At 73.1% G+C, this 115343-nt stretch carries 96 protein-coding genes, 1 pseudogene and 1 riboswitch (2 of these 98 running past the window's edge); of the genes and pseudogenes, 72 read left to right on the top strand and 25 right to left on the bottom strand.

Annotated features, from left to right (window positions below):
* Positions 1–272: the start of a TAXI family TRAP transporter solute-binding subunit gene (locus ABD361_RS07150; protein ID WP_344433938.1), read on the bottom strand. Its footprint begins 736 nt before the window's first position; the window shows 272 of its 1008 coding nt (coding positions 1–272); its start codon is at positions 270–272; its stop codon lies off the left edge, out of view.
* Positions 273–424: 152 nt separating this feature from the next.
* On the opposite strand from ABD361_RS07150, the gene miaB reads away from it, so the two are divergent.
* Together miaB and ABD361_RS07140 are read left to right on the top strand one after the other, a co-directional pair.
* On the top strand, positions 425–1948 hold the full coding sequence (miaB, locus tag ABD361_RS07145; RefSeq protein WP_344433937.1) for a tRNA (N6-isopentenyl adenosine(37)-C2)-methylthiotransferase MiaB: 1524 nt from the start codon (positions 425–427) through the stop codon (positions 1946–1948).
* A 99-nt stretch (positions 1949–2047) separates the two neighbouring features.
* A complete protein-coding gene (locus ABD361_RS07140; protein WP_344433936.1) occupies positions 2048–2758 on the top strand; it encodes a class III extradiol dioxygenase subunit B-like domain-containing protein in 711 nt (236 codons plus the stop codon).
* Between the two features lie 150 nt (positions 2759–2908).
* Here the strand turns inward: ABD361_RS07140 and ABD361_RS07135 are convergent, their stop codons facing one another.
* A complete protein-coding gene (locus ABD361_RS07135; protein WP_344433935.1) occupies positions 2909–3151 on the bottom strand; it encodes a hypothetical protein in 243 nt (80 codons plus the stop codon).
* A gap of 183 nt (positions 3152–3334) precedes the next feature.
* Here ABD361_RS07135 and miaA point away from each other — a divergent pair, with 183 nt between their 5' ends.
* The 6 genes from miaA (at position 3335) to hflX (ending at position 11443) form a co-directional block, all read left to right on the top strand.
* Positions 3335–4273, top strand: coding sequence for a tRNA (adenosine(37)-N6)-dimethylallyltransferase MiaA (gene miaA / locus ABD361_RS07130; RefSeq protein ID WP_344433934.1), 939 nt, complete (start codon positions 3335–3337; stop codon positions 4271–4273).
* Positions 4274–4380: 107 nt separating this feature from the next.
* Entirely contained in the window at positions 4381–4830 is a 450-nt protein-coding gene (locus ABD361_RS07125; RefSeq protein WP_344433983.1) for a hypothetical protein, read from the top strand.
* Between the two features lie 157 nt (positions 4831–4987).
* Positions 4988–5878: a diaminopimelate epimerase gene (dapF, locus tag ABD361_RS07120; RefSeq protein ID WP_344433933.1), complete on the top strand. Its 891-nt coding sequence runs from the start codon at positions 4988–4990 to the stop codon at positions 5876–5878.
* Between the two features lie 161 nt (positions 5879–6039).
* Positions 6040–8166, top strand: a complete 2127-nt coding sequence (locus ABD361_RS07115) for a RelA/SpoT family protein (protein ID WP_344433932.1) — start codon at positions 6040–6042, stop codon at positions 8164–8166.
* A gap of 132 nt (positions 8167–8298) precedes the next feature.
* A complete protein-coding gene (locus ABD361_RS07110) occupies positions 8299–9795 on the top strand; it encodes a M1 family metallopeptidase (RefSeq protein WP_344433931.1) in 1497 nt (498 codons plus the stop codon).
* Between the two features lie 145 nt (positions 9796–9940).
* Positions 9941–11443, top strand: coding sequence for a GTPase HflX (hflX, locus tag ABD361_RS07105; protein ID WP_344433930.1), 1503 nt, complete (start codon positions 9941–9943; stop codon positions 11441–11443).
* A gap of 108 nt (positions 11444–11551) precedes the next feature.
* Here hflX and ABD361_RS07100 read toward each other — a convergent pair whose 3' ends face one another.
* A complete protein-coding gene (locus tag ABD361_RS07100) occupies positions 11552–12754 on the bottom strand; it encodes a trypsin-like serine peptidase (RefSeq protein ID WP_344433929.1) in 1203 nt (400 codons plus the stop codon).
* Positions 12755–13034: 280 nt separating this feature from the next.
* Here ABD361_RS07100 and ABD361_RS07095 point away from each other — a divergent pair, with 280 nt between their 5' ends.
* From ABD361_RS07095 to ABD361_RS07080, 4 genes are all read left to right on the top strand, one after another.
* Entirely contained in the window at positions 13035–14318 is a 1284-nt protein-coding gene (locus tag ABD361_RS07095; RefSeq protein WP_344433927.1) for an aminotransferase class III-fold pyridoxal phosphate-dependent enzyme, read from the top strand.
* A 19-nt stretch (positions 14319–14337) separates the two neighbouring features.
* Positions 14338–16257 (top strand): IucA/IucC family protein, encoded by a 1920-nt coding sequence (locus ABD361_RS07090; protein ID WP_344433926.1) that lies wholly within the window; start codon positions 14338–14340, stop codon positions 16255–16257.
* Between the two features lie 7 nt (positions 16258–16264).
* Positions 16265–17116, top strand: a complete 852-nt coding sequence (locus ABD361_RS07085) for a GNAT family N-acetyltransferase (RefSeq protein WP_425583170.1) — start codon at positions 16265–16267, stop codon at positions 17114–17116.
* A 129-nt stretch (positions 17117–17245) separates the two neighbouring features.
* Entirely contained in the window at positions 17246–19234 is a 1989-nt protein-coding gene (locus ABD361_RS07080; protein WP_344433925.1) for an ATP-dependent DNA helicase, read from the top strand.
* Between the two features lie 124 nt (positions 19235–19358).
* On the opposite strand, the gene lexA is transcribed toward ABD361_RS07080, so the two are convergent.
* On the bottom strand, positions 19359–20156 hold the full coding sequence (lexA, locus tag ABD361_RS07075) for a transcriptional repressor LexA (protein ID WP_344433922.1): 798 nt from the start codon (positions 20154–20156) through the stop codon (positions 19359–19361).
* A 604-nt stretch (positions 20157–20760) separates the two neighbouring features.
* On the opposite strand from lexA, the gene nrdR reads away from it, so the two are divergent.
* The 3 genes from nrdR to ABD361_RS07060 all read left to right on the top strand — a co-directional run bounded on the left by nrdR (position 20761) and on the right by ABD361_RS07060 (position 25016).
* The gene (nrdR, locus tag ABD361_RS07070; protein ID WP_344433921.1) at positions 20761–21294 is read left to right on the top strand and encodes a transcriptional regulator NrdR; all 534 of its coding nucleotides are present in this window, start codon (positions 20761–20763) and stop codon (positions 21292–21294) included.
* Between the two features lie 116 nt (positions 21295–21410).
* Positions 21411–24281 carry a vitamin B12-dependent ribonucleotide reductase gene (locus ABD361_RS07065; protein WP_344433919.1) on the top strand — a complete coding sequence of 957 codons (2871 nt, stop codon included), beginning with the start codon at positions 21411–21413 and terminating at the stop codon, positions 24279–24281.
* Positions 24282–24410: 129 nt separating this feature from the next.
* Positions 24411–25016 carry a YdbC family protein gene (locus ABD361_RS07060; RefSeq protein WP_344433918.1) on the top strand — a complete coding sequence of 202 codons (606 nt, stop codon included), beginning with the start codon at positions 24411–24413 and terminating at the stop codon, positions 25014–25016.
* Positions 25017–25051: 35 nt separating this feature from the next.
* On the opposite strand, the gene ABD361_RS07055 is transcribed toward ABD361_RS07060, so the two are convergent.
* On the bottom strand, positions 25052–25729 hold the full coding sequence (locus ABD361_RS07055; protein ID WP_425583169.1) for a TetR/AcrR family transcriptional regulator: 678 nt from the start codon (positions 25727–25729) through the stop codon (positions 25052–25054).
* A gap of 44 nt (positions 25730–25773) precedes the next feature.
* Between ABD361_RS07055 and ABD361_RS07050 the strand changes: the two genes are divergently transcribed.
* The 5 genes from ABD361_RS07050 (at position 25774) to ABD361_RS07030 (ending at position 30427) form a co-directional block, all read left to right on the top strand.
* The gene (locus ABD361_RS07050) at positions 25774–27435 is read left to right on the top strand and encodes an ABC-F family ATP-binding cassette domain-containing protein (protein ID WP_344433916.1); all 1662 of its coding nucleotides are present in this window, start codon (positions 25774–25776) and stop codon (positions 27433–27435) included.
* 9 nt (positions 27436–27444) lie between these two features.
* Positions 27445–28104 (top strand): histidine phosphatase family protein, encoded by a 660-nt coding sequence (locus ABD361_RS07045; RefSeq protein WP_344433914.1) that lies wholly within the window; start codon positions 27445–27447, stop codon positions 28102–28104.
* Positions 28105–28115: 11 nt separating this feature from the next.
* A complete protein-coding gene (locus ABD361_RS07040; protein WP_344433913.1) occupies positions 28116–29009 on the top strand; it encodes an ADP-ribosylglycohydrolase family protein in 894 nt (297 codons plus the stop codon).
* A gap of 66 nt (positions 29010–29075) precedes the next feature.
* Positions 29076–29777, top strand: a complete 702-nt coding sequence (locus ABD361_RS07035) for a ribonuclease HII (protein WP_344433912.1) — start codon at positions 29076–29078, stop codon at positions 29775–29777.
* A gap of 59 nt (positions 29778–29836) precedes the next feature.
* The gene (locus tag ABD361_RS07030) at positions 29837–30427 is read left to right on the top strand and encodes a hypothetical protein (RefSeq protein WP_344433911.1); all 591 of its coding nucleotides are present in this window, start codon (positions 29837–29839) and stop codon (positions 30425–30427) included.
* Between the two features lie 61 nt (positions 30428–30488).
* Here ABD361_RS07030 and ABD361_RS07025 read toward each other — a convergent pair whose 3' ends face one another.
* Positions 30489–31076 carry a hypothetical protein gene (locus tag ABD361_RS07025; RefSeq protein WP_344433910.1) on the bottom strand — a complete coding sequence of 196 codons (588 nt, stop codon included), beginning with the start codon at positions 31074–31076 and terminating at the stop codon, positions 30489–30491.
* A 212-nt stretch (positions 31077–31288) separates the two neighbouring features.
* A complete protein-coding gene (locus tag ABD361_RS07020) occupies positions 31289–33451 on the bottom strand; it encodes a RecQ family ATP-dependent DNA helicase (RefSeq protein ID WP_344433909.1) in 2163 nt (720 codons plus the stop codon).
* Between the two features lie 159 nt (positions 33452–33610).
* On the opposite strand from ABD361_RS07020, the gene ABD361_RS07015 reads away from it, so the two are divergent.
* The 7 genes and pseudogenes from ABD361_RS07015 to ABD361_RS06985 all read left to right on the top strand — a co-directional run.
* Positions 33611–35026, top strand: a complete 1416-nt coding sequence (locus ABD361_RS07015; protein WP_344433907.1) for a DUF4192 domain-containing protein — start codon at positions 33611–33613, stop codon at positions 35024–35026.
* Between the two features lie 114 nt (positions 35027–35140).
* Entirely contained in the window at positions 35141–37213 is a 2073-nt protein-coding gene (locus ABD361_RS07010) for a glycogen debranching N-terminal domain-containing protein (protein ID WP_425583168.1), read from the top strand.
* Between the two features lie 90 nt (positions 37214–37303).
* The gene (locus ABD361_RS07005; protein WP_344433906.1) at positions 37304–38062 is read left to right on the top strand and encodes an NUDIX hydrolase; all 759 of its coding nucleotides are present in this window, start codon (positions 37304–37306) and stop codon (positions 38060–38062) included.
* A gap of 144 nt (positions 38063–38206) precedes the next feature.
* Complete coding sequence (locus ABD361_RS07000; RefSeq protein WP_344433905.1) at positions 38207–40030, top strand: ABC transporter ATP-binding protein; 1824 nt, start codon at positions 38207–38209, stop codon at positions 40028–40030.
* A gap of 174 nt (positions 40031–40204) precedes the next feature.
* On the top strand, positions 40205–41143 hold the full coding sequence (locus ABD361_RS06995) for a FadR/GntR family transcriptional regulator (protein WP_344433903.1): 939 nt from the start codon (positions 40205–40207) through the stop codon (positions 41141–41143).
* A 378-nt stretch (positions 41144–41521) separates the two neighbouring features.
* Complete coding sequence (locus tag ABD361_RS06990; RefSeq protein ID WP_344433901.1) at positions 41522–43081, top strand: RNA polymerase sigma factor; 1560 nt, start codon at positions 41522–41524, stop codon at positions 43079–43081.
* A gap of 140 nt (positions 43082–43221) precedes the next feature.
* Positions 43222–44043 (top strand): annotated as a pseudogene (locus tag ABD361_RS06985) (serine protease); the annotation flags it as partial.
* A gap of 468 nt (positions 44044–44511) precedes the next feature.
* On the opposite strand, the gene ABD361_RS06980 reads toward ABD361_RS06985, so the two are convergent.
* Entirely contained in the window at positions 44512–44742 is a 231-nt protein-coding gene (locus ABD361_RS06980; RefSeq protein WP_344433900.1) for a DUF7455 domain-containing protein, read from the bottom strand.
* A 432-nt stretch (positions 44743–45174) separates the two neighbouring features.
* Here ABD361_RS06980 and ABD361_RS06975 point away from each other — a divergent pair, with 432 nt between their 5' ends.
* The 4 genes from ABD361_RS06975 to ABD361_RS06960 all read left to right on the top strand — a co-directional run bounded on the left by ABD361_RS06975 (position 45175) and on the right by ABD361_RS06960 (position 49765).
* Positions 45175–47295 carry a DNA gyrase/topoisomerase IV subunit B gene (locus ABD361_RS06975; RefSeq protein WP_344433899.1) on the top strand — a complete coding sequence of 707 codons (2121 nt, stop codon included), beginning with the start codon at positions 45175–45177 and terminating at the stop codon, positions 47293–47295.
* 105 nt (positions 47296–47400) lie between these two features.
* Entirely contained in the window at positions 47401–48576 is a 1176-nt protein-coding gene (locus ABD361_RS06970) for a sensor histidine kinase (protein WP_344433898.1), read from the top strand.
* 77 nt (positions 48577–48653) lie between these two features.
* Positions 48654–49400: a response regulator transcription factor gene (locus ABD361_RS06965; protein ID WP_344433896.1), complete on the top strand. Its 747-nt coding sequence runs from the start codon at positions 48654–48656 to the stop codon at positions 49398–49400.
* 98 nt (positions 49401–49498) lie between these two features.
* On the top strand, positions 49499–49765 hold the full coding sequence (locus ABD361_RS06960) for a Kazal-type serine protease inhibitor family protein (RefSeq protein ID WP_344433895.1): 267 nt from the start codon (positions 49499–49501) through the stop codon (positions 49763–49765).
* Positions 49766–49862: 97 nt separating this feature from the next.
* Here ABD361_RS06960 and ABD361_RS06955 read toward each other — a convergent pair whose 3' ends face one another.
* Together ABD361_RS06955 and ABD361_RS06950 are read right to left on the bottom strand one after the other, a co-directional pair.
* The gene (locus ABD361_RS06955) at positions 49863–50540 is read right to left on the bottom strand and encodes a response regulator (RefSeq protein ID WP_344433894.1); all 678 of its coding nucleotides are present in this window, start codon (positions 50538–50540) and stop codon (positions 49863–49865) included.
* Positions 50537–52189, bottom strand: coding sequence for a sensor histidine kinase (locus tag ABD361_RS06950; protein WP_344433893.1), 1653 nt, complete (start codon positions 52187–52189; stop codon positions 50537–50539). The genes ABD361_RS06955 and ABD361_RS06950 overlap by 4 nt, the downstream gene beginning before the upstream one ends.
* A gap of 249 nt (positions 52190–52438) precedes the next feature.
* Between ABD361_RS06950 and ABD361_RS06945 the strand changes: the two genes are divergently transcribed.
* From ABD361_RS06945 to ABD361_RS06935, 3 genes are read left to right on the top strand one after another with little or no spacing between them, the layout of a single operon-like run.
* Positions 52439–53290, top strand: a complete 852-nt coding sequence (locus tag ABD361_RS06945) for an ABC transporter ATP-binding protein (protein ID WP_344433892.1) — start codon at positions 52439–52441, stop codon at positions 53288–53290.
* A gap of 1 nt (position 53291) precedes the next feature.
* Positions 53292–54167 (top strand): ABC transporter permease, encoded by an 876-nt coding sequence (locus ABD361_RS06940; RefSeq protein WP_344433980.1) that lies wholly within the window; start codon positions 53292–53294, stop codon positions 54165–54167.
* A gap of 52 nt (positions 54168–54219) precedes the next feature.
* Positions 54220–55293 (top strand): ABC transporter substrate-binding protein, encoded by a 1074-nt coding sequence (locus ABD361_RS06935; protein ID WP_425583166.1) that lies wholly within the window; start codon positions 54220–54222, stop codon positions 55291–55293.
* Here the strand turns inward: ABD361_RS06935 and ABD361_RS06930 are convergent.
* Positions 55290–56213 carry a ferredoxin family protein gene (locus tag ABD361_RS06930; RefSeq protein WP_344433890.1) on the bottom strand — a complete coding sequence of 308 codons (924 nt, stop codon included), beginning with the start codon at positions 56211–56213 and terminating at the stop codon, positions 55290–55292. The genes ABD361_RS06935 and ABD361_RS06930 overlap by 4 nt on opposite strands.
* Before the next feature lie 109 nt (positions 56214–56322).
* On the opposite strand from ABD361_RS06930, the gene ABD361_RS06925 reads away from it, so the two are divergent.
* On the top strand, positions 56323–57357 hold the full coding sequence (locus tag ABD361_RS06925; RefSeq protein WP_344433889.1) for a CobW family GTP-binding protein: 1035 nt from the start codon (positions 56323–56325) through the stop codon (positions 57355–57357).
* Between the two features lie 12 nt (positions 57358–57369).
* On the opposite strand, the gene ABD361_RS06920 is transcribed toward ABD361_RS06925, so the two are convergent.
* The gene (locus ABD361_RS06920; protein ID WP_344433888.1) at positions 57370–59826 is read right to left on the bottom strand and encodes a DNA gyrase/topoisomerase IV subunit A; all 2457 of its coding nucleotides are present in this window, start codon (positions 59824–59826) and stop codon (positions 57370–57372) included.
* 247 nt (positions 59827–60073) lie between these two features.
* Here ABD361_RS06920 and ABD361_RS06915 point away from each other — a divergent pair, with 247 nt between their 5' ends.
* The 4 genes from ABD361_RS06915 (at position 60074) to ABD361_RS06900 (ending at position 64959) form a co-directional block, all read left to right on the top strand.
* On the top strand, positions 60074–61444 hold the full coding sequence (locus tag ABD361_RS06915; RefSeq protein ID WP_344433978.1) for a M16 family metallopeptidase: 1371 nt from the start codon (positions 60074–60076) through the stop codon (positions 61442–61444).
* Between the two features lie 44 nt (positions 61445–61488).
* Positions 61489–62856 carry a M16 family metallopeptidase gene (locus ABD361_RS06910; protein ID WP_344433976.1) on the top strand — a complete coding sequence of 456 codons (1368 nt, stop codon included), beginning with the start codon at positions 61489–61491 and terminating at the stop codon, positions 62854–62856.
* A 198-nt stretch (positions 62857–63054) separates the two neighbouring features.
* Positions 63055–63212, top strand: a riboswitch (cyclic di-AMP (ydaO/yuaA leader).
* Positions 63213–63226: 14 nt separating this feature from the next.
* Positions 63227–64030, top strand: a complete 804-nt coding sequence (locus ABD361_RS06905; protein WP_344433887.1) for a M23 family metallopeptidase — start codon at positions 63227–63229, stop codon at positions 64028–64030.
* Positions 64031–64251: 221 nt separating this feature from the next.
* Positions 64252–64959 carry a GntR family transcriptional regulator gene (locus ABD361_RS06900; RefSeq protein ID WP_344433975.1) on the top strand — a complete coding sequence of 236 codons (708 nt, stop codon included), beginning with the start codon at positions 64252–64254 and terminating at the stop codon, positions 64957–64959.
* A 235-nt stretch (positions 64960–65194) separates the two neighbouring features.
* Here ABD361_RS06900 and ABD361_RS06895 read toward each other — a convergent pair whose 3' ends face one another.
* The gene (locus ABD361_RS06895; RefSeq protein WP_225660929.1) at positions 65195–65476 is read right to left on the bottom strand and encodes an HPr family phosphocarrier protein; all 282 of its coding nucleotides are present in this window, start codon (positions 65474–65476) and stop codon (positions 65195–65197) included.
* 154 nt (positions 65477–65630) lie between these two features.
* On the opposite strand from ABD361_RS06895, the gene ABD361_RS06890 reads away from it, so the two are divergent.
* The 4 genes from ABD361_RS06890 to ABD361_RS06875 all read left to right on the top strand — a co-directional run bounded on the left by ABD361_RS06890 (position 65631) and on the right by ABD361_RS06875 (position 71044).
* Positions 65631–68405, top strand: coding sequence for a bifunctional acetate--CoA ligase family protein/GNAT family N-acetyltransferase (locus tag ABD361_RS06890; RefSeq protein WP_344433884.1), 2775 nt, complete (start codon positions 65631–65633; stop codon positions 68403–68405).
* A gap of 95 nt (positions 68406–68500) precedes the next feature.
* Positions 68501–69097 carry a DUF5998 family protein gene (locus ABD361_RS06885; protein WP_344433883.1) on the top strand — a complete coding sequence of 199 codons (597 nt, stop codon included), beginning with the start codon at positions 68501–68503 and terminating at the stop codon, positions 69095–69097.
* Positions 69097–70317: an alkaline phosphatase family protein gene (locus ABD361_RS06880; RefSeq protein WP_344433882.1), complete on the top strand. Its 1221-nt coding sequence runs from the start codon at positions 69097–69099 to the stop codon at positions 70315–70317. Before ABD361_RS06885 ends, ABD361_RS06880 begins: the two co-directional genes overlap by 1 nt.
* 73 nt (positions 70318–70390) lie before the next feature.
* The gene (locus ABD361_RS06875; RefSeq protein WP_344433881.1) at positions 70391–71044 is read left to right on the top strand and encodes a thymidine kinase; all 654 of its coding nucleotides are present in this window, start codon (positions 70391–70393) and stop codon (positions 71042–71044) included.
* A 145-nt stretch (positions 71045–71189) separates the two neighbouring features.
* On the opposite strand, the gene ABD361_RS06870 is transcribed toward ABD361_RS06875, so the two are convergent.
* On the bottom strand, positions 71190–72002 hold the full coding sequence (locus tag ABD361_RS06870; protein ID WP_344433880.1) for a VOC family protein: 813 nt from the start codon (positions 72000–72002) through the stop codon (positions 71190–71192).
* A gap of 172 nt (positions 72003–72174) precedes the next feature.
* Here ABD361_RS06870 and ABD361_RS06865 point away from each other — a divergent pair, with 172 nt between their 5' ends.
* Positions 72175–73011, top strand: coding sequence for a sulfurtransferase (locus tag ABD361_RS06865; protein WP_344433879.1), 837 nt, complete (start codon positions 72175–72177; stop codon positions 73009–73011).
* Between the two features lie 188 nt (positions 73012–73199).
* On the opposite strand, the gene sepH is transcribed toward ABD361_RS06865, so the two are convergent.
* A complete protein-coding gene (gene sepH / locus ABD361_RS06860) occupies positions 73200–74270 on the bottom strand; it encodes a septation protein SepH (RefSeq protein WP_344433878.1) in 1071 nt (356 codons plus the stop codon).
* A gap of 367 nt (positions 74271–74637) precedes the next feature.
* On the opposite strand from sepH, the gene ABD361_RS06855 reads away from it, so the two are divergent.
* Positions 74638–75597 (top strand): hypothetical protein, encoded by a 960-nt coding sequence (locus ABD361_RS06855; RefSeq protein WP_344433877.1) that lies wholly within the window; start codon positions 74638–74640, stop codon positions 75595–75597.
* Between the two features lie 13 nt (positions 75598–75610).
* On the opposite strand, the gene ABD361_RS06850 is transcribed toward ABD361_RS06855, so the two are convergent.
* Together ABD361_RS06850 and ABD361_RS06845 are read right to left on the bottom strand one after the other, a co-directional pair.
* Positions 75611–77011 (bottom strand): D-arabinono-1,4-lactone oxidase, encoded by a 1401-nt coding sequence (locus tag ABD361_RS06850; RefSeq protein WP_344433876.1) that lies wholly within the window; start codon positions 77009–77011, stop codon positions 75611–75613.
* Entirely contained in the window at positions 76977–78215 is a 1239-nt protein-coding gene (locus tag ABD361_RS06845; protein ID WP_344433874.1) for an MFS transporter, read from the bottom strand. Before ABD361_RS06845 ends, ABD361_RS06850 begins: the two co-directional genes overlap by 35 nt.
* Before the next feature lie 140 nt (positions 78216–78355).
* Between ABD361_RS06845 and ABD361_RS06840 the strand changes: the two genes are divergently transcribed.
* Both ABD361_RS06840 and ABD361_RS06835 read left to right on the top strand, forming a co-directional pair.
* Positions 78356–79492: a ferrochelatase gene (locus ABD361_RS06840; RefSeq protein ID WP_344433873.1), complete on the top strand. Its 1137-nt coding sequence runs from the start codon at positions 78356–78358 to the stop codon at positions 79490–79492.
* Positions 79493–79506: 14 nt separating this feature from the next.
* The gene (locus tag ABD361_RS06835) at positions 79507–80310 is read left to right on the top strand and encodes an inositol monophosphatase family protein (RefSeq protein WP_344433872.1); all 804 of its coding nucleotides are present in this window, start codon (positions 79507–79509) and stop codon (positions 80308–80310) included.
* 188 nt (positions 80311–80498) lie between these two features.
* Here the strand turns inward: ABD361_RS06835 and ABD361_RS06830 are convergent, their stop codons facing one another.
* A complete protein-coding gene (locus ABD361_RS06830) occupies positions 80499–80666 on the bottom strand; it encodes a hypothetical protein (protein WP_344433871.1) in 168 nt (55 codons plus the stop codon).
* A 256-nt stretch (positions 80667–80922) separates the two neighbouring features.
* Between ABD361_RS06830 and ABD361_RS06825 the strand changes: the two genes are divergently transcribed.
* From ABD361_RS06825 to ABD361_RS06810, 4 genes are all read left to right on the top strand, one after another.
* Positions 80923–81576, top strand: coding sequence for a response regulator transcription factor (locus ABD361_RS06825; RefSeq protein WP_189449229.1), 654 nt, complete (start codon positions 80923–80925; stop codon positions 81574–81576).
* A gap of 6 nt (positions 81577–81582) precedes the next feature.
* Positions 81583–82845 carry a sensor histidine kinase gene (locus ABD361_RS06820; RefSeq protein WP_344433869.1) on the top strand — a complete coding sequence of 421 codons (1263 nt, stop codon included), beginning with the start codon at positions 81583–81585 and terminating at the stop codon, positions 82843–82845.
* A 407-nt stretch (positions 82846–83252) separates the two neighbouring features.
* Positions 83253–83549 (top strand): DUF4193 domain-containing protein, encoded by a 297-nt coding sequence (locus ABD361_RS06815; RefSeq protein ID WP_344433868.1) that lies wholly within the window; start codon positions 83253–83255, stop codon positions 83547–83549.
* A 14-nt stretch (positions 83550–83563) separates the two neighbouring features.
* A complete protein-coding gene (locus ABD361_RS06810) occupies positions 83564–84367 on the top strand; it encodes a hypothetical protein (RefSeq protein ID WP_344433866.1) in 804 nt (267 codons plus the stop codon).
* A gap of 22 nt (positions 84368–84389) precedes the next feature.
* Here ABD361_RS06810 and ABD361_RS06805 read toward each other — a convergent pair whose 3' ends face one another.
* Positions 84390–84836, bottom strand: coding sequence for a DUF3093 domain-containing protein (locus tag ABD361_RS06805; RefSeq protein ID WP_344433865.1), 447 nt, complete (start codon positions 84834–84836; stop codon positions 84390–84392).
* A gap of 59 nt (positions 84837–84895) precedes the next feature.
* Here ABD361_RS06805 and ABD361_RS06800 point away from each other — a divergent pair, with 59 nt between their 5' ends.
* The 8 genes from ABD361_RS06800 (at position 84896) to ABD361_RS06765 (ending at position 92574) form a co-directional block, all read left to right on the top strand.
* Positions 84896–85480: a PaaI family thioesterase gene (locus ABD361_RS06800; RefSeq protein WP_344433864.1), complete on the top strand. Its 585-nt coding sequence runs from the start codon at positions 84896–84898 to the stop codon at positions 85478–85480.
* Positions 85477–85977, top strand: a complete 501-nt coding sequence (gene dut, locus ABD361_RS06795) for a dUTP diphosphatase (RefSeq protein ID WP_344433863.1) — start codon at positions 85477–85479, stop codon at positions 85975–85977. Before ABD361_RS06800 ends, dut begins: the two co-directional genes overlap by 4 nt.
* Position 85978: 1 nt before the next feature.
* Positions 85979–86755 carry a DUF3710 domain-containing protein gene (locus ABD361_RS06790; protein WP_344433862.1) on the top strand — a complete coding sequence of 259 codons (777 nt, stop codon included), beginning with the start codon at positions 85979–85981 and terminating at the stop codon, positions 86753–86755.
* 316 nt (positions 86756–87071) lie between these two features.
* Positions 87072–87161, top strand: a complete 90-nt coding sequence (gene kdpF / locus ABD361_RS06785; protein WP_217241610.1) for a K(+)-transporting ATPase subunit F — start codon at positions 87072–87074, stop codon at positions 87159–87161.
* An 8-nt stretch (positions 87162–87169) separates the two neighbouring features.
* Positions 87170–88861, top strand: coding sequence for a potassium-transporting ATPase subunit KdpA (kdpA, locus tag ABD361_RS06780; protein WP_344433861.1), 1692 nt, complete (start codon positions 87170–87172; stop codon positions 88859–88861).
* Positions 88858–90972: a potassium-transporting ATPase subunit KdpB gene (gene kdpB, locus ABD361_RS06775; protein ID WP_344433860.1), complete on the top strand. Its 2115-nt coding sequence runs from the start codon at positions 88858–88860 to the stop codon at positions 90970–90972. Before kdpA ends, kdpB begins: the two co-directional genes overlap by 4 nt.
* Positions 90973–90976: 4 nt before the next feature.
* Positions 90977–91621 carry a potassium-transporting ATPase subunit KdpC gene (kdpC, locus tag ABD361_RS06770; RefSeq protein ID WP_344433859.1) on the top strand — a complete coding sequence of 215 codons (645 nt, stop codon included), beginning with the start codon at positions 90977–90979 and terminating at the stop codon, positions 91619–91621.
* 173 nt (positions 91622–91794) lie between these two features.
* A complete protein-coding gene (locus tag ABD361_RS06765; RefSeq protein WP_344433858.1) occupies positions 91795–92574 on the top strand; it encodes a putative protein N(5)-glutamine methyltransferase in 780 nt (259 codons plus the stop codon).
* 44 nt (positions 92575–92618) lie between these two features.
* Here ABD361_RS06765 and ABD361_RS06760 read toward each other — a convergent pair whose 3' ends face one another.
* Positions 92619–93194, bottom strand: coding sequence for a GNAT family N-acetyltransferase (locus ABD361_RS06760; RefSeq protein WP_425583163.1), 576 nt, complete (start codon positions 93192–93194; stop codon positions 92619–92621).
* A 181-nt stretch (positions 93195–93375) separates the two neighbouring features.
* Here ABD361_RS06760 and ABD361_RS06755 point away from each other — a divergent pair, with 181 nt between their 5' ends.
* The 4 genes from ABD361_RS06755 (at position 93376) to ABD361_RS06740 (ending at position 97908) form a co-directional block, all read left to right on the top strand.
* Entirely contained in the window at positions 93376–95931 is a 2556-nt protein-coding gene (locus ABD361_RS06755) for a DUF4118 domain-containing protein (RefSeq protein ID WP_344433856.1), read from the top strand.
* Between the two features lie 67 nt (positions 95932–95998).
* On the top strand, positions 95999–96688 hold the full coding sequence (locus ABD361_RS06750) for a response regulator (RefSeq protein ID WP_344433855.1): 690 nt from the start codon (positions 95999–96001) through the stop codon (positions 96686–96688).
* Positions 96689–96777: 89 nt separating this feature from the next.
* On the top strand, positions 96778–97176 hold the full coding sequence (locus ABD361_RS06745; protein WP_344433854.1) for an OB-fold nucleic acid binding domain-containing protein: 399 nt from the start codon (positions 96778–96780) through the stop codon (positions 97174–97176).
* A 3-nt stretch (positions 97177–97179) separates the two neighbouring features.
* Positions 97180–97908, top strand: coding sequence for a DUF3159 domain-containing protein (locus ABD361_RS06740; protein WP_344433852.1), 729 nt, complete (start codon positions 97180–97182; stop codon positions 97906–97908).
* Positions 97909–97983: 75 nt separating this feature from the next.
* Here the strand turns inward: ABD361_RS06740 and ABD361_RS06735 are convergent, their stop codons facing one another.
* Together ABD361_RS06735 and ABD361_RS06730 are read right to left on the bottom strand one after the other, a co-directional pair.
* Complete coding sequence (locus ABD361_RS06735; RefSeq protein WP_344433851.1) at positions 97984–98661, bottom strand: potassium channel family protein; 678 nt, start codon at positions 98659–98661, stop codon at positions 97984–97986.
* On the bottom strand, positions 98661–99326 hold the full coding sequence (locus tag ABD361_RS06730; protein WP_344433849.1) for a potassium channel family protein: 666 nt from the start codon (positions 99324–99326) through the stop codon (positions 98661–98663). Before ABD361_RS06730 ends, ABD361_RS06735 begins: the two co-directional genes overlap by 1 nt.
* 387 nt (positions 99327–99713) lie before the next feature.
* On the opposite strand from ABD361_RS06730, the gene ABD361_RS30630 reads away from it, so the two are divergent.
* The 8 genes from ABD361_RS30630 (at position 99714) to ABD361_RS06690 (ending at position 109717) form a co-directional block, all read left to right on the top strand.
* Positions 99714–101978, top strand: a complete 2265-nt coding sequence (locus ABD361_RS30630) for an ATP-binding protein (RefSeq protein ID WP_425583162.1) — start codon at positions 99714–99716, stop codon at positions 101976–101978.
* Positions 101975–102406: a roadblock/LC7 domain-containing protein gene (locus tag ABD361_RS06720; protein WP_344433848.1), complete on the top strand. Its 432-nt coding sequence runs from the start codon at positions 101975–101977 to the stop codon at positions 102404–102406. The genes ABD361_RS30630 and ABD361_RS06720 overlap by 4 nt, the downstream gene beginning before the upstream one ends.
* Positions 102403–102765 carry a DUF742 domain-containing protein gene (locus ABD361_RS06715; protein ID WP_344433847.1) on the top strand — a complete coding sequence of 121 codons (363 nt, stop codon included), beginning with the start codon at positions 102403–102405 and terminating at the stop codon, positions 102763–102765. Before ABD361_RS06720 ends, ABD361_RS06715 begins: the two co-directional genes overlap by 4 nt.
* A complete protein-coding gene (locus tag ABD361_RS06710; protein WP_344433846.1) occupies positions 102743–103369 on the top strand; it encodes a GTP-binding protein in 627 nt (208 codons plus the stop codon). Before ABD361_RS06715 ends, ABD361_RS06710 begins: the two co-directional genes overlap by 23 nt.
* A complete protein-coding gene (locus ABD361_RS06705) occupies positions 103369–105009 on the top strand; it encodes a cytochrome P450 (RefSeq protein ID WP_344433845.1) in 1641 nt (546 codons plus the stop codon). The genes ABD361_RS06710 and ABD361_RS06705 overlap by 1 nt, the downstream gene beginning before the upstream one ends.
* Positions 104991–106124, top strand: coding sequence for a cytochrome P450 family protein (locus ABD361_RS06700; protein ID WP_344433844.1), 1134 nt, complete (start codon positions 104991–104993; stop codon positions 106122–106124). The genes ABD361_RS06705 and ABD361_RS06700 overlap by 19 nt, the downstream gene beginning before the upstream one ends.
* Before the next feature lie 129 nt (positions 106125–106253).
* Positions 106254–108305 carry an APC family permease gene (locus ABD361_RS06695; protein WP_344433842.1) on the top strand — a complete coding sequence of 684 codons (2052 nt, stop codon included), beginning with the start codon at positions 106254–106256 and terminating at the stop codon, positions 108303–108305.
* Positions 108306–108388: 83 nt separating this feature from the next.
* Positions 108389–109717: a class I SAM-dependent RNA methyltransferase gene (locus tag ABD361_RS06690; RefSeq protein ID WP_344433841.1), complete on the top strand. Its 1329-nt coding sequence runs from the start codon at positions 108389–108391 to the stop codon at positions 109715–109717.
* 193 nt (positions 109718–109910) lie between these two features.
* Here the strand turns inward: ABD361_RS06690 and ABD361_RS06685 are convergent, their stop codons facing one another.
* Entirely contained in the window at positions 109911–112070 is a 2160-nt protein-coding gene (locus tag ABD361_RS06685; protein ID WP_344433840.1) for a DEAD/DEAH box helicase, read from the bottom strand.
* Between the two features lie 53 nt (positions 112071–112123).
* Positions 112124–113476, bottom strand: a complete 1353-nt coding sequence (brxD, locus tag ABD361_RS06680) for a BREX system ATP-binding protein BrxD (protein ID WP_425583161.1) — start codon at positions 113474–113476, stop codon at positions 112124–112126.
* A gap of 174 nt (positions 113477–113650) precedes the next feature.
* Between brxD and ABD361_RS06675 the strand changes: the two genes are divergently transcribed.
* On the top strand, positions 113651–114706 hold the full coding sequence (locus ABD361_RS06675) for a restriction endonuclease (RefSeq protein ID WP_344433838.1): 1056 nt from the start codon (positions 113651–113653) through the stop codon (positions 114704–114706).
* Positions 114707–114787: 81 nt separating this feature from the next.
* Here ABD361_RS06675 and pglZ read toward each other — a convergent pair whose 3' ends face one another.
* On the bottom strand, positions 114788–115343 hold the final stretch of the coding sequence (pglZ, locus tag ABD361_RS06670) for a BREX-2 system phosphatase PglZ (protein ID WP_344433837.1). 2360 nt of this gene lie beyond the right edge of the window; 556 of the gene's 2916 nt are visible here — the last part of the coding sequence; its start codon lies off the right edge, out of view; its stop codon occupies positions 114788–114790.

The raw sequence follows: 115343 nt of genomic DNA, 5'->3' as shown, positions 1-115343 counted from the left end.
TGCAGGTTGTCCATGGACCCCTCGCTGCGCAGCAGCCGCACCTCCAGGGCGGGCAGGTCCGCCGCGAGGTCCCGCTTGAGCAGCTTGCCGTACTGCGCGTACACGCCCGTGGGCATGCCGGTGGCGATGGCGATGCTGCCGTGCGGGGTCGGGCCCGGGCTCTGCGGCAGCAGCCACCACACGAGCAGCCCCAGCACCACGGCGGCGACGGCCCCCGCCCGCAGCAGGCGGCGCCCGCGCGGCCGGTGGTCCTGCGGTATTCCGGCAAGCACAGGCGGATCCTGCCAGCCGTCACCGCGGTCGGCCAGGTTCCGTGCACGGACCAATCGGTCCGTGCACGGGGGAGCCGCCGGTGCTGCCGGAGCCGCGGGAGGCTCCGGCGCTCGGTGAGGGATATGTCCGCGAGCCCCTTTACCCTTGTGGCATGACCAGCAGCGACCGGAGCCCCGACGTGCGTTCTACCAGCACCTACATGATCCGCACCTACGGATGCCAGATGAACGTCCACGACTCGGAGCGGCTGTCCGGCCTGCTGGAGGACGCGGGCTACGTCCGCGCGCCCGAGGGTGCCACCGAGGGCGAGGCCGACGTCATCGTCTTCAACACCTGCGCGGTGCGCGAGAACGCCGACAACAAGCTGTACGGCAACCTCGGCCGCCTCGCCCCGGTCAAGGCGCAGCGTCCCGGCATGCAGATCGCCGTCGGCGGCTGCCTGGCGCAGAAGGACCGCGACACCATCGTGAAGAAGGCGCCGTGGGTCGACGTCGTCTTCGGCACGCACAACATCGGCAAGCTGCCCGTGCTGCTGGAGCGCGCCCGCATCCAGGAGGAGGCGCAGGTCGAGATCGCCGAGTCCCTGGAGGCCTTCCCCTCCACGCTGCCCACGCGGCGCGAGAGCGCGTACGCGGCCTGGGTGTCGATCTCCGTCGGCTGCAACAACACCTGCACCTTCTGCATCGTCCCGGCGCTGCGCGGCAAGGAGAAGGACCGCCGTCCCGGTGACATCCTCGCCGAGGTCGAGGCGCTGGTCGCCGAGGGCGTCAGCGAGATCACCCTGCTCGGCCAGAACGTCAACGCCTACGGCTCCGACATCGGCGACCGCGAAGCGTTCTCCAAGCTGCTGCGCGCCTGCGGCAAGATCGAGGGCCTGGAGCGCGTCCGCTTCACCTCCCCGCACCCGCGCGACTTCACCGACGACGTGATCGCCGCGATGGCCGAGACGCCGAACGTGATGCCGCAGCTGCACATGCCGCTGCAGTCCGGCTCGGACACGGTGCTCAAGGCCATGCGCCGCTCGTACCGCCAGGAGCGCTTCCTCGGCATCATCGAGAAGGTGCGCGCCGCCATGCCCGACGCCGCCATCTCGACCGACATCATCGTGGGCTTCCCCGGCGAGACCGAGGAGGACTTCGAGCAGACCCTGCACGTCGTGCGCGAGGCGCGCTTCGCGCAGGCCTTCACCTTCCAGTACTCCAAGCGCCCGGGCACCCCGGCCGCCGAGATGGACGGCCAGATCCCCAAGGAGGTCGTGCAGGAGCGCTACGAGCGGCTCGTCGCCCTGCAGGAGCAGATCTCCTGGGAGGAGAACAAGAAGCAGGTGGGCCGCACCCTGGAGGTCATGGTCGCCGAGGGCGAGGGCCGCAAGGACGACGCCACCCAGCGCCTGTCCGGCCGCGCCCCCGACAACCGCCTGGTCCACTTCACCAAGCCCGCCGAGCCCGTGCGCCCCGGCGACGTGGTGACCGTCGAGATCACCTACGCCGCCCCGCACCACCTGCTGGCCGAGGGCCCCACCCGGGCCGTGCGCCGTACGCGGGCGGGCGACGCGTGGGAGAAGCGCAACGCCGCCGAGGCCGCCAAGCCCCAGGGCGTGATGCTGGGCATCCCGACCATCGGCGCCCCGGCCCCGAGCCCGGCCCCGGCGTCCGCGGGCTGCGGCTGCGACTGAGCCGCAGGCCCACGGCCCGTTCTTTTCGCCCCCTCTCTTTTCCGCCCCGTCCCGGGCCCGCTCACGCAGCGGGAACGGGGCGGGGCGTATCGTTCCCGCATGCTCGTCGCCGCTGCCGTGTGCCCCAGTCCGCCCCTGCTGGTTCCCGAGGTGGCCGAGGGGGCCGCACCCGAACTCGACGCCCTGCGGGCCGCCTGCCTCGACGCCGTGGCCGTGCTGGCGGCCGCCCGCCCCGAGCGGCTGGTCGTCGTGGGCCCGGCCGGCCCCGACGCCGCCGGGACGTACCCGCAGGGCGCTCCCGGCTCCTTCCGCGGGCTGGGTGTCGACCTCGACGTACGGCTCGGTGACGGCGGCCCGGCGGGGGAGCGGCGGCTGCCGCAGTCCCTGACGGTGGCCGCCTGGCTGCTCACGCGCACGGCCTGGTCGGCCGCGCCGGTGACCGGCCTGGGGGTCGCGCAGTCGCTGGGAACGGACGAGTGCCTGGCCGCCGGCCGTGCGCTGGTGGGGACGGGCGAACGCGTCGCCCTGCTGGTCATGGGGGACGGCAGCGCGTGCCGCACCGTGAAGGCGCCGGGCTACCTCGACGAGCGGGCCGAACCCTTCGACAAGCTGGCCGCACGGGCTCTGGGCGCCGCCGACACGGCGGCGCTGGCCGGCCTGGACGCGGAGCTAGCCGGTGAGCTGCAGGCGGCCGGCCGGGCGCCGTGGCAGGTGCTGGCGGGCGCGGCCGGCGAGGCCGCGCTGCGGGGCGCGCTGCTGTACGAGGACGCGCCCTACGGGGTGGGCTACTTCGTGGCCGCCTGGTCCTAGGGGCCCGGGCCCGGTACGGCGACGGCCGTGGAGCTTCCTCCACGGCCGGTCGCGGACGAGAAGGGCAGCCGCCGGTCAGGTCGGGAAGCCCCGGTGCCCGGCGGGCCGGTCGGTGACCGCCCCTCGTCCTCGCCGCACCCGCGTGCGGCCTTACTTGCGGGCGCCCTCACCGGCCTCGCTGTCGGCCGCCTTCGCCGCGGACTGCTGCTTGGGGATGTCGACTCCCTCGCCCGCCTCGTCCGTGGTCTCCTCGGCCTTGGCCTCGGCGGCCTCCTCCGGCTGCGCCTCGGCCGTCTCCGCGGCGTCGGTGGATTCCGCCGTCTGGGTGGCAGCCGCGGCCTCTTCCGTTGACGTCGACGACGACCGACGGAGAATCCTTGAAAAAACGCCCATATCTACTCCATTACCTTACTGATGTGAGCGAAATCCCGCGTCGTCCGGGGCGCCCAGCGGGGCCGCTCACGGACACCGGTCCGTGAACCGGCTCTCGGAACCTCGCAACAGGCAACGACGCCGGGTGCGTCGCGTCACGTCGCTCGTTCGTGGGGCACTGCCGAGGTTTGGGAGACTGGAGCGGTGAGAAACGCAGCTCCCGCACCCCGGGTCATCGCCGTCGTCGGTCCCACGGCGGCAGGCAAGTCCGATCTCGGCGTCGCCCTCGCCCAGCACCTGGGCGGCGAAGTGATCAACGCCGACTCCATGCAGCTCTACCGCGGCATGGACATCGGCACCGCCAAGCTGACCCTGGCGGAGCGGCAGGGCGTGCCGCACCACCTGCTCGACATCTGGGACGTCAAGGAGACCGCGAGCGTCGCCGAGTACCAGAGGCTGGCCCGCGCCGAGATCGACCGCCTGCTGGCCGCCGGCCGCACCCCCGTCCTGGTGGGCGGCTCCGGGCTCTACATCAAGGGCACCGTCGACGCCATGGACTTCCCCGGCACCGACCCGGCCGTCCGGGCGCGGCTGGAGGGCGAGCTCGCCGAGGCCGGCCCCGGCGCCCTGCACGCCCGGCTGGCCGCGGCCGACCCGGCCGCCGCGCGGGCCATCCTGCCCGGCAACGGCCGGCGCATCGTGCGCGCCCTGGAGGTCATCGAGCTCACCGGCAAGCCCTTCACCGCCAACCTGCCCGGCGAGGAGCCGGTGTACGACGCGCTGCAGATCGGCGTCGACGTTGAGCGCCCGGAGCTGGACGAGCGGATCGCCCTGCGGGTGGACCGCATGTGGGAGGCGGGGCTCGTGGACGAGGTGCGCGCCCTGGAGTGCGAGGGTCTGCGCGAGGGGCGCACGGCCTCCCGCGCGCTTGGGTACCAGCAGGTGCTCGCCTTCCTCGCGGGGGAGTGCAGCGAGGACGAGGCGCGCACCGAGACCGTACGCGCCACCAAGCGCTTCGCGCGCCGTCAGGATTCGTGGTTCCGCCGGGATTCACGGGTGAACTGGCTGAGCGGCACCGCCGGCCGGCAGGCGGAACTCACCCAGGAGGCGCTGGCGTTGGTCGAACGGGCTATTACAGCCTGATCACGTGATGGCATCGGGACGCTCCGCACGCGGCCCCGGCCACCCGCGACGTGCCATCATCAAACTTCGATCGAGCCGTGAAGTCCGAGTTGGGAGGGCGCGTGGCGATGGAGGCCGGCCCTCGCGACACAAGGCAGCAGCAGCCGTCCGGCGAGTCCGGCGCGCTGACCCCGGACGGCCCGGACACCACCGAGGACGGCGAGCCCGGGGCGGCGGAGCCCGCCGCCTTCCGGGAGCTGCGTCCGCAGCGCAGGCTGCGCGCCTGGCAGCTCGCGCCCATCGTCGTCCTCGCCGCCCTCGGCTCGCTGATGTTCGCCTTCCCGCTCGCCTTCGAGTTCGGTGACGGCGGCCCCGTCGTCGCCATGCTCGGCCTGCTGCTGAGCTGCTGCGCCGCCGGCTGGGGCGTCATGGCGGCCCGCCGCGTCGGCTACACCTGGCCCGGCCTGCCGCCGCGCGGCTCCGGGCGCCGCCCCGACTGGCGGTACGTCGCCTCGTACACCGCCGTCGTGACGCTGGTGGCCGTGCTGGCCGTCTGGCGCGTCGCCCGCCTGCGATAGGCCCGTGGCCGGCGGATCGTGCAGGGCTCCGTGCCCCTGACGGGGCGCCGTGGTGCGACGTGACGAGGATCCGCCGGACAGGCCCCGGCCGTGCCGCCGGGACCGGGCCGGCAGACCCGTGACCGGGCCTGTCACAGGTCACCCGTACCATCGAAGGGTGAGCACCGCGCAGATCGCCTTCCTCAAGGGTCACGGCACCGAGAACGACTTCGTGATCGTCCCCGACCCCGACGGCCGCCTGGAGCTGTCCGCGGCAGCCGTCGCCCGCCTGTGCGACCGCCGGGCCGGCATCGGCGCCGACGGCGTGCTGCGCGTGGTGCGCTCCGCCGCCCACCCCGAGGCGCGGGAGATGGCCGGCGAGGCCGAGTGGTTCATGGACTACCGCAACAGCGACGGCAGCATCGCCGAGATGTGCGGCAACGGCGTCCGCGTCTTCGCCCGCTACCTCCAGCAGGCCGGCCTGGCCGGCGAGGGCGACCTGCCGATCGCCACGCGCGCCGGCATCCGGCGTGCCCACATCGCCAAGACCGGCCCCGGCGGCGAGCCCGGCGACGTCACCGTCGCCATGGGCCGCGCCCGGCTGCCCCAGGGCGAGGTCACCGTCACGGTGGGCGAGCGCAGCTGGCCCGCCCGCAACGTCAACATGGGCAACCCGCACGCCGTCGCCTTCGTCGGCGACCTCGCCGACGCCGGCACCCTGTACGAGGCGCCCGGCGTCAGCCCGGCCGCGGCCTACCCCGAGGGCACCAACGTCGAGTTCGTCGTCGACCGCGGGCCCGGCCACGTGGCCCTGCGCGTCCACGAGCGCGGCTCCGGCGAAACCCGCTCCTGCGGCACCGGCGCCTGCGCCGTGATGGTCGCCGCGGCCCGCCGCGACGGCGCCGACCCGGCCGTGCTGGGCCACCCCGTCACGTACACCGTGGACCTGCCCGGCGGCCGCCTGGTGATCAGCGAGATGCCGGACGGCACCGTGGAGATGACCGGACCGGCCGTCATCGTCGCCGAGGGCACCATCGACGCCTCCTTCCTGGCCGGCACCGCCGTCTGACCGGCCGCCCGGGCGTCACCCGGCGCGCCCCGGCTCCCTCGAATGGGTGATCCGGTTCACTCTGGGCGAGAGGGGGTGAGCGGTGCGTGATGGGGTCGGTAGCATCAAGCACCGGCCTTGAGGCGTGAGCCGACCGCCGGTCGACGCTGCCGGAGGTGCCCATGAGCGCAGAGGCCACGAACACCGGTGCTCCCGGCCGCTGGCGCGGCCGCCGCATCGACCTCAGACGGCTCGGTCGCGCCGCGCTCGCCGGCTCCGGCGCCCGCGGCCGGCTCCCCGATGCCATCGACCACGTCGCCAAGGTCCACCGCGCCCATCACCCCGGCGCCGACCTGGACATCCTGCGCCGGGCCTACGTGCTGGCGGAGTCCTCCCACCGCGGCCAGACGCGCAAGAGCGGCGAGCCGTACATCACCCACCCGCTCGCCGTCACGCTGATCCTGGCCGAACTGGGCGCCGAGACCACCACCTTGACCGCCTCTCTGCTCCACGACACCGTCGAGGACACGGAGGTGACCCTCGATCAGGTGGGGGAGCAGTTCGGCGCCGAGGTGCGCTTCCTCGTCGACGGCGTCACCAAGCTGGAGAAGGTCGACTACGGCGCCGCCGCCGAGCCGGAGACCTTCCGCAAGATGCTGGTGGCCACCGGCAACGACGTCCGGGTGATGTCCATCAAGCTCGCCGACCGCCTGCACAACATGCGCACCCTCGGCGTCATGCGCCCCGAGAAACAGGCCCGCATCGCCAAGGTCACCCGCGACGTGCTGATCCCGCTCGCCGAACGCCTGGGCGTCCAGGCGCTCAAGGCCGAGCTCGAGGACCTGGTCTTCGCCGTCCTGCACCCCGAGGAGTACGCCCGCACCCGCGAGCTCGTCCTCGCCCACGCCGGCCGGCCCGACCCGCTGCAGGCGACCGCCGGACGGATGCGCGCCGTCCTGCGGGAGGCGGGCATCGCCGCCGAAGTCGCCGTCCGGCGGCGTCACTTCGTCTCCGTCCACCGGGTGCGCCTCAAGCGCCGCGAGATCACCGGTTCCGACCTGGGCCGGCTGCTCGTGCTGGTCGGCGAGGACGCCGACTGCTACGCGGTGCTCGGCGAGCTGCACACCTGTTTCACGCCCTACATCTCCGAGTTCAAGGACTTCATCGCCGTCCCGAAGTTCAACCTCTACCAGTCGCTGCACACCGCCGTCGCCGGTGAGGACGGCCAGGTCGCCGAGGTCCTCATCCGCACCCACCGCATGCACCGCGTCGCCGAGGCCGGCGTCATCGCCCTCGGCAACCCCTACGCCGCCCCCGAGGCCTGCGAGAGCGCCGACGGCGAGCGCGTCGACCCCACGCGCCCGGGCTGGCTCAGCCGGCTGCTTGAGTGGCAGCGGGCCACCCCTGACCCCGACACCTTCTGGACGTCCCTGCGCGACGAGCTCGCACAGGACCGCGAGGTGACCGTCTTCCGCGCCGACGGCGGCACGATCGGCCTGCCGGCCGGCTCCAGCTGTGTGGACGCCGCGTACGCGCAGTACGGCGACGGTGCCCACCACTGCTTCGGCGCGCGCGTCAACGGCCGCCTGGCGACGCTCGGCACGATCCTGCACGACGGCGACACCGTCCAGCTGCTGATGTCGCCGGACGCCGACGTCACTGCCTGCGGGCCCTCGCCCGAGTGGCGCGAGCACGCCCGCACGCCCGCCGCCCGCATCGCCATCGACCGCTGGCTGGCCGCCCACCCCGCCGTCCCCGACCCGCCCGCCGACCCCGCCGCCGGCACCCGGCCGCCCGTGCCCGCCGGCCCGCCCCGCGGCGCGGAGCGCCCGCGTGGGCCCGTGGCCGTGGTGGCCGACCGGGCCGCCGCCAGCGTGCGCCTGGCGGGCTGCTGCACACCCGTGCCGCCCGACGAGGTGACCGGCTTCCCCGTGCGCGGCGGCGCGGTGACCGTGCACCGCACGCCCTGTCCCGCCGTGCACCGCATGATCACCTCGGGGCGGCAGCCCGTGGAGGTGCGCTGGCACACGGCGGACGGCGCCGGCTGCGGCGACTACCGCGTCACCCTGCGCGCCGAGGCGTTCAGCAGGCCGCGGCTGCTCGCCGACCTGACCGAGGTCATCGCGGCCACCGGCGCGGCCGTCGTCTCCGCCGCGGTCGAGCCGCCGTACGAGCAGCGGGTGCGGCACACGTACACCCTGCAGCTGGCCGATGCGGCCCAGCTGCCGGAGCTGATGCGGGCCATGCGCCGCGTGCCGGGTGTTTACGACGTGGAGCGGGCGGGCCGCTCGGTGGCGGCGCCGCTGTGACCCGATAGCACGCGGCGGCCCACCGGACAACCTGCTGATACGACACTCGTACCAACAGGCGAGACGCTCATACGAGTGGGCCGGCGTCGTGCCGCCACCAGTGGCGCGCCGGGCGCTGATAGCGGTGGACGCATGTCGCACTCACCCGCCCCGGAAGAGCGCCGCACCGAGCGCCGCGCTGAGCGTCGTCGCCGTCCGCGCCACCGTGCCGCCCTGCTGGCGGCCGCGGCCGCCCTGGTCCTGGGGGCCGCCGCACCTCCGGCGCCCGTCGCCCAGGGGATCGGCGACCGGATCTTCCCCGAGCTGGGCAATCCCGGCTACGACGTGGCCGCCTACGACATCGCGTTCACCTACCGGGCGAACGACCAGCCGCTGAACGCCGTCACCAGAATCCTCGCCCGGGCCACCGACCGCCTGGAGCGCTTCAACCTGGACTTCACCCACGGCACGATCTCCTCGGTCGAGGTCGACGGGGCGCCCGCGCAGTTCACCCCCACGGGGGAGGACGTGGTCGTCACACCGGCCCGCGCAGTGACGTCGGGCGCCGCGTTCAGCGTGATCGTGCACCACACCAGCGACCCGCGCGGCGGCGAGGGCAACGGCGGCTGGGTGCCCACCACGGACGGCCTGGTGATGGCCAACCAGGCGGACGCCGCGCACCGCGTCTTCCCCGGCAACGACCACCCCTCCGACAAGGCGCTGTTCACCTTCCGCGTCACCGCCCCCAAGGAGCTCACGGTGGTCGCCAACGGCCTGCCCGCCGGGCGCAGCACCGAGGGCGCGAGCACCACCTGGACGTACCGCACCCTGCACCCCATGGCCACCGAGCTGGCGCAGGTCGCCATCGGCCGCTCCGCCGTGCCGGAGCGCGCGGGCCCGCACGGGCTCAAGCTGCGCGACGTGGTGCCCGGCGCGGACCAGCAGGCCTTGGAGACGTGGACGGCGAAGACGCCGGAGCAGGTCGCCTGGATGGAGAAGAAGGTGGGGTACTTCCCCTTCGAGGCCTACGGCGTGCTGATCGCCGACGCCTCCACGGGCTTCGAGCTGGAGACGCAGACGCTCTCGCTCTTCGAGCGAGACCTGTTCACCAAGGGCGGCTTCCCGCAGTGGTACCTGGAGTCGGTCATGGTCCACGAGCTGGCCCACCAGTGGTTCGGCGACAGCGTCAGCCCCCGCTACTGGTCCGACCTGTGGCTCAACGAGGGGCACGCCACCTGGTACGAGTCGCTGTACGCCGAGGAGCGCGGCGGCCGGAAGCTGGAGGACCGGATGCGGGTGGCCTACCAGCTCTCCGACCAGATGCGCGCCGACGGCGGCCCGCCCGCCGCGATCAAGGCCCCGGCCCCGGGCCACAAGACCGGGATCTTCCGGCCGGTGGTCTACGACGGGGGAGCGCTCGTGCTGTACGCGCTGCGGCAGCGGATCGGCGCCACCGCCTTCGACCGCCTGGAGCGCACCTGGGTGCGGCGCTACCACGACGGGGTCGCCACCACTGCCGACTTCGTCGCCCTGGCCACGGAGGTCTCCGGCCAGGACCAGTCGGCCTTCCTGCAGCCCTGGCTGTACGGGCAGACCACCCCGCCCATGCCCGGCCACCCGGACTGGAAGGCGGCCCCGAAACCCGCGTGACGCCCGGGCGGGGGCATGGGACCATCGACGGGCCGGCACGGCGGCGGCCCCGGGAATCCCCGGGCGGCGCAGAACGTTGTCGGCACTGTGGGAGCCCCGGCGGGGCGACCGCCCGACAGCACTTCCCAACGACGTAAAGGATCAAATGACCTCCTCTTCTTCCCTTCCCCAGGACCGGCAGGACCGGCAGTCCCTCCCGGAGAGCCTTCGGGCCGACGCCCTGATGGAAGAGGACGTTGCCTGGAGCTACGAGATCGACGGGGAGCGCGACGGCGATCAGTACGACCGCTCCGAGCGCGCGGCCCTGCGCCGGGTGGCCGGGCTCTCCACCGAGCTGGAGGACGTCACCGAGGTCGAGTACCGCCAGCTGCGCCTGGAGCGCGTGGTGCTCGTCGGCGTGTGGACCTCCGGCACCGTCCAGGACGCGGAGAACTCGCTCGCCGAGCTGGCCGCGCTGGCCGAGACGGCCGGTGCGATGGTGCTCGACGGCGTCGTCCAGCGCCGCGACAAGCCGGACCCGGCGACGTACATCGGCTCGGGCAAGGCCCAGGAGCTGCGGGACATCGTCCTGGAGAGCGGCGCCGACACCGTGGTGTGCGACGGCGAGCTCAGCCCCGGCCAGCTCATCCACCTGGAGGACGTCGTCAAGGTCAAGGTGGTCGACCGCACCGCCCTGATCCTCGACATCTTCGCCCAGCACGCCAAGTCGCGCGAGGGCAAGGCGCAGGTCTCCCTGGCCCAGATGCAGTACATGCTGCCCCGGCTGCGCGGCTGGGGTCAGTCGCTGTCGCGGCAGATGGGTGGTGGTGGCTCCGGCTCGTCCGGCGGCGGCATGGCCACCCGTGGCCCCGGTGAGACCAAGATCGAGACGGACCGGCGGCGGATCCGCGAGAAGATGGCGAAGCTGCGCCGGGAGATCGCGGAGATGAAGACCGGCCGCGACATCAAGCGCCAGGAGCGCCGGCGCAACAAGGTGCCGTCGGTGGCCATCGCCGGCTACACCAACGCCGGCAAGTCCTCGCTGCTCAACCGCCTCACGGGGGCGGGCGTGCTGGTGGAGAACGCCCTGTTCGCCACCCTCGACCCCACCGTGCGACGGGCGGAGACGCCCGGCGGGCGGCTGTACACCCTGGCCGACACCGTCGGATTCGTCCGGCACCTGCCGCACCACCTCGTCGAGGCGTTCCGCTCCACGATGGAGGAGGTCGGCGACGCCGACCTGATCCTGCACGTGGTCGACGGTTCGCACCCGGCGCCGGAGGAGCAGCTGGCGGCCGTGCGCGAGGTCATCCGGGACGTCGGCGCGGTCGACGTGCCGGAGCTCGTGGTGATCAACAAGGCGGACGCGGCGGACCCGCTCGTCCTGCAGCGGCTGCTGCGCATAGAGAAGCGCTCGATCGCCGTCTCCGCGCGCACGGGCCAGGGCATCGAGGAGCTGCTCGCGCGGATCGACGCCGAGCTGCCGCGGCCCGCGATCGAGGTCGAGGCCCTCGTGCCGTACACGCGCGGCTCCCTGGTCGCCCGGGTGCACGCCGACGGCGAGGTGCTCTCCGAGCAGCACACGCCCGAGGGCACCCTGCTCAGGGCCCGGGTCCACGAGGAGCTCGCCGCCGAGCTCCAGCGGTACGTGCCCGCCGCGCAGTCGTAACAGACGGCAGTCGTCACGCACGGCAGTCGTCACGCACGCAAGAAGGCCCGCCCCCTCACCGGGGGCGGGCCTTGTGTCGTCATGCCCAGCGAGCTACTGCTCGACCGTCTACTGCTTGCCCGCGAACTTCTGGCTGAGCGCGTCGTAGACGCCCTTGGCCTCCGGGCCCAGGCGCGGGCCGGCCAGCCAGGTGCTGTTGGACGGGCCGATCGAGGTGTTGGAGATCAGCACCGGCTTGCCGTCCGGGCCGGGGGCGAACCAGCCGCCGCCGGAGGAGCCACCGGTCATCCGGCAGCCGATGCGGTACATCGTCGGCTGCGCGGGGTCGATCGTCAGCCGGCCGGGCCGGTCCACGCAGTCGTACATCTTCTGGCCGTCGAACGGCGGCGCGGCCGGGTAGCCCCAGGCGCCCATGCTGCGGATGGACTTCACCTGCGGGGTGGTGAAGTCGACGGTCAGGGCGTTGCCCACCGTCTCCTCCAGCGACTTGCCGGTGCCCGACTCGGACTTCACGTGCAGCACGGCGAAGTCGTACGGGGCGCCCGCGCCGCCGGTCTCGGCCCCCTGGCTGATCCACTGGGCGGAGGTCTGCGCCCAGTCCGCCCACCACACGCCGTACGGGGCGACGTCCTGCACCGGCGCGGTGTTGATCTGCGCGGCGGGAACGCCCTTGTCGTTGTAGGACGGCACGAAGGCGATGTTGCGGTACCAGCCGCCCTTCTGGCCGGCGTGCACGCAGTGGCCCGCCGTCCAGACCGTGTTGGACTTGCCCGGGTGTGCCGGGTCCTTGACGACCGTCGCCGAGCACACCATGTGGCCCTCGGGGCTGTCGAAGAACAGCTTGCCCACCGGTGCGGCGTTGTTGTGGTACGGCAGGGCGACGGCCTTGGCGTCGACCGGACGCGGCTCGGGATCGGTGACGCCCTGGTCGGCGCTCCCGCCGCCGGGCACCGTGCCGGGTGCGGCCTGGGTGGCCAGGGTCTTGTCGCTGGAGTGGGCGTCCTTCATCGTGTCGGGCTTCCAGTGGCCCTCGATGATGGGATTGATGAAGTCGCGGGCCTCACGCATCCACTGGTCCTTGTCCCAGTTCTTCCAGGCCCCCTCCTTCCACTTCTTCTTCCACTTCTCCACGTCCTGGGAGGAGATCCCCTTCGGCAGGCTGGGGAAGTCGTCGCCCTTCTTGCCGGCGGACGCGCTCGGCTTCGTGTCGCCGGCGGCGCTGTCGTCGCTGGGACCGCACGCGGTCGCGGTCAGCGCCAGCACGGCGGTCAGCGCGGCCGCGGCGAGGGCCGGACGCCTGGTGGATGGCATGGAGTGGGCTCCCCCTGTGATTCTTCGGCTGTGTCGGGCACCGGCGCCCGCTGCGTCGGCGCGTGGTTTTGTCATGCACCGATCCGGCGGGGGCCGGGTCGCCCCCACTATGCCGGTGCCAGCGGAGACGGACGCGCGCGGGTCCTCGGTTCCGGAACGAAGGATCTTGCAACCGGGCCGTGATCCGAAGCCCCTTGCGTCGTTGGTACGTACGGGGGAAGCCCGGCCATCGTTCACGGAGGCCGGTCGTCGTTCCACGGCAGGAGGAGGAAAGCGCGCCATGCTCCCGACCCGACCACCGTCGCCGACCCGTCCGAGGACGTCCCGGACGGGCCACGAGGGCGTCCTGGGCCGGCTGCGGCGCAAGTCGGCCCGCGAGGCCGCCGCCCGCACGTACGCCCGGTCGCTGCCCGTCGTGCCGGTGCGCGCCCGGGGCCTGACCATCGAGGGCGCCGACGGCCGCCGCTACCTCGACTGCCTCTCCGGCGGCGGCACGCTCGCCCTCGGCCACAACCACCCGGTCGTGCTGGAGGCCATCCGCTCCGTCCTCGACTCCGGCGCACCGCTGGACGTCCCCGGCCTGGCCACCCCCGTCGCCGACGCCTTCGCCGGGGAGCTGCTGCGCACGCTGCCGCCCGCCCTCGCCGCCCACGCCCGGATCCGCTTCTGCGCACCCGGCGGCACGGACGCGATGGACACCGCGCTGCGCCTGGTGCGCACCGCCACCGGGCGCGAGCCGGTCACCGTCCTCGCCCCCGGCGGAGCGGAGTGCGCGTGGGCACCCGCGCCCGCCGGGATCGTCGTCGAGCCCGTGCAGGGCGACGGCGTGCGCGCGTTCGGTGACGAGCAGCTGCGCCGCCTGCGCCACGACACCGCGGCCCGCGGCGTCCTGCTCGTCGCCGACGAGGCCCGCACCGGCCTCGGCCGCACCGGGGCCTTCTGGGGCGTCGGTCACTCGGGCGTCGTCCCCGACGTCATGGTCCTCTCCGGCGCCATCGGCGGCAGCCTCCCGCTGTCCGTCGTCGTCCACCACGACGGCCTGGACACCGGCGCACCGGACGGCGACGCCCCCGACGCCTTCCGCGGCAACCAGCTCGCCATGGCCGCCGGCACCGCCACCCTGCGCCACGTCCGGGAGAACGACCTGGCCCGGCGGGCCGCCGGCCTCGGCACCCGCCTGCTCGGGCGCCTGCGCGAGCTCGCCCGCGCGTACCCGTGCCTCGCCGACGTGCGCGGGCGAGGGCTGATGATCGGCCTCGAGTTCACCGCACCCGGCGAGGCGCCCGCCGACCGGCGGCGCAGGGATGCCGAGGCGCGGGAGAGCGCGGGCGAGCTGGCCACCGCCGTACGGCAGGAGTGCCTGCGGCGCGGCCTCATCGTCGGACCGGGCGGCCCCGGCTCCGCAGTGCTGCGCCTGCTGCCGCCGCTGACGCTCACCGACGGCCAGGCGGAGGCCGTCCTCGACCGGCTCTCCGACGCCGTCGCCGCCGTCTGCCGCCCCGGCCACCGCTTCCCCGTCCCGCGCACACCGAAGGAGGCAGGCGCCCCGGCCCCGACCCCGTGAGCCGCGCGCCGTACACCGCATGAACGTGTCCCTCCCCCTCGGTGCGTCCCCCGCCGGCCAGGACGGCATCCCCGCACAACAGCCCCGGCACGGCGCGCTCCCCGGGCTCCGGGCCGCCGGCGCCCTCGGCCCCGCAGAGCCGCTGGACCACCCCGACCCGCACACCGCCGCCGACGCCGCCGCCGTGGAGAACCTGCTGCGCTGCTGGGTGCGCGAGCACGGCATCGAACGGCCCGACGGCGACGTCCTCTACCTGCCCCTCAACGCCAGCGGCATCCCCTTGAGCGTGCCCGTGCGCTACTGGTCGCCCACCGGACACCACCGCTTCGGCCCCGCCACCCTCACTGGAGGGCCCGACGACGCCCCGCCCTTCGACGCCGTCACCCTCGCCGCCCTCCTCGGCCGCGAGGCCGCACACCGCGACGCCCCGGCCGGCCACCGGCCGGCCGGCGACGGCACCGACCTCGCCGCCCGCGTCGCCGACTCCGTGCGGCGCACCACCGCCTTCCTGACCGACCGGCGCGCCCGGCCCGCCGACCCCGACGCGGGCGAGCTCTTCCTCTACGGCGAACAGTCGCTCCTCTTCGGCCACCCCTTCCACCCCGCGCCCAAGAGCCGGGAGGGCCTGTCCGACGCCCAGGCCCCCGGCTGCTCGCCCGAGCTGCGCGGACACCTGCAGCTGCACTGGCTCGCCGTCGACCGCTCCGTCGTGGCCTGCGACTCCGCCTGGACCGAGCGCGGCCGCCCCGTCGACGCCGCCGCCCTCGCCGCCCGGCTCGCCGGCGCCGACCTCGAGCGCGCCCTGCCCCCGGGCACCGTCGCCCTGCCCGTGCACCCCTGGCAGGCCCACGACCTCGCCCACCGCCCCGAGGCGGCGTCCCTCTTCGAGGCCGGCCTGCTGCACGACCTCGGCGCCCACGGCGCCCCCTGGTACCCCACGTCCTCCGTGCGCACCCTCCACCGGCCCGGCGCCCCCGCCATGCTCAAGCTCTCCCTCGGCCTGCGCATCACCAACTCCCGCCGCGAGAACCTCCGCAAGGAACTGCACCGCGGCGTCGAGATGCACCGCCTGCTGCGCGGCGGCCTGGCCGAGCGCTGGCGCGCCGCCTGCCCCGGAGGGCTCGGCTTCGACATCGTCCGCGACCCCGCCTGGATCGCGGTGGACACCCCCGACGGCCCCCCGCTCACCGGCGCCGACGTCGTCATCCGGCACAACCCCTTCGGCCCCGGCGACGACGCCGTCTGCCTCGCCGGCCTCACCTCGCCGCGCCCCTGGCCCGGCCGGCCGGGGCCGGCCGGGGTGCCGGCGACGTCCTCCCGGCTCGCCGAGACCGTCGGCCGCCTCGCCTACCGCACCGGCCGGCCCGCCGGCGCGGTCGCCGCGGAGTGGCTGCTGCGCTACCTGGAAGCCGTCGTGCGGCCCGTCCTGTGGCTCGACGGCGAGGCGGGCATCGCCCTGGAGGCCCACCAGCAGAACACCCTCGTGCTGCTGGACGACGACGGCTGGCCGGTCGGCGGCCGCTACCGCGACAACCAGGGCTACTACTACCGCGAATCCCACCGCGCCGCGCTCGAGCAACGCCTGCCCGGCATCGGCAAGGAGAGCGACACCTTCGTCGCCGACGAGGTCGCCGACGAGCGCTTCGCCTACTACCTCGGCATCAACAACGTCCTCGGGCTGATCGGCGCCTTCGGCTCCCAACGCCTCGCTGACGAACAGGTCCTGATCGCCGCCCTGCGCCGCTTCCTCCAGGACGCCGCCACCGCACCCGCCACCCGCCGCTCCGCCCTGCCGCGTCACCTGCTGGAATCGGCGACCCTGCGCTGCAAGGCGAACATGCTCACCCGCCTGCGGGGCCTGGACGAGCTCGTGGGCCCCGTCGACACCCAGTCCGTGTACGTCACGATCGCCAACCCGCTGGCAGCGGGGGGAGGATGAGCCAGGTTTGGACGCGGAAGGGTACGACGGCACGACGGCACCCGACGGCGGGCAGGACGGCGGACGGTTCCCCGACGGGTGGACGGTGTCCGGGGGCGGCACGGACTGCGTGGACACCGTCGAACTGCGGCTGTCCGACGACCTGGAGGCGGCCCTGGCCGCCGGATACCCGGCGGCTGCCGCAGGGTTTCCGCAGGACGTCGGGTTTTCCCAGGATGCAGGGTTCGCGCAGGAGGCAGGGTTTCTCCAAGACGCAAGTTTTCTCCAAGAGGCAAGGCTTCCTCCGGACGACCTGCTGGACGGCGTCCCCGGCTGGGGGCCCGTGCCCACCCCGGCCGGCACCTTCCAGCTCGTCCCCGTACGGATGACCCGTGACCTGCCGCTGATCACCCTCTGGATGAACGACCCGGCGGTCGCCGCGTTCTGGGAGCTCGACGGCCCGGACACCGTCACCGCCGCACACCTGCGTCCCCAGCTCGACGGCGACGGGCGGAGCATCCCCTGCCTCGGGACGCTCGGCGGCGTGCCCATGAGCTACTGGGAGATCTACCGCGCCGACCTGGACGCCCTCGCCCGCTCCTACCCGGCCCGGCCGCATGACACCGGCCTCCACTTCCTCATCGGCCGTGTCGCCGACCGCGGCCGCGGCCTGGGCACGCTGCTCCTGCGCACCGTCGCCGACCTCGTCCTGGACCGCCGCCCGCTGTGCGGCCGCGTCGTGGGCGAGCCGGACCTGCGCAACACCCCCTCCACCGCGGCCTTCCTCGGTGCCGGGTTCCGGCTGACGGCCGAGATCGAGCTGCCCGGGAAACGGGCCGCCCTGATGATCCGCGACCGCGCGCTGCGGACGGTCCTGTAACGACCGGTTCCTTCCTGCCCGTCTTTCCTGCAGGCGTCCCCGGGTACGGCGCCTTCGGGCGGGGAGGCCGGGGCTTCGTACGGGATCACGGCCCGCGATGTCAGTGCCGCCCCGTAGGCTGGCCACGCTATGACTGCCACCGCGCCTTCCTCATCGACCACCCTGACCGACCTGCTGCACGCGGCCGTCTCCGCCGTCGGCGGCACCGAGCGGCCCGGCCAGGTCGCCATGGCCGAGGCCGTCGCGGCGGCCATCGACAACGGCTCCCACCTGCTGGTCCAGGCGGGCACCGGCACCGGCAAGTCGCTCGGCTACCTGGTGCCGGCCCTCGCCCACGGCGAGCGCGTCGTCGTCGCCACGGCGACGCTCGCGCTGCAGCGCCAGCTCGTCGAGCGGGACCTGCCGCGCACCGTCGACGCGCTGCATCCGCAGCTGCGCCGCCGCCCGGAGTTCGCGATGCTCAAGGGGCGCTCCAACTACCTGTGCCTGCACCGGCTCCACGAGGGCGTGCCGCAGGAAGAGGAGGAGGGGCTCTTCGACCCGTTCGAGGCGGCCGCACCCACCAGCAAGCTGGGCAAGGACCTGCTGCGGCTGCGCGACTGGGCCGACGAGACCGAGACCGGTGACCGCGACGACCTGACCCCGGGCGTCTCCGACCGGGCCTGGGGGCAGGTCTCCGTCACCTCCCGCGAGTGCCTGGGCGCCTCGAAGTGTGCGTACGGGGCGGAGTGCTTCGCCGAGGCGGCCCGGGAGCGGGCCAAGCTCGCCGACGTCGTCGTCACCAACCACGCGCTGCTGGCCATCGACGCGATCGAGGGCGCGCCGGTGCTGCCGAGCCACGAGGTGCTGATCGTCGACGAGGCCCACGAGCTGGTCTCCCGCGTCACCGGCGTGGCCACGGGCGAGCTCACGCCCGGGCAGGTCAACCGCGCGGTGCGCCGGGCGGCCAAGCTCGTCGACGAGAAGGCCGCGGACGCCCTGCAGACGGCGTCCGAGAGCTTCGAGCGGCTGATGGAGCTGGCCCTGCCCGGCCGGCTGGAGGAGCTCCCGGAGGACCTGGGCCACTGCCTGATGGCCCTGCGCGACGCCTCCCGCACGGTGGTCACGGCCCTGGGCAACACGCGCGACAAGTCGGTGCAGGACGAGGACGCGGTCCGCAAGCAGGCCCTGGCCGCCGTGGAGAACGTCCACACGGTCGCCGAGCGCATCCTGCAGGGCTCGGAGTACGACGTCGTCTGGTACGAGCGGCACGACCGCTACGGTGCCTCGCTGCGCGTGGCGCCCCTGTCGGTGTCCGGGCTGCTGAGGGAGAAGCTCTTCGCCGAGCGCTCGGTGGTGCTCACCTCGGCGACGCTCAAGCTCGGCGGCGACTTCAACGGGGTGGGGGCTTCGCTCGGGCTGGCCCCGGAGGGCGTCGAGGGGGAGGACTGCCCCGAGTGGAAGGGCGTCGACGTCGGCTCCCCCTTCGACTACCGCAAGCAGGGCATCCTCTACGTCGCCCGCCACCTGTCCCAGCCGGGGCGGGAGGGCAACCGCACCGACATGCTGGACGAACTGGCCGAGCTGGTGGAGGCGGCCGGCGGCCGGACGCTGGGGCTGTTCTCCTCCATGCGGGGCGCGCAGGCCGCCGCGGAGGCGCTGCGCGGACGGCTGGAGACGCCGATCCTGCTGCAGGGCGAGGACACGCTCGGCGAGCTGATCAAGAACTTCGCGGCCGACCCCCGGACCTGCCTGTTCGGCACGCTGTCCCTGTGGCAGGGCGTCGACGTGCCCGGGGCGAGCTGCCAGCTGGTCGTCATGGACCGGGTGCCCTTCCCGCGCCCGGACGACCCGCTGATGAGCGCCCGGCAGCGGGCCGTGGAGGACGCCGGCGGCAACGGCTTCATGGCCGTGGCCGCCACGCACGCGGCCCTGCTCATGGCCCAGGGCGCGGGGCGCCTGGTGCGGGCCTCCGGGGACCGGGGCGTGGTGGCGGTGCTCGACCCGCGGCTGGCGACGGCTCGCTACGGGTCGTTCCTGCGGTCGTCCATGCCCGACTTCTGGTACACCACCGACCGCAACCAGGTGCGCCGCTCGCTGGCGGCCATCGACGCGGCTGCCACGGCGGAGGGTCGCTGACGCGGGCAGCGGCGCGTTCGGCACGTCCGTACGCGGACACAGCGGACACAACGGAGACGGGCCCCGGAACCACGGCAGTGGTTCCGGGGCCCGTCACGAGCCGGGGTGGTCTTACACCCGGGTGTCACACCCTCCGCAGCACGGCCACGACCTTGCCCAGGATGGTGGCCTCGTCGCCGGGGATCGGCTGGTAAGCGGAGTTGTGCGGGATCAGCCAGACGTGGCCGTCCTCCCGCTTGAAGCGCTTGACGGTCGCCTCGCCGTCGAGCATGGCGGCGACGATGTCGCCGTTCTCCGCGACGGGCTGGCGGCGCACCGTCACCCAGTCGCCGTCGCAGATGGCCGCCTCGATCATGGAGTCGCCGACGACCTTGAGGACGAAGAGCTCACCGTCGCCCACGAGCTGGCGGGGGAGGGGGAAGACGTCCTCGACGGACTCCTCGGCCAGGATGGGGCCACCGGCGGCGATCCGGCCGACGAGGGGCACGTAGGAGGCCGCGGGCTTGCCGGTGGTGTCGGTGGGCTGGGTGCTGGGCTGATCGGAGCCGCGGACCTCGTAGGCGCGGGGACGGTGCGGGTCCCGCCGGAGGAAGCCCTTGCGTTCGAGGGCCATCAGCTGGTGGGCGACGGAGGACGTGCTGGACAGCCCCACCGCCTGGCCGATCTCGCGCATGGATGGTGGGTAGCCGCGGCGCTGGACGGAGTCCCTGATGACCTCGATCACGCGCCTCTGCCGGTCGGTGAGCCCCGAGCTGTCCGCCCGGATGCCGGGGGGCCGTCCGGGAAGGGAGCGGGCGGGCTTCTGCCCCTCCGCGTTCATGGCTGTGTCGCTCATGGGGTGTGCCTGCGGGTGTGCCTGGTCGAGTCGGGTCTGGGAGCGGTCCTGGGCGGTGATGGTGGCGCTGTCTGCGGTGGTGGTCACGTCGGCCCCTCTCTGATGTTCTCCCTAGCTGGACAACGGTAGTTGCTTTCGAAAGGTTGCGCCAAACACACGTTCGAGTGAAATATCGGGGTTCGGCTGACTTGATCAAGGTTGAGGGTGTACGGACGGAGATCAATTCGCCCCATTGCGGTACTCTTCGTGCGTCCTGCTCCGAGTGGACCGCCGGGCCGGACGGCCCTTCGGTGCGACCGGACGCGGGCCCCGCACGGCGCTTCGCGCCGCCCTCGCAGGAGCCCGTACGGCGACCGCCCGGGCGCTCGCCGCCGTGGTGCCAGTGTGTCATCCGCGGGCTCCCGGACGTGCCGCGGGGCGCTCCGCGCAAGGTCGTGTCCCGCTGCGGCGGCGCGACACGCGCTGTGCCTCATTGACCGCTCGACACCAGATCTAGTGGTTTGATGGCGGCAGCTACCCACAAGTTGTGGTCGACGCCGGCCCCGGTCACTCCGGGGAGGAAGTCATCGCCTATGCTGGTGGCTGCTCGGCGAGGGCCCCTTCCAGGGCCTGTCGGAGCCGATGTTGCGCACGCTTTTTCCGAGCGCGGCCGTTGTGAGGGTTTCCCGAGGGTGAAGGAAGGTGGAGAGCCATGCACTGCCCCTTCTGCAGGCACCCCGACAGCCGGGTCGTCGACAGCCGGACCACCGACGACGGCTGTTCGATCCGCAGACGCCGCCAGTGCCCCGACTGCTCCCGCCGGTTCACGACCGTGGAGACGGCGTCACTCATGGTGATCAAGCGCAGCGGGGTCACCGAGCCGTTCAGTCGCAACAAGGTCATCTCGGGTGTGCGCAAGGCGTGCCAGGGGCGCCCGGTCACCGAGGACGCGCTGGCCCAGCTCGGCCAGCGGGTGGAGGAGGCGGTGCGCGCCACCGGCAGCGCGGAGCTCTCCACGCACGACGTCGGCCTGGCCATACTCGGCCCCCTCAAGGACCTCGACCTGGTGGCGTACCTGCGGTTCGCCTCCGTCTACCAGGCGTTCGACTCGCTCGAGGACTTCGAGGCCGCCGTCGCGGAACTGCGCGAGGGCCTGCGCCGCGCCGAGGGCGCGGCCGCCGGGGACCCGGCCGGCAGCGCCGGGGAAGGTGCCGCGGTGCCGGCGCCCGCTGCTGCCGCCGACTAGCCGGCGGCGACGACCAGACCTGCTCGGCGCGCGCAGCGCGGCCGGGTGAACAGACACACTTCGCGTCCGGAAGAAATGGGCGCATGAGGGCGTTTTGCCCGTAACAGGGAGGCGGCATGACCGAGACGACGAGCGGCTCCGCGCGAGGTTCCCGCTCCAAGGGGAACAAGGGTGCCAAGGGGCTGCGCATCGAGCGCATCCACACGACCCCCGGTGTACACCCGTACGACGAGGTGGTCTGGGAGCGTCGTGACGTCGTCATGACCAACTGGCGCGACGGCTCGATCAACTTCGAGCAGCGCGGCGTGGAGTTCCCCGACTTCTGGTCGGTGAACGCGGTCAACATCGTCACCAGCAAGTACTTCCGCGGTGCCGTCGGCTCCCCCGAGCGCGAGTCCAGCCTCCGCCAGCTGATCGACCGCGTCGTCAAGACGTACCGCAAAGCCGGTGAGGAGCACGGCTACTTCGCCTCCCCGGCGGACGCGGAGATCTTCGAGCACGAGCTGACTTACGCCCTGCTGCACCAGGTCTTCAGCTTCAACTCCCCGGTCTGGTTCAACGTCGGCACCAAGCAGCCGCAGCAGGTCTCCGCCTGCTTCATCCTCTCCGTCGACGACTCCATGGAGTCGATCCTCGACTGGTACAAGGAAGAGGGGATGATCTTCAAGGGCGGCTCCGGCGCCGGCCTGAACCTCTCCCGCATCCGCTCCTCCAAGGAGCTGCTGTCCTCCGGCGGCAACGCCTCCGGCCCGGTCTCCTTCATGCGCGGCGCCGACGCCTCCGCCGGCACGATCAAGTCCGGCGGCGCCACCCGCCGTGCCGCCAAGATGGTCGTGCTCGACGTCGACCACCCGGACGTCGAGGCCTTCATCGACACCAAGGTGAAGGAGGAGGAGAAGATCCGCGCCCTGCGCGACGCGGGCTTCGACATGGACCTGGGCGGCGACGACATCACCTCCGTCCAGTACCAGAACGCCAACAACTCCGTCCGCGTCAACGACGAGTTCATGAAGGCCGTCGAGACCGGCTCGAAGTTCGGCCTGCGCGCCCGCCTGACGGGCGAGGTCATCGAGGAGGTCGACGCCAAGGCGCTCTTCCGCAAGATGGCCGAGGCCGCCTGGCAGTGCGCCGACCCGGGCATCCAGTACGACGACACGATCAACCGCTGGCACACCTCGCCGGAGTCGGGCCGGATCACCGCGTCCAACCCCTGCAGCGAGTACATGCACCTGGACAACTCCTCGTGCAACCTCGCCTCGCTGAACCTGATGAAGTTCCTGCGCGACGACGACCAGGGCAACCAGTCGTTCGACGCCGAGCGCTTCGCCAAGGTCGTCGAGCTCGTCATCACGGCGATGGACATCTCCATCTGCTTCGCCGACTTCCCCACCGAGAAGATCGGCGAGACCACCCGCGCCTTCCGCCAGCTGGGCATCGGCTACGCCAACCTCGGAGCCCTGCTGATGGCCACCGGCCACGCCTACGACAGCGACGGCGGCCGCGCCCTCGCCGGTGCCATCACCTCGCTGATGACCGGTACGTCCTACCGCCGCTCCGCCGAGCTGGCCGCCGTCGTCGGCCCGTACGACGGCTACGCCCGCAACGCCGACGCCCACAAGCGCGTCATGAAGCAGCACGCCGACGCCAACGCCGCCGCCCGGCGCATGGACGACCTGGACACCCCGGTGTGGGCCGCGGCCACCGAGGCCTGGCAGGACGTCCTGCGGCTCGGCGAGAAGGACGGTTTCCGCAACGCCCAGGCCTCCGTGCTGGCCCCCACCGGCACCATCGGCCTGATGATGGACTGCGACACCACGGGCGTCGAGCCGGACCTGGCCCTGGTCAAGTTCAAGAAGCTCGTCGGCGGCGGCTCCATGCAGATCGTGAACAACACGGTCCCCAAGGCGCTCAAGCGGCTCGGCTACCAGGCCGAGCAGGTCGAGGCGATCGTCGCCCACATCGCCGAGCACGGCAACGTGATCGACGCCCCGGGCCTCAAGCGCGAGCACTACGAGGTCTTCGACTGCGCCATGGGCGAGCGCGCGATCTCCGCCATGGGCCACGTGCGCATGATGGCCGCCGCGCAGCCGTTCCTCTCCGGCGCCATCTCCAAGACCGTGAACCTGCCGGAGTCGGCCACGGTCGAGGAGGTGGAGGAGGTCTACTTCGAGGGCTGGAAGCTGGGCCTGAAGGCCCTCGCGATCTACCGCGACAACTGCAAGGTCGGCCAGCCGCTCTCCGCGAAGAAGAAGGAGGAGGCCAAGGCCGCGACGGCCGCCCCCGCCGCCGCGGAGAAGGTCGTCGAGTACCGCCCGGTCCGCAAGCGCCTGCCCAAGGGCCGCCCGGGGATCACCACCTCCTTCACGGTGGGCGGTGCCGAGGGCTACATGACCGCCAACTCCTACCCGGACGACGGCCTGGGCGAGGTCTTCCTGAAGATGTCCAAGCAGGGCTCGACCCTCGCGGGCATGATGGACGCCTTCTCGATCGCCGTCTCCGTCGGCCTGCAGTACGGCGTCCCGCTGGAGACCTACGTCTCGAAGTTCACCAACATGCGCTTCGAGCCGGCCGGCATGACGGACGACCCGGACGTGCGGATGGCGCAGTCGATCGTCGACTACATCTTCCGCCGCCTCGCGCTGGACTTCCTGCCCTTCGAGACCCGCTCGGCCCTGGGCATCCACTCCGCCGAGGAGCGCCAGCGCCACCTGGAGACCGGCTCCTACGAGCCGATCGAGGAGGAGGTCGACGTCGAGGGGCTGGCCCAGTCCGCCCCGCGCCACGTCGAGCCCGCCAAGCCCGAGCTCCCGGCCCAGCCGGTCGCGGCCCCGGCGCCCAAGCAGGCGCACAACTCCACCGAACTGGCGGAGATGCGCCTGGGCCTGAACGCGGACGCCCCGCTGTGCTTCTCGTGCGGCACCAAGATGCGCCGCGCGGGCAGCTGCTACCTGTGCGAGGGCTGTGGCTCGACCAGCGGTTGCAGCTGAGCACCACGCATAACTGAGTGAACGATGGGGAGCCGGCCGCTGCCGGCTCCCCATCGGCGTACCCGCCCCCTCCGGGTGGACTGCCGGCGTACGTGACCCACGCCACTGACGGGGCCGTAGGATGGGTCGGTGCTGGTCAAGTGGATTCGCTGCACGGTGGTCGACCGACGGGGTTTCGAGCGGGGGCAGCGGAAGTGGGCGGGGCTGCTGGGTGAGCCGGGTTTCCGGGGGCAGGGCGGCGGGTGGAGCCGGGCGCGCCCCGGTGTGGTCCACCTCTTCGCCTTCTGGGAGACCCGGGCGTTCTACGACTCCTTCATGGCGCGCTCCCACGACCGGCTCGCCGCGGCCCAGGCCGGCACGTACAAGGACGCCCAAGTGCGGCTGTTCGAGCACCGCTTCGATGTGAAGGTCGGATTCCGGCCGCAGTTCACCGACGCCGACGTGGTGCGCTTCGCGCACTGCCGGGTGCACGAGGAGCGGGTCGAGCACTTCGTGCTCATGCAGGAGAAGGTGTGGAACCCGGCGATGGCCGGCTCGCCCGGCATGCTGCGTGGTGTCTTCGGCGAGGCGCCCGGCCCGGAGTTCCTGGTGCTGTCGATGTGGAACTCCGAGGCCGAGCACGGCAAGTACCGCCAGGACCGGGTCGAGCGACTGGGGTTGCGGGCACAGACCGAGGCGGACGTCGCCGCGATCACCGGCGACGTCGTGCAGATGGAACAGGCCTGGACGGTCTGACGCGCGGCGCCGGCCGCCCCGTCCCCCCCCGCCCCTCAGGCGCGCTCCGGCTCGGCCGCGGCGTACGCGCCCGCCCGTACGGCGGCGAGCGCGGCGTCGGCCGCCTGCTCGGCGGCAGCGGCGTCGACCGGTTCCCGGGTGACGAACAGACGGAAGTACAGCGGCGCGGAGACGGCCCGTGCGACGGCCGCGGCGTCGGTGCCGGCGGGGGCCTCGCCCCGCTCGACGGCGCGGGCGATCAGCGCCCCGCAGCGCGCGAAGCGCTCGGTGTAGAAGCCGCGCAGTGCGTCCGCCGCCCTCTCGGACTGGAACGCGGCCGCGATGAACGCGGTCGGCGCGGCGGCGGCCGCCGGATCCGCGAACGCCTCGACGACCTCCCGGGCCAGGGCGCGCAGATCGCCCTGCAGGGAGCCGGTGTCGGGCGGTGTCCAGGAGTCCTCGCCCGCCAGGTCCAGGGCGTCCGCGACGAGCCCTTCGACCCCGCCCCACCGCCGGTAGAGCGTCGTCTTGTGCACGCCGGAGCGTTCGGCGACGTACTCCACGGTCAGGCCCGGGTAGCCGTGTTCGACCAGACCGGTCAGGACCGCGTCGCGGACGGCGGCCCGGGTGCGCGCGGTACGCCCGCCGGGGCGCCGGGTGCCGGGGGTGGGAGGCGGGGACGGCTGCGAAGACAATTGCAACTCCGGTTGCGTTAGAGGGGTCGAACCTGTCATGCTGAGCGTAACGCAACTCGCGTTGCATTTGCTCGGAGGTTCGCATGCCCAGCCAGCTCTCCCTGCACGACGTGTCGCTCTCCCGCGGCGACCGTCTCCTCCTCGACGGCGTCTCCCTTTCGGTGCGGCCGGGCGAACGGATCGGCATCGTCGGCGAGAACGGAGCCGGCAAGTCCACCTTGCTCGCGGTCCTGGCCGGGATCGAGCGCCCCGCCGCCGGCACCGTCGTGGCCCACGCCGACGGCGGCATCGGGTACCTCGCCCAGAACCCCGGCCCGCCGCCCGGCGGCACCACCGTCGCCCACGCCGTCGACGCTGCCCTGGCCGACGTGCGGGCCATGGAACGGCGGCTGCGCACACTCGAGGAGGATCTCGGCACCGCCGGCCCCGAAGCCCTCACCGAGTACGGCGACCTGCTCACCGCCTTCGAGGCCCGCGGCGGCTACGACGCCGACGCCCGCGTCGACAAGGCCCTGCACGCCCTGGGCCTCGGACACATCGGACGGGACCGTGCCTGGGAGAGCCTCTCCGGCGGTGAGCGGGCCCGGCTCGGCCTGGCCTGCCTGATCGCCGCGGCACCCGAGGTCATGCTCCTGGACGAGCCCACCAACCATCTCGACGGCCCCGCCCTCGACTGGCTCGAAGAGACGCTGCGGGCCCACACCGGCACCGTCGTGGCCGTCTCCCACGACCGCGTCTTCCTCGAACGCGTCGCCACCGCCGTCGTCGAAGTGGACGCCGACCGCCACACCCTGGCCCGCTACGGCAACGGCTACGCCGGCTACGTCGAGGAGCGCGCCGCTGTCCGCCGGCGGCGGCAGGAGGCGTACGCCCAGTGGTGCGAGCAGACGGCCGCCCTGGAGGAGGCCGCCGGGACGACGGCCCGGGCGGTCGCCGCCGGGCGGCCCATGAAGGACGGCAACAAGATGGCCTACGACCGCGCCGGCGGCCGCGTCCAGGCGTCCGTTGCCGGCCGTGTCCGCAACGCCCGGGAGCGGCTGCGCAGGCTCCAGGAGGACCCGGTGCCGCGCCCGCCCGATCCCCTCCGCTTCACCGCCCGCCCCCGGAACGGCACCACCGGCGGCGCCCTCGTCACCTTCGACGGCGTCCGCGTCGCAGGCCGCCTGGCCGTCGACGCCCTGCAGGTCACGGCGGGGGAGCGGTTGCTGGTCCACGGCCGCAACGGCGCGGGCAAGTCGACCCTGCTGCGGCTCATGGCCGGCCTCACCCGCCCGGACACCGGCACCCTCACCAGGCGGGGCAGCACCGGCTACCTGCCCCAGGACGTCGCCGTCCGGCAGCCTGCCGAGCGCCTGCTGGACGCCTTCCGCCGCGACCTGCCCGGCAGCGACGAGGACCAGCGCGCCCTGCTGCTCTCCTACGGCCTGTTCCGCGAGCGCGACCTGCACGTGCCCGTCGGATCCCTCTCCGCAGGCCAGCAGCGCCGACTCGCCCTCGCCCGCCTCCTCGCCCGGCCCGCCGACCTGCTGCTGCTCGACGAGCCCGCCAACCACCTCGCGCTCGGCCTCGTGGAGGAGCTGGAGGAGGCCTTGGAGCAGTGGCCCGGAGCCGTGGTCGTCGTCTCCCACGACCGCGCGCTGCGACGGCGCTTCACCGGGCGTGCCGTGGAGATACGCGACGGCCGGGCGGTGGCCGAAAGCAGCGCTCGCGAGACCGGTGAGGCACGCGTCCTGCAGCCGATCTAGGGTGGCGGCATGGCACGGCCCCGGCGCATCGTCCTCCTCCGGCACGGAGAGTCGGAGGGCAACGTCGACGACTCCGTCTACGAGCGCGAGCCCGACCACGCCCTGAGCCTGACGGCGCGCGGTCGCAGGCAGGCCGAGGAGGCGGGGGAGCGGCTGCGGGAGCTCTTCGGCGACGAGCGGGTCTCGGTCTACGTCTCGCCCTACCGCCGCGCCCACGAGACCCTGCACGCCCTGCGGCTCGACCCGACCCGCATCAGGGTGCGCGAAGAGCCCCGGCTGCGCGAGCAGGACTGGGGGAACTGGCAGGACCGCGACGACGTGCGCCGCCAGAAGGCCCGCCGGGACGCCTACGGCCACTTCTTCTACCGCTTCGCGCAGGGCGAGTCCGGCGCCGACGTCTACGACCGGGTGGGGGCCTTCCTGGAGAGCCTGTGGCGCAGCTTCGAGGACCCCGGCCACCCGCCCAACGTCCTGCTCGTCACGCACGGGCTGACCATGCGGCTGTTCTGCATGCGATGGCTGCACTGGAGCGTTGCGGAGTTCGAGTGCCTGTCCAACCCGGGCAACGGGGAGTCCCGGATGCTGCTGCTGGGGGCCGACGGCCGCTACCACCTCGACCGGCCGTTCGAGCGCTGGTGTACACCCGAGTCGTACGGCTTCACCGGTTAGAGTTCGCAGCGATGACAGCTGACCGATTCCACCGTGCCCTGGCGAGCCTGCGGGGGCTGGCCGTGGGTGACGCCCTCGGCTCCCAGTTCTTCGTCCCCGCCAACTATCCCCACCTCCAGCGCCGTGAGCTGCCGCCTGCGCCCTGGCAGTGGACGGACGACACCGAGATGGCCTGCTCGGTGGTGGCCGTCCTGGCCGCGCACGGCCGCATCGACCAGGACGCCCTGGCCCGCTCGCTCGCCGAGCGCCACGACTTCGACCGCGGCTACGGCCCGGCGATCAACCGCATGCTGCGCCTGATCAGGGAGGGCGGCGACTGGCGCGAACTGGCCGCCGCCCAGTTCAAGGGCCAGGGCTCCTGGGGCAACGGGGCCGCCACGCGCATCGCCCCATTGGGCGCGTGGTACGCGCACGACCCGGAGCAGGCCACCCATCAGGCCGAGATCTCCGCCTACACCACCCACCAGCACCGCGAGGCGGTGATGGGCGCCATGGCCGTCGCCGCCGCGGCGGCCATCGCCGGATCACCCGCCGGGGGCGTCACCCCCGAGTCCCTGCTGGACGGGGTGATCGCGCTGGTGCCGCGCAGCGCCGTCCAGGCGGGTCTGCGCCGTGCCCGCGACATGCTCGACTACGCGGACGTCACCACCGTCGCCGCCGTCCTGGGCTGCGGCCGGCGCACCAGTGCCCATGACACCGTGCCCTTCGCCCTGTGGGCGGCTGCCCGCCATCTCGACTCCTTCGAGGAGGCGTTCTGGACCACCGCACGGGCCGGCGGGGACGTGGACACCACCTCCGCGATCGCCTCGGGCGTGGTCGCCGCTGCGGAACGAGGCGCTCCGCCGGCGGCCTGGCTGGAGTCCGCCGAGGCCCTTCCGGACTGGCTCCCGGTCACCACGCGCTGAGCGGAGCGGACGGAGCGGGGGCGGGGCGGGACAGCCGGGCCGAAGGGGCGTAATCTTACTGGCGCCATGCCCTACCAACCGCCTACCCACAGCGTCGAGCGCTCCCTGCGGGCGACGACCGGAGCAAAGATCGTCGCCGGTGTGGACGAGGTCGGCCGGGGAGCCTGGGCCGGTCCCGTCACCGTGTGCGCGGCCGTCACCGGACTGCGCCGCCCACCCGTGGGACTCACCGACTCCAAGCTCCTCACCCTCAAGCGGCGCACCGAGCTCGCCGAGGAGCTGGAGAGCTGGGTGACCGCCTACGCCCTCGGCCACTCCTCCCCGCAGGAGATCGACGAGATGGGCATGACGGCGGCCCTGCGGCTGGCCGCGACCCGGGCCCTGGAAGGGCTGCCGGTGCGGCCGGACGCGGTGATCCTCGACGGCAAGCACGACTACCTCGGCGAGCCGTGGCGGGTCCGTACGGTCATCAAGGGCGACCAGTCGTGCGTCGCCGTCTCGGCGGCGTCGGTGATCGCCAAGGTGCGACGCGATGCGCTGATGGCCGAACTCGGCGCCGTCCACGCCGACTTCGCCTTCGGTGACAACGCCGGCTACCCGTCGCCGGTCCACCGGGCCGCGCTGCAGGAGCTGGGCCCCACCCCGCACCACAGGCTGTCCTGGGCCTACCTGGACGCGCTGCCCAAGTGGCAGCATCTGAAGCGTCCCCGCATCAGCCCCGAGGACATGGCTCTGGAGGCCGCAGGCCAGCTCGGCTTCGACTTCTGAACGACCCACAACGCCACCCGCCGACGCGACTCGCACCGGCGTTTGATAAACATCGACTTATGCCTCTCATCCCCGAGGAGCCTCAGATTCACGAGAGTGTCCCGGGTCCCCGCGCAGTGCCGGCCGCCGGCCGCACCGCGCCGACCCCTCGTCCCGTACCCGGTCCCCGCCCGGCGCCCCTGCGTCCCGGCACCCCCAGCCCGCACCGCGGCTCGGTCCCGCCCCAGCGCACCGCGCGCGGGACGGCGGCGGACGCCCCGGCCGCGCCGCAGATCCAGCTGATCCCCGCGGCCGCCGACGGTGCCCTGGACGCCGCCGACGAAGCAGTCGACCTGCTGCTCGACAGCGGTCGCGCGCCGGGCGACGTCCTCGTCCTGACCACGGGTGACCCGCACCCCTGGGCCGCGCACGAGCTGTCCTTCGGCGATGCGTCCTACTGGGCGCAGCAGGACGCCGGCGACGACGTCTTCTACGCCGCCGCTGACTCCGCCCGCGCCAAGGGCCGGCCCGTGGTCGTCATCGCCGTCAACGGCGGCTCCGACGCCGCCGTCGCCGCGGCGCTGCCGGCCGCCATGACGCGGGCCGGTGCGCTGCTGGTGGTCTGCGGCGACCCGCAACGTGTCAACGCCCTGGTGTCGAGCACGTCCTGACGTGTGATCACGGTGGCCGGCCCCTTCGCCGAAGGGGCACCTCGGCCGCCGTGCCGCCCCGTCAGCGGGCGGCCGTACGGCGGTGCGCCTCCGGTGCCCCGCCGCCGGAGCCGAACCACTCCGCACGGCAGGGCGCCGCGCGGGGCCGGCGCCCGCCGCGGCCCTCGCCGACGACGTGCCAGCCGGCCGGGGTGAGGACGATGTACGCCCCGCACCGCAGCCCGTGCAGGATGCAGGCGTCGCGCAGCGCCCACATCCACGCCCCGTCCTCCGGCGTCCAACGGGTGCTGCCCTCGCGGCAGTAGAGCAGCACCGCCGTCCGGACGGGGGCGCGTCTGCGCAGGTCGTGCGGGATCACCCGGCGCAGCACCGACAGCAGCTCGTTGCGCAGCTCCCAGCCGTCCACGGGCCCCGCCCTGCCCGGGCGCCCGCTGAAGGAGGCGCTCGCCGCGATCCGTTCGTCGGGGTGGAAGACCGCGATGACGGCAGTGGAGGGTGCCGGCAGGTGCCGGGCGTGCAGATCCTCGACGACACCGCGGGCACCGCGCAGCGCGGGGACGCCGCAGGCGGTCCACTCCGCGGGTTCGAGCAGCCTGCCCAGACGCGAAGCGGAGCCGGTGGACGCCTGGGGAGCCAAGCCGAAGGCCATGATTCTCCCTTCGTCTGCGCACCCGGGCCCCCGGGCGGAGGCCGGGCAGGGCGCACCGCGCGCCGACGGCACAGCACGGCCGTGGACGCACGGGAGCGGGAACCGGTGCCCCAATTCTCGCGGGCCACCGCCCGCGCAGCAACGATCAATTGAGGCCACTGACCGGTATCGGCGGCTCCGCAGTGGTGCGGGCACCACTGCCGCGCCCCTTCTCACCCCTGCACGGCGAGCACCAGCGGGAACACCTCCGTGGCGCCGGCCCGGCGCAGCATCCGCGCGGCGACGGCCAGGGTCCAGCCGGTGTCCGCCATGTCGTCGACGAGCAGGACCGGCCCGGGGTGGGCGGCGAGCTCCTGCGCGAGCGAGGGCGGCACGGTCAGGGCGCCGTCCAGCGCCTTGAGCCGCTGGGCGCTGTTGCTGCGGGGCGCCCGCATCCCGGCCTCCTCGTCGCGGTACGCGATGCTGCCGAGGAGCGGCATCCGGCCGATGGCCGCGATGCGCTCGCCGAGCGAGCGGACGAGCTGCGGGCGGGTGCGCGAGGGGAGGGTCACCACGCCCACGGGGCGCTGCGGGGCGTCCGGAGCGCCGGACGCCCAACCGCCCGCCCCTCGTGCCCAGTCGGCCAGCACCGTGACCACCGCGTCCGTCACATCGTCCGGAACGGCGGCGTCCGGTGCCTGCGGCGCGAGCAGGGGGCGCAGCCGGTTGCCCCAGCCGATGTCGGAGAGCCGCCCGACGGCCCGCCCCACGGCGGCCTGCTCGCCCTGCGGGATGCGGCCCTTGAGGTCCACCCCGACCGCCGGCATGCCCGTGGGCCACATCCGGCGGGGCTCCACCTCCACCCCGGGCCGGCCCAGCTCGCCGCGTGCGGTGTCCAGGGCCCCGTCCGAGACGCCGGCGGTGTGGCGGGGGCCCGCGCAGTTGTCGCAGCGCCCGCAGGGCGCGGCCTGCTCGTCGTCCAGCTGCCGGCGCAGGAACTCCATCCGGCACTGCGTGGTCGACGCGTACTCGCGCATCGCCTGCTGCTCGGCCTCGCGCTGTCGCGCCACCCAGGCGTAACGCTCGGCATCGTACGTCCACGGCTCGCCGGTGGCCGTCCAGCCGCCGCGCACCCGGCGCACGGCACCGTCCACGTCGAGGACCTTGAGCATGGTCTCCAGCCGCGAGCGCCGCAGGTCGACCAGGGGTTCCAGGGCGGGCAGCGACAACGGGCGGTCGGAGGCGGCCAGCACGTCCAGCGTCCGGCGCACCTGCTCCTCGGAGGGGAAGGCCAGCGAGGCGAAGTACTTCCAGATCGCCTCGTCCTCGCGGCCCGGCAGCAGCAGCACCTCGGCGTGCTCGACGCCGCGCCCCGCGCGGCCGACCTGCTGGTAGTAGGCGATGGGGGAGGAGGGCGAGCCGAGGTGGACCACGAAGCCGAGGTCGGGCTTGTCGAAGCCCATGCCCAGCGCCGAGGTGGCCACCAGGGCCTTGACGCGGTTGGCGATCAGGTCGTCCTCGGCCTGCTGCCGGTCGGCGTTCTCGGTCTTGCCGGTGTAGGAGGCGACGGTGTGCCCGCAGCGGCGCAAGTAGGCGGCGACCTCCTCGGCCGCGGCCACGGTGAGGGTGTAGATGATCCCCGAGCCCGGCAGGTCGCCGAGGTGATCGGCGAGCCAGGCCAGCCGGTGGGCCGCGTCGGGCAGGGTGAGGACGCCCAGGCTCAGGCTCTCCCGGTCCAGGGGCCCGCGCAGCACCAGGGCCTCACCGCCCTCGCCCGTCCCGAGCTGCTCGGCGACGTCGGCGGTGACGCGGGCGTTGGCGGTGGCGGTCGTGGCGAGCACGGGCACACCGGGCGGCAGGTCGGCCAGCATGGTGCGCAGCCGGCGGTAGTCCGGGCGGAAGTCGTGCCCCCAGTCCGAGATGCAGTGCGCCTCGTCGACGACCAGCAGCCCGGTCGCGGCGGCGAGCTTGGGCAGCACCTGGTCGCGGAAGTCGGGATTGTTGAGGCGTTCGGGCGAGACGAGGAGCACGTCCACCTTCCCGTGCGCGACCTCCTCCTGCACGGTCTCCCACTCCTCGGTGTTCGAGGAGTTGATCGTGCGCGCGTGGATGCCCGCCCGCGCGGCCGCCTCCACCTGGTTGCGCATGAGCGCCAGCAGCGGGGAGATGATCACCGTCGGGCCGCTGCCGCGCTCGCGCAGCAGCGCAGTGGCCACGAAGTACACGGCCGACTTGCCCCAGCCCGTGCGCTGCACCACCAGCGCACGGCGGCGGTCGGCGACGAGGGCCTCGATGGCACGCCACTGGTCCTCGCGCAGCCGCGCGGTGCCCGTGGTGTCGCCGACGAGACGGGCGAGGACGGTGTCCGCCGAGACGCGGAGGGCTTCGTTGGTCATGCCCCCATGCAACACGAGGGGACCGACAACGCGCGAACCCGGCCGCGGCGCCTGTGGAAAACGCGGGCGGCGCCCTGATCCACAGGACTAGTACGACAATATCCCGGAGTTATCCACAGGCCTGGCGGGCCTCGGCGGCGGCGCGGGAGTCTCGGGGCCATGAGCCACCACAACGAACCGGCCCGCCCGTCCACCCCCGCCACGACCGCGGCGCGCGACGCGTCACAGACCCAGGTCACCCTGCGCAGCCCGGGCGAACTCGCCGACGCCCTGCCCTACTTGCTCGGCTTCCATCCGAGCGACAGCATCGTCCTGCTCGCTTTGCACGGAGAGCGCGGCCGCTTCGGCGGCCGCCTCCGGCTCGGCATTCCGGAGGACCCGGCCGAGTGGGAGGGCGTCAGCGAACAGCTTGCCGAGACGCTCATCGACGGCTGCGAGCGCCGGGGCACCCGGCCCGACGGCATCGTCCTCTTCCTCTGCCAGGACCCCGCCGGGAGCGACACCGGCCGGGGCGTCATGGAGCGCCTGCGCCCCCTCGCCCAGAGCCTGCGCCTGGCCTGCGGAGAGCTGGACGTGCCCGTGTACGAGGCGCTGTGCGTCTCCGGCGGGCGGTACTGGTCCTACTGCTGCCCCGACGAACGCTGCTGTCCGGCCGAGGGCACCGTCCTCGCCCCGCCCGGCACCTCGGTGATGGCCGCTGCCGCCGCCTACGCCGGCATCCAGGTCCGCGGCACCCTGCGCGAGATGGAGGCCCGCTACGCCCCCGTCGACGGCGAACGGGCCGTGGAGCAGGAGACGGCTCTCGACGCCGCCGCCGCGGACCTCGTCCCACGCCTGCTGGGTGGCACGCCCGGCCGGACCGTGCGCGAGGAGACGCTCGACCTGCTGCGCCTGCTGATCGGGCGGTTCCACGACGCCCCGCCCGCACCGGTGCGCGCAGAGGCCGACGCCATGGACGACGCCCTGCTGGCCGCCGACGAGGCCGCCGCCGTCGTCCTCGGCCTGCAGGACCGCACCACCCGCGACCACGCCGCCGAATGGATGGAGGGACCCCAGGCCCCGGCCGTGCTGCGCGTCTGGCGCGCCCTCGCCCGCCGCTGCGTGCCGCCGTACACCGAGCACGCGGCCGCGCCCCTGGCCCTGGCGGGCTGGGTCGCCTGGTCGAGCGGCGACCACCCCGAGGCGCGCGTCGCCCTGACCAGGGCCCTGAGCGCCGACCCGGACTACCTCTTCGCCCAGCTCCTGCACCGGGCCTGCAACGACGGCCTGGACCCGGAGCTGCTGCGCCGCTGCCTGCGCCGCGAACGCGCGGACCGCGCCCTGCAGGCCGCCGTCCACGCCGAGGCGGAGCGCGCCGCGGCGGCGGACGCCGCCGCCTCGACCCTCACCGCGCAGGACACGATGGCCGGGGCGACGGAGGAGACGGGCCCGAGAGCGGAAGGCGCGGGACGGGGAGAGACGGTGGGCCGGGCGGGTCGGGGTGGCCGTGGTGGGCCCGCGGGGCCCAAGGCGCCCGCGGGAAGGGCACGTACGCGCCGCCGCGGCGGTCACAAGGGTGTTCGGGGGCGGCAGTGACCCAGGCCACTTCGCTCTCCCGTGACCTCGCCGGGGCCGGTGCCGTTCACCTGAGTGGCCCGCAATCGTCGTCGGCCGGCCACGGCCGGGACGTCCCCAGGGAGCGCAGAGACAGTGCAAGGCATCGCCCCCCACGGTCCTTCGACCCGCCGCCCGCCGGAGCAGGTGCGCCGACCGCCCGAGCAGCGCCGCACCGGCCCCTCCCGGCCCCCGGCGCCGCACTCGGTGCACGAGGCGCTGATCTGCGTCGCGCTGCCCGCGCTCGCGATCTCTGCGCGGCACGGCCAGCTCACCGGCCAGGGGCTCGAAGGCTTTTACCGGTCAGGTCGCCGGTTGCTGGCGACGTGCCGGCTGCGGGTCGACGGAGTCGAGCCCGTGCCCGTCCAGGGCCGGATGCTCGGCGCCGACCGGGCCCGGTTCGTCGGCACCGTGCGCACCCCGGCGGAGACCGGACCGGACCCGGACGTCACCGTCGAGCGGCTGCGGGACGCCGAGGGCAAGGAGCGCATCGTGCTGCGCAGCGCGGCGTCCCGTGAGCTGAGACTGACGGTCGAGGTGGCGCTCGGCACCGACCTCGCCGGCCTGGGTGCCATCGCCGCCGGGCGGGCCGGGCCCGAGCTCCCGGCCGGAGTGCACGCCTCAGGGCTGCGCTGGGCGGCACCCGGCACCCACGCGGTGGTCACCGCGGAGCCGCCGCCGGACGACGTCCTGGCGTCCGCGGGCCTGCTCTGCTGGGAGATACGGCTGCCTCCCGGGGGCACGCACGGCATCGAGCTCACGATCAGGGCCGAGCAGCCCGGCGGCAACGGCGGCACCCGGGCGGCCGAGCCCGTCGCCCCGAGCCGTGGCGGGGCGGCACCGCCGTGGGGGGAGGCCGTGGCCGAGGGCGACGACCCGAGGGCCGGGGCCCTGCTCGCCGCCGCCCTCGACGACCTGCGGGCCCTGCTCGTGCGCGACCTGGAGCACCCGGCGGACGTGCACCTGGCCGCCGGCGTTCCCTGGCGCTGCGACAGGACGGCCCCCGCCGAGGCGCTGTGGGCGGCACGCATGGCGCTGCCGCTGGGCGTCCGGCTCGCCGGCGGGACGCTGCGCACGCTGGCCCGTGCCCAGCTGACGGGCCCCGGCCCGGGCGCCGGCCGGCTGCCCGGTGCCCTGCGGCACTCCGGGGCGCATCTGCCGCCGGGGTGCACGGGGGTGGAGGCGACGCTGCTGTTCCCGGCGGTGCTGGCCGAGGCATGGCGGTGGGGGCTGCCCGCGCCGGAGGTCGCCGGGCTGCTGCCGGTCGCCGAGCGGTGCCTGCAGTGGCTCATGGGGGCCACGAAGGACACCGGCTACCTTCCGGATCCCGCGCCGGGAGGGCCGTACCGCTGCGAGGTCCAGGCCCACGCCCACCGGGCGGCCGTGCTCGGCGCGGGGCTGCTGCGGGCCCACGGCCGGCCCGGCGCCGACGGTCTGCTCGCGTGGGCGGCCGGGCTGCGACGGCGCTTCCGGGAGGAGTTCTGGGCGGAGGACCTCGGTGGCGGCCGGCCCGTCGCGGCGCGCTGGCCCGACGGCCGCCGGGTCGTGCACCTGGGCTCGGCCGCGGCGCACCTGTTGGACACCGGACTGCAAGGAGAGGGGGAGTACGCCCCGGGGCTGCTGGACAAGGTGCAGACCGAGCAGCTCGCCCGGCTGCTGGGCGGCCCGGCCCTCGACTGCGGCTGGGGCCTGCGCAGCCTCGGCGCCAAGGAAGCGGGGCACAACCCGTTCGGGCACCGCAACGGAGCCGTCCGCGTCCACGAGACGGCGGTGGCCGTCGCCGGTCTGGTGGTGGCGGGCTACGAGCGGGAGGCCGCCGGGCTGCTCAAGGGCGTGCTGGACGCCGCGGAGACCTTCGGCCACCGGCTCCCGGAGATGTACGCCGGGGAGCAGCGCACCGCCGGCAGCGCACCGCTGCCGCACCCGGCGGCCTGCCGGCCCGCGGCCGTCGCGGCGGCCGGCGTCGTCCAGCTGCTGACCGCGCTCGCCGGGGTGCGCCCGGACGTGCCCGCGGGCGCCGTGACGGTCCGTCCGCCGCGCTCCGCGCCCCTGGGCGAGCTGAGGTTCACCGGGCTGCGCGTGGCGGAGCAGCCGTTCGCGGTGCGCGTCAGCAGGCTCGGCCTCGGCATGGTCGAGGAGGCCGCCGCCGGACTGCAGCTGGGGGTGTGAGGGGAGGTGCGCAGCGCACCGGTGGCCCGGGCGGCGGCCCGGAGCGCCGAAGAGCCTGTTTATCGTCAGGCAGACGACTATGATCACGACATGCCCTACGACCCGTCGGCCTTCCCGCCCTTCGCAGTCACCGTCGACCTGGTCGTGCTCACCGTGCGGCGGCATGCGCTGTGCGCGCTGGCCGTCCGCCGCGGCGAGCCTCCGTTCCAGGGCCGGTGGGCGCTGCCGGGCGGGTTCGTGCGCGGCGACGAGGACCTCTCCACGGCGGCCGCGCGCGAGCTGGCCGAGGAGACGGGCCTGCAGGCGGCCGACGCCGCCGGGCCCGGCGGGCCCAACGCGGCCCACCTGGAGCAGCTGGCCACCTACGGCGACCCCAAGCGCGACCCGCGCATGCGCGTGGTCAGCGTGGCCCACCTCGCGCTGGCCCCGGACCTGCCGGCGCCCCGGCCGGGCGGCGACGCGCGCAGTGTGCGCTGGGCACCCGTCGACGAGCTGCTCGACCAGGACGGCTACGGACGGGAGGACGAGCAGGCCGCACCTCTGGCCTTCGACCACGCCCGCATCCTCGCGGACGGCGTCGAGCGCGCCCGCTCCAAGATCGAGTACTCCTCGCTGGCCACCGCCTTCTGCCCGCCGGAGTTCACGGTCGGCGAGCTGCGCCGGGTCTACGAGGCGGTGTGGGGCGTGGCGCTGGACCCGCGCAACTTCCACCGCAAGGTGACCGGCACGCCCGGCTTCCTGGTGCCCACCGGCGGGACGACGACCCGCCAGGGCGGCCGGCCCGCCCAGCTGTTCCGGGCCGGCGGTGCCACCCTGCTCAACCCGCCCATGCTGCGCCCCGAGGCCTGAGCCGCCGGCCAGCCGCGTGCCCGGTGCCTGCCGTGATCGAAAATGACACGCCCTGATCGATGATGGCCGCATTGCGTAGCAAATAAGACATACCGGGTTACGGTGCTGCGGTACGGTCCCTCCCGCCGTCCCGCGAGTGAGCCCATGATCCAGGCCATCGGACTGACCAGCGCCCCCCGCCGCAACCGGCCCCCCGCCGTCGACGACCTGACCTTCGAGGCCCGCCCCGGCCGCGTCACCGCGCTGCTCGGCGAACCGGGAGCGGGAAAGACCGCCGCCCTGCGCCTGATGCTGCGCCTGGACCCCGGCCGCGGCGTCACCCTCTTCCGGGGCCGCACCCTCGACCGGATCCCCCGGCCCACCCGCGAGATCGGCGTCCTCCTCGGCGACGTCCCCGGCCACCCCGCCCGCACTGCCCGCAGCCATCTGCGCATGCTGTGCGCCGCCGCCGGCGTCCCCGCCGAGCGGGCCGACGACGTGCTGGAGGTCGTGGGTCTGGCCGGTCTCGCCGACCAGCGCCTGGGCGACTTCTCGCTCGGCATGGACCGCCGCCTGGGCCTGGCCTCTGCGCTGCTCGGCGACCCGCACACCCTCGTCCTGGACGAACCCGCGCGCGGCCTGTCCCCTCGTGAGACCGCCTGGCTCCACGGGCTGCTGCGCGGCTACGCCGCCCAGGGCGGTGCCGTTCTCGTCACCTCGGGCGACGCCGTCGAGGCCGCCCGCATCGCCGACCAAGTGGTCACCATCGACCAGGGTCGCCTCGTGGCCGACCAGGAGGCGGCGGCCTTCGCCGGCACGCGCCTGCGGCCGCGCGTCGTCGTCCAGTCGCCTCTCGCCGGCCGGCTCGCGCACGTCCTGACCGCCGAAACCGACACGGGAGGCCGGCGCCCCGGAGCCGCGAGCGTCGAAGTGATCCGCGAGGGCGGTACGCGTATCGCGGTCTACGGCAGCAGCTGCGCGGAGGTCGGCGAGACGGCGTACCGCAACGGCATCCTCGTGCACCGCCTGGCCGAGGAGAGCGGGGACACCGGCCCCGTCGCCCCGCTGGACCGCGCCGACGGCCGATCCGTGCCGGAGGAGGAAACCCCCGCACAGGAGCAGGTAAAAGCCAAGGAGGAGAAGCAGGACGGCGACACCCCGAGCAATGCGAAGGTGCCACCGCCGGGGGGTGTGCGGCGCCGGCTGACCGCCCCCGGCCCGGCGTGGCCGCTGCTGTACGAGCTGCGCCGTGTCGCCGGCGTACAGACCGGATGGGTGGTGGCCGCGGTGGCGCTCATCGTGTCCGTGGCCGCCTCCCTCCTGCTCGCCCGCACCGGCGCCGCCACCGTGCCGCGCCTGCTCACCGGCTGGCCGCAGTGGCTGCCGCTGCCGCCCGCGGCGTGCGCCGCCGGGCTGCTGGGCGCCAACGCCTTCGGCCAGGAGTTCCGCTACCCGGCACTCGCCCCCGACCAGGGCACGGTGCCCCGGCGGCTCGGGCTGCTGGGTGCCAAGCTCCTGGTCACCTCGGTGGCCGCGCTGGCCCTGGCACTGCTCGTGCCCGTGCTCGACCTGGCCGTCGTGCACCTGGCGCTCGGGGAGTTCCCGCACCCGGCCACGCTCCTGACGCACGGCTGGGGCGCCGCGCTGGCCGGCTGGATCGCCCTGGTCGTCGGGTGCGGCTGGGCGGGGCTGCTGGCCGCGGGGCTCTTCCGCTCCACTGCGCTCGGCCTCGTCTCCGTCCTCGCGGTGCCGGCCGTGGTCGTCCCCCTCCTGGCAGCGCTGGCGCGACGGCCCGCGGCGCGTTCGCTGATGGGGCTGCCCGAACGCCTGCGCGACGCCGCCGACGTGCGGTGGCCGCACGAACTGGACCAGGGTGTCTCGGCCGCGCTGCGCCTGGTGTCCCAGCCCGTGGGGTGGGCGCTGGCCCTGTCCCTGTCGGGGCTGCTCGCCGCCTATGTGCTCACCGTGTTCCGTGGCCGGCCGAGGTGAGGGCTGTGCTATTGCGCCGGTCCGGAAGGGAGCGAACGCAGAGTGACAATAGGCCGAAGGGTGCTGCGGGAACGCTCACGCCTCCCTTACCTTCCGTAGTCGACCCCCTCGGGGGGTGCCCGATTCTGTCCGTTTGGGCGTCAATTGCGAGGTAATGGGCGATCACCCTTTCGTGTGCTTTTCACCAAAGACCTCAAGGGGCCTGGAGGTGTCGCCGACAAAGGAAGCGTGAGTACCCTTGCGCACACCATGATGACCGCGGCTCGCCCCGCAGACTCCGGCCTCGCCGGCCCGGGCGAGCTTGACCGCTACTCCTACGCGGAGGCCCCCGGGACCGACCGCGGCGCCTCGTCCGCCTGGGACGGCGACGCGGAGCTCAGCCGTGCCGGCCGCCGCGCCGCCGGAAGCCGCGGCCGAGGCCTGCACGGCCAGCTCGTCCAGCAGCTCGGCCAGATGATCGTCTCCGGCGACCTGGGGGCCGACCGCCCGCTGGTCCCCGAGGAGATCGGCCAGCGCTTCGAGGTCTCCCGCACCGTCGTCCGCGAATCCCTGCGCGTGCTCGAGGCCAAGGGCCTGGTCAGCGCCCGCCCCAACGTGGGCACCCGGGTCCGTCCCGTCAGCGACTGGAACCTGCTCGACCCCGACATCATCGAATGGCGCGCCTTCGGGCCGCAGCGCGACGACCAGCGCCGGGAGCTGTGCGAGCTGCGCTGGACGATCGAGCCGCTGGCCGCCCGCCTGGCCGCCGGCCACGGCCGCGAGGACGTCCAGCAGCGCCTCGCCGACATGGCCGAGATCATGGGGCACGCGCTGGCCCAGGGCGACTCCCTCACCTTCACGCGCGCCGACGCCGAGTTCCACTCCCTGCTGCTGCAGGTCGCGGGCAACCGGATGCTCGAGCACCTCTCGGGCATCGTCACCGCCGCCCTGCACGTCTCCGGTGTCTCCGGCGGGGGGTGCGACCGCCCGACCGAGGCCGGCGTGGGGCAGCACCTGCGGATCGTCGACGCGGTGGCCACCGGCGACGCCGCGGCGGCCGAGGCGGCGATGCGCCAGCTGCTGGTGGCCCACCCGGAGGTCGAGCGCGTGGTGCCCGCGCCGCGCGAACACTGACCGCGGACCGCAACCGTACGGACTGAAGCGGTACGTGCGGGACCGCTCGTCCAGCGCGCGCGTGCGGCCGTACGCGCGAGCAGGACGGGTGGTTCCGTGCGACCGCCGACGGCAGCGGAGTCGGCGATCTGTCCACTTCGGGGGCCATTCACCCCGCTATGCGGTGTGACTCGGGCCACGGTGATCGGGCGTAACGCTCGTCCGGGCAGCGCGATGACTAAAGAGGTGGTGGCCGCGGAGGGAATACGGGCCTCGTTCGAGGCGCTGTGTTGCTCTGCACCACTGCCCGCGCCGTCGGTTCATCCTTGCCGACGGTCGTCGGCCCCGTCCAGCGCGGACGTGGCCGGAAGCCGTTTCCATCGTTCCGAGAGGTTGTTCGTGTCGGCCAGCACATCCCGTACGCTCCCGCCGGAGATCGCCGAATCCGAGTCTCTGATGGCGCTCATCGAGCAGGGAAAGGCCGAGGGGCAGATCGCCGGCGACGACGTGCGTCGGGCCTTCGAGGCTGACCAGATTCCGCCAACCCAGTGGAAGAACGTACTGCGCAGCCTCAACCAGGTCCTCGACGAGGAGGGTGTGACGCTGATGGTCAGTGCCGCAGAGGCGCCCAAGCGCACCCGCAAGAGCGTCGCAGCGAAGAGCCCGGCGAAGCGCACCGCCACCAAGGCCGTTTCCACCAAGACGGCCACGGCCCGGCAGTCGTCCGCCCCGGCGTCCACCGCGTCCGCAGCCGCGGGCGCGTACGACGGCGAGGCCGATGAGGCCGTGGCGCCCGCCAAGAAGACCGCGGCCAAGAAGACGGCCGCGAAGAAGACGACGACGGCCAAGAAGACCGCCGCGAAGAAGACGACGGCCAAGAAGACCGCCGGCAAGAAGGACGCCGACGAGCTCCTCGAGGACGAGCTGCTCGACGAGACCCCGGCGCCGGGCAAGGTCGACGAGGAGGACGAGGCCGGCGAGAACAAGGGCTTCGTGCTGTCCGACGAGGACGAGGACGACGCGCCCGCACAGCAGGTGGCCGTGGCCGGTGCCACTGCCGACCCGGTCAAGGACTACCTCAAGCAGATCGGCAAGGTCCCCCTCCTCAACGCCGAGCAGGAGGTGGAGCTCGCCAAGCGCATCGAGGCCGGTCTGTTCGCCGAGGACAAGCTGGCGAACGCCGACAAGCTGGCACCGAAGCTCAAGCGCGAGCTGGAGATCATCGCCGAGGACGGCCGGCGCGCCAAGAACCACCTCCTGGAGGCCAACCTCCGTCTGGTGGTCTCCCTGGCCAAGCGCTACACCGGTCGCGGCATGCTCTTCCTGGACCTGATCCAGGAGGGCAACCTCGGTCTGATCCGCGCGGTGGAGAAGTTCGACTACACCAAGGGCTACAAGTTCTCCACGTACGCGACCTGGTGGATCCGCCAGGCGATCACCCGCGCGATGGCCGACCAGGCCCGCACCATCCGCATCCCGGTGCACATGGTCGAGGTCATCAACAAGCTCGCGCGCGTCCAGCGCCAGATGCTCCAGGACCTGGGCCGCGAGCCCACCCCGGAGGAGCTGGCCAAGGAGCTCGACATGACCCCGGAGAAGGTCATCGAGGTCCAGAAGTACGGCCGTGAGCCGATCTCCCTCCACACCCCCCTGGGTGAGGACGGCGACAGCGAGTTCGGTGACCTCATCGAGGACTCCGAGGCGGTCGTGCCGGCCGACGCGGTCAGCTTCACGCTCCTGCAGGAGCAGCTGCACTCCGTGCTGGACACCCTCAGCGAGCGTGAGGCGGGCGTGGTCTCCATGCGCTTCGGCCTCACCGACGGCCAGCCCAAGACGCTGGACGAGATCGGCAAGGTCTACGGCGTGACGCGTGAGCGCATCCGTCAGATCGAGTCCAAGACGATGTCGAAGCTGCGTCACCCGTCGCGCTCCCAGGTGCTTCGGGACTACCTCGACTAGTCCGGACGGCTCGTCACCGTCCCCTTGCGGCAGGGCCCGGTTCCTCACGAGGAACCGGGCCCTGCCGCGCTCAGGATGCGCGCGGCCGCATACCACCTGACGCTTGGTAAGGAAGCGACTGCACTGCGTCAGGAGGTCCCATGCGCGCCCTGAGGTATCCGCTGGTCGTGGCGCTCGCGCTCCTGCTGGCGATCCCTCTTCCCGCGGGCGCGGTCAATGGTGCCGTCGACCGCGGCATCGTCGGCGGACAGGTCGTCAAGGTCGCGACGGTCCCCTGGACGGTGGCGCTGGCGAGCCGCGAGCGCTTCGGTCCCGTGCGCTCCGGGCAGTTCTGCGGCGGCGCCCTTGTGGGGCGGTCGACGGTCGTCACGGCGGCGCACTGCCTGACGCGCGAGGTGCTGGGGGTCGACGCGACGGAGGCGAAGGACCTGCGGGTGATCGTCGGCCGCGACGACCTGCGCGGCAACGCGGGCAAGGAGATCCCGTTCAAGGGCAGCTGGGTCAACCCCGCCTTCGACGCGGACACGAACGAGGGGGACGTGGCCGTCATCACCCTGGCGGAGCCGGTCGCCGACGTGGCGCCCATCGCGATGGCGGGGCAGGGGGACCCCGGCTACGCAACCGGCACGGCCGCCGGCGTCTATGGCTGGGGGGACACCCGCGGCACCGGCCTGTACTCGAACACGCTGCGCGCCGCCCGGATCCTCGTTCTGGACGACACTCTGTGCCGCCGGGCGTACCAGGGCGGCCCCGAGGGGACGTACCGCCCGGCGACCATGCTCTGCGCCGGCCTTCCCCTCGGCGGCCGGGACGCCTGCCAGGGGGACAGCGGCGGCCCGCTCGTGGCCCGCGGGAAGCTCGTCGGCCTGGTGTCGTGGGGGAGCGGCTGCGCCCAGCCGGGCCGTCCGGGGGTCTATACGCGGATCTCCGCCGTTGCGGCCCTGGTGCGGGCACACAGTGCCGACCCTGTGACGGGAGGGCCTCCTGTGGCCACTCCGCCGCTTCCGCCTCCCGCGCAGAACCCTCAGCAGCCGCCGAAACCGCCGGCGCAGCCGGCACAGCCTCCGGCGGCCGCGCCACCGCAATCCAGTCAGCCGGCGCCCCCGCAGGTCGCTCCGCCGCTGCTGCCGCCCCCGGCCGCCCAGCCGGTCGTACCGCCGCTGCTCAAGCCGCCCCCGGCGGGCCAGCCCCCGGTGGCTCAGCCCCCGGCGGCACCGGCGCCGCCCGCGGTGCAGTCACCCGCCGCCCCGCCCGTGCCACCCGGCTCCGTGCAGCCGGTGGGTGCACGTCCCGTACGCCCGTCCTGAGGGGCGCGGGCGTACGAGAGCGGGCGGCCTCCCCCACAGGGGCGGCCGCCCGCGGCTGCCCGGTCGTACGGACCGGACCTCGCTCGTCGTCGGATGCGATGTGTCAGCGTTCCAACAGTGGACTCAGTGGTCCTCGTCGGTCGCGGACGCCGGGACGGCCGTCAACCGCTCCGTCTCGTCCTGTATCTCCGCGGCGATCTTCTTGAGTTCCGGCTCGAACTTGCGACCGTGGTGGGCGCAGAAGAGCAGTTCACCGCCGCTCATGAGCACGACGCGCAGGTACGCCTGAGCGCCGCACCGGTCGCAGCGGTCAGCGGCCGTCAGCGGGCTCGCGGGGGTCAGAACAGTAGTCACGTCGCCTCTTCTCTAGCTCGACGAGCTGTCGTACCAGGGTCAACATCCAACCAGGCCGAAAACGTTCCCGCTCGAGGCTTTTTCTCGAAACTTCCTTCCGAGTGAGCCGGATCTTGACGATTTGGCGGCGAATGAGCCGTAGTGCGTGGGCTTACGGTTTCACATCGCTGGGGGTTGTCGTCCCCCCGGCTGGCTGCCGGGTTGTTCTTGAGGACGTGCCCGGAGCCTAGATGGTTCATGCCTCGAAGGGAACGTGATGTGCATGTCACCCCTACGAGCTATCGAACGTTTGATCGATGCTCGATTAGCATGGGCGTTCTCAAGGGTGGCGGCACAAAGGCTCTATCAGGCCTCGGTACCCTCTGAACGGCGACCGAGCCACTCATGTGCCCCCATCCGGGCCAGCCAGAAATTCAGCGAGGAGCGAACCGCGTGACCGCCGAGACGTCCGTGCCGTCCACTGCGTTGCTGACCGGGGCAGACCGGGACGGATCCAACTACACCGCGCGGCACCTGCTCGTCCTGGAGGGCCTGGAGGCCGTCCGCAAGCGACCCGGCATGTACATCGGCTCCACGGACAGCCGTGGCCTGATGCACTGCCTCTGGGAGATCATCGACAACTCCGTCGACGAGGCCCTCGGAGGGTACTGCGACCGCATCGAGGTGGTCCTCCACGACGACGGGTCCGTCGAGGTGCGGGACAACGGCCGAGGCATCCCCGTGGACGTGGAGCCGAAGACCGGCCTGTCCGGCGTCGAGGTCGTGATGACCAAGCTGCACGCCGGCGGCAAGTTCGGCGGCGGCTCCTACGCCGCCTCCGGCGGTCTGCACGGCGTCGGCGCGTCCGTGGTCAACGCGCTGTCCGCGCGCCTGGACGTCGAGGTCGACCGCAACAGCCGGACCCACACGATCAGCTTCCGCCGCGGCGTGCCCGGCATCTTCACCGAGCCGGGCCCCGACGCCCCCTTCGACCCCTCCAGCGGCCTGCTCAAGGGCAAGAAGATCCCCAAGGCGCGCACCGGCACCCGCGTCCGCTACTGGGCGGACCGCCAGATCTTCCTCAAGGACGCCAAGCTCTCCCTGGAGACGCTGTACGCGCGGGCCCGGCAGACGGCCTTCCTGGTGCCGGGCCTGACCATCGTCGTCCGCGACGAGCGCGACCTGGACGGCGAGGGCGCCACCGAGGAGGTCTTCCGCTTCGACGGCGGCATCAGCGAGTTCTGCGAGTTCCTGGCCCCCGACAAGGCCGTGTGCGACGTGCTGCGGCTCACCGGGCAGGGCACCTTCAAGGAGACCGTGCCCGTCCTGGACTCCCGCGGCCACATGACGCCGACCGAGGTGACCCGCGAGCTGGGCGTGGACATCGCCCTGCGCTGGGGCACGGGCTACGACACGACCCTGAAGTCGTTCGTCAACATCATCGCCACCCCCAAGGGCGGCACGCACGTGGCCGGCTTCGAGCGGGCCGTGGCCCGTACGGTCAACGAGGTGCTGCGCTCGGCCAAGCTGCTGCGCGTGGCCGAGGACGACGTCGTCAAGGACGACGCCATGGAGGGGCTCACGGCCGTGGTGACCGTGCGCCTGGCCGAGCCGCAGTTCGAGGGCCAGACCAAGGAGGTCCTGGGCACCTCGGCCGCCTCCCGGATCGTGGCCAACGTGGTCGCCAAGGAGCTCAAGGCGTTCCTGACGTCGACCAAGCGCGACACCAAGCAGCAGGCCCGCGCGGTCCTGGAGAAGGTCGTCGCGGCGGCCCGCACCCGCATCGCCGCCCGCCAGCACAAGGAGGCCCAGCGCCGCAAGACGGCCCTGGAGTCCTCCTCGCTGCCGGCCAAGCTGGCCGACTGCCGCAGCGACGACGTCGAGCGCAGCGAGCTGTTCATCGTCGAGGGCGACTCGGCGCTGGGCACGGCGAAGCTCGCCCGCAACTCCGAGTTCCAGGCGCTGCTGCCGATCCGTGGCAAGATCCTCAACGTTCAGAAGTCGTCGGTCTCCGACATGCTGAAGAACGCCGAGTGCGGCGCCATCATCCAGGTCATAGGAGCCGGCTCGGGCCGCACCTTCGACATCGACGCGGCCCGGTACGGAAAGGTCATCTTCCTGGCCGACGCCGATGTGGACGGCGCGCACATCCGCTGCCTGCTGCTGACGCTCTTCCAGCGCTACATGCGCCCGATGGTCGAGCAGGGCCGCGTCTTCTCGGCCGTGCCCCCGCTGCACCGGGTCGAGCTCATCAACCCCAAGAAGGGGCAGGACAAGTACATCTACACCTACTCCGACAACGAGCTGCGGCAGACGCTGCTGGAGCTGGAGCGCAAGGGCGTCCGCTACAAGGAGGGCATCCAGCGCTACAAGGGTCTGGGTGAGATGGACGCCGACCAGCTCGCGGAGACCACGATGGACCCGCGCCACCGCACTCTGCGCCGCATCAACATCAGCGACCTGGAGGCCGCCGAGCGCGCCTTCGAGCTGCTGATGGGCAACGAGGTGGCGCCGCGCAAGGAGTTCATCACCAACTCCGCGGCCACGCTGGACCGCTCGCGCATCGACGCGTAAGGGCACCTCCACCCGGGGGTGGACCCGGGGTGGACGGGCCGCTCCACCCTGAATCCACCCGTGCTCCGATTCGCGCCCGCCGCCCCGCTCCGTAGCGTGGTGGGCGTGCCGATCGAGAACTGGACCGAATGGCCCGCACGCGAGGCGCTCGCCAAGGTGGGAGTGCCCCGGCGGCGCCTGGTCATGACGTGGGTGGTGCGGGTCGTGCTGTCCGCCTGGTTCGTGTGGGGCGTCCTGCGGGAGGGCGCCTTCCACGGATGGGGGTACGCCGCGCTCGCCACCGGATTCGCGCTGGGCGCGGCGGCGGTGTGGGGCTACTACCGCACCACGCTCGCCCAGCGGCTGTCGCCTTCCATAGCCCTGCTCGCCGTGCCCGCGGCGCTGGGCGCCGCCGCCGAGGCGGCCGGTGCCCACGTCGCCTCCTCCGGTCTGTGGTGCGTCGGCGCAGCCGTCGCGGTGGAGCGCCTGCCGCTGGGGCCCGGCCTGGCCGCGGCGGCCCTTCCTCTGGGTGCTTACGCCGGCACCAGCGGCAAGGCGCCCGCGGCGACCGCCGTGACGGTGGCCGCGGTGCTGCTCATCGGCTATGCGCTCCGGCTCGACGAGGAGGCCCGGGGAGCGGGCTTCCGGCTCCTCGCACAGGAACGGGCGATCCGGCAGGCGGAGGCGGAGTCGGCGGCGCTCGCGGAGCGGGCGCGCATCGCCCGGGAGATGCACGACGTGCTGGCCCACAGCCTCTCCGCGCAGCTGGTGCACCTGGAGGCGGCCCGGCTGCTGATCGAGGCCGGGGTGCCGGAGGGCGAGGCCAGAGAGCAGGTCCTCGAACGGGTCTCGGCCGCCCGCGGCATGGCACGGCAGGGCCTGGCCGAGACGCGGCAGGCACTGTCCGCGCTGCGCGGGGAGCTGACGCCGGTCGAGGAGTACCTCCGGGACGTCGCCGAGGCGGAGGGCGTACGGCTGGAGGTCACCGGCGAGCCGCGGGCGCTGCCGGCCGAGGCGGGGCTCGCGGTGCGCAGGGTCGCCCAGGAGGCGCTGACCAATGTGCGCAAGCACGCGCCGGGCGCCCGGGTGGAGATGGCGTTCACCTATCTGGAGCGGGAGGTGGAGTTGTGGGTTCGCGACAGCGGCGCGTCGGGCAGGGTCGGGAAGCCGGAGGTGCCGGGCGCCGGATACGGTCTGCTCGGCATGCGGGAGCGTGCCGAGCTGCTCGGCGGCACCCTGGAGGCCGGGCCGGCCGTGGCCGGTGGGCCGGGCTTCCACGTGAGGCTGAAGGTGCCCGCCTGAAGGGTCGCGAGCCCGGGTGAGGCGCGGCGGGTCCGCCTGCGGGGCGGGGAGGCGAAGGAGCGGACACGATGGGGCACATGGGCGGTGACCTGGCGGCGCAGGGCGGCAGCGGGCGCAGGCCGGCACGGGTGGTGGTCGCCGACGACCAGACCGTGGTCCGCGAGGGCATCGTGATACTGCTGGGGCTGCTGCCGGGCATCGAGGTCGTCGCCTCCGCGGCCGACGGGCTGGAGGCCCTGCGCCAGGTCGCCGAACACCGCCCCGACGTGGTCCTGATGGATCTGAGGATGCCGCGCTGCGACGGGGTGGAGGCGACACGGCGGATCCGGGCCGAGCACCCGGAGACCCAGGTGGTGATCCTGACCACCTACGGCGACGACGACTCCCTCTTCCCGGCTCTCCAGGCAGGAGCGCGCGGCTACCTCACCAAGGACGCGGGGGCCGAGGAGATCGTCCGGGCCGTCGAGCACGTGATGTCGGGCGAGGCCGGTCTCTCGCCCACGGTGCAGCGCCGCCTGCTGGAGAGGCTCTCCGCCTCCTCCGCGCCGGCGCCGGCCCCCGCCGGGGCTCCGGCGCCTGGTCCCCGGGAGCTGCCCGACGGGCTGACGGCCCGTGAGGCGGAGGTGTTGTCCCTGGTGGCGGAGGGGCTGACGAACGCCGAGATCGCCCGGCGGCTGCACGTGAGCACGGCGACGGTCAAGACGCACATCAACAACCTCTTCGCCAAAACGGGCGTCCGCGACCGGGCCCAGGCCGTGCGGTACGCCTTCCAGCGGGGCATCGCCGTGCCACCGCCGCCCCCGCCCGGCAAGCGCGTCCCCTGACGGGCCGTACGCCGGCGGTTGTCCGGCCGACCGGCATCTCACTCCTCGCCCGCCGGCAGTGGTAGAGACGGCAGCGACACCCGAGCGAAGGAGTGATCATGCGCAAGCTCGTCGCACCGTTCGCCACCCTCCTGCTGACCGGCGCAGCAGGACTCGCCTTCGGCGCACCCGCCCACGCCACCGCCCCCACGGCCGTCGTGCCGGTCGTCCAGGAATGCCCCGGCGTCTGCGCCACGGTCTACGACCCCGTCGTGTGCCTGTTCTCCGACGGTTCCACGGCACGGTTCAGCAACCAGTGCTTCGCCGAGGTCCACGCCTGCAACCACAACCTGAGAATCCTGCGCTGCGCCCGCGTCAAAGGCTGATCCGGCCGGCCGCCGCGGCCAGGGCCTGTCCCGCGGATCTTCGTCATGCGGCACCACGGCGCCCCTACGGGGCGCTGCACGATCCACCGGACACGCCCTAGCGCACCGCCCAGGCGTACCGGTGTTCGGGGCGGCCCGTCTCGCCGTAGCGGAGCGTCAGGCTGAGCCGGCCCGACTCCTCCAGCCGCTTGAGGTAGCGCTGGGCCGTCGACCTGCTCAGCCCCGATCGCTCGGCCACCTCGTGCGCCGACAGCGGCCGTGAGGCGTCCGCCAGGACCCGGCGGATGAGATCCGCCGTCGGCGCCGAGTGCCCCTTGGGCAGGGGCGGGTCGACCGCGGCCGTGCGCAGCGCCGAGAAGATGCGGTCGACCTGTTCCTGCTCCGCCTCCTCGGCGTCCTCCAGCGTCCGCCGCAGTCGCGCGTACGCCTCCAGCTTGACCCGCAGCCCGGGGAATGTGAACGGCTTGACCAGGTACTGCAGGGCGCCGTAGCGCAGTGCGGTCTGCACGGTGGCCACGTCCCGGGCCGCAGTGACCATGATCACGTCCGTGTGGTGCCCCAGTTGCCGGATGCGGCGCACCAGCGACAGGCCCGTCTCGTCCGGCAGGTAGTGGTCGAGCAGCATCAGGTCGACGCCGCCGCGCTGCAGCACCGCCAGCGCCTGCGCGGCGCTGTGAGCCGTCGCCGTCACCCGGAAGCCGGGCACCTTGGCGACGTACGCGGCGTTGATCTCGGCGACGCGGAAGTCGTCGTCCACCACCAGGACTTCGATCATCGGCTCACTCCTTCGAGGGATTGCGGCGGCCGGCCGGGCGGGGGGCCCGGTGCCGGCCGGGCCTGTGGGGCGAGCGCCTCGGGCAGCTCCACCGTGAACTGCGCGCCGCCGCCCTCGCGTTCGTCCACCCGCGCCGAGCCGCCGTACCGCTCGGCCAGCCGGCGCACCAGCGGAAGCCCCAGGCCCCGGGGGCGGTGCGGGGCGGCCTTCTTTGTCGACCAGCCGTCGGCGAACACCCGCTCCCGGAGCTCGGGCGGCACCCCGGGGCCGTTGTCGCGCACGGTGACGACGACCGTGGTGCCCTCCGTCCGCAGCCCGGCCTCGACGAACGCGTCCGGGCGGTGTCCGCAGGCGGCGTCGAGCGCGTTGTCGACGAGGTTGCCGAGCACGGTGACCAGGTCCTCCGGGTCGACCACGCCGTCGGGCAGCAGGCTGTCCGCGCTCACCCGCAGGGCCACGCCCCGCTCCGCCGCGACCGCGCCCTTGCCCACCAGCAGGGCGCTGACCAGGGGCTCGTGCACACGCTCGGTGACCTGTTCGGCAGTGGCCCGGTGTGCGCCGGCGACCTCCGCCACGTACTCCACGGCCTCGTCGTACAGGCCCAGTTCCAGCAGCCCGACCAGGGTGTGCAGCCGGTTGGCGTGCTCGTGGTCCTGCGCGCGCAGCGCCTCGGTCAGGCCGCGGGTGGCGTCCAGCTCGCGGCCGAGCTGTTCGAGCTCGGTGCGGTCGCGCAGCGTGGCGACCGTGCCGCCGTCGGAGGTGTCCATGCGGTTGGCGACGAGCACGCGCCCGTCCCGCACGGTGAGCAGGTCCTTCCCGGTCACCCGGCCGGCGAGCACGTCGGTGGTGCGCCCGGGCGGCAGCACGGCGTCCAGCGGCCGGCCCAGGGCCTCGGGTCCCAGCCCGAGCAGGCGTTGGGCCTCGTCGTTGACCAGCCGCAGGCGTCCGCGCCGGTCGAGGGCGACCACCCCTTCGCGGATGCCGTGCAGCATGGCCTCCCGTTCCTCCAGGAGGGCGGAGATCTCGGACAGTTCGATGCCGTGGGTGCGCTTGCGCAGCCGCCAGGAGACGGCGAACACCGCCAGGGCGCCGACCGCGAGCGCGGCACCGGCGTAGGTGAGGACGCCGGGCAGCGCGTGCAGCAGGACGTCGCGCACGTCGTCGTAGGCGATGCCGACCGAGACGGCGCCGACGATCGCCCCCTCGCCGTCGCGCAGCGGCACCTTGCCCCGGGCCGAACGGCCCAGCGTGCCCTTGGCGATGCCCTTCCACTCGCGGCCGGCCAGCGCGGGGCCCGGGTCGGTGCTCACGTGCCGGCCGATCTCGGCGGGCGTGGTGTGGGAGTAGCGGATGCCGCGGGTGTCGACGATCACCACGTAACTGGCATCGGTGGCAAGGCGGATGCGTTCGGCGGCGGTCTGGACGGGCCCGTCGGGCCGCGGGTCGCCCGCGAGCACGGCGTGGGCGAGGCCGGGCTGGGCGGCGGTGGCCTGGGCGATGGCCAGCGCCCGTTGTTCGGCCTGGTCGTCCAGTTGGTGCCCGAGGGGTGCGAGCAGCAGTCCGGCGGTGAGCGCGGTGACGCCGGCGGTGATCAATAACTGGACGGACAGGACCTGGGCGAAGACGCGCCGGGGCCACCGGGGGCGCATGCGTGAGCCTTTCGGTTTCCGAGCGTGGGGAGTGCAAGGCACGCAACGTAGCCGGACGATGGCCGTTCGTTGAGCTCCCGTGTCACTTTTGTTGTTCTATCGCGAGCAAAACGAGCAGAACAGGCTTCGTACGCTCAAGTCGCACAGCGCACACAAGACTGCCGTCGCCTCCGGCGTCGCTCCTAGCCTCCTCCACCGGTCGTCCCGCACGTCAGCGCGGGGCAGCAACACCCCGGTGGAGGCGTACGGATGAACCACGGCAGCACACACCACACCCCACCGGACGGTGTCCCGGCGATCGAACTGCGCGGCGCGAGCAAGACCTTCCGCACCCCTTCCGGCGTGCCCCACACGGCCGTGCGCGACCTCGACCTGGCCGTCGCCCGCGGGGAGTTCGTCGCGGTGGTCGGACCGACCGGCTGCGGGAAGTCGACCACGCTGACCCTGGTCAGCGGCCTGGAGGAGCCGACCGAGGGGGAGGTGCTGGTCGGCGGCGAGCCGGTGGGCGGCATCCGGCCGGAGGTCGGCTTCGTCTTCCAGCAGGACGCGGTCTTCCCCTGGCGCACCGTGCTGTCGAACGTGATGGCCGGCCCGCGCTTCCGCGGCGCGCCGAAGGCCGAGGCCCGCGAGCGCGCCCGCGACTGGCTGGCCCGGGTGGGCCTGGCCGCCTTCGCCGACCGCTACCCGCACCAGCTCTCCGGCGGCCAGCGCAAGCGCGTCGCGCTCGCCCAGACCTTCGTCAACGACCCGGCGATCCTGTTGATGGACGAGCCGTTCTCGGCCCTCGACGTGCAGACCAGGGCCCTGATGTCGGACGAACTGCTGGAGCTGTGGGGCGGAGCCGGGACGGGCACGGCGGCCTCCGTCGTCTTCGTCACCCACGACCTGGAGGAGGCCATCGCGCTGGCCGACAAGGTCGTGGTGATGACGGCCGGCCCCGCCACGGTCAAACAGGTCTTCCCCGTGGACCTGCCGCGCCCGCGCAAGGTCGAGGACGTGCGGCTGCAGCCGCGGTTCGTCGACCTGTACCGCGAGATCTGGTCCTGCCTCGGCGAAGAGGTCCGCATCACGCGCGAGAGGGGGGCCGCCCGTGTCGCCTGACATGATCCCTGACACCGTCCCCGCCACCGCCCTGCTGCCCGGCGGCCGGGTACGCAAGGACCGGGCGGCCGACCGCGCCCGCGCCCACCGCAACCGCCGGCTCCTCGTCCTCACCACCCGCGTGCTGCTGCTCGTGGTGCTCCTCGGCGCCTGGGAGGTGCTGGCGCGCACGGAGACCATCGACCCCTTCAACTTCTCGATGCCCTCGCGCATCTGGGACCAGATGGTGCAGTGGACGATGCACGGCACCCCGCAGGGTTCGCTCGGCGAGCAGGTGTGGGCCACGCTGCAGGAGGCGCTGCTCGGCTGGGTCTTCGGCGTCGTCGCGGGAGTGCTCCTCGGCATCGCGCTCGGCCGCGTCCCCTTCCTCGCCGACGTCCTCGGCCCCTACGTCAAGGTGCTCAACGCGGTGCCGAGGATCGTCCTGGCCCCGATCTTCCTCATGATGTTCGGCCTCGGGATGGCCTCCAAGGTCGCCTCCGCCGTGGTGCTCGTTTTCTTCCCGGTCTTCTTCAACGCCTTCCAGGGCGCCCGCGAGGTCGACCGCAACCTGGTCGCCAACGCCCGGATCCTGGGAGCGAGCAACCGCCGCGTCACCCTCCAGGTCGTCATCCCCTCCGCCACCTCGTGGATCTTCACCAGCCTCCACGTCAGCTTCGGCTTCGCCCTCATCGGAGCGATCGTCGGCGAGTACCTCGGCGCGGAGAAGGGCATCGGCCTGCTCGTGGCCCAGTCGCAGGGCACCTTCAACGCCCAGGGCGTGTACGCGGCGATGGTCGTCCTCGCCGTCGTCGCCCTCCTGGCCGAGGCCCTGCTCGCCTTCACCGAGAAACGGCTCTTCCGCTGGCGGCCCGGCGCACCGGGCAGCGAGCGCTGAACCGCCCCACGCCCACCCCACACCCCCCGACTCCACCGTAAGGAAACGGATCATGCGTACGTACAGCACGTCCCGCAGGACCGGAGGAAGACCGGCCAAGGTCACCGCGATGGCGGTCGCCGGGGTGATGGCACTGGCCCTGAGCGGCTGCGCCGACGAGTCGTCGGCGAGCAGCACGAGCAAGGACCCGCTCCAGGGCGACGTCGTCAAGATCATGGTGGGGGGCCTGGACAAGGTCATCTACCTGCCCGCGGTCCTCACCCAGCGGCTCGGCTACTTCGAGCAGGAGGGCGTGCGGGTCAAGCTGCTGAGCGAACCCGCCGGCGTCCAGGCCACCACCTCGCTCGTCTCCGGCGACGTCCAGGGCGTGGTGGGCTTCTACGACCACACCCTCGACCTGCAGGTCAAGGGCAAGAAGGTGGAGTCGGTGGTCCAACTGGCCCGCACCCCGGGCGAGGTGGAGATCGTCTCCAAGAGCGCCGCCGGCACGCTCGCCTCGCCGAAGGACTTCAAGGGCAAGAAGCTGGGCGTGACCGGACTGGGCTCCTCCACCGACTTCCTCACCAAGTACTTGGCGGTGAAGAACGGCGTGGACGCGGCCGACATCACCCCCGTCGCCGTCGGCGCGGGCCAGACGTTCATCTCCGCGCTGGAGAAGGGCGCCATCGACGGCGGCATGACCACCGACCCGACCGTCGCCCAGATCCTCTCCAAGGGCCTGGGCACCGTCCTGGTCGACATGCGCACGCCCGAGGGCTCCAAGGCCGCCCTCGGCGGCCTGTACCCGGCCTCCAGCCTGTACATGAACAACGACTGGGTCGACAAAAACAAGGAGACGGTCCAGAAGCTGGCCAACGCCATGGTCAAGACCCTCAAGTGGATGTCGGAGCACACCCCCGAGGAGATCGCCGACCAGATGCCCGCCGACTACGCCAAGGGCGGCAAGGACCTGTACGTGAAGTCGATCCAGTCCACGCTGCCCATGTTCACCAAGGACGGCGTGATGCCGTCCGACGGGCCCCAGACCGTGCTGCAGGTGCTCAAGTCCTTCAACCCCAACCTGAAGAACGCCAAGGTCGACCTCGAGAAGACCTACACCACGGAGTTCGTGAAGAAGGCGGGTTAGGCCCCCGCCCGGAGCTCCTGCAGCTCGGTGACGGCCACGACGTCCATCCGGGCCGGGGTGCCCAGGGCCTTCCCGCAGCTCTCCGGACGCGGCGGGGCGGAGGCGCCCTGGGCCACCTCGACCCGCCAGGCCCGGCCGTCGGTGTGCGCCACGGTCACCGTCCAGCGCGGGGCGGCCCCCTCGCAGGCGGTCACGTCCAGGGCGTCCGCGCCCTCCTCGCCGGTCAGGGCGCGCACCGCCAGGTCGGCGGCCTGGCCGGGGCGGTCCCACGCCGAGCGGCCCCGGCAGTCGGCGATGCGCACCCGGCCGCCGCGGGCCGCCTCCAGCGCGTCCTTGACCACGTGCGCGGTGGCCCGCCCGTACGCGTAGCCGTACGGCAGCACGAACAGGGTCGGCGCGAAACGGTGGCCGCCGATGTGGGTGACCTCCCACACCTCCGTACCGCCGGACGCGGCCAGTTCGGCGGCGAGCGGCCGGCCCAGCAGCGCGCAGCAGCGGTCCCGCTTGCCGTTGGTGCACACCAGGGCGAGCGGATCGCCCTCGTACGCCTCCCACAGCCCGCCGTGCTCACCGGCCCCGAGCGCCGCGAAGTCGAGCTCCGGCAGCGCGGCCGGATCGGCGAGGGCGGTCGTACGGATCCAGGAGCGGCCCGGCGCGGTGTGCGCGGCGAAGACGCGCTGCAGCGCCGGTTCGTGGCAGTCCGCGTGCCGGCCCGGCCGGCGGATCAGCGCGACGCGCACGCCGGTGCCCTCGACGGCCCGGGCCAGGGCCCGGCCGACGGCGGGGGAGAGGTGGCTGGAGGCGAGGGCGTCGGCGCCCCACGGTCCCGGCTGCTCGACGAGCAGCCACGTCCGCGCGGTCGCGGCCGTGCCGGCCAGGGGCTCGGCCAGCTCGCGGGAGGCGGTCGCACAGGTACTCACGTAGGTGAGCCTAACCTGACTGGGCGCCGGTGCGACACTTGGCTGATCAGTGCGCGTGACGCCCGTGCGCACGACATCAGTGTGGACGACAACAGTGCGGAGGATTCCCTTGGCCAAGCGGCAGATCCCGGTCGTCGTGCTCGCCGGCTTCCTCGGGGCGGGCAAGACCACCTTGCTCAACCACCTGCTCCGGCACAGCGGAGGCAGCCGCATCGGAGCCGTCGTCAACGACTTCGGCAAGATCGAGATCGATGCGATGAGCGTCGCCGGCCAGGTGGACTCGATGGTCTCCCTGGGCAACGGCTGCCTGTGCTGTGCGGTGGACACCAGCGAGCTCGACACGTTCCTGGACAAGCTCGCCCGCCCCGCCGCCCGCATCGACGTCATCGTCATCGAGGCCAGCGGCCTGGCCGAGCCGCAGGAACTCATCCGGATGATCCTCGCCAGCGAGAACGAGTCCATCGTCTACGGCGGGCTGGTCGAGGTCGTCGACGCGGCGGAGTTCACCGCCACCCGCGCCCGCCATCCCGAGCTCGACCGGCACGTGGGCATCGCCGACCTCGTGGTGCTCAACAAGGCCGACCGGATCGGCGACGAGGAGCGGGCCGCCCTGCTCGACACCCTCACCGGCCTCGCCCCCGGCACGCCCGTCCTGCCCGTCACCCACGGGCGCGTCGACCCTGGCATGCTCTTCGACCGCGCACCGCGCGAGGAGCACATCGAGGCCGTCAGGCAGCTCTCCTTCGAGGACCTGTGCCGGGAGGAGGACGACCACGACCATCACGGGCACCTGCACGCCGCCTACGAGAGCGTCGAGTTCGTCTCAGAGGCGCCCATGAACCCCCGCCGGCTGATGGCCTTCCTCGACAGCAGGCCCGAGGGCCTCTACCGCATCAAGGGCTTCGTCCACTTCGGCATAGCCGGCCACCGGCAGAAGTACACCCTGCACGCGGTCGGCGACTTCCTGCGCTTCCACCCCTCGCCCTGGGGGCGCTCGGAGACCCGCGCCACCCAGCTCGTCATGATCGGCAGCGGCATCGACGCGGCCGCACTCCACCAGGGGCTGCAGGAGTGCAAGGACCCCGCACCGCAGGACGCCGACGAGCACAGCATGTGGGGCGTCCTGCGGTACGTACGGTCGTAGGACCCGCCGGATCTACACCGGCCCGGCCACCACGGCCACCGGCTTGGCCAGGGCCACGCCCGAACCGTCGCGGCGCGGGTCGATCGCCGGCAGCTCCGCCGGGGCGCCGGCGGCCGTCGCGGCCCGGGCCGGGGAGCGGCCCGCCCAGGCGAAGACCAGGCAGTCCTCGCCCTTGAGGAAGCGCTGGCAGCGCACACCGCCGGTGGCCCGGCCCTTGCGCGGGTACTGGTCGAAGGGCGTCACCTTCGCCGTACCCGGCGAGGCCGTGCCCGGCAGCCCGCCACGGGCCCCCGCGACCGTCACCACCACCGCCTCCTCCGCCGGGTCGACGGCGGTGAAGGAGATCACCTTCGCCCCCGAGGACAGCTTGACGCCGGCCATGCCGCCCGCCGGGCGGCCCTGCGGCCGCACCTGCGAGGCCTGGTAGCGCAGCAGCTGGGCGTCGTCGGTGACGAAGACCAGGTCCTCCTCGCCCGTGCGCAGCTCGACCGCGCCGACGATGCGGTCGCCGTCCTTGAGCGAGATGACCTCCAGCTCGTCCTTGTTGGCCGGGTAGTCGGGCACCACGCGCTTGACCACGCCCTGCTCGGTGCCGATCGCCAGTCCCGGCGAGGACTCGTCCAGCGTCGTCAGGCACACCACCTGCTCGCCGTCGGCCAGCGAGACGAACTCCGCGACCTGCGCGCCGCCCGCCAGGTTCGGCGCGCCCGCCGTCTCCGGCAACTGCGGCAGGTCGATCACCCGCACCCGCAGCAGCCGCCCGGCCGACGTCACCACGCCGACCTCGCCCAGAGCCGTCGCCGGCACCGCCGAGACGATCACGTCGTGCTTGGCGCGCCGGCTCTCCTCGCCCGCGCCGGACGCCTCGCCCGTGGCCGTACGGGCCAGCAGACCGGTGGAGGACATCAGCACCCGGCACGGGTCGTCCGCGACCTGCAGCGGCATGGCCGCCGCCGGCACACCGGCCGACTCCAGCAGCACCGTGCGCCGCTCCGTGCCGAACTTCTTCGCCACGTCCGCGAGCTCGCCGGAGACCAGCTTGCGCAGCTCCGCGTCCGACTCGAGGATCTGCGTGAGCTTCTCGATCTCCTCGGTCAGCTTGTCCCGCTCGGCCTCCAGCTCGATGCGGTCGAACCGCGTCAGGCGGCGCAGCGGGGTGTCGAGGATGTACTGCGTCTGCACCTCGGAGAGGGAGAACCGCTCCACGAGTGACGCCTTGGCCGCCGCCGCGTTGTCGCTCGATCGAATGATTCGGATGACCTCGTCGATGTCCGCGAGGGCCACCAGCAGACCCTCGACCAGGTGCAGCCGGTCGCGCCGCTTGCCCCGGCGGAACTCGCTGCGCCGGCGCACCACCTCGAAGCGGTGGTCGAGGTAGACCTCCAGCATCTCCTTCAGGCCCAGCGTCAGCGGCTGGCCGTCCACCAGCGCCACGTTGTTGATGCCGAAGGACTCCTCCATCGGCGTGAGCTTGTAGAGCTGCTCCAGGACCGCCTCGGGGTTGAAGCCGTTCTTGACCTCGACGACCAGGCGCAGGCCGTGGGCGCGGTCGGTGAGGTCCTTCACGTCCGCGATGCCCTGCAGCTTCTTCGAGCCGACCAGGTCCTTGATCTTGGAGATGACCTTCTCGGGGCCCACCGTGAACGGCAGCTCGGTGACCACCAGGCCCTTGCGGCGGGCGGTGACGTTCTCCACGGAGACCGTCGCGCGCATCTTGAAGGTGCCGCGCCCGGTCTCGTACGCGTCGCGGATGCCGCCGAGCCCCACGATCCGGCCGCCGGTGGGCAGGTCGGGACCGGGGATGTACTTCATGAGCGTGTCGAGGTCGGCGCCCGGGTGCCGGATCAGGTGCCGGGCGGCGGCGATCACCTCGCCGAGGTTGTGCGGGGGCATGTTCGTCGCCATACCGACCGCGATCCCGGACGAGCCGTTGACCAGCAGGTTCGGGTAGGCGGCGGGCAGGGCCACCGGCTCGCGCTCGCTGCCGTCGTAGTTCGGGGAGAAGTCGACGGTGTCCTCGTCGATCGACTCCGTCATCAGCGACGTCGGCGCCGCCATGCGGGCCTCGGTGTACCGCATGGCCGCCGGCGGGTCGTCGTTGCCGAGCGAGCCGAAGTTGCCGTGGCCGTCGACCAGCGGCAGCCGCATCGAGAACGGCTGGGCCATGCGCACCAGCGCGTCGTAGATCGACGCGTCGCCGTGCGGGTGCAGCTTGCCCATCACCTCGCCGACGACGCGGGCGGACTTCACGTGCGAACGGTCGGGCCGCAGGCCCATCTCGTTCATCTGGAACAGGATCCGGCGCTGGACGGGCTTGAGGCCGTCGCGGGCGTCGGGCAGGGCGCGCGAGTAGATGACGGAGTAGGCGTACTCGAGGAAGGAGCCCTGCATCTCGTCGACGACGTCGATGTCGAGGATCCGCTCCTCGAACTCTTCCGGCGGCGGGGTCTTCGTGCTGCGGCGGGCCATCGCGGCTGCGGCTCCTTCGATCGATTGCCGGGGCTGGATCTGACGCGGACCATTGTGGACCGCTCCACCGACAACGCCGACCGCGACCCGGCCGCCACGCGTCACCACCCGTGCAGGGGACCCCCTCCGCGCCCGGGGAACTTCGCCGGAAGCCTGCGCGGTTGCATACAGTGACAGCACTGTTCAATCACGCGAGTCGTCGCGAGGCACCGCGAGATCTCAAGAGATCGAAGGGACGTACATGCCCATGGGTCACACGGCCACGCAACAGGCCGGTTCCGGCGGCCTGACAGCGACCGAGCACCGGCTGGCCAACGGCCTGAGGGTGGTGCTCTCCGAAGATCACCTCACCCCCGTGGCGGCCGTCTGCCTCTGGTACGACGTCGGCTCCCGCCACGAGGTGCAGGGCCGCACCGGCCTCGCCCACCTCTTCGAGCACCTGATGTTCCAGGGCTCCGCGCAGGTCAAGGGCAACGGCCACTTCGAGCTGGTGCAGGGCGCCGGCGGGTCGCTCAACGGCACGACCAGCTTCGAGCGCACCAACTACTTCGAGACGATGCCCGCCCACCAGGTCGAGCTGGCCCTGTGGCTGGAAGCCGACCGAATGGGCTCGCTGCTGGCCGCCCTCGACGAGGAGTCGATGGAGAACCAGCGCGACGTCGTCAAGAACGAGCGCCGCCAGCGCTACGACAACGTGCCCTACGGCACCGCGTTCGAGAAGCTGACGGCCATGGCCTACCCCGAGGGCCACCCGTACCACCACACGCCCATCGGCTCCATGGCCGACCTCGACGCCGCCTCCCTGGAGGACGCGCGGGCCTTCTTCCGCACCTACTACGCGCCGGGCAACGCCGTCCTGTCCGTCGTCGGCGACATCGACCCGGAGCAGACCCTCGCCTGGATCGAGAAGTACTTCGGCTCCATCCCCGCGCACGACGGCAAGCAGCCCCCGCGCGACGGCGCCCTGCCGGAGACCATCGGCCGCGAGCTGCGCGAGGTCGTCCGCGAGGAGGTGCCCTCGCGCGCCCTGATGGCGGCCTACCGCCTGCCGCACGACGGCACCCGCGAGGCGGACGCGGCCGACGTGGCGCTGACCATCCTCGGCGGCGGCGAGTCCTCCCGCCTGCACAACCGCCTGGTGCGCCACGACCGCAGCGCCGTCGCCGCCGGCTTCGGCCTGCTGCGCCTGGCCGGGGCGCCCTCGCTGGGCTGGCTGGACGTCAAGGCGTCCGGCGGCGTGGAGGTGGCCGACATCGAGGCCGCCGTCGACGAGGAGCTCACCCGCTTCGCCGCCGAGGGCCCCACCCCCGAGGAGATGGAGCGCGCCCAGGCCCAGCTGGAGCGCGAGTGGCTGGACCGGCTCGCCACCGTCAGCGGCCGGGCGGACGAGCTGTGCCGCTTCGCCACGCTCTTCGGCGACCCGCAGCTGGCGCTCACCGCCGTCCAGCGCGTCCTGGAGGTGACCCCGCAGGAGGTGCAGCAGATCGCCAAGGCCCGCCTGCACCGGGACAACCGTGCCGTGCTGGTCTACGAGCCCACGCCGCAGACCGCGCCCACGGTCGACGAGGACACCATCAAGAACGCCACCGAGATCGAAGAAGAGGAGACGGCAAAGTGAGCGACGCCGTAGCCGCGAGCACGACGGACACCGCCGGCCCCTCGATGGTGTTCCACCCCCAGCCCAAGCCGGGCCTGCCCACCCCCTGGGCGTTCCCGGCCCCCGAGCGCGGGCAGCTGCCCAACGGCCTGACCGTGCTGCGCTGCCACCGCCCCGGGCAGCAGGTCATCGCCGTCGAGATCGTCCTGGACGTCCCGCTGGCCGCCGAGCCCGAGGGCCTGGACGGCGTCGCCACGATCATGGCCCGCGGCTTCTCCGAGGGCACGGACAAGCTCAGCGCCGAGGAGTTCGCCGCGGAGCTGGAGCGCTGTGGGGCCACCCTCGACGCCCACGCCGACCACCCGGGCGTACGGCTGTCCCTGGAGGTGCCGGCCTCCCGGCTGCCCAAGGCCCTCGGCCTGCTGGCCGACGCCCTGCGCGGCCCGGCCTTCCCCGACGGCGAGATCGAGCGCCTGGTGCGCAACCGCCTCGACGAGATCCCGCACGAGCTGGCCAACCCCGCCCGCCGGGCGGCCATGGCGCTGGCCGCCGAGCTGTTCCCGGCCGACGTCCGGATGTCCCGGCCGCGCCAGGGCAGCCAGGAGACGGTCGAGCGCATCGACGCCACCGCCGTGCGCGCCTTCTACGAGGCCCACGTGCGGCCCGCCGCGGCCACCGCCGTGGTCGTCGGCGACTTCACCGGCACCGACCTCGACCACGTCCTGCAGCAGTCGCTGGGCGCGTGGACGGGCGCGCCGGCGCAGCGGCGCGCCCCGCAGCCCGTCACCGCCGACGACACCGGCCGCGTCGTCATCGTCGACCGTCCCGGTGCGGTGCAGACCCAGCTGCTGATCGGACGCACCGGCTCCGACCGACACGACCGCATCTGGCCGGCCCAGGTGCTCGGCACGTACTGCCTCGGCGGCACCCTCACCTCGCGGCTGGACCGCGTCCTGCGCGAGGAGAAGGGCTACACCTACGGCGTGCGCTCCTTCGGGCAGGTGCTGCTGTCCTCGCCGGAGGGCACCGGCGTTTCCCTGCTCGCCATCAGCGGCTCCGTCGACACCCCCAACACCGGCCCCGCCCTCGAGGACCTGTGGACGGTGCTGCGCACGCTGGCCGCCGAGGGGCTGACGGACCAGGAGCGCGACGTCGCCGTGCAGAACCTGGTGGGCGTCGCCCCGCTGAAGTACGAGACGGCGGCCGCCGTCGCCGGCACGCTCGCCGACCAGGTCGAGCAGTTCTTGCCGGACGACTTCCAGGGGCACCTGTACGAACGCCTCGCGCTGACCGGCACGGTGGAGGCCACCGCCGCCGTCGTGAGCGCCTTCCCCGCGGACCGGCTGGTGACGGTGCTCGTCGGCGACGCGGCGCAGATCGCCGAGCCCGTGAAGGCGCTGGGCATCGGCCCGGTGACGGTGATCCCCGCCTGACGGAGCATCAGTTCGACTGAGGTGGCGCGTGGGTCCGAGGGGACCCACGCGCCACCTTTATGTCCACTTTCAGGCGGTGGTTGCGTGTTGGTCGTGTGGCGTACGTCATAAAAACCCACTTCTGTTTGCCGATCGAATCTGACGACGATTAGCGTCAGCTCGGCAGTCCGTCAGATCGGAGCCGCAAACCGCGGTCCCGGGCAGCCATCGCCGAGTCCCACGCGACCCCCAGGGCCGCAGGGAGCCGGGGACCCAAAGTCCCCTGGGGTGAATCGGTTCCCTTTCACGAGGGGACCGTAGGAGACCTTCCTGCTCCGAACCCGTCAGCTAACCCGGTAGGCGAGAAGGAAGGAAAGGATCAGCGACAGCCATGTCGTTCACCCGTCCCACCGGGAAGCACCGTCGTCCGAGCCGCGCCGTGCGCGTGGGCGCCAACGTCGCGGGCATCGCCACGCTGACCGCCGCCGGTGTGGTCGCCGGTGTCGCCGCCCCCGCCTTCGCCGCCTCCGACGACTCCCAGCGCCCCGAGGACACCGGCCTGAGCCAGGCCGTCGTCATCGGTGACGTCATGGCCGGCAACGTCGACGCCCAGGCCGAGACCCAGCGCGGCATCGCCGACGAGGCCAACGCCCGTCAGCAGGCCGAGGCCAACGCCAAGCGGCTGGCCGCCGAGGCCAAGCAGCGCGCCGAGGAGGCCCAGCGCAAGCTCGACGAGGAGCGCGCCGCCAAGGAGCGCGCCGCCCGCGACGCCGAGCGCAAGCGCCTGGGGACGTTCGTCAGCCCGATCGAGGGCTCCTACGTCTCCACCTCGTACAAGGCCTCCAGCAACCTGTGGTCCTCCGGCAGCCACACCGGCATCGACTTCCACGCCGAGACGGGCACCTCGGTGCGCGCGGTCGGCATGGGCACGATCGTCGAGGCCGGCTGGGGCGGCGCCTACGGCAACAACGTCGTGATCCAGATGGCCGACGGCACGTACACGCAGTACGGCCACCTGTCGTCCATCGACGTCTCCGTCGGCCAGTCGGTCACCCCGGGCCAGCAGATCGGCCTGTCGGGCGCCACCGGCAACGTCACCGGCCCGCACCTGCACTTCGAGGCCCGCACGGCCCCGACCTACGGCTCCGACATCGACCCGGTCGCCTACCTGGCCTCGCACGGCGTCAACGTCTGACGGCTCCCGCTTCCGCGCACGGCGCGAGCAAGGCCCCGGCCCCTGCGGCCGGGGCCTTCGTGCACCGTACCGGCTGGCCGAAAGGCGTCCGTGCGGCAGGAGGCACCATCGGAAATGCCCGGCCGGCTCGCATAGAGTCGCTGAACGGGCGTCAGACGACGGGGCACATCCGGAGGTACAGCGATGAGAGACCGTTCGTGAACGGCGACGGCGCCGGCACGGTGACCGTCCCCGGACCCGCCGGTGGCGGCGGAGGCCGGGACGGCGTCCGCCGGCTGTCCGCGCACGCCGTGTGCGCCGCCATCCGGGACGACATCGTCGCGGGCGTCCATCCGCCCGGCAGCAGGCTCGTCGAGGAACTCCTCGCCCGCCGCTACGGCGTCTCCCGCGTCCCCGTGCGCGAGGCCCTGCGCACCCTCGCCTCCGAGGGGTTCGTCACCACCCGCCGCCATGCGGGCGCCTGCGTGGCCGAGCCCAGCGAGCGCGAGGCCGCCGACCTGCTGGACGTCCGCGCCCTGCTGGAGCCGCTGGGGGCCGCGCGGGCCGCCCAGCGGCGCACCGAGGCGCACCTGAAGGTGCTGCGCGGGCTGGTCCGGCTGGGCCGCGACCGGGCCCGCGCGGACCGGGTGGGGGAGTTGTGCCGGCTCGGCGACTGGTTCGACGAGACCCTCGCCCAGGCCTCCGGCAGCCCGAGCCTCGCCGCGCTCCTCACCCAGCTGCGCCGCAAGATCGCCTGGGTGTACGTGCCGGTGCCGCCGGTGCGTCCGCTGGAGGCGTGGGAGACCTGCGGGGCGCTGGTGGACGCGGTGGCCCGCGGCGACGCCGAGCGGGCCCGGGAGCTCGCCACCCGCCGGGCCGGGCGCCCGCCCGGCGCGTTCCGGCTGCGGCCGGTGCGCGAGTCCGTGCAGAGCACGGGCGTCCCCTCCTAGGGCCCCGAAGGGGCGCGGGGAACTGCGCGACAAGCCACCAACGGCCTGCAGCCGACGTACCACCCCGGGACCTGCGGGCACGTCGTGGCCGATCGCGCCCGCGCGGCGGCAGCCGCACATCGACACTGCCCCGCGCCCCTTCGGGGCGCCATGGTGCCGCATGACGAAGGGGCCGCGGCGGCCGCGTGCGGGCCGCCGCGGCCCCGCCGCGGAAGGTCTTGGTCGGATCCGTGGATCAGACGGTCTCCGGGAGCTCCTCGAGCCCCTCGGCGACCAGCTTGGCCAGGCGGTCGAGCGCGGCCTCGGCACCCTCGGCCTCGGTGGCCAGGACGATCTCCTCGCCACCCTGGGCGCCCAGGCCCAGCACGGCGAGCATGGACGCGGCGTTGACGGGGTTGCCGTCCGCCTTGGCGATCGTCACGGGGACGCCGGCGGCGGTCGCCGCACGGACGAAGATCGACGCGGGCCGGGCGTGCAGGCCCTCGGCCCAGCCGACGTTGACGCGGCGCTCAACCATGGTGTTGCCCTTCGAGTCGACAGTGGTTGTCTAGACCATTGTGGCACGGGGGCCGCGGTGCCCCGGCCCGGCCGCCCGGCTGCGCCGTCCGGCCGGTGGACACGGGGCCGCCCGGCCCGGGCCGGCTGTCGGCGGGCGGCCTTACCCTGGCCCCATGCAGACGCCGCCCGAGCACGCGTACCCGGCCCACTGGGAGGCGGACGTCGTGCTGCGCGACGGCGGCATCGCCCAGATCCGCCCCATCGCGCCCGACGACGCGCAGCGCCTGGTGAGTTTCTACGAGCAGGTCTCGGACGAGTCCAAGTACTACCGCTTCTTCGCGCCCTACCCGCGCCTGTCCGACCGGGACGTGCACCGCTTCACCCACCACGACTACGTCGACCGGGTGGGCCTCGCGGCCACCGTCGCGGGGGAGTTCATCGCCACCGTCCGCTACGACCGCGTCGACGCCCGCGGCCTGCGCGCGGCCGCCCCCGCCGACGAGGCCGAGGTGGCCTTCCTCGTCCAGGACGCCCACCAGGGCCGCGGCGTGGCCTCCGCCCTCCTCGAACACATCGCGGCCGTCGCCCGCGAGCGCGCGATCCGCCGCTTCACGGCCGAGGTGCTGCCCGCCAACACCAAGATGATCAAGGTGTTCACGGACGCGGGCTACACCCAGAAACGCAGCTTCGAGGACGGCGTCGTCCGCCTCGAGCTCGACCTGGAGCCCACCGACGCCTCCCTCGCCGTCCAGCGCGCCCGCGAGCAGCGCGCCGAGGCCCGCTCCGTCCAGCGCCTGCTCGCCCCCCGCTCGATCGCCGTCGTCGGCGCCGGCCGCGAGGCCGGCGGCATGGGCCGTACCGTCCTGCGCAACGTGCTGGCCGGCGGCTTCGCCGGGCGCGTCCACGCCGTCAACCGCGCCTTCCCGCAGGAGCTCACCCGCCTCGAACCCGAGGGCGTCCCCGCCCACCGCTCCGTCGCAGGGATCACCGAGCCCGTCGACCTCGCCGTCGTCGCCGTGCCCGCCGCCCACGTGCCCGACGTCGTCGCCGACTGCGGCCGGCACGGCGTCCAGGGCCTGGTCGTCCTCTCCGCCGGGTACGCCGAGAGCGGCGCCGACGGGCGCCGGCGCCAGCGCGAGCTCGTCCGGCAGGCCCGCTCGTACGGCATGCGCGTCATCGGCCCCAACGCCCTCGGGCTGATCAACACCGCCCCCGGCGTCCGGCTCAACGCCTCCCTCGCCCCCGAGCTGCCGCCGCCCGGCCGGGTCGGGCTCTTCAGCCAGTCCGGCGCCATCGGCATCGCCCTGCTCTCCGAGCTGCACCGGCGCGCCGCCGGCCTCGCCGGCACCTCCACCTTCGTCTCCGCCGGCAACCGCGCCGACCTGTCCGGCAACGACCTCCTGCAGTACTGGCACGACGATCCCGACACCGACGTCGCCCTGATGTACCTGGAGTCCATCGGCAACCCCCGCAAGTTCACCCGCCTCGCCAAGCGCACCGCCGCCCGCAAACCGCTCGTCGTCGTCAAGGGCGCCCGGCACGGCGCCGCCGCGCCCGCCGGGCACGCCGTGCCCACCACCCGCATCCCCGACGCCACCGTCTCCGACCTGCTGCGCCAGGCCGGCGTCATCCGCGTCGACACGGTCACCGAGCTCGCCGACACCGGGCTGCTGCTCGCCGCCCAGCCCCTGCCCGCCGGGCCCCGCGTCGCCATCCTCGGCAACTCCGACTCCCTCACCCTGCTCACCTACGACGCCTGCCTGACGGCCGGCCTGCGCCCGCTGCTCCCGCGCGACCTCACCACGGCCGCCACACCCTCCGACTTCCGTACCGCCCTCGCCCAGGCCCTGGCCGACCGGGCGTGCGACGCGGTCCTCGTCACCGCCATCCCCTGGGTCGGCGACACCGCCCCCGCCGCCTCCGCGCCCGACCTCGCCGCCGCCCTGCGCGAGGCCGTGGCCGGCGCGCCGACGCCCAAGCCCGTGGCCGTCGTCCACCTGGAGATCCCCGGCCTCCCCGAGGCCCTCGCCGCCCCCGCCGGCGACGCCCCGCCCGGCGACGCCCCCGTGCCCGCCGTGCGCATCCCCGCCTACCCCGCGGCCGAGCGGGCCGTCGGCGCGCTGGCCGAGGCCGTGCGGTACGCGCGCTGGCGACGCGAGGTGGCCGCCGGAGGACGGGTGCCGGAGTTCGAGGACATCGACGAGGAAGGGGCCGCCGCCGACATCGCCGTGCTGCTCGCCGCCCACGGGGCCGGCGACCGGGCCGTCACCCTCTCCGCCGCCGACACCCAGCGGCTCCTCGCCCGCTACGGGATCGCCGTGCTGCCCGCGCTGCCGGCACCCGACGCCGACAGCGCCGTGCAGGCGGCCCGGCGCCTGGGATTCCCCGTGGCGCTCAAGCCCACCGCCCCCCACCTGCGGCACCGCGCCGACCTCGGCGGCGTACGGCTCGACCTCGGCGGCGAGAGCGAACTGCGCAGGGCGTACGCGGAATTGACCGAGCTGCTCGGCAGGCCCGCGGAGCTGCGCCTGGTCGTGCAGTCCATGGCGCCGCGCGGCGTCGACACCGTCGTCCGGGCGGTGATCGACCCCGCCGCCGGCGCCGTGCTCTCCTTCGGCCTGGCCGGCGCGCCCTCGCTGCTGCTCGGCGACACCGCCCACCGCCTCGTCCCGGTCACCGACCGCGACGCGGCCGATCTCATCCGCTCCGTGCGCACCGCGCCCCTGCTCTTCGGCTGGCGCGGCTCGGCCCCGGTGGACACCCCGGCCCTGGAGGAGCTGCTGCTGCGCCTGTCCCGGCTGGTGGACGACCACCCCGAGGTCGTGGGCGCCGACCTGGAGCCGGTGATCGTGGCCCAGCAGGGGGTGCACGTCCTGGGCGCCGCCATACGCCTGGCCGCGCCCCCGGCCCGCGGCGACCTCGGCCCCCGCAGTCTTCCCCGCTCCTGAGCCCGGCCGCGGGCCCCGCCCGGGCGCGGTCCGCAACCGGCCGCGGCCGGGGTTCGGCGACGGACGGGCCCCGTACGCCCCGTAGGATGGGAGCCATGGCGAAGACCGGTACGACCACCCAGGGGCTGCGCGCGGCGATCGAGCGCAGCGGCTACTACCCGGCTCTCGTGGCCGAGGCGGTGGAGGCCGCCGTGGGCGGGGAGCCGGTCGCGTCGTACCTGGTCCACCAGGAGACGACGTTCGACTCCAACGAGGTGCGCCGCCATGTGACCGTGCTGGTGCTCACCGACACCCGATTCATCGTCAGCCACACCGACGAGCAGGCCGCCGACGGCACCTCGCCCTCGCCGTACGCGACCACCTCCACCGAGTCCGTGAAGCTGGAGCGCATCTCCTCCGTCGTGCTCAGCCGCGTCGTCGCCAACCCCGAGGCGTACACCCCCGGCACCCTGCCGCGCGAGGTCGTCCTCACCATCGGCTGGGGCGCGGTCTCCCGCATCGACCTGGAGCCGGCCGCCTGCGGCGACCCGAACTGCGACGCCGACCACGGCTACACCGGCTCCTCCACGGCCGACGACCTCAGCCTGCGGGTGAGCGAGGCCGGCGACGGCCCCGACACCGTCCGCCAGACCCTGGACTTCGCCCAGGCGCTCTCCGAGGCCACGGTGGCCTCCGCGGCGACCGGCCGGTGATGGCCGGATCCACCCCGGGCCCCCTGGCCGCCGGCTCCGCCTGGCCCGAGCCGGCCCCGCTCGACCCCCGCGACGCCCCGCTGCCGCGCTACGGCACCGGCTCCCTCGCGGACCTGCTGCCCTCCGTCGCCGCGGGCCTGGGCGTGCCCGGGCTCACCTCCGGGCTGCACCTGGAGCCCGCCGACCGGGTCTGCGTCTTCCTCATCGACGGCCTGGGCTGGGAGCTGCTGCGCGACCACCCGGCCGAGGCGCCCTTCCTGCACTCGCTGCTGTCCACGTCCCTGAACGGCACCGGCGAGCCGATGACCGCGGGCTTCCCCTCCACCACGGCGACCTCGCTGGCCTCCGTGGGCACGGGCCTGCCGCCCGGCGCGCACGGCCTGCCCGGCTACACGGTGGCCGACCCGGCGACGGGGCAGCTGATGAACCAGCTGCGCTGGCGGCCGTGGACCGATCCGCACGCCTGGCAGCCGTACCCCACCGTCTTCCAGCTGGCGGACGCGGCCGGCATCGCCACCTGCCAGGTCTCCGCACCCGACTTCGAGCACACCCCGCTGACGCGGATCGCGCTCAGCGGCGGCACCTTCCACGGGCGGCTCTCCGGCGAGGAGCGGATGGACTTCGCGGCCGACCGGCTCGCGGCGGCCGACCGCGCGCTCGTCTACACGTATTACAGCGAGGTGGACGGCAAGGGCCACCGCTTCGGCGTGGACTCCGAGGAGTGGCGCGGCCAGCTGATGTACGTGGACCTGCTCGCCCGGCGCCTGGCCGAGCAGCTGCCGCCGCGCTCCGCGCTGTACGTGACCGCCGACCACGGCATGATCGACATCCCGTTCGACCCCGAGTCGCGGATCGACTTCGACCACGACTGGGAGCTGCGCGCCGGCGTCGCCCTGCTGGGCGGCGAGGCCCGGGCCCGCCACGTCTACGCCGTCCCCGGCGCGGCCGCCGACGTGCTGGCGGTGTGGCGCGAGGTGCTCGGCGAGCAGATGTGGGTGGCGGGACGCGACGAGGCGATCGAGGCCGGCTGGTTCGGGCCGCCCGGCGCGGGGGTCGACGACCGGGTGCACGCCCGCATCGGCGACGTGGTCGCGGCCGCCCGCGACGACATCGCCATCGTCGCCACCGAGACCGAGCCGAACGAGTCGACGATGGTCGGCCTGCACGGTTCGATGACGCCCGTCGAGCAGCTCGTGCCGCTGCTCGAAGTCCGCACCTGACCCGCCTCCGACCTGCGCGTCCCCCGCAAGCGCCCCTTCGATGGACCGACCGACGAAAGGCCCTGGCCTCCCCATGCCCGAGCTGGTGTTCTTCTCCGGAACGATGGACTGCGGAAAGAGCACCCTCGCTCTGCAGATCGAGCACAACCGCTCGGCACGCGGCCTGCAGGGCCTGATCTTCACCCGCAACGACCGCGCGGGCGAGGGCAAGCTCTCCTCGCGCCTGGGCCTGGTGACCGACTCGGTCGAGGCGGGGGAGGGGTTCGACTTCTACGCGCACGTCGTGGCCCACCTGTCCGCGGGCGGCCGGGCGGACTACGTCATCTGCGACGAGGCGCAGTTCCTCGCCCCCGAGCAGATAGACCAGCTGGCCCGGGTCGTCGACGACCTGGAGCTGGACGTCTTCGCCTTCGGCATCACCACCGACTTCCGCACCCGGCTCTTCCCCGGCTCCCAGCGCCTGGTGGAGCTGGCCGACCGCATCGAGGTGCTGCAGGTCGAGGCGCTGTGCTGGTGCGGGGCGCGCGCCACCCACAACGCCCGGACGATCGGCGGCCACATGGTCGTCGAGGGCGAGCAGATCGTGGTGGGAGACGTGGGCCAGCCCGAGACCGTGGTCGGGTACGAGGTGCTGTGCCGGCGCCACCACCGCCGCCGCCTGACGTCGGCCGCCGCCCGCGCGGCCGCCCTGTCGCCGGACGTGCTGCCGGTCGACCCCGACGCGTAACGCCTGTCCGCCCCGCAGGGGCGCGGGGAACTGCGCGACAAGTCACGACGCGTCCGCAGACAAAGTGCTGTGCTTCGCCCGGACCCCGGGGGTGGCGCGTTCGGCTGCGGGCCGTCGTGGCCGATCGCGCAGTTCCCCGCGCCCCTTACAGGGCGGAGGCGGGGCACAGCAGGGCGAACACCGCACCCTCGGGATCGGCGACCGTCGCCGTGTGCCCGGCCGGCGTGCGGTGCGGCGCGGTGACCACCCGGCCGCCCAGCTCGCCCACCCGCGCGGCCGCGGCATCCACGTCGGCCACCTCGAAGTACGTCAGCCAGTGCGGCTGGCGCAGTGCGGGCCCCGCGCCGGTGACCGAGGCCACGGGCCGGCCGTCCACGTGCAGCACGAGCTTGTCGGTCTGCGCGTCGCCGGCCGGCTTGGCCTCGTAGCCGAACAGTGCGCGGTAGAACTTCAGCATCGCCGACGCGTCGTGGGTGACCAGCTCGTGCCAGACCGGCCGGCCCGGGCCCGCCGGGCGGCCGGCCGGACGCGCGTCCCACAGCCGGCGTCCCTGCCACACCCCGAAGGAGGCCCCGGCCGGGTCCGAGGCGAGCACCAGCCGGCCGGCGTCCTCGGCGGCGAGCGGGCCCACGCCCAGCGTCCCGCCGGAGCAGTGCACCCACTCCGCGGAGGCGTCGGCGTCGTCGCTCGCCAGATAGGTGGTCCAGGCGTTGGCGTGTTGACGGTCCGGCGGCAGCTCGCCGATGCCGGCGACGTCGTGGCCGTCGAGCGCCGCCCGTACGTACGGGCCCAGTTGGCGCATGCCGGGGCTGTGGTAGGTCCAGCCGAACAGACTGCCGTAGAACTCCTTGATCGCTTCCAGGTCGTGCACCAGGAGACTGGTCCAGCACGGTGTGCCCGGCACCTGCCGCCCGGGTTCCGCCTCGCGGTGCTCGAAGGAGCCCCGTACATCGGTCATCGTCAGTTTCTCCTCGGACCGTCGTGGTGGCCGCGCTTCACGGTTCCCGCAGAGAATGCCCCAAAATCGCGGCCGGCTTCGGGCCCGCGGCGGCGCCGTCCAGTATCGATCAGCATCGCGCAGTTGGGCCAGGGGGCCGTTCGGCGCAACGGGGATACGCCAGGATGGGGGTATGGATCCCATCATCACCGTGACGGAATGGGCGAACGAGGCCGCCGGCGAACGGCCGCCCACGCTCCTGGACATCCGCTACCAGCTCGGCGGCCCGAACGGCCGTCCGGAGTACGAGGCCGGGCACCTGCCCGGCGCCGTGTACGTCGACCTCGACGCCGAGCTCGCCGCCCCGCCCGGGCCGAAGGGCCGTCATCCGCTGCCCGACGTGGAGCAGTTCGGCGCCGCGATGCGCCGGGCCGGGGTCCGCGCGGACCGGCCCGTCGTCGTCTACGACGGCGGCACCGGCTGGGCCGCGGCCCGCGCCTGGTGGCTGCTGCGCTGGGCCGGCCACCCCTCGGTACGGGTGCTCGACGGCGGGCTCGCCGCCTGGCGGGCCGAGGACCGGCCGCTGGAGAGCGGCGTACCGGAGGTGGCCGAGGGCGACTTCGTGCCCGCGCCCGGCGCGCTGCCGCTGCTGGACGCGGACGGCGCCGCCGCCCTGGCCCGGCGCGGACTGCTGCTGGACGCGCGCGCCGCGGAGCGCTACCGCGGCGAGGTGGAGCCCATTGATCCCGTCGCCGGCCACATCCCCGGCGCCGTCTCGGCCCCCACCACGGAAAACGTCACCGAGCAGGGCCTGTTGCGCCCGGCCGCCGAGCTGGCGGAGCGGTTCGCACGGCTGGGTGCGAAGGACGGCGTGGAGGTCGGGGTCTACTGCGGCTCCGGCGTCTCGGCCGCGCATGAGCTGCTGGCGCTGGCGGTCGTGGGCATCGACGCGGCCCTGTACGCCGGTTCGTGGAGCGAGTGGGTGGCCGACCCGGCCCGCCCGGTGGCCACGGGAGCCCAGCCGGGCTAGGCCGTGCCCGGCGGATCTTCGTTACGGGGCACCACGGTGCCCCGCAAGGGGCGCGGGGAACTGCGCGATCGGCCACCGACGGCCCGCAGCCGACGCACCATCCCGGGGTCCGGGCGAAGCCCGGCACTTTGTCTGCGGGCGCGTCGTGGCTTGTCGCGCAGTTCCCCGCGCCCCTACGGGGCGCCCGGTCAGTCCTGCTTCTTGCGGCGGGTGCCGAAGACGATCTCGTCCCAGCTCGGCACCGCCGCACGCCGGCCGGGGCGGACGCCGTCCGCCTCGGCCTGGCGGTCCGTGGTGCCGACCAGGCGCTCGCGGTGCCCGGCGACCGACCGCGGCATGAGCACGTCCGCGTACGCCGAGCCGGCGCTGGCGGCCGGCGCGGGCGGCTCGGCGATCTCCGCCTCGTCCTCCCGCGGGGACTCCGCGGGGGCCGGGGGCGCCTCGGGCACCACCATGTCGCCGCGGAAGCTGGGCACCGCTTCCAGCAGGCTGGTCAGGGAGTCCCGCTCCTTGACCGGCTCCTCCGCGGCCTCGCCGGAGGGTGCCTCCGGCTCCGTCGCGGGGGCCGGCACCTGCCGGTCCCGGTCCAGGCCCCGCTCGCGCGGCAGGCGGGCGATGCGCGGGACGAACGGGAAGCTCGGCTCGGGCGCGTCGTCGGTCTCACCGATGAGCGCGCGGGCCTCGTCGTCCAGCGCCTGAACGATCCGGCGCGGCGGGTCGTACGTCCAGCTCGCCGCGCGCGGCTCGCCCGCGGCGCGGTAGACGAGCAGCACCTCCCAGGTGCCGTCGTCGCGGCGCCAGGAGTCCCACTGGGCGGTGTCCTTGTCGGCGCCGCGCAGCACGAGCCGCTCGGCGACGGCCTCGCCCAGCGGCGGGCCGCCGGCGCTCTCGCCGGGACGGCGCACGGGAGTCTTGCGGGCGCGCTCGGCCATGAACGCGCGCTCGGCCAGGACCGGGCCCTCGAAGCGCCGCACCCGCTCGACGGGGATGCCCGCGAGCTGGGCGACCTCCTCGGCGGAGGCGCCGGCCCGGATGCGGGCCTGGATGTCGCGCGGCCGCAGGTGGCTCTCGACCTCGATCTCGATCTGGCCCAGCCGTGCACGGTCGTTGCGTACGGCGGCGCGCAGCCGCTCGTCGATCGGCAGCGTGTACTCCGTGCTGTCTGCCGCCTTGAGCACCAGCCGTGTGCCGTCGTTGGAGACTGCCACGACACGCAGTTCGGGCATGGGGACCTCCCGGGTGGTGCCTGCCGACGTCACCTGCGTCGCTGCTTCCGCTAGTCGAGTGTGGCCTGCCCGGGTAGCAGCCTGCCACAACCTTGCCGAGTTGACGGGGCCAGAGCCGCCCGGGCCCCTCCCGTCCGTTCCGTCCGTTCCGTTCGGATCCGGGCGACCGGACGGGATATTGGGGCCAGGGCTCGTCACAGTACTCCATTCGGGCCACTGGGGGTGGATCGGCGCGCCAGCGAAGTTCACCCGCGTCAGGGGAGTTGGAGCGCACCCCTCGGCCGGTAGCCCTTCCCACGGGTGGTGTGGTTCACACAATCGCCGGATCCGGAACTGTTCGTTAGGCTCGAATGTCTCTTCGCACTACAAGAGGGACGGAACGCACCGACAGAGGCTGGAGATGGACGAAAAACCCGAAAGCGAGGAAAAAGCCAAGGTCAAGCGTGTGGACCTGAGCGTCGCACAGGTGGCCGGAAGTGCCCTCGCGGCCGTGATCGCCGCCCTGCTGGCCGGCAAGCTCGGGGTCTACGGGACCGTCGCCGGTGCCGGTGTCGTCAGCATCGTGGCCACCACGGGTGGCACGCTCTTTCACCACTTGTTCAGACGTACGGGCGAGCAGTTGCGCGACGCGACCGGCGCCCAGTCCGCCGCCAAGCTGCGCAAGGTCCCCGTCGGCGCGGCCGGCCGGGCCGTGGACCGGGCGCGTCGGGCACGGCCCGGGGCGCACGCCGGTGCGTACCCCGGCGCGCACGAACGAGCGCGCTTCGACGACTCGCCGACTGCGTTCGAAGGGTTCTCCGACGCGTATTCCCCGGGCACCGTCCACGGCACCCGGCTGCGCGGCTGGAAGCGCTCCCTGCTGGCCGCCGGCGCCGTCTTCGTCCTGGCCATGGGCACCGTGACCGCGGTGGAGCTGGCCTCCGGTTCCAGCGCGGACGGCGACAAGGGCGGCACCACCGTCAGCCGCCTCTTCCGCCCGGACAGCGGCGGCGGCCAGGACGAGCAGCACGGCCCCTCCCACGACCGCACCCCGGACGGGACCACCGCGCCCGGCGACGAGGACGACAGCGGCTCCACCCCGTCCCCCGGCGCGTCGCAGCCCGGCGACGGCACGGGCAAGCAGTCGCCCGGGCCCTCGCAGTCCCCCTCCGGCGGCGGCAAGCCCACCCCGACGCCCGGCCCCAGCACCTCCCCGGACAGCGGCAAGGGCGACGACGGCAAGGGCGGGGGACAGGGCACCGGCCAGTCGTCCTCGCCGCAGCCGGGACAGAGCCCGAGCGGCCAGGCGGGGCAGAGCGGTCAGAACGCGGCGGCCGCCGGCGGCACGGGCACGGGCCCGTCCGCCAACGCCGCCTCCTGACCCGCGGCCCGGCTCACTCGCCCAGGACGCGCCGCAGGTAGTCGTTGCCGAAGACGCGGTCCGGGTCCAGCCGGTCCCGGACCGCCGTGAACTCCTTGAAGCGCGGATACAGCGCCGCCAGGTGACCGGCGTCGCGGGTGTGCAGCTTCCCCCAGTGCGGACGGCCCCCGTGCGCGGTCATGATGCGCTCGGCGGCGCTGAAATAGGCGCGGTACGGCGTGCCGCGGTACATGTGCACCGCGAGGTACGCCGTCTCGCGCCCCTGTGCCGTCGACAGCGGGACGTCGTCGGCCGGGGCGGTGCGCACCTCCACCGGGAAGCTCACCCGCAGCCGCATCCGTTCGATCATCGCCTCCAGCTCGCTCAGCGCCTCCATCGCGGCCTGCCGCGGCAGCGCGTACTCCATCTCCACGAAGCGCACCCGGCGGGGACTGGTGAAGACCTTGTACGGCACGTCGGTGTACGTACGTGCCGACAGGGCGCGGCCGGCGAGCGCGGCGATGCCCGGCACGGTGGCGGGCACGGTGCGGCCGAGCGCGCAGGCGGCACGGAAGACGCCGTTGGACAGCAGTTCGTCCTGCACCCAGCCGGCGGCGCGGCCCAGGGGAGCCGGGGGACCGGCGGCACGGTTGTTGCGCTTGGTGATGCAGCTTGTCGTGTGGGGGAACCAGTAGAACTCGAAGTGCTCGTTCTCCTCGACCAGCGCCTCGAAGTCCTCCCGCACCGCGTCCAGTGGCATCGGCTCCTCGCGGGCGGTGAGCAGGAACTCCGGCTCCACGGCGAAGGTCACCGCCGTGATGACGCCCAGGGCCCCGAGCCCCAGCCGGGCAGCGGCGAAGATCTCAGCGTTCTCCTCCGGGCCGCAGGTGAGCACCGAGCCGTCGGCCGTCACCAGCTCCAGGCCCCGGACCTGGGCCGCAAGCGACGCCGAGGCGCGGCCCGTGCCGTGGGTGCCGGTACTGATCGCCCCCGAGACGGTCTGCTCCATGATGTCGCCCATGTTCGTCAGCGACAGGCCGCGGGCGGACAGCGCCCGGTTCAGCTGCCGCAGCGTCGTCCCCGCGGCGACCGTGACCGTGCCCGCCGCCCTGTCCCGGCCCAGGACGCCGGTCAGCCGCTGCGGCTGCACCAGCAGGCCGTCGGTGGCGGCCGCGGCGGTGAAGGAGTGTCCGCTGCCGACCGCCTTGACCTTCAGGCCGTCCGCGGCGGCCCGCGCGACGGCCTCGGCGAGCTCCTGCGCCGAGGCCGGGGCCAGCGTCCGGGCCGGCCGGGCGGTGACGGTGCCCGCCCAGTTGCGCCACGCGCCGCCGCGCAGCCCGCGCCCGGTCGTGCGCCCGGTCGTGCGTCCGTCCGTGCTTCCGGCGGTACCGGATGACGTGTTACGAGATGAGCTGCTGTTCGTCGTCGCCCGCATCGGCGCGTACCCCCACCCGCTCAGGCGCCGGCCGCAGCCGGCGGTATCCGAGGAACGCGCCGACGGCCGCGAGCAGCCCCGCCGCGCCGGGCACCGCGTACCCCGCCCGCGCCCCGAACCCGTCGACCACCCAGCCGGCGGCCGACGACCCCAGCGCCACCCCGACCGCGAGGCCCGTGCTCGTCCAGGTCATGCCCTCGGTCAGCTTCGCGCGCGGTACGTGCTGCTCGACGAGGGCCATCGTCGTCACCATCGTCGGCGCGATGGCCAGGCCCGCGACGAAGAGCGCCACGGCCAGGACCGGCAGGTTCCCGACCAGTTGGAGGGGGATCATACTCACGGCCATCGCACACACGCCCACGACCCAGCGTCGGGCCGCGTCGCCCTTCAGGTGCAGCAGACCGAAGACCAGGCCCGCGATGCCCGAGCCGAGCGCATAGACGGCCAGCGGCAGACTCGCGGCCGACTTGTGGCCCTGGTCCTCGGCGAAGGCCACGGTGACCACCTCGATCGCGCCGAAGAGGGCGCCGGTGGCCACGAACACGGCCACCAGTACTTGCAGACCGCGGGAGGCGAGGGCCGAGCCGCCGGAGTGGTCGGTGCGCGGGTGCGGCCGCGGCTCGGTGGCGCGCTGCGCGGTCAGCCAGAAGACACCGACCGCCAGGAAGCAGGCGGCCAGCAGCGGGCCCGCCTCCGGGAACCACGACGAGGACAGGCCGACCGACAGGATCGGCCCGAGGATGAAGACCACCTCGTCGATGACGGACTCCGCCGCGTAGGCGGTGTGCAGGTCCCGCGGGGAGCCCGAATAGATCGCCGCCCACCGGGCCCGCACCATCGACCCGATGCTGGGCACGCAGCCGGCGCCGGCGGAGAAGACGAACAGGGTCCAGTCGGGCCAGCGCTGATGCGCGCTCACCAGCAGCCCGGCCAGCGCCAGGAGCGAGACCACGGTCGCCGGGCGCAGCACCCTGCTCTGCCCGTGCCGGTCCACCATGCGCGATATCTGCGGGCCGACGACCGCGGCCGACAGGGCGATCGTGGCGGATATCGCCCCCGCCAGGCCGTAGCGGCCCGTGATCGCGGAGATCATCGTCACCACGCCGATGCCGGTCATCGACAGCGGCAGCCGGCCTATGAAGCCGGCCGCCGCGAACCCCTTGGTGCCGGGGGCGGCGAAGATCGCGCGGTAGGGACTGGGCAAGGACGGCTCCCTGAAGAACGGGGCGAGCGGCGGGGCGAGGGCGCCGTAAGGAACGTTCGTGGCCGATACAGCTTACGGCCGCACCGCCCGACGGCGTAGGGAATTTCCGGCTGTCAGTGCAGGGTGGCAGGATCGGGGCCATGCCGGACCTGTCAGATCAGCCAGCCCACGCTCCGTACGACGCCCTGCTGTTGCTCTCCTTCGGCGGGCCCGAGGGGCCGGAGGATGTCGTTCCGTTCCTGGAGAACGTCACTCGTGGCCGGGGCATCCCGCGCGAGCGGCTCCAAGAGGTCGGGCAGCACTACTTCCTCTTCGGCGGCGTCAGCCCGATCAACGAGCAGAACCGCGAGCTGTTGCGCGCCCTCCAGCAGGACTTCTCCGCGCACGGCATGGACCTGCCCGTCTACTGGGGCAACCGCAACTGGGCGCCGTACCTGACCGACACCCTGCGCCGGATCGTCGCCGACGGGCACCGCCGCGTGCTCACCCTGGCCACCAGCGCCTACGCCTCCTACTCCGGCTGCCGGCAGTACCGCGAGAACATCGCCGACGCCCTCGCCGCTCTCGAAGCCGAGGGCCTGCCGCTGCCCCGCGTGGACAAGCTGCGCCACTACTTCAACCACCCCGGCTTCGTGCAGCCCATGGTCGACGCCACCCTCGCCGCGCTCGAACAGCTGCCGAAGGACGTCCGCGACGGCGCCCACCTGGCCTTCACCACCCACTCCATCCCCACCGCCGCCGCGGACACCTCCGGCCCCGCACCGGCGCACGGCGACGGCGGCGCCTACGTCGCCGAGCACCTGGACGTCGCCCGCACGATCGTGCGGGCGGTGCAGGAGGAGACCGGCGTCGAGCGGCCCTGGCAGCTGGTCTACCAGTCGCGCAGCGGCGCCCCGCACATCCCGTGGCTGGAGCCGGACATCTGCGACCACCTCGAAAGCCTGCACGCAGCGGGCGCGCCCGCCGTCGTGATGGTCCCCATCGGCTTCGTCTCGGACCACATGGAGGTCAAGTACGACCTCGACACCGAGGCCACCGCCAAGGCCGCCGAGCTCGGCCTGCCCGTCGCCCGCGCCGCCACCGTCGGCGCCGACGCGCGCTTCGCCGCCGCCGTGCGCGAGCTGGTCCTGGAGCGCGCCGCCACCGAGCGCGGCGAGCGGCCCGAGCGCTGCGCCCTGGGCGCGCTCGGCCCGTCCCACGACGTCTGCCCCGTCGGCTGCTGCCCGGCCCGCGCCCCCCGGCCCGCCGCCGCGGGCGCCGACAGCCCGTACGCGTAAGGAGCCCCGCTTCCGTGACCGACACCCCCCTCACCGACGAACTGCTCGCCGTGGCCCTGCAGGCCGCCGAGCGCGCCGGAACGCTCCTGCAGCAGGGCCGCCCCGCCGACCTCGGCGTGGCCGCCACCAAGTCCAGCGCCGTCGACGTCGTCACCGAGATGGACATCGCCGCCGAGAAGCTCATCACCGGCTTCCTCGCCGAGCACCGGCCGCACGACGGCCTGCTGGGGGAGGAGGGCGCGAGCACCCCGGGCACCAGCGGCGTGCGCTGGGTCGTCGACCCGCTCGACGGCACCGTCAACTACCTCTACGGCCTGCCGTCCTGGGCGGTGTCGATCGCCGCCGAGCTGGACGGCGAGGCGGTCGTGGGCGTCGTGGCCGCCCCCCTGCGCGGCGAGACCTACCACGCCGTGCGCGGAGGCGGCGCGTGGCTGGGCGAGCGCCGGCTGCGGTGCCGGCCCGCGCCGCCCTTCGGGCAGGCGCTCATCGCCACCGGCTTCGGCTACCTCACGGCCCGCCGCGCCGCCCAGGCGGAGGTCGTGCGCGCCCTGCTCCCCGAGGTCCGCGACATCCGGCGGGCCGGGGCCGCGGCGATCGACCTGTGCGACGTGGCCTGCGGCCGGCTCGACGGCTACTACGAGCGCGGGCTCAATCCCTGGGACCTCGCGGCGGGCGCCCTCATCGCCCGCGAGGCCGGCGCACTCACCGGCGGCCGCCCCGGCGAGCCGGCCTCCGGCGAGCTCGCGGTGGCGGCGCCCCAGGGCCTGTTCGAGCCCCTCCAGGCACGCCTGGAGGCCCTGGGCGCCTGGCACGACTAGCGCCCCGAGGGGCGCGTGCAGTGTCGATCTGCGGCTGCTGTTGCGTGGGCGTGATCGGCCACCGGCGGCCCGCGTGCGGCACTTCGTCTGCGGGCGCGTCGTGGCTTGTCGCGCAGTTCCCCGCGCCCCTACGGGGCATAGCGGTGCCCCGCACCCTTTCGGGTGCGGGGCACCGTCGTGCTCCGGCGTTAAGCCGGACTTACGTGGACGCCGTGTTCGGCGGCCAGTCGGTGGAGCTCGTCGAGCTCCGCCTGTTCGACGTCGGCGAGGTAGTCGTCGCCCGTGCGCAGGGCGTGGTCCAGGCCGGACCGGGTGCTCTCTATGCGCTGCAGGATGCCAGCGGTGAACGCGTCCATGGAACTGCGCCCCCTCGTCGTGGATGGGCGGCACGGGGGTGTGCCACGGCGATGAACGATCACGTACGGGGTACCCGCGTACGCGGATGCGTACGACGAAGCGTGATCGCGGGTGTGCAGACGTCTTCCCCATCCCCGCCGGGGCGGAAACATCGCATCCGGTCGACTCTTACAGCCGGTTTACCGACGTCCGAGGCAGGATGGAGGCACACCCTGACGAAACACATCCTTGGATGAGAAGGAAAGGATCAGCGCCGTGCGCGTACTCGTCGTCGAGGACGAGCAGCTGCTCGCAGACGCCGTTGCCACCGGACTGCGCCGGGAGGCCATGGCCGTCGACGTCGTGTACGACGGGGCCGCCGCCCTGGAGCGCGTCGCCGTCAACGACTACGACGTGATCGTCCTGGACCGCGACCTGCCGCTCGTCCACGGTGACGACGTCTGCCGCAAGGTCGTGGAGCTCGGCATCCCCACCCGCGTGCTGATGCTGACCGCCTCCGGCGACGTCAGCGACCGCGTGGCCGGCCTGGAGCTGGGCGCGGACGACTACCTGCCCAAGCCCTTCGCCTTCAGCGAGCTGACCGCCCGCGTCCGGGCGCTCGGCCGGCGCACCACCGTCGCCCTGCCGCCCGTCCTGGAGCGGGCCGGCATCAAGCTCGACCCCAACCGCCGCGAGGTCTTCCGCGACGGCCGCGAGGTGCAGCTGGCACCCAAGGAATTCGCGGTGCTGGAGGTCCTCATGCGCAGCGAGGGGGCCGTGGTCTCGGCCGAGCAGCTGCTGGAGAAGGCCTGGGACGAGAACACCGACCCCTTCACCAACGTCGTCCGCGTCACCGTCATGACGCTGCGCCGCAAGCTCGGCGAGCCCCCGGTGATCGTCACCGTGCCGGGCTCCGGATACCGGATCTGATCGGCCATGTCCTCCGCCACCCCACCGCCGGCTTCCGCGCCCCCGGCGACGCCCCCCAAGCCGACCTGGGACCCCCGCCAGCCGGTCGTCCGCCCCTTCCCCTGGCTGCGCCCCACCATCCGCATACGCCTCACCCTGCTGTACGGCGGGATGTTCCTGATGGCGGGCGTGCTGCTGCTGACGATCATCTACCTGCTGGCGGCCAACGCGCTCAGCGTCGGCAGCGAGCCGCTGATCAAGCTGGTGGACGGCAGCAAGGTGCAGGTCCCCGGCAACTCGTGTCCCGCGCTCAAGAGCCCGGGGCTGACCGCCGACCAGGCCAACAGCATCCTCGCCAGCTGCATGCGCGATCAGCGCGCCGTGGCCCTGGAGTCGCTGCTGCGCCGCTCGCTGCTGGCCCTCCTCGGGCTGGCCGTGATCGCCTTCGCGTTCGGCTACGCCATGGCCGGCCGGGTGCTCTCGCCGCTGGGCAAGATCACCCGCACCGCGCGCCGCGTGGCCGGCACCGACCTGTCCCGGCGCATCGAGCTCGGCGGGCCGGACGACGAGCTCAAGGAGCTTTCGGACACCTTCGACGAGATGCTCGACCGCCTGGAGCGGGCCTTCACCGCGCAGCAGCGCTTCGTGGCCAACGCCTCGCACGAGCTGCGCACACCCCTGGCGATCAACCGCACGCTGCTCGAAGTGCACCTGTCGGATCCCGGCGCCTCACCGGAGCTGCAGCAGCTGGGCAAGACGCTGCTGGCCACCAACGAGCGCAGCGAGCAGCTCGTCGAGGGCCTGCTGCTGCTCGCCCGCAGCGACAACGAGATCGTCGACCGCAAGCCGGTGGACCTGGCCGAGGTGGCCTCCCAGGCCCTGGACCAGGTGCGCAGCGAGGCCCAGACCAGGGGCGTGGAGCTGCGGGGCACCCGCCAGCCCGCGGTCGTCCAGGGCAACGGCGTGCTGCTGGAGCGCATTGCGCTGAACCTCGTGCAGAACGCGGTGCGCTACAACACCCCGGACGGCTGGGTGGAGGTCACCACGCAGGCCCAGCCCGGCCAGTCGGTGCTGGTCGTGGAGAACACCGGGCCGGTCGTGCCGGCGTACGAGGTGGACAACATCTTCGAGCCCTTCCGCCGGCTGCGCACCGAGCGCACGGGCAGCGACAAGGGTGTGGGCCTGGGCCTGTCCATCGTCCGCTCGGTCGCCCGGGCGCACGGCGGGCGGATCACGGCCGAGCCGCGCGAGGGCGGCGGCCTGATCATGAGGGTCGTGCTGCCCACGTGAGGACACCGGGCGCGAAGCCTGGGACAATGTCCTCGCCGGGTTCGCTTTGGGCGGAAAGTTCCGCTTCCGGCGGCACCTCGGTCGTGTGTGATCCGTCACATGCGCAGACTTCCGGCCATCTACTCTCCGTAGTGGCCCCCCGTGGCCCGGCGCCGGGAAAATGGGGGTTTCCGGGGGTCCTGATCACGGGAAGTACACGAAATGGCGTTGCCGGGAACGGCTTCCGGACGGTGTACGGTCCGGATCGCCACCCGTCCCGATCACCTCTTCAGGTGTGCGGTTGGGTGTCGATTGAGTAACAGACCTTGATGTGAGGCAAAATCTCCGCCTCGGGTCGGGCACAAGTCCGGCCTCTCACGCGTTACGTGCGCTGGAGATACCGCAGACACCCAGAGGGGGAGAGCGACATGGCAACGGACTACGACACCCCACGCAAGACCGACGAGGACGTCGACAGTGACAGCCTCGAAGAACTGAAGGCCCGGCGGAACGACAAGTCCGCCTCCAGCGTCGACGTCGACGACTTCGAGGCTGCCGAGGGCATGGAACTGCCCGGCGCCGACCTGTCCAACGAGGAGCTGGCCGTCCGGGTCCTGCCCAAGCAGGCCGACGAGTTCACCTGCATGAGCTGCTTCCTCGTGCACCACCGCAGCCAGCTGGCCCGGGAGAAGAACGGGCAGCCGATCTGCCGCGACTGCGAGTGAGGCGGCGGTCTGCGATGGCAGGCTCGATCCCGTTCCGCAAGCGCTCCTCCCGGCAGCCCACAGCGGCCCTGGGGGCCGCCGGGGAGCCCTCCGGCGGCCCGGCGGCGCCCGGTGCCCAGGAGGAGGGCGAGCGGGGCCGCTCGGCCGCGCTCGCGGCCGCCGCGCGCCGTGGCGCGGTGGTGCAGCTCAAGAGGAGCGGCCGGGGCGTGCGGGCGGGCCTGGGCGCCGTCGCCGACCTGATCGTCGCGAACGCCCCGCGCATCCCGGTGCGCGACCTCGCGACCCTGCGCAAGCAGTTCCCCGGGCTCGGGCCCGAGGAGCTCGCGGACAAACTGGTGGCCGGTGCCGTCCACGGCACCTCCACCGTCGGTGCGGGCGTCGGTGCGGCGGCGATGCTGCCCGTGCCGCCCGCCATGCCCGCCGAGCTCGCGGCGGAGATCATCGGCGTGGCCGCCGTGGAGTACAAGCTGATCGCCGAGCTGCACGAGGTCTACGGGGTGCGGGCCCCCGGCACCGCCCGCCAGCGCACCCTGGCCTATCTCGGGGCCTGGGCCGACGAGCGCGGCATCGACGTCACGTCCCCCTTGACCGTCAATGCCGCGCTCGGCGGCCAGCTGCGGCGCGAGCTGCGTCAGCGGGTCCTCAAGCGCTCCTTCCGCAACCTGCCCAACCTCGCCCCGTTCATGATCGGCGCGGCGGTGGGCGCGGTGATGAACCGCAGGGACACCAAGAAGCTCGCCGAGAAGGTCCGCGCGGACCTGCGCGAGCGGCAGGTGCCCTGGGGCGAGCTGCCCGAGGAGGGCCTGGGGCTGGCCTAGGCCGGTCTTGCGCGCACGTTCCTCACGCCGTGGCGGCGGTCGTCAGTGCGGCGGCCAGGCGCTCGGGGGAGCGGGTGGACAGGTACAGGTACGGCGTGGGGTCGGCCGGGTCGGTGACCTCCACGCGCAGGGCCGTGGGCACGTAGCCGCGCAGCAGCATGAAGGCGCGCACGTCGGCCTTGTGGGTGCGCCAGGCGCGCGCCTCCTCCGCGTCCAGCACCTCGGGCGTGCCCAGGGCCGTCAGCGGAATGCGGGCGTCACCCGCGACGAGGGAGTCGCCCACCACGCGGATGCGCACCGAGCCGTACGAGCTCACCGCCGCGGCGGCGAGCGCCCCGCCGCCGACCAGCCCGCCGAGCATGGGCAGGGGCCCCAGCGGCAGCAGGATCACCCCCATGGCGATCCCGGCGAGGACCGCGACGAACCACCAGGAGCGGGGGGCGGTCAGGCGTTCTTCGTAAGGCTGCATGTGCACAAGCTTGGCACGGACGGGACCGGGCGCCGTCCGCGCGGGTAAGGTCAGCCCCTGTGAGTGGACGAACGACAGCGCTGACACCGCCGGGGGACGCGGTCCCCCCGGTGCGGCACCCCGAAGCCCCCGCGCCCGGAGAGACCATCGGGTCGCACTACGAACACTGCTTCGGCTGCGGCGGCGGCCAGCCGCACGGGCTGCACCTGGAGGCGCGGGCCGGCGAGGGCGTGAGCGTCACCGCCGAGTTCCGGGTCAGGGAGGCCCACCAGGGCGCTCCGGGCCTCGCGCACGGCGGCGTGCTGGCCACGGCCCTGGACGAGACGCTGGGGTCGCTGGGCTGGCTGCTGCGCGTGATCGCGGTGACCGGTCGCCTGGAGACGGACTTCGTGCGGCCGGTGCCGGTGGACACCGTGCTGCACCTGCAGGCCGAGGCGCTGGCGGTGCACGGCCGCAAGATCTACTGCACGGCCACCGGTCGCATCGGCGGCCCGGACGGCCCGGTCGCGGTGCAGGCGGACGCGGTGTTCGTCGAGGTCAAGGTCGACCACTTCATCGCCAACGGCCGCAAGCAGGAGATCCAGGCCGCCCTCGCCGACCCGGATCAGGTGAAGGTGGCACGAGCCTTCGAGGTGAACCCGTGAGCCGGCAGCCCGTCGACGTACTCATCAATCGTGTGGATCCGCAGGTGCCCCTCCCCTCGTACGGGCACCCCGGTGACGCGGGCCTGGACCTGGTCACCACCGAGGCCGCGGTGCTGGCACCGGGCGAGCGGGCCGTGCTGCCCACCGGTGTCGCGATCGCGCTGCCCGACGGTTACGCGGCGTTCGTGCACCCCCGCTCGGGCCTGGCGGCCCGCTGCGGGGTCTCCATGGTCAACGCCCCGGGCACCATCGATGCCGGGTACCGTGGAGAGATCAAGGTGATTGTGGTCAATCTGGACCCGCGCGAGAGCGTCCGGTTCGAGAGGTTCGACCGGATCGCCCAGTTGGTTGTCCAGCAGGTCGAGAAGGTCCGCTTCCACGAGGTGGCGGAGCTTCCCGGCTCGGCACGGGGCGAAGGGGGCTTCGGGTCCACCGGTGGCCACGCTGCCGTGGGGAATGGATTCGCTTCGGTCGCCTGCGACCGGGAAGGACAGTGACGTGTTCGGTCGTCGCCGCAAGCGCAGCGAGGACGTTGTCGGGCCGGATCGCCTCGACGACGTGACCTCCGAAAATTCGGCTGAGGACCCCCTGGCGGGCGAAGCCGCGCAGGGCAGCGAGATGCGGGTCCGGCTGGAGCCGGGCCCCCGCCCCGACGGGCCGTGGGACGTCTCCGAGGTGCGGGACCCGGCCGACGGCCGGGTCGACCTGGGCGGGCTGTTCGTGCCCGGCGTCGAGGGCATGGAGCTGCGCGTCGAGGTCGCCGGTGACGCCATCGTCGCCGCGACGGTGGTGCTGCGCGACAGCGCCGTCCAGCTCCAGGCGTTCGCCGCCCCCAAGCGCGAGGGCATCTGGCCCGAGGTGCGCGAGGAGATCGCGGCCGGCATCACCCAGCAGGGCGGTGTCGTGGACGAGGTCGAGGGCCCGCTCGGCTGGGAGCTGCGGGCCCAGGTGCCCGTGGCGCTGCCGGACGGCACCCAGGGCGTGCAGCTCGTGCGCTTCGTCGGCTGTGACGGTCCGCGCTGGTTCCTGCGCGGCGTCATCTCCGGCCAGGGCGCGGTGCAGCCGCAGACCGCGGGGCTGCTGGAGCAGATCTTCCAGGACACCGTCGTGGTGCGCGGGCAGGGCCCGATGGCCCCGCGCGACCCGATCGTCCTGAAGCTGCCCGAGGACGCCCAGATGGTCGCCGAGGGGCTCCAGCAGGAGCCGTCCGGCTCCCGTTTCGCGGGCGGCGTGGACCGCCTGGAGCGGGGCCCGGAAATCTCCGAGGTGCGCTGACACACAAACGGGTACGGCTGCCTTTCAGGCGGCCGGAATCGAGTGTTTCACCGGGCCGGAATCCGCATTGCGGGTTCCGGCCCGGTCGTATGTGTGCAGGTCCTCCGCGGTCGCGTATGGATCGCGTCAAGGGCGCGCTAATGGCCGTAAGGGAGGCGTCAACGCAGGCCGTACCCGCCGGTATCGGATGTTTCCTCTAGAGGTCCGTTCACTCGAACCCTCTCTAGGAGCACACGATGGCCGACGTGGCCTTCGTCGTCACCACGTGCGCGGTCTTCGCGCTGGTGGCTCTCGTCGCCAAGGGGGTGACGAAGCTGTGACCGTCGAGAATCTTGTCGGCCTGGTCGTGGCCGTCGCCCTGCTGGGCTACCTGATCCTCGCCCTCGTTTTCCCGGAGAGGTTCTGAGCACGCCCATGAGCCCCGTTCTCTCCGGAGTCCTCCAGCTCACCGCCCTGATCGCCGCACTCGCCCTGGTCTACCGGCCGCTCGGCGACCACATGGCCGCGGTCTACAGCTCCGGCAAACACCTGCGCGTGGAGAAGTGGACGTACCGCCTGATAGGCGCCGACCCCGACGCCGAAATGCGCTGGCCGGCCTATCTGCGCGGCGTCCTCGCCTTCTCCTTCGTGGGCGTTCTCTTCCTCTACCTGCTCCAGCGGGCCCAGGGCGTCCTGCCGAAGTCGCTCTCGCTCGGCTTCCACGCCATCAGCCCGGACCAGGCCTTCAACACCGCCGCCTCGTTCGTCGCCAACACCAACTGGCAGTCGTACTCCGGCGAGCAGGCCATGGGCCACGCCGTGCAGACGCTCGGCCTGGCCGTGCAGAACTTCGTCTCCGCCGCCGTCGGCATGGCCGTCGCCATCGCCCTCGTCCGCGGATTCGCCCGCTCGCGCACCGGTGAACTCGGCAATTTCTGGACGGACCTCGTGCGCGGCACCGTCCGCATTCTGCTGCCCCTGTCCGTCGTCGGCGCGCTGGTCCTCGTCGCGTGCGGTGCCCTCCAGAACTTCTCCGGCATCCACGAGATCGGCCAGCTCACCGGCGGCACCCAGCAGGTGGGCGGCGGAGCCGTGGCCTCCCAGGAAGTCATCAAGGAACTCGGCACCAACGGCGGCGGCTATTTCAACGCCAACTCCGCCCACCCCTTCGAGAACCCCGACGCCTTCACCAACCTCTTCGAGATCTTCCTGATCCTCGTCATCCCCTTCGCGCTGACGCGGACCTTCGGCAAGCTCGTCGGCAACGTCAGGCAGGGCTACGCGATCCTGGCCACCATGGGCCTGATCTGGCTCGGCTTCACGGCGCTGATGATGTGGACCGAGTACGCCCACCACGGCGCGGCGCTGCAGGCGGCCGGCGGGGCCATGGAGGGCAAGGAGCAGCGCTTCGGCGTCGGCGCCTCAGCGATCTTCGCCACCAGCACGACGCTCACCTCCACCGGCGCCGTGGACTCCTTCCACTCCTCCTTCACCGGCCTCGGCGGCGGCATCACCCTGCTGGGCATGATGCTCGGCGAGATCGCCCCCGGCGGCGTGGGCTCCGGCCTGTACGGCATGCTCGTCATGGCCGTCATCGCGGTCTTCATCGCCGGCCTGATGGTCGGCCGCACGCCTGAGTACCTGGGCAAGAAGATCGGCACCCGGGAGATCAAGCTCGCCGCCTGCTACATCCTGATCACCCCGACCCTCGTGCTCGGCTTCACCGCGCTGTCGATGGCCCTGTCCTCGCCGCCGGAGTCGATCCTCAACACCGCGGGCAACTCGGTGGACGGCAGCGGCGCCCACGGCTTCTCCGAGGTGCTCTACGCCTTCACCTCCGGCGCCAACAACAACGGCTCCGCCTTCGCCGGCCTGAACGCCAACACCCCCTGGTACAACACCACCATCGGCCTGGCCATGCTGCTCGGCCGCTTCCTGCCGATGGTCTTCGTCCTGGCGCTCGCCGGATCGCTGGCCGAGCAGCAGCCCGTCCCCGAGACCGCGGGCACCCTGCGCACCGAGAAGCCGCTCTTCGCCGGCCTGCTCGTCGGCGCGATCATCGTCATCACCGGTCTCACCTACTTCCCGGCCCTGGCCCTTGGCCCGATGGCGGAGGGACTTTCATGAGCACCACCACCCCTGTCCGTACCGCCACCGAGGACTCCGGGGACACCCCCGGGCAGAGCGGCGGCCACGAGCCCGGCCGGGTCCCCTCCGGCCTGTTCGACCCCGCGCAGCTGCTGAAGTCCCTGCCGGACGCCTTGCGCAAGCTCGACCCGCGGGTGATGGTCAAGTCCCCCGTGATGTTCGTGGTCGAGGTCGGCTCGGTCGTCACCACCGGCCTGGCCCTCGCCCACCCCGGCGACTGGTTCGGCTGGGCCATCACCGTCTGGCTGTGGCTGACCGCGATCTTCGCCAACCTCGCCGAGGCCGTCGCCGAGGGCCGCGGCAAGGCCCAGGCCGACACCCTGCGCAAGGCCAAGACCGACACCGTCGCCCGCCGGCTGACCGCCGGCGGCGCGGAGGAGTCCGTGCCCGGCACCGACCTGCGCGTGGGCGACCTGGTGGTGTGCGAGGCCGGCGACGTCATCCCCGGCGACGGCGACGTCGTCGAGGGCGTGGCCTCCGTCGACGAGTCGGCCATCACGGGCGAGTCCGCGCCGGTCATCCGCGAGTCCGGCGGCGACCGCTCGGCCGTCACCGGCGGTACGAAGGTGCTGTCCGACCGCATCGTCGTCAAGATCACGACGAAGCCGGGGGAGACCTTCATCGACCGGATGATCAACCTGGTCGAGGGCGCCGCCCGGCAGAAGACGCCGAACGAGATCGCCCTCAACATCCTGCTGGCCTCGCTCACCATCGTCTTCCTCCTGGCCGTCCTCACCCTGCAGCCCTTCGCGATCTACGCGAAGGCCGAGCAGACGATGATCGTGCTCGCGGCGCTGCTGGTCTGCCTCATCCCCACCACCATCGGCGCCCTGCTCTCGGCGATCGGCATCGCCGGCATGGACCGGCTCGTCCAGCGCAACGTCCTGGCCATGTCCGGCCGCGCCGTCGAGGCCGCGGGAGACGTCTCCACGCTGCTGCTCGACAAGACCGGCACCATCACCTACGGCAACCGCCGCGCCGCGGAGTTCGTCCCCGTCAAGGGCACGACGGCCGCCGAGGTCGCCGACGCCGCCCAGCTGTCCTCGCTGGCCGACGAGACGCCCGAGGGCCGCTCGGTCGTCGTCCTCGCCAAGGAGAAGTACGGCCTGCGCGAGCGCCACGAGGGCGAGCTGGTGGGCGCCGAGTGGGTGCCCTTCACCGCCCAGACCCGCATGTCGGGCGTGGACGCCGACGGCCGCAAGGTCCGCAAGGGCGCGACCGGTTCGGTCATCTCCTGGGTCGAGGAGCGCGGCGGCCGCGTCGCCGCGGACGCCCGTACGCTCACCGACGCGATCTCCCAGGCCGGCGGCACCCCGTTGCTCGTCGCCGTGGAGGACGACAAGGGGGCCCGGGTCCTCGGCGTCATCCACCTCAAGGACGTCGTCAAGGAAGGCATGCGCGAGCGGTTCGACGAGCTGCGCGCCATGGGCATCAAGACCGTCATGATCACGGGTGACAACCCGCTGACGGCCAAGGCCATCGCCGAGGAGGCCGGCGTCGACGACTTCCTCGCCGAGGCCACCCCCGAGGACAAGATGGCGCTCATCAAGCGCGAGCAGTCCGGCGGCAAGCTCGTCGCCATGACCGGCGACGGCACCAACGACGCCCCGGCCCTGGCGCAGGCGGACGTCGGCGTGGCCATGAACACCGGCACCTCGGCCGCCAAGGAGGCCGGGAACATGGTGGACCTGGACTCCGACCCCACCAAGCTCATCGAGATCGTCGAGATCGGCAAGCAGCTGCTCATCACGCGCGGCGCCCTGACGACCTTCTCCATCGCCAACGACGTCGCGAAGTACTTCGCCATCATCCCGGCGATGTTCGCGGTCGCCTACCCCGGCCTGGACAAGCTCAACATCATGGGCCTGCACTCGCCGCAGTCGGCGATCCTGTCGGCGGTCGTCTTCAACGCGCTGATCATCGTCGCGCTGGTGCCGCTCGCCCTGAAGGGCGTGCGCTACCGCCCGATGAGCGCGGACGCCATGCTCCGCCGCAACCTCTTGATCTACGGACTGGGCGGCCTGATCTCCCCGTTCATCGGCATCAAGATCATCGACCTGCTCATCTCCCTCATCCCTGGCATCGGGTGACGTCATGAACAACTCCGTACGCACCACGGCCCGCCTGGTCGGCGCGGGGCTGCGCGCCCTGCTCGTCCTCACGCTGGTCTGCGGCGTGATCTACCCGCTGGTCGTCACCGGCATCGCCCAGGCCGCCTTCAACGACAAGGCCAACGGCTCGGAGATCAAGGTCGACGGCAAGCCGGTCGGCTCCCGGCTGCTCGGCCAGAGCTACGACCTCGACAAGAAGGACAAGGACGGCAACCCCCTGCCCGACCCGAAGTTCTTCCAGGGACGCCCCTCGGCGGCCGGCGCCAACACCGAGAACACGCAGGACAAGCTCGTGGTCTCCGGCGCCTCCAACCTCGCCGCCGACAGCAAGGTGCTGCTCGACAACGTCACCAAGCGGCGCGCCGACATCGCCGCCTTCAACGGCGTCCCCCCGTCCGAGGTGCCGGTGGACGCCCTGACCGCCTCGGCCTCCGGCCTCGACCCCGACATCTCCCCGGCCTACGCCCGGCTGCAGGTGGCACGCGTCGCCAAGGCCCACCACCTGCCCGAGGCGAAGGTCGCCGGGCTCGTGGAGGACCACGTCCAGGGGCGCCTGCTCGGCTTCATGGGCGAGGAGCACGTCAACGTCCTCGAACTCAACATCGCCCTGCGCGAACTGACGCGCTGAGCCCCGGACCCGTGGGGTAAAGTCGTGGCCCGGCGAGATCCGTGATCTTGCCGGGCCACGACGACATCAGGAGGTGAGACCCATTACCGCTGCAGCAGGCCGGGCGCTCTCACCCGCGACCACGTCCAGGTGACGTCGAGAGAGCGCCCTTCGGTCCCCCGAAAGGCTCTTTCATGTCCCACACCCTCATCACCAGGCTCCGCGCCGCCGGCTGCGTCTTCGCCGAGGACGAGGCCGCCCTCATCCTCGCCACCGCCCGCACCCCGGCCGACGCCGAGGCCATGGCCGGGCGGCGCGTCGCCGGGCTGCCCCTCGAACACGTCCTCGGCTGGGCCGAGTTCCACGGCCTGCGCATGGCCGTCGACGCCGGCGTCTTCGTCCCGCGCCGCCGTACGGAGTTCCTCGCGGCCCGCGCCGCGGCCCTGGCCGCACCCGGCTCCGTCGTCCTCGACCTGTGCTGCGGCACGGGCGCGCTCGGCGCGGCCGTCGCCGCCGCCGTCGGCGGCATCGAACTGCACGCCGCCGACATCGACCCGGCCGCGGTGCGCTGCGCCCGCCGCAACCTCGCCCCCTTCGGCGGCCGGGTCCACGAGGGCGACCTGTACGCCCCGCTGCCCGCCTCCCTGCGCGGCCGCGTCGACGTACTGATCGCCAACGCCCCCTACGTCCCCTCTGACGAAATCCCCCTGCTGCCCTCCGAGGCCCGCGACCACGAACCGCTGGTGGCGCTCGACGGCGGCAGCGACGGGCTGGCCGTCCAGCGCCGCGTCGCGGCCGCCGCCCGCGAGTGGCTCGCCCCGGGCGGCCACCTGCTGGTCGAGACCGGCGCACGGCAGGCCGCCCTGACCGCCGCCCTCTTCACGGCCGGCGGCCTGGAGCCGAGCGTGGCCACGTGCGAGGAGCGCTGCGCGACGGTCGTCATCGGCCAACGCCCGGGAGCCGGGCGGCACTGAGGCACGTTCGCCGGACGTGCCGGGTCCGCTCGCGGGCCCGGGCCTCACCACACGTCGCCCGGGCGCCAGTCGCACGTGAGCTCCCCGGCGGTGTCGACCCGGGTGCCGTTGACCGGCAGCACGAAGATGCCGCCGGCCTCCTCCGGCATGCGGTGGAGGCCCGTCGGGGCGAGCACGGACAGCGGGCCGTGCCAGGGCTGCCAGCCGCGGCCCCGGTAGAGCGGCACGGCCTCGTCCGCGGCGCCGAGCGCGCCCAGCTCGTACGCGCCGTCGCGCAGCACCCGCTCCAACGTGGCCATCACGGCCGAGGCGTGGCCCCGGCGGCGCCGGTCGGCCCGTACGGCGACCCCCTCGACGTACCCGGTGCGCAGCGCCCGGCCGCCGTGCAGGAGCCGGCGCTGCACCAGGGAGCCGTGGGCGAGGACGGCCCCGTCCTCGTCGAGGACGAGGGCGTGCATGCCGCCGACGGTGTGGTCCCAGTCGTCGTCGGTGAAGTCGTCGAAGGCCGCGTCCATCAGGGAGCGGACGGCGTCGAGCTCGGCGGCCGTGAGGTCGGAGGTGTGCACGGAGCGTATACGCATCGGCATGGCGGCGGTCCCTCGCGTCGGCGGTGGCGTCATTGTGCCGCCGCGCGCCCGGGTGCCGCACCCGGTTTCCCGTCCTCCCGGCTGCGGGCGTCAGAGCTGCGTCAATACCTGCCCCCGAGGCGGCCGGCGTCCGAAATGTCCCGAAGGTTGGCCGTAAGGTCGACGGTATGCGGCGAAGCGAACACCGTCGCGACACGTGAAAGACAATGGGGCCATGGGACGCGGCAACCTTCGCATCTATCTCGGGGCGGCGCCGGGCGTCGGCAAGACGTACGCGATGCTCTCGGAGGCGCACCGCAGGGTGGAGCGGGGCACCGACGTGGTCGTCGGCTTCGTGGAGCACCACGGCCGCCCCCGCACCGAGGTGATGCTGCACGGCCTGGAGCAGGTGCCCCGCCGCGAGATCACCTACCGCGAGTCGGCCTTCACCGAGATGGACGTCGACGCGGTCCTGGCCCGCCGCCCGGCCGTCGCCCTCGTCGACGAGCTGGCCCACACCAACGTCCCCGGCTCCCGCAACACCAAGCGCTGGCAGGACGTCGAGGAGCTGCTGCAGGCCGGCATCGACGTCGTCTCGACCGTCAACATCCAGCACCTGGAGTCGCTCGGCGACGTCGTCGAGTCGATAACGGGCGTGCGCCAGCGCGAGACCGTCCCCGACGAGGTGGTGCGCCGCGCGGACCAGATAGAGCTGGTCGACATGTCGCCGCAGGCGCTGCGCCGCCGCATGGCGCACGGCAACATCTACAAGCCCGACAAGGTCGACGCCGCCCTCTCCAACTACTTCCGCCCCGGCAACCTGACCGCCCTGCGCGAACTGGCCCTGCTGTGGACGGCCGACCGGGTCGACGAGTACCTGCGGCAGTACCGCACCGAGCACGACGTCTCGCGCATCTGGCACGCCCGCGAGCGCATCGTCGTGGGCCTGACCGGCGGCCCCGAGGGCCGCACCCTCATCCGCCGTGCGGCCCGCATGGCCGCCAAGGGCTCCGGCAGCGAGATCCTCGCCGTGTACATCGCCCGCAGCGACGGCCTGACCTCGGCCTCCCCCAAGGAGCTGGCCGTCCAGCGCACGCTGGTGGAGGACCTGGGCGGCACGTTCCACCACGTCATAGGGGACGACGTGCCGGCCTCGCTGCTGGAGTTCGCGCGCGGGGTCAACGCCACCCAGATCGTGCTCGGTTCCAGCCGCCGCAAGACCTGGCAGTACATCTTCGGCCCCGGCGTGGGCGCGACCGTCGCCCGCGACTCCGGCCCCGACCTCGACGTGCACATCGTCACCCACGACGAGGTCGCCAAGGGCCGCGGCCTGCCCGTGGCCCGCGGCGCCCGCCTCGGCCGCGGCCGCATCCTCGCCGGCTGGCTGGTCGGCGTGGGGATGCCGACGCTGCTCACCCTGCTGCTCACCCGCGTCATCCCGGCGGACCTCGGGCTCGCCAACGACATGCTGCTGTTCCTGTGCGCGACGGTGGCGGCGGCCCTGCTGGGCGGCCTGCTGCCGGCCCTGGCCTCGGCGGCCTTCGGCTCCCTGCTGCTCAACTACTACTTCGTCGAGCCGCTGCACCAGTGGACGATCACGGACCCCAAGAACATCATCGCGATCACGATCTTCGTCTTCGTGGCCGTGTCCGTGGCCTCCGTGGTGGACCTCGCCGCCCGCCGCACCCACCAGGCCGCCAGGCTCCGGGCCGAGTCGGAGATCCTCTCCTTCCTCGCCGGCAGCGTCCTGCGCGGCGAGACCAGCCTGGACGCCCTGCTGGAGCGGGTCCGCGAGACCTTCGCCATGGAGTCGGTCGCCCTGCTGGAGCGGGCCAGCGAGGTCGAGCCGTGGACGTGCGTGGGCAGCGTCGTCACCGGCAACGGCAAACAGCTGCTGCGGCCCGAGGACGCCGACGTCGACATGCCGGTGAGCGACAACCTCGCCCTGGCCCTCTCGGGCCGCGTGCTGCCCGCCGAGGACCGGCGCGTCCTGGCCGCCTTCGCCGCCCAGGCGGCGGTCGTCCTCGACCGGCAGCGGCTCGTCGACCGGGCCGAGCAGGCCCGCCGGCTCGCCGAGGGCAACCGCATCCGCACCGCCCTGCTGGCCGCCGTCAGCCACGACCTGCGCACCCCCCTCGCCGGCATCAAGGCCGCCGTGACGTCCCTGCGCTCCGACGACGTCGCCTGGTCGCCCGAGGACGAGGCCGAGCTGCTGGCCGGCATCGAGGACGGCGCCGACCGGCTCGACCACCTCGTCGGCAACCTCCTCGACATGTCCCGCCTGCAGACCGGCACGGTCACCCCGCTGATCAGGGAGATCGACCTCGACGAGGTCGTCCCCATGGCGCTGGGCGGCGTGCCCGAGGGCAGCGTCGACCTCGACATCCCCGAGTCGCTGCCCATGGTCGCCGTCGACCCCGGCCTGCTGGAGCGCAGCGTGGCCAACATCGTCGAGAACGCGGTCAAGTACAGCCCCGGCGGCACCCCGGTCCTGGTCTCCGCCAGCGCCCTGGGCGAGCGCGTCGAGGTGCGCGTCGCCGACCGCGGGCCCGGCGTGCCCGACAGCGCCAAGGACCGCATCTTCGAGCCCTTCCAGCGCTACGGCGACGCCCCGCGCGGCGCCGGCGTGGGCCTGGGCCTCGCCGTCGCCCGCGGCTTCGCCGAGGCCATGGGCGGCACGCTGACGGCCGAGGACACCCCCGGCGGCGGCATGACCATGGTCCTGACCCTGTGCGCCGCCGCCGGCCGCCCGCCCGTACGGCCGGACCTGCCCGCCCAGGTCACGACGTGAGCCCGGGCTCCGCGTACGGGCCGTACGCACACAGCAGACAGAACCGAACAGCAGAGGTGGATGCCGCATGAACCGGGTGCTCGTGGTCGACGACGAGCCGCAGATCGTCCGCGCCCTCGTGATCAACCTCAAGGCGCGGAAGTACGAGGTCGACGCCGCGCCCGACGGCGCCACCGCGCTCCAGCTCGCCGCCGCGCGCCACCCCGACGTCGTCATCCTCGACCTCGGCCTGCCCGACATGGACGGCGTCGAGGTCATCAAGGGACTGCGCGGCTGGACCCGGGTGCCGATCCTGGTGCTCTCGGCCCGCCAGACCTCCGACGAGAAGGTCGAGGCGCTCGACGCGGGCGCCGACGACTACGTCACCAAGCCCTTCGGCATGGACGAGCTGCTGGCCCGGCTGCGCGCCGCCGTGCGCCGCGCCGAGCCGGTGGGCGCCTCGGCCACGGGCGACGACGCGATCGTCGAGACGGCGGCCTTCACGGTCGACCTCGCGGCGAAGAAGGTCAACCGGGGCGGCACGGACGTCCGCCTCACCCCGACGGAATGGCACCTGCTGGAGGTGCTGGTACGCAATACGGGGCGTCTCGTGAGCCAGAAGCAGCTGCTGCAGGAGGTCTGGGGCCCCTCCTACGGCACGGAGACGAACTACCTGCGCGTCTACATGGCCCAGCTGCGCCGCAAGCTGGAACAGGACCCCTCGCACCCCAAGCACTTCGTCACCGAGCCGGGGATGGGCTACCGCTTCGAGGCGTGAGCGCGGCTACGGAACCGGCGGGCCGTCACCGTACGGTACGGGTCGTCGCCGCTGCTCCGGGGGCCCTCGTGCCCCGCTACGCTGGGGGCATGAGTGCCGAACCCCGTTCCGACAAGCCGACCGGCCGTTTCCGCCGGATGCTCGACCGGCTTTCCACCTCGCAGGAGGAGCTGCACCACGCCGAGCTGCAGCAGGACACGGCGGCCACCGGCTGCGCGCGCATATGCGACTGCGACGACCGGGACATAGTCAAGGTCACCGGCACGCTGCGGACCGTCACCCTGCGTCCGCGGGCCGGGGTCCCCGCGCTCGAGGCCGAGCTGTTCGACGGTTCGGGCGCGATCGACGTCGTATGGCTGGGCCGCCGCTCCATCGCGGGCATCGAGCCCGGCCGTAAGCTGATCGCCTCCGGCCGGGTCTCCATGAGCCGCGGCCGGCGGGTGCTGTTCAACCCCCGATACGAACTCCGACCGCTCGGACAGGAGTAGCCGTTGTCGTCCATCGACAAGATGACGGACCAGCAAGCCTCGCAGCACCCGCACGGGACGGACTCCCGGGCGGCCACGGAAGCCGCGCTGTTCGAGGCGTTCGGCGGCGTGCGGGGCATGGTGGAGACCACCGTCCCGGGCCTGGTCTTCGTCGCGATCTACACCGTCAAGCGGGACATCCACATCGCCGCCATCGCCGCCCTGGGCCTCTCCCTGGTGCTGGGCATCGCCCGGCTGGTGGGCCGCGACACCCTCAAGCACGCCTTCAGCGGCGTCTTCGGGGTCGCCTTCGGCGCCGTCTTCGCGATGATGTCCGGCGACGCCAAGAACTTCTACCTGCCGGGGATGCTCTACACCCTGGGCCTGGCGATCGCCTACATCGCCTCCTCCCTCGCGGGGTACCCGCTGATGGGCCTCATCCTGGGCCCGATCTTCAAGGAGAACCTCTCCTGGCGCACCCGCAACCCCGGCCGCAAGGTCGCCTACACCAAGGCCAGCTGGGCCTGGGGGCTGATCCTGCTCGCCAAGTCGGCGATCCTCTTCCCCCTGTACTGGTGGGGCGACGCCACCCAGCTCGGCTGGGTGAAGGTGGCGCTCGGCATTCCGCCGATGCTGCTCTCGGTCTACCTGACCTGGATCTTCCTGTCGAAGGCGCCGCCGCCGATCGACGTCTTCGCCGAGATGGAGGCCGCCGAGCGCGCCGAGCGCGAGGCACAGGCCGAGGCGGGCTGAGGCCGGCCCGACGCATGCGACGAGGGCCCCGGGACGACGTGTCCCGGGGCCCTCGTCGCGTATGTGATTGCCGCGTCAGCCCGTCGCGTCCTCGCGGCGCACCGACAGCAGGTCCTCCAGCTGCTCCTCGCGCGCCGGGGCCGCCACGAACAGCAGCTCGTCACCGGCCTCCAGCACGTCCTCCTTGTTGGGGGTCAGGACGCGGTTGCCGCGGATGATGGTCACCAGGGCGGTGTCCTCCGGCCAGTCGACGTCCCCGACGCGGGTGCCGGCCAGCGCGGCCTCCGGGGCCAGGGTGAGCTCCACGAGGTTGGCGTCGCCCTGGCTGAAGCGCAGCAGGCGCACCAGGTCGCCGACGCTCACGGCCTCCTCGACGAGGGCCGACATCAGGCGCGGGGTGGAGACGGCGACGTCCACGCCCCAGGACTCGTTGAAGAGCCACTCGTTCTTCGGGTTGTTCACCCGGGCCACGACGCGCGGCACGCCGTACTCGGTCTTGGCCAGCAGCGAGACGACCAGGTTGACCTTGTCGTCACCGGTGGCGGCGATCACCACGTTGCAGCGCTGCAGCGCGGCCTCGTCCAGCGAGGTGATCTCGCAGGCGTCGGCCAGCAGCCACTCCGCCAGCGGCACGCGCTCCACCGAGATGGCCGAGGGGGCCTTGTCGATGAGCAGCACCTCGTGCCCGTTCTCCAGCAGCTCGCCCGCGATCGAACGACCGACGGCTCCCGCGCCGGCAATGGCTACCCGCATCAGTGGGCCTCCTCGGGACCGGCAGCGAAGGCCGCCTCGACCTTCTCCACCTCGTCGGTGCGCATCATCGCGTGCACCAGATCGCCTTCCTGCAGCACCGTGGCCGACACCGGCAGCATCGCCTCGCCCAGGCGGGTGATGAACGCCACCCGCACGCCGGTCTCCTCCTGGAGCCTGCTCACCTTGTGACCCACCCAGGCCTCGGACACCGGCACCTCGGCCAGCTGGACGCCGCCGCTCGGGTCGCGCCACAGCGGCTCCGCGCCCGAGGGCAGCAGCCGGCGCAGCATCTGGTCCGCCGTCCAGCGGACGGTCGCCACGGTCGGGATGCCGAGCCGCTGGTAGACCTCGGCACGGCGGGGGTCGTAGATGCGGGCGGCCACGTTCTCCACGCCGAACATCTCGCGCGCCACCCGGGCGGCGATGATGTTGGAGTTGTCACCGCTGCTGACGGCGGCGAAGGCGCCCGCCTCCTCGATGCCCGCCTCGCGCAGGGTGTCCTGGTCGAAGCCGACGCCGGTCACGCGGCGGCCGCCGAACCCCGAGCCCAGGCGGCGGAACGCCGTCGGGTCCTGGTCGATGACCGCCACCGTGTGGCCCTGCTGTTCGAGGGTCTGCGCGAGGGCCGAGCCCACCCGCCCGCACCCCATGATCACGATGTGCATTACGACTGCCCCATGCTCCGGACTACCGCGCTGACCTGCACCAACAACCTGCTCACAACTTTCTTCCCGATCTGCTGGCCCCGCGAACTTCCGGTACGCGGGTACGCCGCGGCGCGCCCGGTGGTGGCGTGCGCCCCGCGTCGGCGCATGCCACCACCGTATCCGCAACGCTCCGGGGAGCGGGCGCCAGGACCGCCGACCGGGCAGGTGATCAAGGATGACCGGAAGTGATCAAGAGATACGCAAGGTTGTTCGGGAATGTGTGACGAAGATCGGACAGGGGGTCACCGTGGTGGTTAGGATGATCGCCGTATTCCGCTTCGGACGGGACGTCAGGACGCCGACCTGTCCCGCCGTGTCCATGCCCCCGTCGTCCAAGAGGAATTGATGTCGCATCACATACCGGAGGTGGTGATCTGGTGCCTGGCCATCGCCCTGACCGCCGTCGCGGTCCTGCTGGTGCGCCAGCGGACGATCACCAACGGAGTGCGCCGGCGCGTCGCCCAGCTGGAGGAGAGCCTCCGCGCCCGTGACGAGGAGACGGCCCACCTCGTCGGCGTACGCCTGCCGGCCGTCGTCGACGCCGTCGGCCAGGACACGCCCCCGCCCGGCCCCCTCGACGAACGCCTCGCCGGCACCGCCTTCGCCCACGACCTCCAGGCCGTCATCGAGCTGTTCGCCCGCGCCGTCGACAAGGCCCAGGCCCGCGCCGACCAGTCCGCCAAGGCCGCGCTCAAGGCGTCCATGCGGGCCCTGCAGGGCCTCGCCCACGAACAGCAGCTGGCCATCTCCGAGATGCAGGAACGCCACGACCACCCCGACGTGCTGCGCGACCTGCTGGAGATTGACCACGCCAACGCCCAGTTCGGCCGGCGCGCCCAGGCCATCGCCGTCCTGTGCGGCTCCTGGCCCGGCCGGCAGCGCGTCGCCTCCCCGCTCACCGACGTCGTCCGCGGCGCCACCTCCCGCATCCGCGACTACCGGCGCGTCCGCGTGCACGGCCCCGCCGACGGCGACCTCGCCGTCGTCAGCCGCGCCGTCGAACCCGTCGTCCTGGCCGTCGCCGAACTCCTCGACAACGCCGCCCGCCACTCCCAGCCCAACACCACCGTCGAGGTCGGCATCCAGCCCGTGCACAACGGCGCCTGCGTGATCATCGACGACGCCGGCGTCGGCATGGACGGCCGCGAGGTCGAGGAAGCCGTCGCCATGCTCGCCGGCCGCCGCCCCGTGGACGTCTCCCGCCTCGGCGACCCCCCGCAGTTCGGCTTCCCCGTCATCGGCGTCCTCGCCGCCCGCTACGGCTTCAGCGTCTCGGTCGACACGCGCTCGCCCTACGGCGGCGTACGGGCCGTGGTCTTCCTGCCCGCCACCCTGCTGACCCAACTCGACGTCGACGGCCCCGCCACGACCCCGCTGCGCCCCCGCCCCCCGGAGACCCCCCCGACCCCGGACCTGCCCCCGCTGGCGGACCCACCCCGCCTGATGCCGCACGCGCCGCAGGCGCGAGGGGCCGGCGCGGTGCCGCATGCGGGCGGCGCGGATGCGCCGGAGGCGCGCGGCGCAGCCGCGGCCCCGCAGCCCCCGGGCCCGCGGCCCCCGGGCCCGCGGCCCGAGACGGCCGACCCCTTCCCCACCCGGGGCCTGCCCGGCCCGGCCACGCCAGGCCCGCGCGACGCGGGCGCCCTGCCGCCTGCCGGCGGGGATGCCTGGCCGGACGGCGGGAGCGACCTGCCCCCCGCGGCGGGCAGCCGCCGCAGTTTCCGGGCCGCGGATGCGGACGACCTTCACACGCCCGGCAGTGGCGCCCTGCCGCCCGCAGTCGGGGACGACTGGCCCGATCGCGCGGCCGCGGACTTGCCGCCTGCGGCGGACGGCCGCGGCTTCGCGCCCGTGGACGCCGATGCCCGGCAGGCGCCGGGCAGTGGTGCGGTGCCGCCCACCAGCGGGAACGCCTGGCCGGACCGCGCGGCCGCGGGAGGCCCGCAGGGTTCCCCCGGTATCGACGCCCGGTCCGGCGCGCCGCAGGCCCATGACGGTGTGCCCGGCGTGGGTGCCGACTTGCCGCCTGCGGCGGACGGCCGCGGCTTCCCGCTCGCGGACGCGGACGCGCCGCAGGCGCCCGGCAGCGGTGCCGTGCCGTCCGCCGACGCGGGCGCCTGGTCGGATCACCACCCGGTCGGCGGTCGCCCCGGCGCCGCGCCGCTTGGCGCGGACGCTCGGTCCGGCGCGCCCGCGCCCGCGGACGCATGGTTCGGACGCTCGGCCGGTGACGTGCCGCCTGCGGACGCCGACGTCCTGTGGGCCGATGCCGGCGCGTCCGGCACCGACGCCCGGGCCGATCGCTCGGCCGCAGGCCGCTCCGCCGCCCGCGGGGCCGGGGGAGAGCCGCCCGGTACCGGCAACGTGCCGCCCGCCGACCCCGACGCGCCGCGGGAGACGACCGCCGGGGGCTTGCCCAAGCGGCGGCGGCGGGAGCCTGCCGCCGGGCGGCGGGGGGCGGGGGCGCCTGCGGCGCCCGTGGCGGAGCGCACTGCGGAGGAGACCGCACGGCGGATGGGCGCGTTCGCGCGCGGCACCCGCGCCGGCCGCACCGACGGGCGCGGCCACCGCTACCAGCATCCGGAAGACGAAGGGAACCCGTACGCGTGAACGACCACCTGAACAAAGACCTGGGCTGGATGCTGGACGAGGTCGTGAAGATGCCGGAGGCCCGGCACGCGATCCTGCTGTCCGCGGACGGCATGCTGCGCGCGCATTCGCGCGGCATCGACCGCGACGAGGCGGAGCGGCAGGCCGCGGCGCTGTCCGGCCTGCAGTCGATCAGCCGCTCGACCAGTGATTTCTGTACGCATCCGCAGCACCACGAGACCGCCTGGCGGCAGACGCTGATCGAGTTCGCGCACGGTTACGTGTTCCTCATCGCCGCGGGCCCGGGCGCGTATCTGGCGGTCTCGACGTCGGAGAACGTCGACATGGAGGCCGTCAGCTACCGGATGCAGAAGACCGTCGACCGTCTCGGCAAGGAACTGGTGACGCCGCCGCGCCAGTGGCAGGGTGCTCCGGGCAGCCCGGCATGACCCCGCCGGCGTCGCGCCGCGACAAGGGGCTCGTACGCCCGTACGTGGTCACCGAGGGCCGCTCGCATCCCACCCGTAACACCTTCGACCTGGTCACCCTGGTCATGGCGCACGGGGACCGGCCCCTCGGCGGTCTGAGTCCCGAGAAGCGCGCCCTCATGGAACTCTGCCTCGGCGGCGCGCTGTCCGTCGCGGAGATCGCCGCGCACCTGATGCTGCCCGTCAGTGTCGTCAAGGTGCTGCTCGGCGATCTCGTGGACAGCGGTCATCTCTCCACCCGGGCCCCCATTCCCTCGGCGCAGTTGCCCGAGGCCCAGATCCTGCAGGAGGTGCTGGATGGACTCCGCGCTCGCCTCTGACGCCGCCGCGCACGGCTCGCACGGCTCCCGCTATCTGCCGGGGACCGTCCGCACGGCGGTCAAGATTCTTGTCGTCGGTCACTTCGCGGTCGGCAAGACGACGTTCGTCGGTTCGTTGTCGGAGATCCGGCCGTTGCGCACGGAGGAGACGATGACGCAGGCCGGCGCCCTGGTCGACGATCTCGCCGGGATCGAGGGCAAGACGACCACGACGGTCGCCATGGACTTCGGCCGGCTCACGCTGAACGACAGTCTCGTCCTGTACTTGTTCGGCGCACCGGGTCAGCAGCGCTTCACCCGGTTGTGGCAGGACATGACGGAGGGCGCCCTGGGCGCGCTCGTGCTCGCCGACACCCGGCGGCTCGAGCAGTCGTTCGACGTGATGGGTCTGCTGGAGGAGCACGGGTTGCCGTACGCGGTGGCGGTCAACCACTTCGACGGCGCGCCCGTGTACCCGCAGGAGGAGGTCCGCGAGGCGCTGGATCTGCTCCCGGAGACCCCGCTGGTCACGTGTGACGCCCGTGACCGCGTCTCGTCGACCCGTGCGCTGATCGCCCTCGTCGAGTATCTGCAGCGCCGCAGCACCGTTCAGGAGCCCGTGTGATGCACCACTCCGACGCCGGGCCGGGACCGACGCCGGGCCCGACGCCGGTCCCGGGCGGTTGCCCGGCACATCAGCAGCCCCATCAGCCTCAGCCCCAGCCTCACTCCCAGCCCCAGCCCCAGCCCCAGCCTCAGCCCCACCAGGGGCCGTACACCCCGCTGTACGGCCCCGATTTCGCCGCCGACCCGCACGCCGTCTACCGGCGGCTGCGGCAGTACGGCCCGCTGGCGCCGGTGGAACTGGCGCCGCGGGTACGGGCCGTGCTGGTCACCGACTACCGGGCGGCGCTGGAGGTGCTGCGCAGTCCGGAGCGGTTCGGCAAGGACGCCCGCCGCTGGCGGGCCTTCGTGGAGGGCCGCGTCGAGGCCGACAACCCGGTCGTGCCGATGATGGCCTACCGGCCGAACTGCCTGTTCTCCGAGGGCGAGGACCACCACCGCTACCGCCGCGCCGTCGACGACAGCCTCTCCCGGATCGACCCCAACGCGCTGCGCGGCTACGTCGAGCGCAGCGCGGACGCCCTGATCGACCGCTTCACCGCGCTGGGCGAGGCCGATCTGCTGGGTTCGTACGCCAAGGTGCTGCCGCTGCTGGTCTTCCAGCAGCTCTTCGGCTGTCCGCCCGCGCTGGGCGACCGCCTGGTGGAGGGTTTCTCCGGCATCTTCGACGGCGTCGACGCCGAGCGCGCCGACACCCTCATCACCACCAGCCTGCTCGAACTCATCGAGCTCAAGCGCCGCAAGCCCGGCGCGGACGTCACCTCCTGGCTGATGGCGCACCCGGTGCAGCTGTCCGACGAGGAGATGCTCCACCAGCTCGTCGTCCTGATCGGCGCCGGCACCGAGCCCCAGCAGAACCTGATCGCCAACGCGCTGCGGCTGCTGCTGTCGGACGACCGCTTCGCCGGCGACCTGGCCGGCGGCAGCATGCCCGTCGACGACGCCCTCGACGAGGTGCTGTGGCTGGACCCGCCGATGGCCAACTACGCCGTGCACTACGCCCTGGCCGACACCGAGCTCGGCGGGGTGCCGGTGCGCGCCGGCGAGCCGGTCGTGGTGAGCTTCGCCGCCGCGAACACCGACCCGTCGCTGCGCTCGGACCGCCGTACCGGCAACCGCGCCCACCTGGCCTGGAGCGCGGGTCCGCACCACTGCCCGGCGAAGGACCCGGCCCGGCTGATCGCGGCCACCGCCGTGGAGAAGCTGCTGGACCGGCTGCCGGACATGGAGCTGGCCGTGCCGGCCGACCGGCTGGTGTGGCGCCCGGGCCCCTTCCACCGCGCGCTGACCGCGCTGCCGGTGCGCTTCCCCCCGGTGCCGGTGCCCGCGCAGGTGCCCGTACCCCGGTCCGTACCCGCCGGTGGTGGCTACGGGCGGCACGCGGCGGCGTCGCCCACCGAACCGTCCGCAGCTGATCAGTCCCCCGTCGATCAGTTCCCCTCCCCGCACTCCCCGCACCCGTCCGGGCCGCAGCCCGGCGGGACCGAGATCTCTGGAGACCGCCGATGGAACGTTCCGCCCACCCCGTCGTCGCGCTCGATCCCACCGGCCGTGACCTCCACGGCGAGGCCGCCCGCGTCCGGGCCCACGGGCCGGCGGCCCGTGTGGAGCTCCCTGGCGGCGTGGTGGCGTGGGCAATAACGTCCCAGTCCCTGCTCAAGCGGCTGCTGACCGACCCCCGCGTCTCGAAGGACCCGCGCCGCCACTGGCCCGCCTGGATCAACGGTGAGATCTCGCCGGAGTGGCCGCTGTACACGTGGGTGGCGGTGACGAACATGTTCACCGCGTACGGCAGCGACCACAAGCGCCTGCGCACCCTGGTGGCCAAGGCGTTCACGGCCCGCCGCACCGCGGCGCTGCGCCCGCGCATCGAGGCGATGGTCGCGGAGATCCTCGACGGCCTGGCCGCGCTCCCGCCCGGGGAGCCGGCCGACCTGCGCGAGGGGTACGCGTACCCGATCCCGATCCAGGTGATCTGCGAGCTGTTCGGCGTCGAGGACGCGGACACCCGCGGGGGGCTGCGCCGCTGCGTGGACTCGATCTTCCACACCTCCGCCGACCCGGAGGAGGTCACCGCGACGTACAGCGAGCTGTACGCCCTGCTGCGCGGCCTGGTCGCCGCCAAGCGCGAGACGCCGGGCGACGACATGACGAGCGTGCTGATCTCCGCCCGGGACGAGGACGACTCCCAGCTGAACGAGCAGGAGCTCGTCGACACCCTGCTGCTGATGATCGGCGCGGGCCACGAGACCACCGTCAACCTCCTCGACAACGCCATCCACGCCCTGCTCACCCACCCCGACCAGCTCGCCCTGGTCCGGGAGGGCCGGGCGGGCTGGCAGGACGTGATCGAGGAGACCCTGCGCGTCCAGGCCCCGGTCGCCAACCTGCCGCTGCGCTACGCCGTCGAGGACATCGAGCTGGACGGTGGCGTGGTGCTCCGCAAGGGCGACCCGATCGTCGCCGCGTACGCCGCGGCCGGGCGCGACCCCGAGATCTACGGCGACGGCGACGACGCCGCCCGATTCGATGTGATACGTGCCACCAAGGAGCACCTCTCCTTCGGGCACGGCGTGCACTACTGCCTGGGCGCCCCGCTGGCCCGGCTGGAGGCCGAGATCGCGCTGCCGGCCCTCTTCGCGCGCTTCCCGGAGATGGAACTGATGACTCCGGAAGAGGGCCTGCAACCCGTGGAATCCTTCATCTCCAACGGCCACCTGTCACTGCCCGTGACGCTGCGTCCACACCGTTCCTGAAGACCCCGGACGCCCGCGAGGCGCCCGCGGATGCCCGCGGGCGCAGGTCTTAACGGCCTCTTAACGCACTTTCGTGCCCATGGGCAGCCGGGTGGGCGCGACCGATATCGAGCCCTTACGATCCTCTGCGTGTCCAAACTGACCGACCTGCCGAAACGGATCCTCATCGGGCGGGCGCTGCGCAGCGACAAGCTGGGGGAGACCCTCCTGCCCAAGCGCATCGCCCTCCCCGTCTTCGCGTCCGACCCGCTCTCCTCCGTGGCGTACGCACCAGGCGAGGTGTTGCTCGTCCTGTCCGCGGCAGGCGTCTCCGCCTACCACTTCAGCCCCTGGATCGCCGTGGCGGTCGTGGTGCTGATGTTCACCGTGGTCGCTTCGTACCGCCAGAACGTCCACGCCTACCCCAGCGGAGGCGGCGACTACGAGGTCGCCAACGTCAACCTCGGGCCCAAGGCCGGGCTGACCGTCGCCAGCGCCCTGCTCGTCGACTACGTCCTGACCGTCGCCGTCTCCATCGCCTCCGGCATCGAGAACCTCGGCTCCGCCGTCCCCTTCATCATCGAGCACAAGACCGCCTGCGCCATCGGCGTCATCGTGCTGCTGACCCTGATGAACCTGCGCGGCGTGAAGGAGTCCGGCAAGCTCTTCGCCATCCCGACCTACGTCTTCGTCGGCGGCGTCTTCGTGATGATCGCCTGGGGCGCCTACCGCGGCCTGATCGCGGGCGACAGCATGAAGGCACCCACCGCCGACTACACCATCAACGCCGAGCACCAGGGGCTCGCGGGCTTCGCCCTCGTCTTCCTGCTGCTGCGCGCCTTCTCCTCCGGCTGCGCCGCCCTGACCGGCGTCGAGGCCATCAGCAACGGCGTCCCCGCCTTCCGCAAGCCCAAGAGCAAGAACGCGGCCGCCACCCTGGCCCTCATGGGCGGCCTGGCCGTCACCATGTTCTGCGGCATCATCGGCCTGGCCATGGCCACGAACGTGCGCATGGCCGAGGACCCGGCGACCAACCTGCTCAACCACGGCGTCCCGCTCGGCGAGGGCTACACCCAGAACCCGGTGATCTCGCAGGTCGCCGAGGCGGTCTTCGGCAGCGGATCGTTCCTGTTCGTGGTGCTGGCCGCCGCCACCGCCCTCGTGCTGTTCCTGGCCGCCAACACCGCCTACAACGGCTTCCCGCTGCTCGGCTCGATCCTCGCCCAGGACCGCTACCTGCCCCGTCAGCTGCACACCCGCGGCGACCGGCTCGCCTTCTCCAACGGCATCGTGCTGCTCGCCGGCGCCGCGGCCGTCCTCACGTACATCTACGGGGCCGACTCGACGAAGCTCATCCAGCTCTACATCGTCGGCGTCTTCGTCTCCTTCACCCTCAGCCAGACCGGCATGGTCCGGCACTGGAACCGCCTGCTGCGCAGCGAGACCGACCCGGCCGCGCGCCGCCGCATGATGCGCTCCCGCGCCATCAACGCCTTCGGCGCCTTCCTGACCGGCCTGGTGCTGGCCGTCGTGCTGCTGACGAAGTTCACGCACGGCGCCTGGGTCGCCCTCCTCGGCATGGTGATCTTCTACGTCACCATGACCGCCATCCGGAAGCACTACGACCGGGTGGCCGAGGAGATCGCCGCCGGCGACGAGCCGGGCGACGAGACCGTCCGCCCGTCCCGGCTGCACTCCATCGTCCTGGTCTCCAAGGTCCACAAGCCCACCCTGCGGGCCCTGGCCTACGCCAAGCTCATGCGCTCCGACACCCTGGAGGCCCTGAGCATCGGCGTCGACCCCGCCGAGACCAAGATCCTCAAGGAGGAGTGGCAGCGGCGCGGCATAGACGTACCGCTGAAGATCCTCGACTCGCCCTACCGCGAGATCACCCGGCCGGTCATCGAGTACGTCAAGAGCCTGCGCAAGGAGAGCCCGCGCGACGCGGTCAGCGTCTTCATCCCCGAGTACGTCGTCGGCCACTGGTACGAGCACCTGCTGCACAACCAGAGCGCCCTGCGCCTGAAGGGCCGGCTGCTGTTCACCCCCGGGGTGATGGTCACCTCCGTGCCCTGGCAGCTCGACTCCTCCGAGGCCGCCCGCAAGCGCGCCCGCAAGCGCGCCGAGTGGAACGCCCCCGGCTCGGTGCGCCGCGGCCCGGTGACGGAGCCGAAGAAGGAAAAGGCCTCGACGAAGAAGTAGGCGCGGCGCCGAAGGGGTGAGCCGGGACGTAGACTGGACGGCTGTCCCGCCTCACCCCTTTGACGTACCTGGAGCCGACCGACATGACCGACGCACCGCAGAACTCGCTGGTCGGCGAGGAGTACGAGGTCGAGGTCGGCCCCGTGGCCCACGGCGGCCACTGCGTAGCCCGCACGGAGGGCGGCCGCGTCCTCTTCGTCCGCCACGCCCTGCCCGGCGAGCGCGTCGTGGCCCGCGTCACCGAGGGCGAGCAGACCTCCCGCTTCCTGCGCGCGGACGCGGTGCAGATCCTGACCGCCTCCAAGGACCGCGTCGAGGCCCCCTGCCCCTTCTCCGGCCCCGGCAAGTGCGGCGGCTGCGACTGGCAGCACGCCAAGCCCGGCGCCCAGCGCCGCCTGAAGGGCGAGGTCATCGCCGAACAGCTCCAGCGCCTGGCCGGCCTGACCCCCGAGGAGGCCGGCTGGGACGGCACCGTCGTCCCGGCCCCCGGCGACAAGCTCCCCGCGGGCGAGGTCCCCGCCTGGCGCACGCGCGTGCAGTACGCGATCGACGCCGAGGGCCACGCGGGCCTGCGCAAGCACCGCTCCCACGAGGTCCAGGTCATCGACCGCTGCCTGATCGCGGCGGAGGGCGTGAGCGAGCTCGGCATCGAGAAGCGCACCTGGCCCCAGATCGCCTCGGTCGAGGCCATCGCCGCCTCCGGCTCCGCCGATCGCCAGGTCATCCTCACCCCCCGCCCCGGCGGCCGCCTGCCCATCGTCGAGCTCGACAAGCCCGTCTCCGTCCTGCGCATCGGCGAGAAGGACAAGGCCGTCCACCGCGTCCACGGCCGCCCCTTCGTCCGCGAACGCGCGGACGAGCGCACCTACCGGGTCGGCGAGGGCGGCTTCTGGCAGGTCCACCCCAAGGCCGCCGACGTCCTCGTACAGGCCGTCATGCAGGGCCTCATGCCCCGCAAGGGCGACATGGCCCTCGACCTCTACTGCGGCGTCGGCCTCTTCGCCGGCTCCCTCGCCGAACGCGTCGGCGACAAGGGCGCCGTCCTCGGCATCGAATCCGGCAAGCGCGCCGTCGAGGACGCCCGCCACAACCTCCAGGACCTCGACCGCGTCCGCATCGAACACGGCAAGGTCGAGGACGTCCTGCCCCGCACCCGCATCGACAGCGCCGACATCATCGTCCTCGACCCCCCGCGCGCCGGCGCCGGCAAGCAGACCGTCCAGCACCTCGCATCCCTGGGCGCCCGCCGCATCGCCTACGTAGCCTGCGACCCGGCCGCCCTGGCCCGCGACCTCAAGTACTTCGCGGAGGCCGGCTACAAGCCGGCGACGCTGCGGGCGTTCGACCTGTTCCCGATGACGCACCATGTGGAGTGCGTGGCGATCCTGAAGCGGGTGGCGAAGGACGCCTGAGAAGCAGGACGCACAGAGCGATCAGCCGTAGGACCAAGAGCTCCAGTAACTGCCTGGAGCTCGGCTTGGAGCGATCGCCCGACGGATGCGTCGTCAGCTGGCGAGCTTGCACGTACCGCAGCTCCGTGATGTGAAGCTGCCGTCTGACTCGACGATCTGTTGCTAAGGGCCGGCGGGCCGAGTGCTTGGTTGTTCAGGCACCCCATTCCACCCTTACGGGCTCGCGGGCCACGGCGAGGGCGCCGTCGAGGTCGGCGAGGCGTTCGGCGAGGGTGGTGGCGGCGATGCGGGGAGGGAGGGCCGCCGAGAACTTCAGGCCCCGGACGGCTCGCGGGTCGACGGTGGGCAGGGTGAGGGAGTCGGTGAGTTCGGCACGGGCCGTCTTCCATTCGGCGGGGGAGAGGTCCTGGCGGAGCCGGATGTGGGTGTCGGTTGGGCGCTGCACGGGGTCGGCGAGGTTGCCTAGGGAAGCGGCGAGAGTGGCGTTGGCGCGATACCCGGCCCAGGTCCACCAGCGGGCGGCGTCCGCGTCGTGGACCAGTAGGGTGCCGGCCGGGTGTACTTCGTGGGGTGCGCGGTCCATGCGGAGTTCGGCGAGGGCCGCGGTGGCGCGGCGGGTGAGGCGGACGTCGGGGTCGGTGCCGAGGAGAACGTCGCGCATGGCGCGGGTGAGGACGTACGACAGGCCGCGAGCTTCGCCGCCCTGCCATTTGGCGATACCGCCATCCTCGACGGGTTCCACGAAGGCGCGGCGTCGCGCCCAGTCGATGAAGGTGACCTGCCAGCTGCGACCGGCCAGGAGCAGGCGGCGCGGGCCCGGGCGTTCTTCCGTGAGGACGGTGGGATCGGTGGTGCCGATCTCGGTGCGTCCGGTGAGCACGGTGAACTCAGGGGGTGCGGTGAAAGAGGCGGTCAGCTCCATGAAGTGCCGGTGGCCGAAGTGCTTCTCGGCTTCGGGGCCGATGAACAGCATGCCGCCGTCGCTGTCGAGGAAGCCGCCTGCGACCAGGTGGGACAGGATCGGCGCGGCGGATCGGTCGAAGGGGGTGAGGCCGTTCCACTGTTCGGGCCACAGTCGGTCTCCGATGCGGTGTTCCTGAAGGGTGACAGCGAGGAGTTGCTGTGCGACGAGGTGGCGGGGTGAGGGTGGCGGGGTGACAGGTTCGACCCAGCCGGTGGCCCACAGGGTGAGTAGGCCGGCGGCTTGGAGCAGGGTGTCGGGGCGGGTGGCAAGGAACAGGCAGTTGCGCGAGGTGCCGGTGCGGCGTCCGGTGCGGCCGATGCGCTGCAGGAAGGAGGCCACGGTGCTGGGTGAGCCGATCTGGATGACGCGGTCGAGGTCACCGACGTCGATGCCGAGTTCGAGAGTGGAGGTGGAGACGATGACGCAGTCCCGGGCTTCGGCGAATGCCTGCTCGGAGCGTGAGCGCTCGTCGGTGGAGAGGGAGGCATGGGAGAGGAACACGGTGACGTCACGGGCCCGCAGCGCCGCACCGAGCTCCTCCACCTGCTTGCGGGAGTCGCAGAAGACGAGCCGCTTCTCACCCCGGTGCAGGGCGGAGACCACCTTGGCGGCGTTGGCGAGTGATCCGACGTAGTCGAGCTCCACCTCTCCAGCGGGACGCGGGAGTTCCGTAGCGCCGGTGATGGTGCCGTTGGTGGCGGGCAGAGTGACGCCGGGGGCGACGACCCGGCCGAGGCGGTCGGCGCAGCGAGCGCCCTGGAGCCAGGTGAGCAGGGCGTCGGGGTTGCCGACCGTGGCGGAGAGGCCGATGCGCTGGATGCGGTGACCGGCCAATCGCTCAAGGCGTTCGAGTACGGCGAGCAGATGCCAGCCACGGTCGTCCCCGGCGAAGGCATGCACCTCATCGACGACGACGGAACGCACCCGGCCCAGCATGTGCGCGTGGTCGGTCTTGACGCTGATGAGCATCGCTTCAAGGGACTCGGGCGTGGTGAGCAGGAAGTCGGGGGACTCAATGCGGATGCGACGACGTACGGACTCGGGGGTGTCACCGTGCCAGAGGGCGGCTCGGCGCCCCAGCCACTGGGCGTAGCTATCGACCCGGTGCACCAGGTTGTTCAGGAGCGCCTTGAGCGGGGCCAGGTAGAGGACGGAGGTGCCGGTCCAGCGCTTCTCTCGCATGGCGGACAACAGCGGGAAGGCGGCGGCCTCCGTCTTTCCGCCTGCCGTCGGTGCGAGAAGGACCGCGTCCTCGCCGTCCATCAGCGGATGCACGGCGGCCTTCTGCAGGGGCCGCAGATCGGGCCACCCGAGCGTGTTGACGATGTGGTGCAGGACTACCGGGTCAAGGCGTTCCACCGGATCGGTGTCGCGCTGTTGCTCCTGCACGTCTGTGACTCCTGCGCTGGTCTTCGGAGTTCGGGACTATGGAAAATGGGTCTTCAGAGTTCGAGTTCGAGGTCGTCCGCCGAGGCTGCCGGCTCGGGCGCAGCGAAGTTCCGTTCGGTGGCTGTGAGGTCACCGCTGCCCACGGTCAGCTTGTAGTGAATCCGCGGGTCGAAGTCAGGGAACTGGTCGATCCGGTCGAGTACTTCTCCGACCAGCTTCTTCAGGTACAGCCGCGGTGCTACTCCGACCTTTCCGCCGAGGGCCCCGCCCACGGCCCGTGCCAGGTCGGTGAGGTATGCGTCGTCGGCGAGCTGCTTGATCCGGTCGGGGGACTGGGAGGCTTCGGCATACAGGTCACGGATGGTGGCGCCCAGGCAAGTCAGGGATTCCTCGGTGAATCCGGACAGCCGGATCTGGACGGCCCGGGGGTTGTCGAACCGGGGGTCGGTGGTGAAGTCGGTGGCGAGACGCTGGGCGAGTGGCGCGAGTCGCTGTGCGCCCTGTTGTCCGTCGTAGAAGGCGGGGGTGCCGGTGATGACGAGGTACAGGCCGGGGAAGCGGCCGGAGTGGACCTCGTCGATGAGCTGCCGCAGCGCGTTGAGTGCCTTGTCGCGGGCGTCGGAGCGGACTCGTTGGAGGGTTTCCACTTCGTCCAGGACGAGGACGAGTCCGGCGTGCCCGGCGTCCCGGAGTACGGTGAGCAGACCCTGCAGGAAGCCGAAGGCGCCGAAGTGGTCGAGGTCGCCTCGGACGCCTGCGCTACGCCGGGCGGCTGCGGCGACGTGAGGCTGGCCGCCGAGCCAGGACATCACCGCAGCGGCGGTGGCCTCGTCGCCGGCGTCCAGGGACTGCTTGTATCCGCGCAGGGCGGTGGCGAACGCGGGGGCGCGCCGGGACACTTCGGCCAGACGGGCGGTGAGCAGCCTGTCCACAGCCTCCGGCAACTCGCGCTCGCCCGCACCGTCGGCGAGTGCATCCTCCTCCAGTGCGTAGAACCACGCGTCGGCGACCGGGCGCAGGGCGCTGGGCGGGAAGCTTGCGGTGGTCAGGCGTTCGGTGAGTCGTCGGTAGACAGTCTCCAATTTGTGCAGGGGAGTCTCGGTCTCCGACACCTGCACCTCGGCCACGGCGAAGGTGCGACGTTTGGCGCGCTCGCCCAGCCAGCGGGTGAAGAAGGTCTTGCCGGAGCCGTACTCGCCGCGCACGGCCTTGAACACGGAGCCGCCAGCGGCGGCGGTGTTCAGCTCCTCGTCGACTGCCTGCTCGAAGCGGCCGAGTCCGGTGGCGAGCAGATCGAGTCCGCTCTCGGGGACGGCGCCACGCCGCAGCGCATCCACCACGGCCCGTCGTCGCACGGTGCCAACCGGGGCGGCAGCCCCGGATGCTGAAGATCCAAAGGCGTTCACCTGAACAGTCTCCCATCCGGCCGCCGCGTACGAATCGCAGCGCGAGGACGAACATGACTGGCTGCGGCTCGCGAGCCACGGCGGCGAGCCCGGTCGAGTAAGGCTCCGGTCAGGCTGGGCATGACGTGGCATCACCTAGGCTTTCCCACAGCGCAAAACATCCGAGGGGGGACCTTGAGCATCGATTCGGGCACGGCGCGGCCGACCACTCGGCGACCGGCGTCACCGGGGCCGGAGTTCGGGCAGGCTCTGCTGCCCGGTACAGAGACAGGTACCGAGGGCATGCGTCAGCGGCTGATGATCCTGCAAGGCAGGCTGGAGCGCTGTGCCACGGTGTTGCGGGCTCACCAGGAGACTGTCACCCGCGTCCCCCGGACCGATGCCCTTGCTCTCGACCTGGTTCAGGATGATCAACGCCTCCTGCGCGACGTGCAGCAGTGTGAAGACGAAGCCGGCGAAATCGATGACGCGCTCACCGAACTCTTCCAGGAACTCATGGCGGCCGACCTAAAGTCGGTCCGGCGCCGGCAGGAAGCCGAGCGTCTTTCCGGTTGGATCGGGGCCCCACCCCCGTACTCCCCCGGTTGGAATTCGGCGAACGAGATCTCGGTGACCTTCGCTCACGCCTCTTCGCCGCTGCTCAGAGTGGAGGGCGGGAGCCTCTTTGGGCCGACTGCCTTGTTCATCAAGCGCTACGCCGAGCACGCGACGTTCATCCGCACCATGTACAAGGACGTCACCTCGCGGTTGGCGGCGCTCCGGCAGGTGGCCAGGGAGGCCCTCGACGGACCCCTTCTCCAGGAGTCCACGCTGATGGATTTGAAGGAGATCGACAAGCTGCACCACAGCCAGTTCGAGCAGCTGATCGCCGACCTCCTCGACCGCGATGGATACCGGATCATCCGCTCGGGCGGGAGTGCTGGCGACATGGGCGCCGATGTTCTCGCGGCCGACCCCCTCGGGCGGTTTGTGATGGTGCAGGCGAAGCACTTCACTGGTGGTGGTGGTTCGGTGGGCCAGCCCGTCGTGCAGCACCTGTACGGCGGGGCCATGGCCACCCACTCCTCGACATTGGCCGTCGTCGTGACGAATGGAAGGCTCACTGGCGGGGCGAAGGGCTGGGCGGCGGAACACTCCCGGGTGCGGCTGATCGGCCGCGAGGAGTTGCGGCGGTGGGCGGAAAGCGGGGAAAGCCTCGAGTCGGTCCTCAAGGGCACCGGGCCCGCATAGATGTGGGGACCGGGCGGCCGGTGTGCGCGGAGCGGGCGGGTTGGCGAACCGCCCCGCCCGTCGCAGCCGCAGAGCTCCGGTTCACAGTCCGAATTGCTCGACCAGCTGGGCCCGGTGCAGCCGCAGGGTGCGGTTGTCGGGAAGAATCTCCAGGATCTGGGCGCCGTCGTAGTTGAGTAGCTGAGCCAGGGTCGCGGCGAAGCCAGGGGCACGGGTGGCGGGGTGGCCGGCGCGTTCGGCGAGGGCGGTCATCGGCAGAGTGCCCGCTTCGACGAGCGCGGCCAGGGCCTTCGGGAGGACCGCCTTGTCGCGTGGCTTACGTGCGAGCAGGTCCAGCTGTGCCTGGTACAGCTCGGTGGCCATGAGGCGTTCCACCAGAGCGGCGGCCGGGCCCTCTGCTGAGGCGGAGGCCGGTGCGGTCACAGGCTCCACCGCAGGGGAGGCAGGTTCCTGTGGCGCGGGGATCGCAACCTCCTCCTCGCCGAAGAGACTGATGGCTCCCTCGGCTACGGGTGGGGCGGCCTTCTTGGTCTGCTTCCGATGCGGGCGCGATACGGAGGTGTCGGGCACGGCACCGGCATCTGCTCCGGTCGCACCGGTCTCCACTTCGGCACCGTCCTCGGACTCCTCCACCCAC

The sequence above is a fragment of the Streptomyces luteosporeus genome (assembly GCF_039532865.1).
Classification (GTDB): domain Bacteria; phylum Actinomycetota; class Actinomycetes; order Streptomycetales; family Streptomycetaceae; genus Streptomyces; species Streptomyces luteosporeus.
The sequence above is the reverse complement of the archived record's forward strand: the minus strand, read 5'-3'. Positions and strand labels throughout refer to the sequence as shown.

Excerpts from the sequence above, each read along its gene's own strand:
- miaB (WP_344433937.1), top strand. The coding sequence starts at position 425 with ATGACCAGCAGCGACCGGAGCCCCGACGTGCGTTCTACCAGCACCTAC.
- ABD361_RS07140 (WP_344433936.1), top strand. The coding sequence starts at position 2,048 with ATGCTCGTCGCCGCTGCCGTGTGCCCCAGTCCGCCCCTGCTGGTTCCC.
- ABD361_RS07135 (WP_344433935.1), bottom strand. The coding sequence starts at position 3,151 with ATGGGCGTTTTTTCAAGGATTCTCCGTCGGTCGTCGTCGACGTCAACG.
- ABD361_RS07125 (WP_344433983.1), top strand. The coding sequence starts at position 4,381 with ATGGAGGCCGGCCCTCGCGACACAAGGCAGCAGCAGCCGTCCGGCGAG.
- ABD361_RS07115 (WP_344433932.1), top strand. The coding sequence starts at position 6,040 with ATGAGCGCAGAGGCCACGAACACCGGTGCTCCCGGCCGCTGGCGCGGC.
- ABD361_RS07110 (WP_344433931.1), top strand. The coding sequence starts at position 8,299 with ATGTCGCACTCACCCGCCCCGGAAGAGCGCCGCACCGAGCGCCGCGCT.
- hflX (WP_344433930.1), top strand. The coding sequence starts at position 9,941 with ATGACCTCCTCTTCTTCCCTTCCCCAGGACCGGCAGGACCGGCAGTCC.
- ABD361_RS07100 (WP_344433929.1), bottom strand. The coding sequence starts at position 12,754 with ATGCCATCCACCAGGCGTCCGGCCCTCGCCGCGGCCGCGCTGACCGCC.
- ABD361_RS07095 (WP_344433927.1), top strand. The coding sequence starts at position 13,035 with ATGCTCCCGACCCGACCACCGTCGCCGACCCGTCCGAGGACGTCCCGG.
- ABD361_RS07090 (WP_344433926.1), top strand. The coding sequence starts at position 14,338 with ATGAACGTGTCCCTCCCCCTCGGTGCGTCCCCCGCCGGCCAGGACGGC.
- ABD361_RS07080 (WP_344433925.1), top strand. The coding sequence starts at position 17,246 with ATGACTGCCACCGCGCCTTCCTCATCGACCACCCTGACCGACCTGCTG.
- nrdR (WP_344433921.1), top strand. The coding sequence starts at position 20,761 with ATGCACTGCCCCTTCTGCAGGCACCCCGACAGCCGGGTCGTCGACAGC.
- ABD361_RS07065 (WP_344433919.1), top strand. The coding sequence starts at position 21,411 with ATGACCGAGACGACGAGCGGCTCCGCGCGAGGTTCCCGCTCCAAGGGG.
- ABD361_RS07055 (WP_425583169.1), bottom strand. The coding sequence starts at position 25,729 with ATGACAGGTTCGACCCCTCTAACGCAACCGGAGTTGCAATTGTCTTCG.
- ABD361_RS07050 (WP_344433916.1), top strand. The coding sequence starts at position 25,774 with ATGCCCAGCCAGCTCTCCCTGCACGACGTGTCGCTCTCCCGCGGCGAC.
- ABD361_RS07045 (WP_344433914.1), top strand. The coding sequence starts at position 27,445 with ATGGCACGGCCCCGGCGCATCGTCCTCCTCCGGCACGGAGAGTCGGAG.
- ABD361_RS07040 (WP_344433913.1), top strand. The coding sequence starts at position 28,116 with ATGACAGCTGACCGATTCCACCGTGCCCTGGCGAGCCTGCGGGGGCTG.
- ABD361_RS07035 (WP_344433912.1), top strand. The coding sequence starts at position 29,076 with ATGCCCTACCAACCGCCTACCCACAGCGTCGAGCGCTCCCTGCGGGCG.
- ABD361_RS07030 (WP_344433911.1), top strand. The coding sequence starts at position 29,837 with ATGCCTCTCATCCCCGAGGAGCCTCAGATTCACGAGAGTGTCCCGGGT.
- ABD361_RS07025 (WP_344433910.1), bottom strand. The coding sequence starts at position 31,076 with ATGGCCTTCGGCTTGGCTCCCCAGGCGTCCACCGGCTCCGCTTCGCGT.
- ABD361_RS07020 (WP_344433909.1), bottom strand. The coding sequence starts at position 33,451 with ATGACCAACGAAGCCCTCCGCGTCTCGGCGGACACCGTCCTCGCCCGT.
- ABD361_RS07015 (WP_344433907.1), top strand. The coding sequence starts at position 33,611 with ATGAGCCACCACAACGAACCGGCCCGCCCGTCCACCCCCGCCACGACC.
- ABD361_RS07005 (WP_344433906.1), top strand. The coding sequence starts at position 37,304 with ATGCCCTACGACCCGTCGGCCTTCCCGCCCTTCGCAGTCACCGTCGAC.
- ABD361_RS07000 (WP_344433905.1), top strand. The coding sequence starts at position 38,207 with ATGATCCAGGCCATCGGACTGACCAGCGCCCCCCGCCGCAACCGGCCC.
- ABD361_RS06965 (WP_344433896.1), top strand. The coding sequence starts at position 48,654 with ATGGGCGGTGACCTGGCGGCGCAGGGCGGCAGCGGGCGCAGGCCGGCA.
- ABD361_RS06960 (WP_344433895.1), top strand. The coding sequence starts at position 49,499 with ATGCGCAAGCTCGTCGCACCGTTCGCCACCCTCCTGCTGACCGGCGCA.
- ABD361_RS06955 (WP_344433894.1), bottom strand. The coding sequence starts at position 50,540 with ATGATCGAAGTCCTGGTGGTGGACGACGACTTCCGCGTCGCCGAGATC.
- ABD361_RS06950 (WP_344433893.1), bottom strand. The coding sequence starts at position 52,189 with ATGCGCCCCCGGTGGCCCCGGCGCGTCTTCGCCCAGGTCCTGTCCGTC.
- ABD361_RS06945 (WP_344433892.1), top strand. The coding sequence starts at position 52,439 with ATGAACCACGGCAGCACACACCACACCCCACCGGACGGTGTCCCGGCG.
- ABD361_RS06940 (WP_344433980.1), top strand. The coding sequence starts at position 53,292 with ATGATCCCTGACACCGTCCCCGCCACCGCCCTGCTGCCCGGCGGCCGG.
- ABD361_RS06935 (WP_425583166.1), top strand. The coding sequence starts at position 54,220 with ATGCGTACGTACAGCACGTCCCGCAGGACCGGAGGAAGACCGGCCAAG.
- ABD361_RS06920 (WP_344433888.1), bottom strand. The coding sequence starts at position 59,826 with ATGGCCCGCCGCAGCACGAAGACCCCGCCGCCGGAAGAGTTCGAGGAG.
- ABD361_RS06915 (WP_344433978.1), top strand. The coding sequence starts at position 60,074 with ATGGGTCACACGGCCACGCAACAGGCCGGTTCCGGCGGCCTGACAGCG.
- ABD361_RS06910 (WP_344433976.1), top strand. The coding sequence starts at position 61,489 with ATGGTGTTCCACCCCCAGCCCAAGCCGGGCCTGCCCACCCCCTGGGCG.
- ABD361_RS06905 (WP_344433887.1), top strand. The coding sequence starts at position 63,227 with ATGTCGTTCACCCGTCCCACCGGGAAGCACCGTCGTCCGAGCCGCGCC.
- ABD361_RS06895 (WP_225660929.1), bottom strand. The coding sequence starts at position 65,476 with ATGGTTGAGCGCCGCGTCAACGTCGGCTGGGCCGAGGGCCTGCACGCC.
- ABD361_RS06890 (WP_344433884.1), top strand. The coding sequence starts at position 65,631 with ATGCAGACGCCGCCCGAGCACGCGTACCCGGCCCACTGGGAGGCGGAC.
- ABD361_RS06885 (WP_344433883.1), top strand. The coding sequence starts at position 68,501 with ATGGCGAAGACCGGTACGACCACCCAGGGGCTGCGCGCGGCGATCGAG.
- ABD361_RS06880 (WP_344433882.1), top strand. The coding sequence starts at position 69,097 with ATGGCCGGATCCACCCCGGGCCCCCTGGCCGCCGGCTCCGCCTGGCCC.
- ABD361_RS06875 (WP_344433881.1), top strand. The coding sequence starts at position 70,391 with ATGCCCGAGCTGGTGTTCTTCTCCGGAACGATGGACTGCGGAAAGAGC.
- ABD361_RS06870 (WP_344433880.1), bottom strand. The coding sequence starts at position 72,002 with ATGACCGATGTACGGGGCTCCTTCGAGCACCGCGAGGCGGAACCCGGG.
- ABD361_RS06865 (WP_344433879.1), top strand. The coding sequence starts at position 72,175 with ATGGATCCCATCATCACCGTGACGGAATGGGCGAACGAGGCCGCCGGC.
- ABD361_RS06855 (WP_344433877.1), top strand. The coding sequence starts at position 74,638 with ATGGACGAAAAACCCGAAAGCGAGGAAAAAGCCAAGGTCAAGCGTGTG.
- ABD361_RS06850 (WP_344433876.1), bottom strand. The coding sequence starts at position 77,011 with ATGCGGGCGACGACGAACAGCAGCTCATCTCGTAACACGTCATCCGGT.
- ABD361_RS06840 (WP_344433873.1), top strand. The coding sequence starts at position 78,356 with ATGCCGGACCTGTCAGATCAGCCAGCCCACGCTCCGTACGACGCCCTG.
- ABD361_RS06830 (WP_344433871.1), bottom strand. The coding sequence starts at position 80,666 with ATGGACGCGTTCACCGCTGGCATCCTGCAGCGCATAGAGAGCACCCGG.
- ABD361_RS06820 (WP_344433869.1), top strand. The coding sequence starts at position 81,583 with ATGTCCTCCGCCACCCCACCGCCGGCTTCCGCGCCCCCGGCGACGCCC.
- ABD361_RS06815 (WP_344433868.1), top strand. The coding sequence starts at position 83,253 with ATGGCAACGGACTACGACACCCCACGCAAGACCGACGAGGACGTCGAC.
- ABD361_RS06810 (WP_344433866.1), top strand. The coding sequence starts at position 83,564 with ATGGCAGGCTCGATCCCGTTCCGCAAGCGCTCCTCCCGGCAGCCCACA.
- ABD361_RS06805 (WP_344433865.1), bottom strand. The coding sequence starts at position 84,836 with ATGCAGCCTTACGAAGAACGCCTGACCGCCCCCCGCTCCTGGTGGTTC.
- kdpA (WP_344433861.1), top strand. The coding sequence starts at position 87,170 with ATGAGCCCCGTTCTCTCCGGAGTCCTCCAGCTCACCGCCCTGATCGCC.
- kdpB (WP_344433860.1), top strand. The coding sequence starts at position 88,858 with ATGAGCACCACCACCCCTGTCCGTACCGCCACCGAGGACTCCGGGGAC.
- kdpC (WP_344433859.1), top strand. The coding sequence starts at position 90,977 with ATGAACAACTCCGTACGCACCACGGCCCGCCTGGTCGGCGCGGGGCTG.
- ABD361_RS06765 (WP_344433858.1), top strand. The coding sequence starts at position 91,795 with ATGTCCCACACCCTCATCACCAGGCTCCGCGCCGCCGGCTGCGTCTTC.
- ABD361_RS06760 (WP_425583163.1), bottom strand. The coding sequence starts at position 93,194 with ATGACGCCACCGCCGACGCGAGGGACCGCCGCCATGCCGATGCGTATA.
- ABD361_RS06755 (WP_344433856.1), top strand. The coding sequence starts at position 93,376 with ATGGGACGCGGCAACCTTCGCATCTATCTCGGGGCGGCGCCGGGCGTC.
- ABD361_RS06750 (WP_344433855.1), top strand. The coding sequence starts at position 95,999 with ATGAACCGGGTGCTCGTGGTCGACGACGAGCCGCAGATCGTCCGCGCC.
- ABD361_RS06745 (WP_344433854.1), top strand. The coding sequence starts at position 96,778 with ATGAGTGCCGAACCCCGTTCCGACAAGCCGACCGGCCGTTTCCGCCGG.
- ABD361_RS06735 (WP_344433851.1), bottom strand. The coding sequence starts at position 98,661 with ATGCGGGTAGCCATTGCCGGCGCGGGAGCCGTCGGTCGTTCGATCGCG.
- ABD361_RS06730 (WP_344433849.1), bottom strand. The coding sequence starts at position 99,326 with ATGCACATCGTGATCATGGGGTGCGGGCGGGTGGGCTCGGCCCTCGCG.
- ABD361_RS30630 (WP_425583162.1), top strand. The coding sequence starts at position 99,714 with ATGTCGCATCACATACCGGAGGTGGTGATCTGGTGCCTGGCCATCGCC.
- ABD361_RS06715 (WP_344433847.1), top strand. The coding sequence starts at position 102,403 with ATGACCCCGCCGGCGTCGCGCCGCGACAAGGGGCTCGTACGCCCGTAC.
- ABD361_RS06710 (WP_344433846.1), top strand. The coding sequence starts at position 102,743 with ATGGACTCCGCGCTCGCCTCTGACGCCGCCGCGCACGGCTCGCACGGC.
- ABD361_RS06705 (WP_344433845.1), top strand. The coding sequence starts at position 103,369 with ATGCACCACTCCGACGCCGGGCCGGGACCGACGCCGGGCCCGACGCCG.
- ABD361_RS06690 (WP_344433841.1), top strand. The coding sequence starts at position 108,389 with ATGACCGACGCACCGCAGAACTCGCTGGTCGGCGAGGAGTACGAGGTC.